This window comes from Bacillus sp. SB49, from assembly GCF_000469135.2.
Classification (GTDB): domain Bacteria; phylum Bacillota; class Bacilli; order Bacillales; family Halobacillaceae; genus Halobacillus.
Map to the genome: position 1 here is coordinate 288358 of NZ_CP048117.1, position 115343 is coordinate 403700.

Annotated in this window: 117 protein-coding genes, 3 rRNA genes and 1 riboswitch (1 of these 121 running past the window's edge); of the genes, 71 read left to right on the plus strand and 49 right to left on the minus strand. The window is 47.0% G+C overall.

Annotation, left to right across the window (positions count from 1 at the left end):
- The first annotated feature begins 108 nt into the window (after positions 1-108).
- The 3 genes from M662_RS01555 (at position 109) to M662_RS01565 (ending at position 2785) form a co-directional block, all read left to right on the plus strand.
- The gene (locus M662_RS01555; protein WP_008636227.1) at positions 109-927 is read left to right on the plus strand and encodes an ABC transporter ATP-binding protein; all 819 of its coding nucleotides are present in this window, start codon (positions 109-111) and stop codon (positions 925-927) included.
- Positions 928-982: 55 nt separating this feature from the next.
- On the plus strand, positions 983-1465 hold the full coding sequence (gene mscL, locus M662_RS01560) for a large conductance mechanosensitive channel protein MscL (protein ID WP_008636230.1): 483 nt from the start codon (positions 983-985) through the stop codon (positions 1463-1465).
- 93 nt (positions 1466-1558) lie between these two features.
- Positions 1559-2785: an MFS transporter gene (locus M662_RS01565; RefSeq protein ID WP_026578877.1), complete on the plus strand. Its 1227-nt coding sequence runs from the start codon at positions 1559-1561 to the stop codon at positions 2783-2785.
- A 49-nt stretch (positions 2786-2834) separates the two neighbouring features.
- Here M662_RS01565 and M662_RS01570 read toward each other — a convergent pair whose 3' ends face one another.
- On the minus strand, positions 2835-3263 hold the full coding sequence (locus tag M662_RS01570; RefSeq protein WP_026578878.1) for a BrxA/BrxB family bacilliredoxin: 429 nt from the start codon (positions 3261-3263) through the stop codon (positions 2835-2837).
- A gap of 12 nt (positions 3264-3275) precedes the next feature.
- Positions 3276-4418 carry a conserved virulence factor C family protein gene (locus M662_RS01575; protein WP_026578879.1) on the minus strand — a complete coding sequence of 381 codons (1143 nt, stop codon included), beginning with the start codon at positions 4416-4418 and terminating at the stop codon, positions 3276-3278.
- A 172-nt stretch (positions 4419-4590) separates the two neighbouring features.
- Here M662_RS01575 and M662_RS01580 point away from each other — a divergent pair, with 172 nt between their 5' ends.
- From M662_RS01580 to M662_RS01590, 3 genes are read left to right on the plus strand one after another with little or no spacing between them, the layout of a single operon-like run.
- Entirely contained in the window at positions 4591-5511 is a 921-nt protein-coding gene (locus tag M662_RS01580; RefSeq protein WP_026578880.1) for an ABC transporter ATP-binding protein, read from the plus strand.
- On the plus strand, positions 5504-6466 hold the full coding sequence (locus M662_RS01585) for an ABC transporter permease (protein ID WP_026578881.1): 963 nt from the start codon (positions 5504-5506) through the stop codon (positions 6464-6466). The genes M662_RS01580 and M662_RS01585 overlap by 8 nt, the downstream gene beginning before the upstream one ends.
- A 12-nt stretch (positions 6467-6478) precedes the next feature.
- Positions 6479-6931 (plus strand): DUF4064 domain-containing protein, encoded by a 453-nt coding sequence (locus M662_RS01590; RefSeq protein ID WP_026578882.1) that lies wholly within the window; start codon positions 6479-6481, stop codon positions 6929-6931.
- Positions 6932-6974: 43 nt separating this feature from the next.
- Here M662_RS01590 and M662_RS19425 read toward each other — a convergent pair whose 3' ends face one another.
- A complete protein-coding gene (locus M662_RS19425; RefSeq protein WP_201029328.1) occupies positions 6975-7148 on the minus strand; it encodes a hypothetical protein in 174 nt (57 codons plus the stop codon).
- 112 nt (positions 7149-7260) lie between these two features.
- Here M662_RS19425 and M662_RS01595 point away from each other — a divergent pair, with 112 nt between their 5' ends.
- Entirely contained in the window at positions 7261-8139 is an 879-nt protein-coding gene (locus M662_RS01595; protein WP_026578883.1) for a formate/nitrite transporter family protein, read from the plus strand.
- Between the two features lie 99 nt (positions 8140-8238).
- On the opposite strand, the gene M662_RS01600 is transcribed toward M662_RS01595, so the two are convergent.
- Positions 8239-8709: a DinB family protein gene (locus M662_RS01600; protein ID WP_026578884.1), complete on the minus strand. Its 471-nt coding sequence runs from the start codon at positions 8707-8709 to the stop codon at positions 8239-8241.
- A 152-nt stretch (positions 8710-8861) separates the two neighbouring features.
- On the opposite strand from M662_RS01600, the gene M662_RS01605 reads away from it, so the two are divergent.
- From M662_RS01605 to rrf, 8 genes are all read left to right on the plus strand, one after another.
- Positions 8862-9626: a MerR family transcriptional regulator gene (locus M662_RS01605; protein ID WP_026578885.1), complete on the plus strand. Its 765-nt coding sequence runs from the start codon at positions 8862-8864 to the stop codon at positions 9624-9626.
- A 240-nt stretch (positions 9627-9866) separates the two neighbouring features.
- Positions 9867-10661, plus strand: coding sequence for a 3D domain-containing protein (locus tag M662_RS01610; protein ID WP_026578886.1), 795 nt, complete (start codon positions 9867-9869; stop codon positions 10659-10661).
- Positions 10662-10905: 244 nt separating this feature from the next.
- Positions 10906-11058: a hypothetical protein gene (locus M662_RS19430; protein WP_008636261.1), complete on the plus strand. Its 153-nt coding sequence runs from the start codon at positions 10906-10908 to the stop codon at positions 11056-11058.
- Positions 11059-11246: 188 nt separating this feature from the next.
- Positions 11247-12047: an SDR family NAD(P)-dependent oxidoreductase gene (locus tag M662_RS01615; RefSeq protein WP_026578887.1), complete on the plus strand. Its 801-nt coding sequence runs from the start codon at positions 11247-11249 to the stop codon at positions 12045-12047.
- A 17-nt stretch (positions 12048-12064) separates the two neighbouring features.
- Positions 12065-13087: a ThiF family adenylyltransferase gene (locus M662_RS01620; protein WP_026578888.1), complete on the plus strand. Its 1023-nt coding sequence runs from the start codon at positions 12065-12067 to the stop codon at positions 13085-13087.
- 521 nt (positions 13088-13608) lie between these two features.
- Positions 13609-15172 (plus strand): 16S ribosomal RNA (locus M662_RS01625).
- 182 nt (positions 15173-15354) lie between these two features.
- A 23S ribosomal RNA gene (locus tag M662_RS01630) occupies positions 15355-18273 on the plus strand.
- Between the two features lie 87 nt (positions 18274-18360).
- Positions 18361-18474 (plus strand): 5S ribosomal RNA (gene rrf / locus M662_RS01635).
- Together the 16S, 23S and 5S rRNA genes form the textbook arrangement of a ribosomal RNA operon.
- A 40-nt stretch (positions 18475-18514) precedes the next feature.
- Here the strand turns inward: rrf and M662_RS01640 are convergent.
- Positions 18515-19372, minus strand: coding sequence for an SAM hydrolase/SAM-dependent halogenase family protein (locus M662_RS01640; protein WP_008636962.1), 858 nt, complete (start codon positions 19370-19372; stop codon positions 18515-18517).
- 345 nt (positions 19373-19717) lie between these two features.
- On the opposite strand from M662_RS01640, the gene M662_RS01645 reads away from it, so the two are divergent.
- Positions 19718-20281, plus strand: a complete 564-nt coding sequence (locus tag M662_RS01645; RefSeq protein ID WP_236096530.1) for a lysozyme family protein — start codon at positions 19718-19720, stop codon at positions 20279-20281.
- A gap of 57 nt (positions 20282-20338) precedes the next feature.
- Here M662_RS01645 and M662_RS01650 read toward each other — a convergent pair whose 3' ends face one another.
- A complete protein-coding gene (locus M662_RS01650) occupies positions 20339-21670 on the minus strand; it encodes a glycoside hydrolase family 68 protein (protein ID WP_026577036.1) in 1332 nt (443 codons plus the stop codon).
- A 75-nt stretch (positions 21671-21745) separates the two neighbouring features.
- Complete coding sequence (locus M662_RS01655; RefSeq protein WP_026577035.1) at positions 21746-23023, minus strand: glycoside hydrolase family 68 protein; 1278 nt, start codon at positions 23021-23023, stop codon at positions 21746-21748.
- Positions 23024-23431: 408 nt separating this feature from the next.
- On the opposite strand from M662_RS01655, the gene M662_RS01660 reads away from it, so the two are divergent.
- Positions 23432-24586: an AI-2E family transporter gene (locus M662_RS01660; protein WP_152413379.1), complete on the plus strand. Its 1155-nt coding sequence runs from the start codon at positions 23432-23434 to the stop codon at positions 24584-24586.
- A 17-nt stretch (positions 24587-24603) separates the two neighbouring features.
- On the opposite strand, the gene M662_RS01665 is transcribed toward M662_RS01660, so the two are convergent.
- The 3 genes from M662_RS01665 to M662_RS01675 form a co-directional block, all read right to left on the minus strand.
- Positions 24604-25194, minus strand: coding sequence for a cysteine dioxygenase (locus M662_RS01665; protein WP_008636949.1), 591 nt, complete (start codon positions 25192-25194; stop codon positions 24604-24606).
- Positions 25181-26083, minus strand: coding sequence for a DMT family transporter (locus tag M662_RS01670; RefSeq protein WP_008636948.1), 903 nt, complete (start codon positions 26081-26083; stop codon positions 25181-25183). Before M662_RS01670 ends, M662_RS01665 begins: the two co-directional genes overlap by 14 nt.
- A 126-nt stretch (positions 26084-26209) precedes the next feature.
- Positions 26210-27205: a YeiH family protein gene (locus M662_RS01675; protein ID WP_026577033.1), complete on the minus strand. Its 996-nt coding sequence runs from the start codon at positions 27203-27205 to the stop codon at positions 26210-26212.
- A 123-nt stretch (positions 27206-27328) separates the two neighbouring features.
- On the opposite strand from M662_RS01675, the gene M662_RS01680 reads away from it, so the two are divergent.
- Complete coding sequence (locus tag M662_RS01680) at positions 27329-28213, plus strand: LysR family transcriptional regulator (protein WP_236096531.1); 885 nt, start codon at positions 27329-27331, stop codon at positions 28211-28213.
- A 47-nt stretch (positions 28214-28260) separates the two neighbouring features.
- The gene (locus tag M662_RS01685; protein ID WP_051348842.1) at positions 28261-28764 is read left to right on the plus strand and encodes a GNAT family N-acetyltransferase; all 504 of its coding nucleotides are present in this window, start codon (positions 28261-28263) and stop codon (positions 28762-28764) included.
- Positions 28765-29024: 260 nt separating this feature from the next.
- On the opposite strand, the gene M662_RS01690 is transcribed toward M662_RS01685, so the two are convergent.
- Positions 29025-30236: an MFS transporter gene (locus M662_RS01690; protein WP_026577031.1), complete on the minus strand. Its 1212-nt coding sequence runs from the start codon at positions 30234-30236 to the stop codon at positions 29025-29027.
- Positions 30237-30341: 105 nt separating this feature from the next.
- Between M662_RS01690 and M662_RS01695 the strand changes: the two genes are divergently transcribed.
- The 3 genes from M662_RS01695 to M662_RS01705 all read left to right on the plus strand — a co-directional run bounded on the left by M662_RS01695 (position 30342) and on the right by M662_RS01705 (position 33512).
- Positions 30342-31190, plus strand: a complete 849-nt coding sequence (locus M662_RS01695) for a LysR family transcriptional regulator (protein WP_026577030.1) — start codon at positions 30342-30344, stop codon at positions 31188-31190.
- Positions 31191-31318: 128 nt separating this feature from the next.
- Positions 31319-32125 carry a YtvA family blue-light photoreceptor gene (locus tag M662_RS01700; RefSeq protein ID WP_008636934.1) on the plus strand — a complete coding sequence of 269 codons (807 nt, stop codon included), beginning with the start codon at positions 31319-31321 and terminating at the stop codon, positions 32123-32125.
- 217 nt (positions 32126-32342) lie between these two features.
- Positions 32343-33512 carry an acyl-CoA dehydrogenase family protein gene (locus M662_RS01705; protein WP_026577028.1) on the plus strand — a complete coding sequence of 390 codons (1170 nt, stop codon included), beginning with the start codon at positions 32343-32345 and terminating at the stop codon, positions 33510-33512.
- A gap of 38 nt (positions 33513-33550) precedes the next feature.
- On the opposite strand, the gene M662_RS01710 is transcribed toward M662_RS01705, so the two are convergent.
- Entirely contained in the window at positions 33551-34075 is a 525-nt protein-coding gene (locus M662_RS01710; RefSeq protein WP_026577027.1) for a type 1 glutamine amidotransferase domain-containing protein, read from the minus strand.
- Between the two features lie 17 nt (positions 34076-34092).
- A complete protein-coding gene (locus M662_RS01715) occupies positions 34093-34500 on the minus strand; it encodes a DoxX family protein (RefSeq protein WP_035387932.1) in 408 nt (135 codons plus the stop codon).
- Between the two features lie 167 nt (positions 34501-34667).
- Between M662_RS01715 and M662_RS01720 the strand changes: the two genes are divergently transcribed.
- Positions 34668-35567, plus strand: coding sequence for a DUF1002 domain-containing protein (locus M662_RS01720; RefSeq protein ID WP_008636347.1), 900 nt, complete (start codon positions 34668-34670; stop codon positions 35565-35567).
- Between the two features lie 39 nt (positions 35568-35606).
- Here M662_RS01720 and M662_RS01725 read toward each other — a convergent pair whose 3' ends face one another.
- Entirely contained in the window at positions 35607-36188 is a 582-nt protein-coding gene (locus tag M662_RS01725; protein ID WP_008636346.1) for a cytochrome c oxidase assembly protein, read from the minus strand.
- A 141-nt stretch (positions 36189-36329) separates the two neighbouring features.
- On the opposite strand from M662_RS01725, the gene M662_RS01730 reads away from it, so the two are divergent.
- The gene (locus M662_RS01730; protein WP_026577025.1) at positions 36330-37127 is read left to right on the plus strand and encodes an alpha/beta fold hydrolase; all 798 of its coding nucleotides are present in this window, start codon (positions 36330-36332) and stop codon (positions 37125-37127) included.
- Here the strand turns inward: M662_RS01730 and M662_RS01735 are convergent.
- Positions 37108-38523 (minus strand): hypothetical protein, encoded by a 1416-nt coding sequence (locus M662_RS01735; protein ID WP_026577024.1) that lies wholly within the window; start codon positions 38521-38523, stop codon positions 37108-37110. The two genes, M662_RS01730 and M662_RS01735, sit on opposite strands and share 20 nt — an antisense overlap.
- A gap of 224 nt (positions 38524-38747) precedes the next feature.
- Complete coding sequence (locus tag M662_RS01740) at positions 38748-38924, minus strand: hypothetical protein (RefSeq protein WP_008636343.1); 177 nt, start codon at positions 38922-38924, stop codon at positions 38748-38750.
- Positions 38925-39036: 112 nt separating this feature from the next.
- Between M662_RS01740 and M662_RS01745 the strand changes: the two genes are divergently transcribed.
- The 7 genes from M662_RS01745 (at position 39037) to M662_RS01775 (ending at position 46652) form a co-directional block, all read left to right on the plus strand.
- Positions 39037-41151 (plus strand): bifunctional diguanylate cyclase/phosphodiesterase, encoded by a 2115-nt coding sequence (locus M662_RS01745; protein ID WP_051348841.1) that lies wholly within the window; start codon positions 39037-39039, stop codon positions 41149-41151.
- Between the two features lie 84 nt (positions 41152-41235).
- Positions 41236-41832: an NUDIX hydrolase gene (locus M662_RS01750; protein WP_051348840.1), complete on the plus strand. Its 597-nt coding sequence runs from the start codon at positions 41236-41238 to the stop codon at positions 41830-41832.
- A 60-nt stretch (positions 41833-41892) separates the two neighbouring features.
- Positions 41893-43035, plus strand: coding sequence for a trans-sulfuration enzyme family protein (locus M662_RS01755; protein WP_026577023.1), 1143 nt, complete (start codon positions 41893-41895; stop codon positions 43033-43035).
- A 445-nt stretch (positions 43036-43480) separates the two neighbouring features.
- Positions 43481-44722, plus strand: a complete 1242-nt coding sequence (locus tag M662_RS01760) for a dicarboxylate/amino acid:cation symporter (RefSeq protein WP_008636333.1) — start codon at positions 43481-43483, stop codon at positions 44720-44722.
- Positions 44723-44942: 220 nt separating this feature from the next.
- Positions 44943-45506, plus strand: a complete 564-nt coding sequence (locus M662_RS01765; RefSeq protein WP_008636332.1) for an RNA polymerase sigma factor — start codon at positions 44943-44945, stop codon at positions 45504-45506.
- Entirely contained in the window at positions 45499-46290 is a 792-nt protein-coding gene (locus M662_RS01770) for an anti-sigma factor (protein ID WP_026577022.1), read from the plus strand. The genes M662_RS01765 and M662_RS01770 overlap by 8 nt, the downstream gene beginning before the upstream one ends.
- 140 nt (positions 46291-46430) lie before the next feature.
- Positions 46431-46652, plus strand: a complete 222-nt coding sequence (locus tag M662_RS01775) for a hypothetical protein (protein WP_008636328.1) — start codon at positions 46431-46433, stop codon at positions 46650-46652.
- On the opposite strand, the gene M662_RS01780 is transcribed toward M662_RS01775, so the two are convergent.
- Positions 46653-46811: a hypothetical protein gene (locus M662_RS01780; protein WP_162129272.1), complete on the minus strand. Its 159-nt coding sequence runs from the start codon at positions 46809-46811 to the stop codon at positions 46653-46655.
- Positions 46812-46891: 80 nt separating this feature from the next.
- Here M662_RS01780 and M662_RS01785 point away from each other — a divergent pair, with 80 nt between their 5' ends.
- From M662_RS01785 to M662_RS01795, 3 genes are all read left to right on the plus strand, one after another.
- Positions 46892-47530 carry a methyltransferase family protein gene (locus tag M662_RS01785; RefSeq protein ID WP_008636327.1) on the plus strand — a complete coding sequence of 213 codons (639 nt, stop codon included), beginning with the start codon at positions 46892-46894 and terminating at the stop codon, positions 47528-47530.
- 62 nt (positions 47531-47592) lie between these two features.
- Positions 47593-49056 (plus strand): phytoene desaturase family protein, encoded by a 1464-nt coding sequence (locus M662_RS01790; protein WP_051348844.1) that lies wholly within the window; start codon positions 47593-47595, stop codon positions 49054-49056.
- Between the two features lie 82 nt (positions 49057-49138).
- Entirely contained in the window at positions 49139-49774 is a 636-nt protein-coding gene (locus M662_RS01795) for a uracil-DNA glycosylase (protein ID WP_051348839.1), read from the plus strand.
- On the opposite strand, the gene M662_RS01800 is transcribed toward M662_RS01795, so the two are convergent.
- From M662_RS01800 to M662_RS01830, 7 genes are all read right to left on the minus strand, one after another.
- Complete coding sequence (locus tag M662_RS01800) at positions 49771-50421, minus strand: hypothetical protein (RefSeq protein ID WP_026577019.1); 651 nt, start codon at positions 50419-50421, stop codon at positions 49771-49773. The two genes, M662_RS01795 and M662_RS01800, sit on opposite strands and share 4 nt — an antisense overlap.
- Positions 50414-50983: a sigma-70 family RNA polymerase sigma factor gene (locus M662_RS01805; RefSeq protein ID WP_051348838.1), complete on the minus strand. Its 570-nt coding sequence runs from the start codon at positions 50981-50983 to the stop codon at positions 50414-50416. The genes M662_RS01800 and M662_RS01805 overlap by 8 nt, the downstream gene beginning before the upstream one ends.
- 266 nt (positions 50984-51249) lie before the next feature.
- Entirely contained in the window at positions 51250-51342 is a 93-nt protein-coding gene (locus tag M662_RS01810) for a putative holin-like toxin (protein ID WP_008636312.1), read from the minus strand.
- 161 nt (positions 51343-51503) lie between these two features.
- Positions 51504-52898, minus strand: coding sequence for an ammonium transporter (locus M662_RS01815; RefSeq protein ID WP_008636310.1), 1395 nt, complete (start codon positions 52896-52898; stop codon positions 51504-51506).
- A gap of 25 nt (positions 52899-52923) precedes the next feature.
- Positions 52924-53265, minus strand: coding sequence for a P-II family nitrogen regulator (locus tag M662_RS01820; RefSeq protein WP_008636308.1), 342 nt, complete (start codon positions 53263-53265; stop codon positions 52924-52926).
- A 157-nt stretch (positions 53266-53422) separates the two neighbouring features.
- Positions 53423-54460 carry a ribonucleotide-diphosphate reductase subunit beta gene (locus tag M662_RS01825; protein ID WP_026577018.1) on the minus strand — a complete coding sequence of 346 codons (1038 nt, stop codon included), beginning with the start codon at positions 54458-54460 and terminating at the stop codon, positions 53423-53425.
- Between the two features lie 18 nt (positions 54461-54478).
- The gene (locus M662_RS01830) at positions 54479-56713 is read right to left on the minus strand and encodes a ribonucleoside-diphosphate reductase subunit alpha (protein WP_026577017.1); all 2235 of its coding nucleotides are present in this window, start codon (positions 56711-56713) and stop codon (positions 54479-54481) included.
- 142 nt (positions 56714-56855) lie between these two features.
- A riboswitch (cobalamin riboswitch) is annotated at positions 56856-57032 on the minus strand.
- Between the two features lie 192 nt (positions 57033-57224).
- Between M662_RS01830 and M662_RS01835 the strand changes: the two genes are divergently transcribed.
- Positions 57225-57902 carry a class I SAM-dependent methyltransferase gene (locus M662_RS01835; RefSeq protein WP_026577016.1) on the plus strand — a complete coding sequence of 226 codons (678 nt, stop codon included), beginning with the start codon at positions 57225-57227 and terminating at the stop codon, positions 57900-57902.
- Positions 57903-57970: 68 nt separating this feature from the next.
- On the opposite strand, the gene M662_RS01840 is transcribed toward M662_RS01835, so the two are convergent.
- Positions 57971-58855, minus strand: coding sequence for an alpha/beta fold hydrolase (locus M662_RS01840; protein WP_026577015.1), 885 nt, complete (start codon positions 58853-58855; stop codon positions 57971-57973).
- Positions 58856-59089: 234 nt separating this feature from the next.
- On the opposite strand from M662_RS01840, the gene M662_RS01845 reads away from it, so the two are divergent.
- Entirely contained in the window at positions 59090-59515 is a 426-nt protein-coding gene (locus tag M662_RS01845) for a pyridoxamine 5'-phosphate oxidase family protein (protein ID WP_008636282.1), read from the plus strand.
- 66 nt (positions 59516-59581) lie between these two features.
- On the opposite strand, the gene M662_RS01850 is transcribed toward M662_RS01845, so the two are convergent.
- Complete coding sequence (locus M662_RS01850) at positions 59582-60964, minus strand: DUF2254 domain-containing protein (protein WP_162129273.1); 1383 nt, start codon at positions 60962-60964, stop codon at positions 59582-59584.
- Positions 60965-61108: 144 nt separating this feature from the next.
- On the opposite strand from M662_RS01850, the gene M662_RS01855 reads away from it, so the two are divergent.
- Complete coding sequence (locus M662_RS01855) at positions 61109-61561, plus strand: GNAT family N-acetyltransferase (protein ID WP_026577014.1); 453 nt, start codon at positions 61109-61111, stop codon at positions 61559-61561.
- Positions 61562-61639: 78 nt separating this feature from the next.
- On the plus strand, positions 61640-63094 hold the full coding sequence (locus M662_RS01860) for an aldehyde dehydrogenase family protein (protein ID WP_026577013.1): 1455 nt from the start codon (positions 61640-61642) through the stop codon (positions 63092-63094).
- A 38-nt stretch (positions 63095-63132) separates the two neighbouring features.
- Here the strand turns inward: M662_RS01860 and M662_RS01865 are convergent, their stop codons facing one another.
- The 4 genes from M662_RS01865 to M662_RS01880 form a co-directional block, all read right to left on the minus strand.
- The gene (locus M662_RS01865; protein ID WP_026577012.1) at positions 63133-64647 is read right to left on the minus strand and encodes a SagB family peptide dehydrogenase; all 1515 of its coding nucleotides are present in this window, start codon (positions 64645-64647) and stop codon (positions 63133-63135) included.
- 21 nt (positions 64648-64668) lie between these two features.
- A complete protein-coding gene (locus tag M662_RS01870) occupies positions 64669-66612 on the minus strand; it encodes a TOMM precursor leader peptide-binding protein (protein ID WP_026577011.1) in 1944 nt (647 codons plus the stop codon).
- Complete coding sequence (locus tag M662_RS01875) at positions 66609-68423, minus strand: hypothetical protein (RefSeq protein WP_026577010.1); 1815 nt, start codon at positions 68421-68423, stop codon at positions 66609-66611. The genes M662_RS01870 and M662_RS01875 overlap by 4 nt, the downstream gene beginning before the upstream one ends.
- A gap of 119 nt (positions 68424-68542) precedes the next feature.
- Positions 68543-68800 (minus strand): heterocycloanthracin/sonorensin family bacteriocin, encoded by a 258-nt coding sequence (locus tag M662_RS01880; protein ID WP_081594805.1) that lies wholly within the window; start codon positions 68798-68800, stop codon positions 68543-68545.
- A 179-nt stretch (positions 68801-68979) separates the two neighbouring features.
- Between M662_RS01880 and M662_RS01885 the strand changes: the two genes are divergently transcribed.
- The gene (locus M662_RS01885) at positions 68980-69831 is read left to right on the plus strand and encodes a dimethylarginine dimethylaminohydrolase family protein (protein ID WP_026577009.1); all 852 of its coding nucleotides are present in this window, start codon (positions 68980-68982) and stop codon (positions 69829-69831) included.
- Positions 69832-69866: 35 nt separating this feature from the next.
- On the opposite strand, the gene M662_RS01890 is transcribed toward M662_RS01885, so the two are convergent.
- On the minus strand, positions 69867-71051 hold the full coding sequence (locus M662_RS01890) for a pyridoxal phosphate-dependent aminotransferase (protein ID WP_026577008.1): 1185 nt from the start codon (positions 71049-71051) through the stop codon (positions 69867-69869).
- A 131-nt stretch (positions 71052-71182) separates the two neighbouring features.
- Here M662_RS01890 and M662_RS01895 point away from each other — a divergent pair, with 131 nt between their 5' ends.
- Together M662_RS01895 and M662_RS01900 are read left to right on the plus strand one after the other, a co-directional pair.
- Positions 71183-72514 carry an FAD-dependent oxidoreductase gene (locus M662_RS01895; RefSeq protein WP_026577007.1) on the plus strand — a complete coding sequence of 444 codons (1332 nt, stop codon included), beginning with the start codon at positions 71183-71185 and terminating at the stop codon, positions 72512-72514.
- Between the two features lie 73 nt (positions 72515-72587).
- Positions 72588-73682 (plus strand): nitric oxide synthase oxygenase, encoded by a 1095-nt coding sequence (locus M662_RS01900; RefSeq protein ID WP_026577006.1) that lies wholly within the window; start codon positions 72588-72590, stop codon positions 73680-73682.
- An 18-nt stretch (positions 73683-73700) separates the two neighbouring features.
- On the opposite strand, the gene M662_RS01905 is transcribed toward M662_RS01900, so the two are convergent.
- On the minus strand, positions 73701-74483 hold the full coding sequence (locus tag M662_RS01905) for a carbon-nitrogen family hydrolase (protein ID WP_008633068.1): 783 nt from the start codon (positions 74481-74483) through the stop codon (positions 73701-73703).
- A gap of 144 nt (positions 74484-74627) precedes the next feature.
- On the opposite strand from M662_RS01905, the gene M662_RS01910 reads away from it, so the two are divergent.
- From M662_RS01910 to M662_RS01945, 8 genes are all read left to right on the plus strand, one after another.
- Positions 74628-76373 carry a sensor histidine kinase gene (locus tag M662_RS01910; protein ID WP_026577005.1) on the plus strand — a complete coding sequence of 582 codons (1746 nt, stop codon included), beginning with the start codon at positions 74628-74630 and terminating at the stop codon, positions 76371-76373.
- On the plus strand, positions 76370-77101 hold the full coding sequence (locus M662_RS01915; RefSeq protein WP_026577004.1) for a LytR/AlgR family response regulator transcription factor: 732 nt from the start codon (positions 76370-76372) through the stop codon (positions 77099-77101). The genes M662_RS01910 and M662_RS01915 overlap by 4 nt, the downstream gene beginning before the upstream one ends.
- 138 nt (positions 77102-77239) lie before the next feature.
- On the plus strand, positions 77240-78682 hold the full coding sequence (locus M662_RS01920) for a carbon starvation CstA family protein (RefSeq protein WP_008633053.1): 1443 nt from the start codon (positions 77240-77242) through the stop codon (positions 78680-78682).
- A gap of 83 nt (positions 78683-78765) precedes the next feature.
- Positions 78766-79041, plus strand: coding sequence for a GNAT family N-acetyltransferase (locus tag M662_RS01925; RefSeq protein WP_026577003.1), 276 nt, complete (start codon positions 78766-78768; stop codon positions 79039-79041).
- 15 nt (positions 79042-79056) lie between these two features.
- Complete coding sequence (locus M662_RS01930) at positions 79057-79518, plus strand: GNAT family N-acetyltransferase (protein WP_026577002.1); 462 nt, start codon at positions 79057-79059, stop codon at positions 79516-79518.
- A gap of 67 nt (positions 79519-79585) precedes the next feature.
- Positions 79586-80467 (plus strand): diacylglycerol/lipid kinase family protein, encoded by an 882-nt coding sequence (locus M662_RS01935; RefSeq protein ID WP_008633046.1) that lies wholly within the window; start codon positions 79586-79588, stop codon positions 80465-80467.
- 45 nt (positions 80468-80512) lie between these two features.
- Positions 80513-80959: a YueI family protein gene (locus M662_RS01940; protein WP_008633043.1), complete on the plus strand. Its 447-nt coding sequence runs from the start codon at positions 80513-80515 to the stop codon at positions 80957-80959.
- A gap of 261 nt (positions 80960-81220) precedes the next feature.
- Entirely contained in the window at positions 81221-81874 is a 654-nt protein-coding gene (locus M662_RS01945) for a peroxiredoxin-like family protein (RefSeq protein WP_008633042.1), read from the plus strand.
- Between the two features lie 202 nt (positions 81875-82076).
- Here M662_RS01945 and M662_RS01950 read toward each other — a convergent pair whose 3' ends face one another.
- Positions 82077-82277, minus strand: coding sequence for a hypothetical protein (locus tag M662_RS01950; RefSeq protein WP_008633040.1), 201 nt, complete (start codon positions 82275-82277; stop codon positions 82077-82079).
- Between the two features lie 556 nt (positions 82278-82833).
- On the opposite strand from M662_RS01950, the gene M662_RS01955 reads away from it, so the two are divergent.
- Positions 82834-83487, plus strand: coding sequence for a lytic transglycosylase domain-containing protein (locus M662_RS01955; protein ID WP_026577001.1), 654 nt, complete (start codon positions 82834-82836; stop codon positions 83485-83487).
- A gap of 40 nt (positions 83488-83527) precedes the next feature.
- On the opposite strand, the gene M662_RS01960 is transcribed toward M662_RS01955, so the two are convergent.
- A complete protein-coding gene (locus M662_RS01960) occupies positions 83528-84079 on the minus strand; it encodes an NADPH-dependent FMN reductase (protein ID WP_026577000.1) in 552 nt (183 codons plus the stop codon).
- Positions 84080-84324: 245 nt separating this feature from the next.
- Here M662_RS01960 and M662_RS01965 point away from each other — a divergent pair, with 245 nt between their 5' ends.
- The 6 genes from M662_RS01965 (at position 84325) to M662_RS01990 (ending at position 87547) form a co-directional block, all read left to right on the plus strand.
- The gene (locus M662_RS01965) at positions 84325-84597 is read left to right on the plus strand and encodes a YkvA family protein (protein WP_008633033.1); all 273 of its coding nucleotides are present in this window, start codon (positions 84325-84327) and stop codon (positions 84595-84597) included.
- A gap of 86 nt (positions 84598-84683) precedes the next feature.
- Complete coding sequence (locus tag M662_RS01970) at positions 84684-85100, plus strand: organic hydroperoxide resistance protein (RefSeq protein WP_008633032.1); 417 nt, start codon at positions 84684-84686, stop codon at positions 85098-85100.
- A 98-nt stretch (positions 85101-85198) separates the two neighbouring features.
- Entirely contained in the window at positions 85199-85492 is a 294-nt protein-coding gene (locus tag M662_RS01975) for an iron-sulfur cluster assembly accessory protein (RefSeq protein ID WP_236096532.1), read from the plus strand.
- A gap of 60 nt (positions 85493-85552) precedes the next feature.
- A complete protein-coding gene (locus M662_RS01980) occupies positions 85553-86164 on the plus strand; it encodes a metal-dependent hydrolase (protein WP_008633029.1) in 612 nt (203 codons plus the stop codon).
- Positions 86165-86351: 187 nt separating this feature from the next.
- Positions 86352-87374 carry an AimR family lysis-lysogeny pheromone receptor gene (locus tag M662_RS01985; RefSeq protein ID WP_026576998.1) on the plus strand — a complete coding sequence of 341 codons (1023 nt, stop codon included), beginning with the start codon at positions 86352-86354 and terminating at the stop codon, positions 87372-87374.
- 17 nt (positions 87375-87391) lie between these two features.
- On the plus strand, positions 87392-87547 hold the full coding sequence (locus M662_RS01990) for a hypothetical protein (protein ID WP_161484934.1): 156 nt from the start codon (positions 87392-87394) through the stop codon (positions 87545-87547).
- 40 nt (positions 87548-87587) lie between these two features.
- Here M662_RS01990 and M662_RS01995 read toward each other — a convergent pair whose 3' ends face one another.
- Positions 87588-89096 carry a BCCT family transporter gene (locus M662_RS01995; protein WP_026576997.1) on the minus strand — a complete coding sequence of 503 codons (1509 nt, stop codon included), beginning with the start codon at positions 89094-89096 and terminating at the stop codon, positions 87588-87590.
- Positions 89097-89401: 305 nt separating this feature from the next.
- Between M662_RS01995 and M662_RS19715 the strand changes: the two genes are divergently transcribed.
- The 6 genes from M662_RS19715 to M662_RS02020 all read left to right on the plus strand — a co-directional run bounded on the left by M662_RS19715 (position 89402) and on the right by M662_RS02020 (position 94075).
- Positions 89402-89659, plus strand: a complete 258-nt coding sequence (locus M662_RS19715; RefSeq protein WP_442858827.1) for a nucleotidyltransferase domain-containing protein — start codon at positions 89402-89404, stop codon at positions 89657-89659.
- A complete protein-coding gene (locus M662_RS02000) occupies positions 89601-89873 on the plus strand; it encodes a hypothetical protein (protein WP_026576996.1) in 273 nt (90 codons plus the stop codon). The genes M662_RS19715 and M662_RS02000 overlap by 59 nt, the downstream gene beginning before the upstream one ends.
- Positions 89874-90071: 198 nt before the next feature.
- Positions 90072-91589, plus strand: coding sequence for a glycine betaine uptake BCCT transporter (locus M662_RS02005; RefSeq protein ID WP_008633021.1), 1518 nt, complete (start codon positions 90072-90074; stop codon positions 91587-91589).
- Between the two features lie 140 nt (positions 91590-91729).
- Positions 91730-92545 (plus strand): DUF368 domain-containing protein, encoded by an 816-nt coding sequence (locus M662_RS02010; RefSeq protein ID WP_008633020.1) that lies wholly within the window; start codon positions 91730-91732, stop codon positions 92543-92545.
- A 74-nt stretch (positions 92546-92619) separates the two neighbouring features.
- Positions 92620-92937 (plus strand): thioredoxin family protein, encoded by a 318-nt coding sequence (locus tag M662_RS02015; RefSeq protein WP_008633019.1) that lies wholly within the window; start codon positions 92620-92622, stop codon positions 92935-92937.
- Positions 92938-92992: 55 nt separating this feature from the next.
- The gene (locus tag M662_RS02020) at positions 92993-94075 is read left to right on the plus strand and encodes an FAD-dependent oxidoreductase (RefSeq protein ID WP_008633018.1); all 1083 of its coding nucleotides are present in this window, start codon (positions 92993-92995) and stop codon (positions 94073-94075) included.
- A 51-nt stretch (positions 94076-94126) separates the two neighbouring features.
- Here the strand turns inward: M662_RS02020 and M662_RS02025 are convergent, their stop codons facing one another.
- From M662_RS02025 to M662_RS02045, 5 genes are read right to left on the minus strand one after another with little or no spacing between them, the layout of a single operon-like run.
- Positions 94127-94774 (minus strand): TVP38/TMEM64 family protein, encoded by a 648-nt coding sequence (locus M662_RS02025; protein WP_026576995.1) that lies wholly within the window; start codon positions 94772-94774, stop codon positions 94127-94129.
- A complete protein-coding gene (locus tag M662_RS02030) occupies positions 94771-95739 on the minus strand; it encodes an ABC transporter ATP-binding protein (protein ID WP_026576994.1) in 969 nt (322 codons plus the stop codon). Before M662_RS02030 ends, M662_RS02025 begins: the two co-directional genes overlap by 4 nt.
- Positions 95736-96536 (minus strand): ABC transporter permease, encoded by an 801-nt coding sequence (locus M662_RS02035; protein ID WP_026576993.1) that lies wholly within the window; start codon positions 96534-96536, stop codon positions 95736-95738. The genes M662_RS02030 and M662_RS02035 overlap by 4 nt, the downstream gene beginning before the upstream one ends.
- Complete coding sequence (locus tag M662_RS02040; RefSeq protein WP_026576992.1) at positions 96533-97393, minus strand: ABC transporter permease; 861 nt, start codon at positions 97391-97393, stop codon at positions 96533-96535. The genes M662_RS02035 and M662_RS02040 overlap by 4 nt, the downstream gene beginning before the upstream one ends.
- On the minus strand, positions 97374-98603 hold the full coding sequence (locus tag M662_RS02045; protein ID WP_026576991.1) for an ABC transporter substrate-binding protein: 1230 nt from the start codon (positions 98601-98603) through the stop codon (positions 97374-97376). The genes M662_RS02040 and M662_RS02045 overlap by 20 nt, the downstream gene beginning before the upstream one ends.
- 143 nt (positions 98604-98746) lie before the next feature.
- On the opposite strand from M662_RS02045, the gene M662_RS02050 reads away from it, so the two are divergent.
- Together M662_RS02050 and M662_RS02055 are read left to right on the plus strand one after the other, a co-directional pair.
- Positions 98747-99334, plus strand: a complete 588-nt coding sequence (locus tag M662_RS02050) for a class I SAM-dependent methyltransferase (protein WP_026576990.1) — start codon at positions 98747-98749, stop codon at positions 99332-99334.
- Positions 99335-99367: 33 nt separating this feature from the next.
- Positions 99368-99622, plus strand: coding sequence for a DUF2164 domain-containing protein (locus M662_RS02055; RefSeq protein WP_008633007.1), 255 nt, complete (start codon positions 99368-99370; stop codon positions 99620-99622).
- 35 nt (positions 99623-99657) lie between these two features.
- Here M662_RS02055 and M662_RS02060 read toward each other — a convergent pair whose 3' ends face one another.
- From M662_RS02060 to M662_RS02090, 7 genes are all read right to left on the minus strand, one after another.
- A complete protein-coding gene (locus M662_RS02060) occupies positions 99658-101325 on the minus strand; it encodes a methyl-accepting chemotaxis protein (RefSeq protein ID WP_026576989.1) in 1668 nt (555 codons plus the stop codon).
- A gap of 15 nt (positions 101326-101340) precedes the next feature.
- Entirely contained in the window at positions 101341-102285 is a 945-nt protein-coding gene (locus M662_RS02065; RefSeq protein ID WP_008633005.1) for a BMP family lipoprotein, read from the minus strand.
- A 109-nt stretch (positions 102286-102394) separates the two neighbouring features.
- Positions 102395-103405: an LLM class flavin-dependent oxidoreductase gene (locus M662_RS02070; protein WP_008633004.1), complete on the minus strand. Its 1011-nt coding sequence runs from the start codon at positions 103403-103405 to the stop codon at positions 102395-102397.
- A gap of 198 nt (positions 103406-103603) precedes the next feature.
- Positions 103604-104899: an efflux RND transporter periplasmic adaptor subunit gene (locus tag M662_RS02075; protein WP_026576987.1), complete on the minus strand. Its 1296-nt coding sequence runs from the start codon at positions 104897-104899 to the stop codon at positions 103604-103606.
- A 22-nt stretch (positions 104900-104921) separates the two neighbouring features.
- Positions 104922-105593 carry a hypothetical protein gene (locus tag M662_RS02080; protein WP_026576986.1) on the minus strand — a complete coding sequence of 224 codons (672 nt, stop codon included), beginning with the start codon at positions 105591-105593 and terminating at the stop codon, positions 104922-104924.
- Positions 105594-105859: 266 nt separating this feature from the next.
- On the minus strand, positions 105860-107236 hold the full coding sequence (locus tag M662_RS02085; RefSeq protein WP_026576985.1) for an MATE family efflux transporter: 1377 nt from the start codon (positions 107234-107236) through the stop codon (positions 105860-105862).
- Entirely contained in the window at positions 107233-107691 is a 459-nt protein-coding gene (locus tag M662_RS02090; protein WP_008633000.1) for a MarR family winged helix-turn-helix transcriptional regulator, read from the minus strand. The genes M662_RS02085 and M662_RS02090 overlap by 4 nt, the downstream gene beginning before the upstream one ends.
- A 155-nt stretch (positions 107692-107846) precedes the next feature.
- On the opposite strand from M662_RS02090, the gene M662_RS02095 reads away from it, so the two are divergent.
- The 7 genes from M662_RS02095 to M662_RS02125 all read left to right on the plus strand — a co-directional run bounded on the left by M662_RS02095 (position 107847) and on the right by M662_RS02125 (position 114259).
- The gene (locus M662_RS02095; protein ID WP_026576984.1) at positions 107847-108941 is read left to right on the plus strand and encodes a hypothetical protein; all 1095 of its coding nucleotides are present in this window, start codon (positions 107847-107849) and stop codon (positions 108939-108941) included.
- Positions 108942-108973: 32 nt separating this feature from the next.
- On the plus strand, positions 108974-109897 hold the full coding sequence (locus M662_RS02100) for a YegS/Rv2252/BmrU family lipid kinase (protein ID WP_008632998.1): 924 nt from the start codon (positions 108974-108976) through the stop codon (positions 109895-109897).
- A gap of 154 nt (positions 109898-110051) precedes the next feature.
- Positions 110052-110516, plus strand: a complete 465-nt coding sequence (locus tag M662_RS02105; protein ID WP_026576983.1) for a MarR family winged helix-turn-helix transcriptional regulator — start codon at positions 110052-110054, stop codon at positions 110514-110516.
- Positions 110517-110789: 273 nt separating this feature from the next.
- Positions 110790-112595: a ribosomal protection-like ABC-F family protein gene (gene abc-f / locus M662_RS02110; RefSeq protein ID WP_035387928.1), complete on the plus strand. Its 1806-nt coding sequence runs from the start codon at positions 110790-110792 to the stop codon at positions 112593-112595.
- A 124-nt stretch (positions 112596-112719) separates the two neighbouring features.
- The gene (locus M662_RS02115) at positions 112720-113004 is read left to right on the plus strand and encodes a glutaredoxin family protein (RefSeq protein ID WP_008632984.1); all 285 of its coding nucleotides are present in this window, start codon (positions 112720-112722) and stop codon (positions 113002-113004) included.
- Between the two features lie 94 nt (positions 113005-113098).
- The gene (locus M662_RS02120) at positions 113099-113488 is read left to right on the plus strand and encodes a YppG family protein (RefSeq protein WP_008632983.1); all 390 of its coding nucleotides are present in this window, start codon (positions 113099-113101) and stop codon (positions 113486-113488) included.
- Positions 113489-113551: 63 nt separating this feature from the next.
- Positions 113552-114259 (plus strand): alpha/beta hydrolase, encoded by a 708-nt coding sequence (locus M662_RS02125; RefSeq protein WP_008632981.1) that lies wholly within the window; start codon positions 113552-113554, stop codon positions 114257-114259.
- Positions 114260-114400: 141 nt separating this feature from the next.
- On the opposite strand, the gene M662_RS02130 is transcribed toward M662_RS02125, so the two are convergent.
- Both M662_RS02130 and M662_RS02135 read right to left on the minus strand, forming a co-directional pair.
- Positions 114401-115258 (minus strand): DegV family protein, encoded by an 858-nt coding sequence (locus M662_RS02130; protein ID WP_026576981.1) that lies wholly within the window; start codon positions 115256-115258, stop codon positions 114401-114403.
- Positions 115259-115322: 64 nt separating this feature from the next.
- Positions 115323-115343 carry the 3' portion of a DMT family transporter gene (locus M662_RS02135; protein ID WP_026576980.1) on the minus strand. It continues 894 nt past the right edge of the window, so 21 of the gene's 915 nt are visible here — the last part of the coding sequence; its start codon lies beyond the right edge, outside the window — the gene reads right to left on this strand; its stop codon occupies positions 115323-115325.

Sequence of the window (115343 nt, forward strand, 5' to 3'; positions counted from 1 at the left end):
CCTGAAAGAGGGGGCTGCTTGCGAAAAAAAGGAAGGAATTATATAATATTGATAATGATTTTCATTGTCGGAGATAGTTTCACGTTCACACTTAGGGAGGATTCCAGCATGGCAAAGCTAATGACAGAGCAGGTAGGTATCGCTTATGGAGACCATCATGTCGTCCGGGATTTAGATTTGGATATACCTGAAAATCAAATTACGACGATCATCGGACCGAATGGATGCGGGAAGTCTACAATTCTGAAGGCTTTGGCAAGAATCCACTCCGTTCAGGAAGGAAGCATTTATCTGGACGGGAAAGCCATAAAAAAAGAGTCGACGAAAGAAATAGCCAAGAAGATGGGTGTTCTTCCGCAAACACCGAAAGCTCCAAGCGGTCTGACTGTTTCAGAGCTGGTTTCTTATGGGCGGTATCCACACCAAAAAGGGTTTGGGAAGCTGTCTGATCACGATAGAGAAGTGATCCAATGGGCGCTTGAAATAACCGGAGTAGAAGAATTCTCTAACCGTTCCATCGATGCCTTATCCGGCGGACAGCGGCAACGGGTGTGGATTGCGATGGCACTGGCGCAGGAAACAGAACTGCTCATTCTTGATGAGCCGACAACGTACTTGGATCTTGCCCACCAGTTGGAAGTTTTAAAGCTTTTGGAGCAGCTTAATCGAGAAGAAGGACGCACGATCGTCATGGTCATTCACGATTTGAATCATGCGGCACGGTTTGCTGATTATATCGTGGCCCTTCGCGGAGGGAAAGTGATTCGAGAAGGCACTCCTGAAGAAGTGATTCGGAAAGACGTGCTGAAGGAAGTATTCCAAATCGACGCGGAAGTAGTCCAGGATCCCCGGACGAACCGTCCCATCTGCTTGACCTATGACTTGCTTGGTTCGGTACCGGAAGTCTGTCAAAAGGCTGTTTTGTAGATCGATTCATAGCTTGTCTCCTCCTTACATACATTGGTGAGGAAGGAGGGCGTGTATGGGTCTCTTAAGGGAGTTTAAACAGTTTGCAATGCGTGGAAGTGCGGTGGATATAGGCGTAGGGATGGTGCTGGGAGCAGCATTCAGTGGCTTTATTGATTCCTTCGTCAAGGACCTTCTCATGCCTCCCATCGGTCTCCTGTATCATAAGATGGACATAGAGAATATGTTCATAAGTCTGAATGGTACAGCGTATTCTTCCAGATCAGCAGCGGAAGCAGCCGGAGCGCCCACGATAAATTACGGTCTTTTCCTTACGGCTTCTGTGCGATTTCTGATCGTTCTCTTTGCCGTTTTTCTTGTGGTGCGGCAATTAAACAGATGGAAGAAGCCGCATCAGGACCCGATGCTCTCTATGACTAAGAAGGAGTGCCCGTACTGCTGTTTGTCTATTCCCAGTCAGGCTGTCATCTGCCCTAACTGTTCTTCTTCCCTGTCTAAATATACAAAAGAGCCGCCGTCTAAATGGCGGATGAAGTAAAAGACGCCCGCCCGGGCGTCTTTTTTTATTTTTCAAGCAAGATATTCGCTTGGTTGGACACCATAATTATAAGAATGTAAATGAGGTGTAGGTATGGAAAACAAAGTGAGTCGTTGGTGTCTTATAAGTATGGCGTCCATCCCTTTGGTGATGACGCTTGGCAATTCCATGCTGATACCCGTTCTTCCCATCTTTGAGGAGAAGGTGGGGATCAGCCCGTTCCAGTCCAGTATCATCATTACGAGTTATTCCGTAGCGGCTATTTTCCTGATACCGGTCGCCGGGTACCTTTCCGATCGATTTGGAAGGAAGATCATCATTCTTCCCAGTCTGTTTCTTGCGCTGGTCGGTGGAATCATTGCGGGATTCGCCTCTTGGAAAGGGAGTGATCCTTTCTTTTGGATCATTATCGGGCGCATCCTGCAGGGGATCGGAGCAGCAGGAGCAACGCCGATTATTTTGCCGCTTGTGGGTGATTTGTATAAAGACGATGACACGAAAACGAGTGCCTGTCTCGGAATCATTGAGACATCCAACACGTTCGGAAAAGTACTAAGTCCGATTCTCGGATCCTTGTTCGCAGTATTCTTATGGTTCTTACCGTTTTTTTCAATCTCTTTTTTCAGCTTGATTTCCATCATTCTTGTGTTCTTCTTCATCAAAGTTCCGAAAGATGAGAAGGCGGAACCGCAGCCGTTAAAGCAATTCATTCACAAGACGAAGGAGATCTTCGGGAAAGAGGGGAAATGGTTGTATCCGACCTTTCTGCTCGGAGCCTATGCTATGCTCGTTCTTTTCGCGGTACTTTTCTTCATGTCGGATATGTTGGAGAAGGTCCATGATATTAAAGGAGTGAAGAAGGGGTTCATCCTTGCCATCCCTCTTTTCACTTTATGTGTGGCTTCTTTCGTAACAGGTAAGAAAATAAAAGGGGACACGAAAGTGATGAAGTGGGTGCTCTCCATATCTTTAAGCATGATCGCAGCCAGTGTATGCTTTGTAGGCTTTGTCAGTGACAGGTTGGTTCTGCTGCTCGTAGTCACCAGTGTGCTTGGTATTGCAATCGGGTCGATGCTGCCGACGCTCGATGCGCTTATTACGGAGGGAATCGAGAAAGAAGAAAGAGGCACGATTACCTCCTTCTATAGTTCCTCCCGCTTTATCGGGGTTGCTGCCGGCCCGCCTTTAATGTCTTTATTAATGAAGAATTATTTGAATGTCAGTTACATTGTCAGTGGAGCAATCGGCGTGGTTCTGCTTTTGCTGGTCCTGTTTCTGGTGAAAGGAAAAAGCGAGGAAGAGGGGTCGCAGCCTGCTTAGCGCATATAAAAAAGAGCGGAGCACAAAAGGCTTCCGCTCTTTCTTGTATTTAGCAAAACTTGTTATATGCCCCGGTCAGGTTGGCTGTGATTTCTTCTACTTCGTAATCTTCAATTTCCTCCCGCGGGATAAAGTGAAGGACTTGTCCATCTTTCAGTAATGCCATGGAAGGGGAGGAAGGTTCATATCCTTCCAAGTATTCTCTCATTCGGGCGGTCGCCTCCCTATCCTGTCCGGCAAAGACGGTTACAAGGTTCTCAGGCCGCTTCTCGTTATGGAGTGATTCTCGGGCCGAAGGACGGGCCAGTCCTGCTGCACATCCGCAGACAGAATTGATGACCACAAGCGTAGTTCCTTTTGTCTCACTAATAAAAGTATCCACTTCTTCTGGTGTGGTCAGTTCCTGAAAGCCGGCATTAGTTAATTCATCTCTCATCGGTTGGGAAATTTCTTTCATATAGGCTTCATATGGGTTCATCACTTTTGCCTCCTATTGTTCTTTTTGTTTCGTTGCCTGTGTCATTTGGTGCCAGACGGATCCTTTGGCTTCTTCTCCACCTTCGATTCGTTCGATGGCCATGTTAATCTGCATTTTTACTTCGAACTCAGGGTCATCAGCCGCCTGCTTCAAAGCCGGAAGGGCAGATTCATCTCCAAGCTCATAAAGGAACATAGCTGCCCGCCAGCGGACCAGGCGGTTGGCATCGGACAAAGATTCGATCATCGGAGGCATCGCTTCTTTGAAGCCAAGATCTGACAGGCAGTCGCCGGCAGTACGGCGGACTGTTACGGAAGTATCCCGCAGAGCCTTATAGAGGTAGGGGAGTGTTTCCACTTCTTCGATCATGCCTAAGTAGGCGGTCGCCAAACGACGGATGGATGCCTTATCGTCATCCAGCGCTTTGTCGAGAACTTCATAATCGTCTGCTGTCGGTTCCATACGGTCGAGGGCTGCATAGCGAACCTTCCAATCGGCATCGTCCAGTGTTTCGAGTGTGATTTTCGACTCGGAAGGATGCTTTTCGACGGGATTCGTTTCTTGATCAAACGCTTGTTTAACAAGGTCTTCCAGTCGTTTCTCGTCGTAGCTTGCAGATAATTCTTCTTTTACCTGCTCTCCGATTTCTTCTGTACTCCCGTATCTCGGATTCTGTTCGATCCATTTCCTCTCCATGATCATATTCGGAGAGGCTGGTGCTGCTTTCATCGCTGCATTCATGAAACGTTCCGGCAGACCGACACGGATTTCCTCTTCGCCTTCCTCCAGTTTCACCTGCATCGGAATGCCCCGGAACTGTTGAATGTAAACCCTGACTTCCCCGAACGGATCATCACTCCCGGCGCCTTTTGTTTCCTCCGGCTGCTCCGGAACGACAGAACCGAATACGTGCCTCACTTTCGGGAGGATATCTTCCCAAGCTGTACGGCCGTTTCGTTCGAGTGCAAGAAAATCGGTCACATGATAGATCCCTTTGACTCCTTCAATCTCAAATAAATGCTGGATAAAATCGGGAGCATCTGTTAAATCGTCTCCCTTTTTATAGTTGTGAGCCTTACCATCCGGCAGTTTCTCATTTACATTGATTTTCATTGAATTTGGACTGGGCGTCGGTTCGATCGATACGATTTTCACTTTATCATTCCCCCTAAACGCTCATTTCTTTATCTAGTTTAACAAAGATAGACGAGAGCTTCTATGCAGGAGCTCCCGAGAAGGAGTTTTTTGTAAAAAAATTCTTAAATAGTGAAACTTTTGTTGTCTGATGTCGTAGATTAGGTGTGTCGAAGAAAAAGGAGGGGTTTTCTTGACGGAACCCGTAATGCAGTTAAAGAATTTGAAGAAAACGATAGGGAAGAAGCCGATTATTAAAGGACTGGACTTTGATATATACGGTGGGGAAGTATTTGGTTTCCTTGGTCCTAACGGTGCAGGGAAAACGACCACCATCCGAATGATGGTCGGTTTGATCGGGATGACGGAAGGAGACGTCATCATTAAAGGGCACAGCGTCCGTAACGATTTCAAAGATGCGATCCGTCACGTCGGTGGTATCGTGGAGAATCCGGAAATGTATCCGTTTATGAGCGGTTGGAAGAACCTGCTTCACTATTCAAGAATGATTCCGGGTGTTACGAAGGAACGGATCGAAGAAGTGGTCCGCCTTGTCGGTTTGGAAGGTCGGATGAAGGATAAGGTAGGGAAATATTCTCTAGGGATGCGACAACGCTTAGGAATTGCACAAGCTCTCTTACATAATCCTTCTGTCCTGATCCTCGATGAACCGACAAATGGATTGGATCCTAGTGGTATTCGGGAGATCCGAGCTTATATCCGTCGTCTAGCCGAAGAGGAAGGTGTAGCGGTAATCGTATCGAGTCACATCCTTTCTGAAATGGAAATGATGTGTGATCGAATCGGCATCATAAAGAATGGAGAGCTCATTTCCATTCAGACCGTTAATGAAGCTTTGCAGCAGACGGATAAGAAGGAAGTATCGATCGAGGCGGAGCCGTTGGAAGAAGCAAAGGCGGCTTTGGATGAACTGACCGATACGAAGACGGTACTCGCTAAAGAACAGCTTACCCTTACGATTGAGAAAGAGGACATCCCGCGCGTTATTGCCGGTCTTGTAGCGAAGAATATCAACATCTACAGTGTGAACGTGAATCGTTCGACGCTTGAGGATAAATTCCTTGATTTGATTGGAGAGGGAAAGATTGAATAATTTTATACAGTTAGTTAAAAATGAACAAATGAAGTTATATGCCCAGAAAGCGACATGGATCATGCTTATCGTTTTAGGTGTGCTTGTCATAGCGTTCGGCGCGCTGCTTAAAGTGGACGAGTCATTCACAGGTGGAGATGCGCCGACAGGAGACAACTGGAAAGAAGAACTTCAGGAGCAGAACGCGCAGTTGACAGGGGAGACAGAGAGCGGCCAGGCTCCGGAAATCAAGTATCCTAATTATTATGATGTAGAAGAGAACCAGTACCGCATTGATAATGATATTAAACCGGTGGAATACAATGTCTGGTCCTTCGTTCAGGAGAATCGCGGTCTTGTTTCTGTAGTAAGCTTATTGACGATTATTGTAGCGGCAGGAATCACAGCCAACGAATTCCGGTGGGGAACGATCAAGCTGCTGTTGATCCGTCCGATCTCCAGAGCAAAGATACTGTTGTCTAAATATGTATCGGTATTGATTTTCGCTCTTACTGCACTCGTAGTTTTATACGTTCTTTCCTTCTTGTTAGGGACGGTATTGTTCGGCTTCGGAGATCCTTCACAGGCGTATGTCTTCAGCCAAGGTGGAGAAATGCAGTCTGCGGAAATATTCTCCCATACACTTAAGCAGTACTTATTAAGTTCTGTTAACCTGCTTATTATGGCAACGTTTGCCTTTATGATATCTGCTGTCTTCCGTAACAGTGCGCTGGCCATTGGTGTAGCAATCTTCTTGATGATGGCTGGAAATATGATCATTGTTTTCCTTGCAGACAAAGATTGGGCGAAGTATATTCTGTTTGCCAACACGGATTTGACGGTATATTTAGAGGGCACACCTATGTTGGAAGGTTTGACAGCAGGCTTTTCCGTTGCTGTACTGGCCGTATATTACATCATATTCATCGTGCTCGCTTGGACATTCTTTACGAAGAGGGATGTTGCTGGAGCCTGATGATCAGGAGGAATGAATGTGAAGCGAACGGTTGAAATCGTATTGACGGTCATTGGTATGGTTCTTTTCGGAATCCCTCTGTTTGTCAGTACTGTGGTCATGGGTGGAATAGATGATCCCGGAGTAAGAGAAGGCGTGGAGAATTTCATAAATTCCTCCGAATTCCAAGCACAGCCTGGGGCCGAGGATTTTACGTCGGGGCAGCTGTTGACGATGTTCGAGTCACTTGGTCAATTTGTCCTGATTGCTTCCATCATCGGTCTGGCAGTGGGAATCCTTGCTCTGATCTTCCTTATCGGTAACAAGAAGCCGAAAGCGGCAGGGATCATGCTGATCGTTTCCGCGATCGTTCTGACATTAGCGACGTTGTTCCTTGGAATTTTCGGAGGCGCTGCTTATCTGGTAGCTGGAATCGTAGCTCTTGTCAGAAAGTCGAGGAAGCCTTTGGATGGTACAGTGACCTGAATAGAAACACCGCATGCATCAGCATGCGGTGTTTTTTTATGAACTAGTCCAAGGTGCGGTTTGTTTCGTCTACATCGGCGGCTTGTTTGTCGTACACGGTGCTGTTCTGTGGCTGCATCCCGCTTCCCCCGCAAATCTTGCACGTGTACCGCCATTCTTCATCATCCATAAGCAGACCTTCCCCGTTACAAGCGAGACAAAGTAGATCCCTTGCCATGAGCTTCCTCCTTTACCTTTTATTATTAACCTGTTTCAAAGCAGGAATGTTATACAGAAAGGTTACAGAAAAAGTCAGATGGGGAATAGTTATGTCATTGGAGGGATGATAAATGGCAGAAAATGACGAAAAAAACCGTAATCAATCGGAAGATATAGAAGAGAAGAAAAAGGACGAGCCGAGCAGGCAGTTCTATATCCCTTCGCAAATCGTTGACGGATTTGGTGAAAAAGGTAGGGATCACCTAAGTAAGCCTTTCCGGGCTCAATTCCTGTTAGCATTGACGGCAGGATCATTCATGACCTTCGGGGCTGTCTTTTCCATATTGCTTTCCGAAGGGGTGGAAACGAAAGGGCTGTTCCACCTGCTTGCTGGTCTCGGGTTTGCAGCCGGGTATTCGATGGTGTTTATATCCGGAGCCGTTTTGTTTACGGAAATCAACGTCCTTCTACCGTCTTATTTATTTAATAAGTCAGGGTTAATGAAAGGGAATATATATAAGTTCTGGGCATCCACCTACATTGGTAACCTGATCGGGGCTTTTTTGGTAGCCGTGCTGATCGAGTTGTCCGGATCCTTTTCTTCTACCTTCTATCCGGAATTGACTATGTACCTGGAGAATAAAATGAAGTTCATGGATCATGGTGTCCTGGGGTGGTTTCAGGTTCTCGTTTCCGGGATCCTGGCGAACTGGCTGATCGGGATGGCCGCATTTCTTACGACTGCTGCAAGGGATATAACAGGGAAGATTCTTGGAACTATGCTCCCTGTCGTCTTGTTCGTAGCCGGTAACTTCCAGCACAGCGCCGCGAATATGGGGTATTTCAGTATGGGTTTCCTCGTATCTGATAAATACACGTGGTACGAATATATTTTCTTCAATTTGGTACCCGCGAGTATCGGTAATTTAATTGGAGGAGCCATTTTAGTTTCTTTACTTTTCTCTTATGCGTACAAAGAGGACATTCAGACGGATCTTGGCAGAAAATAAGAAGTGGTTCGAAACCACGGCAAAGAAACCGGCCCTCAGACCTTTCATAGGAAAAGAGAAGTCGGTTTCTTTCGCTTTTAATTCGCACTTTCCGTCTGCTTATTCGAATAACATGATTTCCGGATCCTTCTTATACGTGTGGACGAGCATCGCATGAAGCTGCCCTCTGTGATGGTACATATGAGCGATAATTTGCAGGAGCCATTCAAAACGGGTGTGGGATACTCCCCACCATGAAGTTGTTTCCGTGTATAGATGCTCCTCCGTATAATGCTCAAATTGAAATTTCAATTGGGAAAAATGTTCAAACAGCTTTTCCAGAATGGCCTCTTTTTTCTTAAGGGATATTGACTCATAGAACTGTTCCATCTCATCTTTGGACCGCTCTTCAATAATTGCTCCGTCTGCTGCCGGAATGACAGCGATATGTTCAAGAAGTTCTCCAATGGAATATTTCCCTTCCGTCGGACGAAGCTTGAGGTCATCCTCCGAGAGTTGGCCTACCATTTCTGATATGGAAGCGATCACGATCTCTAATTGGTGGAAAGCACTCTGGCAGTACATATTCATAGGAACACAACCTTATAAAGAATGTCATAGCTAATAATTCTTCAGTTGCCCGTCAAAACCCTCTACGGATCATAAAACTACAATTAATGACAAGAAAAGCTATTGACCTTGACGTGACGTCATATCATAAGCTTAAGAAGAGGTGATCACCTATGATGAAAATAAAAGAGGTAGCGGATCTGGCCGGATGCAGTGTGCGCACGCTGCATCATTACGATCACATCGGCTTGCTTTCTCCACGGACCATCGCTTCTAATGGGTATCGACTTTATGGGGAGAGTGAAATAGCGAGGCTTCAACAAATTCTTTTCTTCCGTGAAATGGATCTTTCTTTAGTAAAGATTCAACAGATACTAGACGACCCCGAATTTGATGAGCGAAAGGCACTTGCTCATCACCGGTACATGTTAGTGGAGAAACGACACCGTTTGGATCGGATGATTGAATCTGTCGACCGCACGCTTGCCTCAATTCAAGGAGGAACGGTTATGGAGAATAAAGATCGTTTAGAGCCCTTTGACAGTCGCTCGATTGAGGAGCATCAAAAGAAATATGAGCAGGAAGTAAACAATCGCTGGGGAAACACAGCTGCGTACAAGGAATCAGCAAGAAAGACAAAATCTTATTCCGAAGAAGACTGGAAAAGGATGAAACAGGATATGGATGCCATCGACCGTCACTTGGTTTCTATCATGGATAAAGGACCGGAAGATGCGGAGGTTCAAAAGTGGATCGGTAAGAAGCGGCAGCATATCACAGACTATTTCTATGAATGTACCTTGGAGATCTTCCGCGGTCTTGCCGACATGTATGTAAACGATGAGCGGTTCCGCTCCAATCTTGAGAAATGGAGAGAGGGGTACCCCGCATTTCTAAACGATGCTATCGTGCACTATTGTAATGTACAAAGAGGTTAAGGAAAGAGGTAAGTTCATAAAAATAGGCTTCTGCGGATGCAGAGGTCTATTTTTATGCAGAAATGTAAGGAATTATACTATATGACAAGGAAGTAAAGTCGTTGTAATGTTTGCAATGATATTGTTGCTGTCCTGTTATTGGCTTTTCCGATACACATGTTAGAGTAGTACTTGTGATTTTAAACAGTGCCTAAACAAATCGTTTAGCAAGACTGTTTACCCAAGGAGGAAATAACAATTATGAAAAAAACAGTAGTATCTTTGGCGGCGGTCGCTTCGATTTCGGCAGTAACAGCAACTTCAGTAAGTGCAGAAGAGGTAACAGTAAATAAAGGAGACACGCTTTGGTCCATTTCCCAAGCGAATGGAGTCTCTGTTGAAGATATAAAAGCAGCAAACGGACTAACTTCTAACTTGATCTTCCCCGATCAGAACCTTTCTGTCGACGGACAAAGCAAATCTGCGGATGTCCACACAGTAAAACCAGGAGACACGCTTTTCAGCATTGGACAAGCTAATAATGTAAGTGTAAGTGATCTGAAAGCATGGAATGGTTTGGATTCTGCATTGATTTTCCCTGGAGATGAACTCAAGCTTCATAGTAATGGCGAAGCTGACGCAGCTCCTGAAGCTTCCCAACCTGTAGAGAAGGAACAACAGGAACAGGCTCCTGAACCTGCTGAAGCAGAGAAGCAGGAAGCGAAAGCAGAACCAACATCCAGTGAGCCTGCTCAAGAAGAAGCAGCGAAAACATTGACGATGGAAGCTACAGCGTACACTGCTTTCTGTGAAGGCTGCTCTGGTACAACAGCTACAGGTGTAGACTTGCGTGCTAATCCTGATCAGAAGGTTGTAGCCGTCGACCCTGATGTCATCCCATTAGGTTCTGAAGTCTATGTAGAAGGTTATGGTAAAGCAATCGCTGCCGATACTGGTGGTGCAATCCAAGGTAACCGTATTGATGTCTTCGTACCTGAACAATCAGATGCACTTGATTTCGGACGAAAAACAGTAGAAGTTAAAGTATTGAATTAATCATATAGATGCAGAGACGATACGTTTTACGTGTCGTCTTTTTTTATGTTTGATCATAAATACAGGCGGGAATATTTTGTGAAATACGCGAAAAGACCGTGATATATGTCGAAAAATGAGCTTATAGATGGTTCATTTATAAAAAAACATAAAAATAATAAAAATCTCTTGCTTTTACGATGTTTTACTAATATTATCAGGGGGAATCGAATTATAATCCCATAAAGAAAAGGAGGACACCACTATGACTCTGCTCTATTCAAAAGCTCGTGAGCTTTTCGACCAGGACTACAAAAACAGCCCGGAAGGTCAAACGCAGGAAAAGTCAAAAGGTCTGAAACGTACACGTAGTGGAAAGGTTCTATTGTCTTTCCGGAAGCAGAACAAACGGAAATAACATTAGAAGTGGTGTAGGTAGCTATGAGAAGAAACAAGAAAAGAATAAACATGGCAGACTTTCTTAAAAAAGTTGTCCCGTGGATCAGCGCTTCAACGACGGAATCCGTTCGTTAAGCGCTGATTTTTTATTACATAGGTTTAGTGCCGTCGTACAGAGGATATCGTGACGCTAAGGAGGAGATAGGGATGAACATTTTTTCTGAACAGGCGTTAGAAGGAACACATACTATTGTTACAGGTGCTACAGGCGGAATCGGCTTCGAAGCGGCGAAAGAAATTGTCCGTGCTGGAGGTCATGTGACGATTACTGGACGAAATGGTGGGAAACTGGACGAACGGAAAGAGTCTCTTGCCTCCATACGGGAAGATGCGGAAGTCTACGTCGTTCAGGCAGATTTGAATAAAGAAGAGGACAGAAAGAAGATTGTTCGCGAAGCAGCGAGCGCTATGGGGCCGATAAATGGTCTTGTCAATTCTGCCGGTGTTATCGGCGGTGGAGCATTGGAAGAGTTGAATGAAGATGAGTTGCGTAAAGTAATGGAACTCAACTACTTTGCGACGGTCCTCTTTACTCAGTTAGTTTATAATGAAATGAAGACAACTGGAAAAGGATCGATCGTTAACCTTTCCTCCTTATCCGGTTTGCGAGGCACACACAGTAATACGGCATATAGTGCATCAAAATTCGCAATCACGGGCTTCACCCAATCGTTTGCTTATGAAGCGATTGAACATGGAATTCGAGTGAACGCCGTCTGCCCCGGCTATGTGGATACATCTATGGGACAGGCATCCATACGTGCAAAAGGTGAGAGGGAAGGGAAGAGTTACGAGGAGCAGCGCCGTATTGCAGAGGAAGGGATTCCTTCTGGAAGGTTGAGTACGGCAGAGGAAGTGGCGCGGTCTATTGTTTATCTATTGACAGATGCTTCGCTTAATATAGTAGGAGAATCCATGAAGATTTCCGGTGGAAGTGTAATGAGGTAGATGGAGGGGGCTTTTTTTTGAGTGATGGAAGATATTCACGACAGGAACGGTTTCGACCGATTGGGCAAAAGGGACAAAGTAAGCTGGAGGGGAGTCATGTACTCATTATTGGAGCGGGTGCTCTGGGTACGAGCAGCTCGGAACAGCTGGTGCGGGCCGGAGTGGGGAAGCTGACGATTGTCGACAGGGATTATGTAGAACTAAGTAATCTGCAAAGGCAGCAATTATATACGGAAGCGGATGCTGCGGCACACCTTCCGAAAGCGGAAGCGGCTAAACGGAGGTTGTCCAGTATTAATTCAACGGTTTCTATAGAAGGTGTGATTGCCGATGTTCAGCGGGAAGAATTGCTCCGTTTGGCAGATGGTGTTGATTTAATGATGGACGGTACCGATAACTTTGAAACAAGAATGCTGATGAATGACGTGGCCCAGAAGTATAATATCCCCTATATATATGGTGGGTGTGTCGGAGGCAACGGTCTTGTGTTTTCCATTCTTCCAGAGAAAACCCCTTGCTTAGGTTGTTTGTTGGAACGTGTACCTCTGGGCGGAGCGACTTGTGATACTGTCGGTGTGATCAGTCCGGCCGTGCAGATGGTTACAGCATTACAAGTAGCGGAAGCGTTAAAGATACTGACCGGGGACTTCGCCCGCGTTAATCCAGCTTTGATGACCTTCGACTTATGGAATAATGACAGGACCTCCATTAAAGTCTCGAACGCCAGAAGGAAAGATTGTCCCTCGTGTGGTGATTCTCCCGTCTATCCATATTTAGAAGAAGTCAATGCTACTAAATTTGCTGTTCTATGTGGTCGGGATACCGTGCAGATACGCCCTTCCGGAACGATGAAGCGTGACTTTGCAGAGTTGAAGCGTCGATTACCTTCAGAGAAAGTGAAAGAGAATCCATTTTTACTATCATACGACCATGGCAAGCATCATCGTATGGTTTTCTTTAGAGATGGAAGGGTGCTCATCCATGGAACGAAGGATGTCATAGATGCTAAGAAGCTCTATTATGAAATAGTTGGAGGTTGATCGGTTTCTTTTTATCTTTCCAGGGGAAAGATAAATGTAACGACAGTCTACAAGGAGAGAAACTATATGAAGCGATTAATAAGACGCATCTTCAAATATGGACCGATCATCTATCCGATCATAAGGAAAATTATGCGCAAAAGAAGAAGCAGGTATCGTTGAGTACACCTTTATCCGGGTGTGCTTTTTTGTTTATATAATATAGAAGCTTTTTGTTGAACTAGCATACTATGAAAAAAATATCGAAAAAGGTATTGCAATAGATTTATAGCCATGATATATTATTACTTGTCGCGTTAAGAGAGCGGCGCACCGCACAGAACTTAACGAAACAAAATATAAAAAAGTTGTTGACGGAAACGAAACAACATGTTATATTAGTTAAGTCGCTGTTAAGCGGCAAACAACATTTTGATCTTTGAAAACTGAACGAACCAACCAGTACGTCAAACATTCTTTCTATTATATAGAGAGAATTCAAACAAGCACATTCGGTGTGCAAAATGAGCAAGTCAAACACTTTTATGGAGAGTTTGATCCTGGCTCAGGACGAACGCTGGCGGCGTGCCTAATACATGCAAGTCGAGCGCGGGAAGCGAGCTGATCCCTTCGGGGTGACGCTCGTGGAACGAGCGGCGGACGGGTGAGTAACACGTGGGCAACCTGCCTGTAAGATCGGGATAACTCCGGGAAACCGGGGCTAATACCGGGTAATACTTTCTTTCGCATGAAGGAAAGTTGAAAGATGGCTTCTCGCTATCACTTACAGATGGGCCCGCGGCGCATTAGCTAGTTGGTGAGGTAACGGCTCACCAAGGCGACGATGCGTAGCCGACCTGAGAGGGTGATCGGCCACACTGGGACTGAGACACGGCCCAGACTCCTACGGGAGGCAGCAGTAGGGAATCTTCCGCAATGGACGAAAGTCTGACGGAGCAACGCCGCGTGAACGATGAAGGTCTTCGGATCGTAAAGTTCTGTTGTTAGGGAAGAACAAGTACCGTGCGAATAGAGCGGTACCTTGACGGTACCTAACGAGGAAGCCCCGGCTAACTACGTGCCAGCAGCCGCGGTAATACGTAGGGGGCAAGCGTTGTCCGGAATTATTGGGCGTAAAGCGCGCGCAGGCGGTTCCTTAAGTCTGATGTGAAAGCCCACGGCTCAACCGTGGAGGGTCATTGGAAACTGGGGAACTTGAGGACAGAAGAGGAGAGTGGAATTCCACGTGTAGCGGTGAAATGCGTAGATATGTGGAGGAACACCAGTGGCGAAGGCGACTCTCTGGTCTGTTTCTGACGCTGAGGTGCGAAAGCGTGGGTAGCAAACAGGATTAGATACCCTGGTAGTCCACGCCGTAAACGATGAGTGCTAGGTGTTAGGGGGCTTCCACCCCTTAGTGCTGAAGTTAACGCATTAAGCACTCCGCCTGGGGAGTACGGCCGCAAGGCTGAAACTCAAAGGAATTGACGGGGGCCCGCACAAGCGGTGGAGCATGTGGTTTAATTCGAAGCAACGCGAAGAACCTTACCAGGTCTTGACATCCTTGGACCTCCCTAGAGATAGGGATTTCCCTTCGGGGACCAAGTGACAGGTGGTGCATGGTTGTCGTCAGCTCGTGTCGTGAGATGTTGGGTTAAGTCCCGCAACGAGCGCAACCCCTGATCTTAGTTGCCAGCATTCAGTTGGGCACTCTAAGGTGACTGCCGGTGACAAACCGGAGGAAGGCGGGGATGACGTCAAATCATCATGCCCCTTATGACCTGGGCTACACACGTGCTACAATGGATGGTACAAAGGGCAGCGAAGCCGCGAGGTGTAGCAAATCCCATAAAACCATTCTCAGTTCGGATTGCAGGCTGCAACTCGCCTGCATGAAGCCGGAATCGCTAGTAATCGCGGATCAGCATGCCGCGGTGAATACGTTCCCGGGCCTTGTACACACCGCCCGTCACACCACGAGAGTTGGTAACACCCGAAGTCGGTGAGGTAACCTTTTGGAGCCAGCCGCCGAAGGTGGGACCAATGATTGGGGTGAAGTCGTAACAAGGTAGCCGTATCGGAAGGTGCGGCTGGATCACCTCCTTTCTAAGGATTTAGAACGGAAGCGTACTTGGTTGGTTGTTCAGTTTTGAGAGATCGAAAGATTTCTCTGAACTACGTGAACCTTGAAAACTGGATAAGGAATCATCGTATCATCTAACGATGAAACGATTGATGACAAGACATCAAACATCGAAAGTTTTAAACAAACGTCTTTTCACGACGATAGTTAAGTGAATAAGGGCGCACGGTGGATGCCTTGGTACTAGGAGCCGATGAAGGACGGGACTAACACCGATATGCTCCGGCGAGCCGTAAGTAGGCTTTGACCCGGAGATTTCCGAATGGGGAAACCCACTGTTCGTAATGGAGCAGGATCTTATGCTGAATACATAGGTATAAGAAGGCAGACCCGGGGAACTGAAACATCTAAGTACCCGGAGGAAGAGAAAGCAAATGCGATTTCCCAAGTAGCGGCGAGCGAAACGGAATCAGCCCAAACCAAGAGGCTTGCCTCTTGGGGTTGTAGGACACTCCTTTGGAGTTACCAAGGAGGAAGGTAGATGAATCGATCTGGAACGATCAGCCAGAGCAGGTAACAGCCCTGTAGTCGAAACCTTTCTCCCTCCGGAGTGTATCCTGAGTACGGCGGAACACGTGAAATTCCGTCGGAATCCGGGAGGACCATCTCCCAAGGCTAAATACTCCCTAGTGACCGATAGTGAACCAGTACCGTGAGGGAAAGGTGAAAAGCACCCCGGAAGGGGAGTGAAAGAGATCCTGAAACCGTGTGCCTACAAGTAGTCAGAGCCCGTTAATGGGTGATGGCGTGCCTTTTGTAGAATGAACCGGCGAGTTACGACCGTATGCAAGGTTAAGCAGCAGAAGCGGAGCCGCAGCGAAAGCGAGTCTGAATAGGGCGAGTGAGTATGCGGTCGTAGACCCGAAACCGTGTGATCTACCCATGTCCAGGGTGAAGGTCAGGTAACACTGACTGGAGGCCCGAACCCACGCAAGTTGAAAATTGCGGGGATGAGGTGTGGGTAGGGGTGAAATGCCAATCGAACACGGAGATAGCTGGTTCTCTCCGAAATAGCTTTAGGGCTAGCCTCAGAATAGAAAGTCATGGAGGTAGAGCACTGATTGGACGAGGGGCCCCTATCGGGTTACCGAATTCAGTCAAACTCCGAATGCCATAGACTTTGTTCTGGGAGTCAGACTGTGGGTGATAAGGTTCATAGTCGAGAGGGAAACAGCCCAGACCGCCAGCTAAGGTCCCAAAGTGTGTGTTAAGTGGAAAAGGATGTGGAGTTGCTTAGACAACCAGGATGTTGGCTTAGAAGCAGCCATCATTTAAAGAGTGCGTAATAGCTCACTGGTCGAGTGACTCTGCGCCGAAAATGTACCGGGGCTAAACACACCACCGAAGCTGCGGATTGATCGTAGGATCAATGGTAGGAGAGCGTTCTAAGGGCCGTGAAGTCAGACCGTAAGGACTGGTGGAGCGCTTAGAAGTGAGAATGCCGGTATGAGTAGCGAAAAAAGAGTGAGAATCTCTTTCACCGAATGCCTAAGGTTTCCTGAGGAAGGCTCGTCCTCTCAGGGTTAGTCGGGACCTAAGCCGAGGCCGAAAGGCGTAGGCGATGGACAACAGGTTGATATTCCTGTACCACCTCCTTTCCGTTTGAACGACGGGGGGACGCAGGAGGATAAGGAGAGCGTGCCATTGGATGTGCACGTCCAAGCAGTGAGACGGTCGGATAGGCAAATCCGTCCGGCATAACGTCAAGCTGTGATGGGGAGGGAACTATAGTACCGAAGCTCCTGAGTTCACACTGCCAAGAAAATCCTCTAGTGAGGAAAGAGGTGCCCGTACCGCAAACCGACACAGGTAGGCGAGGAGAGGATCCTAAGGTGAGCGGGAGAACTCTCGTTAAGGAACTCGGCAAAATGACCCCGTAACTTCGGGAGAAGGGGTGCTCCTCTGCCGAGGAGCCGCAGTGAAAAGGCCCAAGCGACTGTTTACCAAAAACACAGGTCTCTGCGAAGCCGTAAGGCGAAGTATAGGGGCTGACACCTGCCCGGTGCTGGAAGGTTAAGGGGATGCGTTAGCGTAAGCGAAGCGTTGAACCGAAGCCCCAGTAAACGGCGGCCGTAACTATAACGGTCCTAAGGTAGCGAAATTCCTTGTCGGGTAAGTTCCGACCCGCACGAAAGGTGCAACGACTTGGGCACTGTCTCAACGAGAGACCCGGTGAAATTATACTATGTGTGAAGATGCACATTACCCGCGACAGGACGGAAAGACCCCGTGGAGCTTTACTGTAGCCTGATATTGAATGTTGGTACAGCTTGTACAGGATAGGTAGGAGCCTTAGAAGCCGGAGCGCTAGCTTCGGTGGAGGCGCTGGTGGGATACTACCCTGGCTGTACGGACATTCTAACCCAGGACCGTGATCCGGTCCGGAGACAGTGTCAGGTGGGCAGTTTGACTGGGGCGGTCGCCTCCCAAAGAGTAACGGAGGCGCCCAAAGGTTCCCTCAGAATGGTTGGAAATCATTCGCAGAGTGTAAAGGCACAAGGGAGCTTGACTGCGAGACCTACAAGTCGAGCAGGGACGAAAGTCGGGCTTAGTGATCCGGCGGTACCGCATGGAAGGGCCGTCGCTCAACGGATAAAAGCTACCCCGGGGATAACAGGCTTATCTCCCCCAAGAGTCCACATCGACGGGGAGGTTTGGCACCTCGATGTCGGCTCATCGCATCCTGGGGCTGTAGTCGGTCCCAAGGGTTGGGCTGTTCGCCCATTAAAGCGGTACGCGAGCTGGGTTCAGAACGTCGTGAGACAGTTCGGTCCCTATCCGTCGTGGGCGTTGGAAATTTGAAAGGAGCTGTCCTTAGTACGAGAGGACCGGGATGGACACACCGCTGGTGTACCAGTTGTTCCGCCAGGAGCATAGCTGGGTAGCTACGTGTGGTCGGGATAAGTGCTGAAAGCATCTAAGCATGAAGCCCCCCTTGAGATGAGATTTCCCTTTGCCTTCGAGCAAATAAGATCCCTCAGAGACGATGAGGTTGATAGGTCCGAGGTGGAAGCGTGGTGACACGTGGAGCTGACGGATACTAATGGATCGATGACTTATCTATCTGATCAAATGATCGCGTGAAAAACGTTTCTTTCGATAAAGATGTTTCCTTATCCAGTTTTGAGGGTTTACCTCAATAGAATATTGATGTGGTGGTGAAGGCGAAGAGGTCACACCTGTTCCCATGCCGAACACAGCAGTTAAGCTCTTCAGCGCCGATGGTAGTCGGGTAGATCCCCGTGAGAGTAGGACGCTGCCACGTCAATTCAAAAACCTTCAGGTTTATCCTGAAGGTTTTTTTGTTAATTAAAATTATTGTGCGATGCTTTTCGGACGGTTACTGTCCAATTCGGGCCTGGCTGTATATGATAGGCATCTGCGAAAGAGCCTTGATTGATAGCGATGCCCAGATTATCCAACGAGTTCACATAAAGGATCGGCTCACCTATATGACGATCTGCAAAAGATTTACCAAATATCATGCTGTTCCTATAAGTCTGTCTCGTTCCATTATCAATCGTAACCTCCAAGCCATCTCCATGCGTCGCGTCCAACTGTGAAAAAAGTTCTCTGCTTACATTTGTCCATAAGTTACCGAATCGTATATCGAGAACATCAATGGAACCTTGAATGACACCATTATCCAACTGTGCCGTTTGAAGAGGAAGGGATACGATACGGTCGTGGGGGTGGGAAGCGCCTACGCCATAGAAGGAAATAGCTCCTGAAGCTAATCTGGCACCAGTATAGGCATAGACATCCCGCCCGTGGAAGGTGTAGGATTCCCCGGAGTTAGGAAGTCTGTTAATTCTCTCATCGATTTCTCTAACTTCTCTGATCCCTATATACTTGTTGACATGAGTCAACGTACCATTGTCAGGGGTTACAATATAGTGGTTTCCCATCGTTTGAGCGACAATGCTTTTTCTGCCCGAGCCTACTCCAGGGTCCACGACAGATACAAAAACGGTACCTTCGGGCCAGTAGCTGATCGTTTGATACAAGCGGTAGGATGCTTCCCAAATGTCGAAAGCAGGGATATCATGGGTTAAGTCAAAAACCTTTAAATCAGGATCTACGGAAAGAGATACCCCGTACATGGCGCTGACAGCACCGTCACTTAAACCGAAGTCTGTTTGTAAAACAAGGCTTTTCTTCATAGGGATCCCTTCTTTCTAAGGTTTGGTTTGTAAAGAACCAGCTATTCTCTAAGTTATACGAAGAAGCTTATGTCTCTAAGTAGATAATTATCCGTATCATTCAGTCGTTTATTGCCTTTAGGTAATTATAATCCGTAAATGACAGAATAATCAAACTAATCCAGCGTATTACCGATTCATTATACAGGAAGATGATCTTTTAACATGATAGAATGAAAGTGTTATTTTCGTATGGAAGGAAGGGAGAAATTGTCTGTCAGAAACAAAAGCAAAAGCAAAAGTAAAAAAGCCGGCTTCTTGATGTTCTTTCTCCCCTTTCTTCTCGCTGGGATTTTTCTCTATGTAATGAATAATTATGATATAGGTCAAGAGATTGCGAGCAGTTTGAGAACGGAAAAGGAACCGAAGCTGTCTACAAATGTGCTTGATTACGAGGAAGAGGTTAGATCGTATGCGGCTAAAGAGGGGATTGAACCATATACAGAAGTTATTCTCGCTGTGATGATGCAGGAATCAGGAGGTCGGGGAAACGATCCGATGCAGGCATCTGAATCCTTGTGCGGAGAGGTTGGCTGCATTACAGAGCCAAAACGCTCCATTGAACAGGGGGTAAGCTATTTTGGTGATGTTTTGGAACGTGCTGATTACGATGTGAAGCTGGCTTTGCAGTCCTATAATTTCGGACCTGGATTTATAGAATTTGTTATGGAACGAGGGGGCGAGTACACGCAGGAACTTGCCATCGAGTTTTCCGCACAAAAGTACGACGAATTGAGAGACACCGGGATATACAGCTGTATCAGGGAAGAAGCAGAACAGTATGGTGCGTGTTATGGAGATATATACTATGTAGATGCGGTCCTTGGGTATGTGGAAGAGTCGGATTATAAAGCAGTCACTAATATGTGATAGAAGAAAGAGGCCCTATACGGGGCCTCTTTCTTCTTTATGATAAGAATATACTTATTATCTGATTTTTCCAGGTTTTGAATCTCCATTTATTTTTGTAGTGTCGTTATGAATGGACAGCTTGATTGTAGGTGCAAGCGTACCGCCGAAATGCGACATTTGGTATTCCGGTGTGGTTCCTCCTAAATCTGCTATGTTCTTCCCATCTAAGTCATGGAAATTGTAGAAGCTGATCACTTTCCCATTGGGCATGACGGTCCAAGAGTACGACTGGTAGTCATGGCCATCCGGATTAGCAAGAACAAGGCCGCTTTCATTTAGAGGTTCATAACCTCCGAATAGGGAATTCGATGTGAATCCATAAAGCCCGTCAGGACCGTCCACGCCTGGGCCGAACTTATGTTCATGTGTACTTGTGAATAAATAGTACTTATTCCCTTTATTCACGATATGAGGGCGTTCCAGCTCCTGATTTACGTAATTAGCTTCAAGAAGAGCAGGGAGTGCTTCAAATTCTGTATAGGCGTCATTCTTAGCTTCCGCAATGCCGATACTTCCATTGAATTGTTTAGCGAAATCCTCCATAAATACTTCATGGGTGCTGCTGAATGCATCACTGCCTATATATGCCTTATCTAAACTTCTCTCTGCTGGAGCTCCGGGCGAATTCGCTTCGAAAAGGATGTAATCTTTACCGCTTTTCGGATCCTCGTAGAACCATGGATCGCGGAAGGTATAAGCGATATCGCCTTGTTGGGACTGTTCCTGAGTTTGATAATACTTACCATGCGGCTCCAGGATTATGTCATGGGAGAAGTTTGTGAAGGAAACGCCATTTCCATCTGCTTTTATATCGCCTGTTGCCAGGGCAAGGCGTTGTTCATAAGTTAATGTTTCTTCTCCTTTACGGCCTGTCGCCGTATAAAACAAATGGAGTTTCCCGTTTTCCATCATGGCGGAACCAGCCCATTGCCTTGAACCATAAGCATCTTCGGAAGGGAATGCTTCTCCGCCGAGCGTCCAATCCTGACCATTTTTAGAATAGAAATAGCGGATAGCTGCTACATCATGACGCTTTCCGGGTAGCAGATCAGACGGTGCTGTAAGGGAAAAGATAACGTAATTTCCGTTTACCTTAGCAAGTGATCCGTCCTTCTCCCGTAATGGCCAAGTATCCCAAACGTGGAGTTCCGGTGCCATCTTTTCAAAGTCTGGTTCGATATAAGGAGCTGTGGTTGCATCCGTACGCTCGATTTCCAAAGCATCCTCGATCGTCCAGTTGGATGTTGGTGTTTCTTGTGCAGAGACGCTTCCCGCGAAGCCGGCTGCTCCCATACTCAATACAGTCGCCATAACGATATGTTTCAAGCTTTTTCTTCTAAATACCATTAGTCTTACCTCCTTATTTAAAAGAAAAGAAGCTGGTTTTGCTTAAAAACCTAGCTTCTTTCCATTGGTTCTTCATTATCCGTGGATTTCACCTTCACCCATAACGTTAGTGATCTTGGATGTATCACCTTTGAGATTAATCTTAAGGGTTGGGGCAAAAGAGCCGCCGAATTGGAAGTTTCCATTCTCATCATAAAATTCATTCACAAAACTAATGACTTGTCCGTGTGGTAAAACAGCCCATGAGTAGGTTTGGAATGGATCTTCTTTCGGATTCGCCACAACAAGACCATTTCCGTTCATCGGTTCATAATCTCCGAATAGAGATTCACCATGGAATCCGTAGAGCCCGTCCGGCCCTTTTAGACCTGGGGCGAAGGTGAATTCGTGTGTAATCGTGAACAGGTAGTAATCATTACCTTTCTTCACAACATGCGGACGCTCCAATTGTTGGTTTGTCCCGTTTGCCTCCAACAGTGGAGGAAGAAGTTCAAAATCAGTCAGGTCATCGTTTGTCGCTTCAGCGATACCGATGTTCCCGTTATAATTCTCTGCACCGGCTGGAACATCCTCACCTGTAGATCCGATGTGCTTCTGCTTCAATGTCTTATCAAACCCACCACTGTTTCCTTCAAAAATGAGGTACTCTTCCCCTGTTTCAGGGTCTTGGAAGAACCAAGGGTCACGGAAGGAATAAATGATATCACCGGTTTTCTGTTCTTGTGTTTCGTAGTATTTTCCATCTGCCTCTGCCAGGATTTGATGTTCCCCCTGGTTAGATACAGTGACGCCGGAGTTCCCTTTGGCATCCATTTCAAACGTTGTCTTTGCTAAACGTTGTTCGAAAGTCGGTTCCCCTTTACGTCCAGTAGCTGTGTAGAAAAGGTGGACCTTTCCGTCTTTATCCAGCATTGCAGATCCAGCCCATTGACGGGAACCAAAGGCTTTTTCCTGATCATAAGGAACATCACCCATCGTCCAGTCTTTTCCATTCTTGGAATAGAAGTAACGAATAACGGCGTGATCATGGCGTCCGCCCCACGTATAATCCTTGCTTGCAGTCAGGGCAAAGGTAACATAGTAACCTTTGATTTTCGCAATAGAACCATCACGGTTTCTTAAAGGCCAGGTATCCCATATCCAGTAGTCAGGTGCCACATCAGTGAAAGAATCGAGATTAGGCGCTGTATTCTCTTCCGTCAATTGGAAGTTTTGTGCGTCTTCTCTCGACCAAACTGGAGTGTCCTCGTCTGTTTGTGCATTTGCTTGAAGAGGGCTTTGTGCCAATGTTCCAACGAGAACAAGACCGGTTAACGCAATTTTAGATAATAAAGAAGAATAAGTACGTTTCATTGTTGCCTCCTAATATGTAGTAGTATTATGCTCCGGAGCACATGGTTAACTTTATGGAATGGATTCCATATGGTCAATGCAGGCCAAAAGTATCAGCCATTAGTGGAATTAAATTGAAAGAGGGGATGTACCAAGGGTCTTAAGCTTAATCTTAATTATGCAAAGGTTTCCAACTAAAGAAAAAAATGAGATAATAATATCGACTCTTCTGTATGATTTTGTAAATTATTCGTTATTAATAGATTATATGGAATCGATTCCATATAGGGATAAGGTCTTTGGTTCAATGGTAGAGTAAAAGGAAGAATCGCTCGACCGGTGAATCAAAAGTGTTCATTATGGGGTTTCTATTATGATAAACTGAGGAAAAATAAAGAAGAGTTGTTTATTCGTGAAGGGGTAATGATTATGAATCGTTGGGATTCCACACCGTTTATCCGATTTTTCGGCGGCAGGAAATTATTATATGTTTTAGGGATCTTGCTGTTAATCGGTTTGAATATTTTCATTTATTCAAGTGTCGGCTTTATTTTCGAGCCTTTCTTCATATTTGTAAAAACGGTGGCACTGCCGTTAATTCTCTCTGTAGTTGTTTACTATCTGCTTCGTCCGATCATTAATTTACTGGAATCTTGGCGGATCAAACGGATATGGGGCATTTTGATGACGCTGCTTGTGCTGGTAGGTCTGATCACGCTGCTTATTGTCCTGATCATTCCGTTCCTGGAGAAACAGCTGATCAGTCTGGCGGAGGATTTACCGAAGTACCTTGGCGATATGATCAAGTCAGCAGATGAATGGTTGAAGAATTCCATCTTCTCCAGCTACTACACAAATATGTTCAATGATGTAGATGAGTTGTTGAACCAGGTACCTGATTATATATCATCCTATGCTTCTCAGACGGTCGAAGGGATTACGAACATCATATCCACGGTGACAAGTGTGGTCGTTGCTTTAGTTACGCTTCCATTCATCCTTTTCTACCTTCTGAAAGACGGGCATCATCTGCCGGAGAAAATTCTCCGTATGTTTCCTCCGAAAGCTCGTCCCGGAGTGAAGAGTGTCTTTCAGGGCATTGATCATCAGCTTAGTGCTTACATTCAAGGCCAGATCATCGTCAGTTTCTGTATCGGAGTGATGATGTACATCGGGTTCCTGATTATCGGCTTGGATTATGCTCTTTTACTTGCGGCAATCGCCAGTGTGACAAGTGTCGTACCATATTTAGGACCGGCAATTGCAATTACGCCTGCCTTGATCATATCCATCGTGACATCACCATTTATGGTATTGAAGCTGGCCATTGTGTGGACAGTGGTCCAACTGCTTGAAGGGAAGTTTATCTCTCCACAGATTATGGGGAAAAGCCTGCATATCCACCCGGTTACGATCATCTTTGTCCTGCTTACGGCAGGCCATTTGTTCGGGGTAGTCGGAATCATCCTCGCCATACCGGGATATGCCATTCTTAAAGTGTTCGTTTCCCATATCTTTTACTGGCTGCAGACACGGTACAACCGCTTTGCGGAGGATGAAGATAAGTATAAACTGGATCAATAAATTAAAAGAAGCGGGCCTCAAGTCCGCTTCTTTTTTAATTGGATTTCTTTTACTTTCTGCTTCTGATCATCCGGCCACCATGCGCCGCAGTCAGTGGATACAATACAGGCAGCACATGCTTCCAGATCGTACACCTTCATTCCGCGGATGGGTGGGGAATAAAGGTGAAGCGTGATGAGTGGCTCTCCCCCTTCTTGCGCCATTTGGTGGACACCCCGCACAGGTGCGAAGAAACAAGACCCTTTATTTTGCGTCTCTGTAAAAAGCGGCTCAGGAAGACTGTCGTTCTCCACTCTGTAAATGGTCTGTTTGGTCCGGCCGCTTAGGACTTGGATCCATCCGGCTGATTGGCCATGGTCGTGCGGTGCACAAGCTAGGGCACTCCAATTCATGACGATCACTTCTACATGATCGTCCTGATACAAGACTTTCCGGGCGTATGGTTTCCCTGCCGGATCTCGGAGAAAAGCAGTCACTTCCTCTAACGATACATCCAGGTTCAGCAGTGTTTGCTTGATCTCTTCCGGCTTCCATGAAGACATGGTGGAGAACGCTCTCTTCATACGTTCCAAAAGGTTCATTAGTTCTTCCTCCTTAATTCTTCCCATTGATAAATCTTCCTTGTACAATCATGACACCGAAAACAATAAGACAGCCTCCTGCGATAGAAGCAGGAGCTAATCGTTCATTTAAGATGAGAACCGCTGCACCAAGAGTAGCCAGTGGTTCAAAGTATAGAAATACGGAGACTTGAGAAGCCTTCATGACTTCAAGAGCCTTCGCCCAGTACCAATAAGCGACGGCGGAAACGAAGATGCCCAGAAAAAGAAGGTGGCTCCAATCAGCAGATGTGAGACCGTAAAGCTGCTGGATACCGTTATTTCTGACAAAGAAGGGAAGGGTAAGAATAAACCCGATCATACTCATATAAAAGGTGAGGACGAGAGGTGGCAGCGGGACGGCAAGTGCTCGAAGCAATATGGTGTAAACCGCCCAATTAAGTGTGCTTAGGATCATTAGAATATATCCAATAGATAGAGAGAATTCCAGACTCATTCCCCGTCCCCAAGTCGTGATCATCAGAACTCCAGTGACGGATAAAGTGATTCCCAGAACTTTCCCTATAGTGATCCTCTCCTGAAGAAATAGAAAGGAGAGGAAAATAGTGAATATTGGGGAAAAGGCGATGAGCCAGCCTGCATCGGATGCTTGGATAGTTAATAAAGCGGATGCTTGGATAACTTGATGAATAAATACACCCAGAACCCCGAGGATGATTAAATGCGGAAGGTTGGAGATGCGGACCTTCCATGGTTCTCTCAAAAGAAGAATAAGCAGAAATAAGAAAAGGGATCCGATTCCGAACCGTACGACGAGAAGCGATAAGGGATCCATCTTATCCAAGACGGCCTTCGTGGATACAAAAGAGATCCCCCAGAATGTAATAGACAGGAAAGCGTAAAAGGAGGCCCCGGCCCTTGTTTGAGACATTCCCATGTGAATGATATTCCTTCCTTCAAAAAAGTGTCCCTATACTATATGCACATAGTGGACGAGCATGAATCGCAGGAAGAAAAAAAGAACCCACATGAGGGTTCTTTTTTCGCTGGGAGATACCTGTTTTCAGGCAACGATCCAATAGGTGAATAAGGAAAGAAGGACCGATGTGACAAGCAGCAACAGCGTCGGTTTCCATGCTTTGTTCTTCACATCAGAGAGACTCACATTCAAGCCGAGACCAACCATCGCCATTGTCAAAATAAAGGACGTTCCTGTCGATATACCGTTCATAACAGTAGCGGGTATTGTAAACAGCGTTCCATCTATATAGCTGCCGAACAAGCTCAAAGCAATAAAACCCAGAAGGAACCATGGGAAAGCGATAGCACGGCCGCTTTCTTCATTCCGTTTTTTTCGGTTCATGATCCATACGAGAATCAGGCTGACCGGTACGAGCAGGAAGACACGACTGAGCTTGGCAAGGAGAGCCATGGCAAGTCCGTCTTCTCCTGCAGGCTCTCCTGCAAGTGCGACATGTGCGATTTCGTGAAGACTTAAGCCCGCCCACATTCCGTAGGTCTCTGCGTCTGCCGGCAATAAGGGGCGGATAATCGTGTATGCGATGGCGAACAGGGTACCGATCACCGATATGATACCTGCGCTTAGAGCGGTGTCTTTTTCCTTCGCTTTCAAGATTGGAGAAACCGCTGCAATTGCGGAAGCACCACATATGCCGGTGCCGATACCGAGCAGCAAAGTAAGCGATTTGTCTGCTTTGAAGATTTTCGCAAGCAGCATCATCAAGCCGACAGCGAACAGGATAACGAGTGTACCGCGGAATAGTAAAGGTAATCCTTCATGAAGAATGACATCGATGTTCAGTTTTAAACCGAATAATATGATAGCTAAACGAAGCAGCTTCTTCGTCGAAAAGCGGATTCCTGTGTGCAGTCGCTCGGGATATCCGAAGAAGTGTCTGTAAATGACAGCAAGCACAATTGCTGCTGCCAACGGCCCCACTTGGTTAACAAGCGGCAGCTCAGCCACAAGGAATCCTGCAGCAGCAAGGATGGCGGTAAAAACAATTCCGGGAAGGTAATTTCTTATTTGTTGATTCATAGGTGTATCCTCCTTCTGACCATTCCCCATCATACGCCCGGACTATCTATTAGTAAAATAAAACTTTATAATGGTTATAATTAAAAAACATAATGATTGGGTGAGACTATGGATTTTGAAGCGATGAAAACCTTTGTGGCAGTGGTGGATCAAAAAAGCTTTACAAAAGCAGCAGCCAGCTTAAATCTGTCCCAACCGACAGTAAGTTCCCACATAAAGAATTTAGAACGTTATTTTGATGCTACGTTGATTGATCGATCGCCGAAGCGTTTTCATTTGACAAAGACAGGGGAGATTGTCTATCAGCGTTCAAGGCAGGCAATCGGTTTGATCGATAAGGCCGTTCAGGAAGTATCAGAATACCAGCGGGAGCTTGGTGGACTGATTCGTATCGGTGCGAGTTATACGGTGGGGGAATACATTCTTCCGCCTATTTTAAAAGCATTCGATCAGGCTTACCCGTCTGTTGATTTACAGGTAAGAATTGAAAACTCGAAGCGGATTAATGAGGCCGTCCAGCACCATGACTTGGATGTGGGACTCATAGAGGGGAAGGTTACCCAGCATGGTTTAAGCTCGGAGCCGTTCATGGAAGATGAAATGGTCGTCCTCGTGCCGGAGGCCCATCCGATTCGAAAACAATCGTCTATTACTTTCGCTGATCTCCAGGATCAGACGTGGATCACCCGGGAAGAAGGATCAGGTACAAGAGCGATGATGGATTCCATGTTGGAGAGCTTCAACATTCGTCCGAAGAAGATGATTACAATCGGAAGTAATCACGGAGTTGTCCAAGGGGTGAAAGCGGGTCTTGGTTTGTCCTTTTTATCTAAAACAGTTGTCTGTCACACAGGTGTCGAACACCTGATCATGCAGCTTCCCTATATAAAAACAACGACGCGGTATTTTTCTATCGTCACTCCGATGAACAGAGAAGAAATCAGCGACTCTGTGGACAAGTTCATGGAGGAAGTGCGAGCGCTCCACCAATTGTCAAAGAATTATTAAATTTACCGGCATCTTATTCTGATAAGATGAAAGAGAGAGGGATTTGGTTGAACGTAGAGAAATGGTATAAGGGTGATGATTTACAGGAAATTATCCAGATGATCAGAGAGACCATTTGCGACGATGACTGTTCTCCTTATTCGGAAAAACAACGGGAGGCTTGGGCTGCGGGGTTCCTTGATACACAGGGGCTGTGCGAACGGTTAAAGAAAAGCAGTACGTGGGTGGTCAGGGAAAACGGGCGTGTCATCGGCCTTGGAAGCCTGTACAAAGACGTCGTGGACCTTCTTTATGTCCATAAGTACAGCCGGCGCAGAGGGGTCGCTTCCCTTTTGCTTCATAAGCTGATGGAAGAAGCGGTTCAACAGCGTAGGTGTTTGTTGACAACCGAAGCAAGCTTCCCTGCTGTTCCTTTCTTTGAGAGTCACGGATTTGCAGCAGTAGCGGAACAAACAAAGGTCGTTCGAGGCATTTCGATAAAAAATGTCCAAATGTGCAAAGAATGGCATAACGAAGATGATCCGAGGGTAAAGAAGAGTATAAAAAATTGAAACGCCGCCCGGTCCCCGCACGTACTTAATGGTAGACAGATGAATCTTTACGAACGTAGACCAAATCTTATTTCATACTGAGGTGAAAAAATGAAAAGATTAGACCAGATCGTCGACTATTTGAAGGCACTGGGAGTTGAGGTAGAGAAGGTTTATCGCACACCGAAGGAAGAGACGAGATAAGATAATCTTACAAACATAAAGACATCCAATAGCAGGTATGCTTCGGGTTATCCCGAAGCATACCTTTTTTGCTTTGTTCAAGCGGATTGTTTAGCTGTGATCTCAAGGAATGCCGGGTGCTTCGATTGAATGACAGACCAGACGATGCCGAGAACAACCGGAATACCCAGCATGAGGAAAACATAACGGACGCCGTATCCTTCTGCAATAAGGCCGAATATCGGCCCTGTCACGACGACAGATGTCTGGTTGCAGAGCATGCGTAAACTCGACATTCGTCCATGAAAGTCAGCATCGGTCACCATCTGCTGGATGGATTGCAGCAAGGCGCGGACAAAGGAAGTGCTGAGACCGATTAGAAAGAATCCGATAAAAGATACCCAGACCTGCTGGGTCCAGACAACGATGAGGAGCCCTGCCGCCATAAGCAGCAGAGACATGATACCCAGGCGGTTCCTGAAAGTAGACCACCACCACGTGCCCAGAACCCCTGCTGTGATTCCTCCAATGGAGAATACACTGTCCAGAAGTCCATAAACGAATGCATCCTGCTGCAGGTGCTCACTTGTATACACACTGAGAAAACCGAGTGTCGTATGAAAGGTCAGTTGGCCGATCATAGTCATAACAAACAGGCCGTAAAGCATTCTGTTGGCGTGGACGTAAATGAATCCGCCTTTCAACTCATTCAAAAAGGAGGATGGAGGTCTTAATCCTCGCTCGTACAAAGGCTGATAAGCAAGGCGGGTGACGGCGATCCATCCAGCTGTATAAAGAAAGAGTACGATGGCTATGGATACGTTCATGGTTACCAGGCCGGCCAGAAGCCCTCCAGATGAAGCTCCGGTCAAACTTCCAGTGATCGTCGCTGTATTGGACCATGAGAATATCCGCGGCAGCGATTCCTTTGGATAGACTTCTGCAACAAGGGCCTGTAATGAAGGTCTGAATAACGAACCGAGTGTCTGCATGATCATATGAGAACTAATGAATATCCATAGGTGCATCCATCCGAAGAAAAACGTACTCCATAACCCCAACAAACAACACGCGCTGAGCAAGCCTGCAATTCCGGCAAGGCGCTTCCGGTTTCCGCGATCAATGATTACTCCGAAAATAAGATTGGAAAATAACCCTGGTACGAACCCGAAGCTTACGAGGAGACCAGTATATAAAGCATTGTCTGTCCACTGATAGAGGAACCAGGTAATCAGGACAAAGTACATAGCTCTGCCGCACTCATAGAGAAAGTAAGCGCTCATCAGCTTTTGTGTAAGAAAACGATCCATTTCCGCACCTCCTAAATACTGTCTTTATCGTACTGCTTTTATAGGTATTTGAATAATACTGGTTTATAATGAAAAGTGATAAGTAAAAGTTATGGAGGGATAGCGATGAAACTGGAAGATTTCCAACTACTCCTGGCTTTGAAACGGTATGGAACCATTCATGCGACAGCAAAAAAAGTACTGATATCCCAGCCGGCAGTTACTCAGCGGTTAAAATACATAGAGGCGTATTTTGGAAGTGCGCTCTTTTTAAGGACGCCGAAGAAGCTCATCCCCACCCCCTCAGGAGAATTGGTGCTGAAACACGCGGATTTTATGATCCAGTCAGAAAAAAAGATTCATGAAAAACTTGCTGCTGCCAGAGGAGAGATAGTCGGGACAGTATCCATTGGTGCCTCCTCTTTGTTCAGCCAGTATTTCCTCGCGGGGCAGCTTCAATCATTCATGAATAAGTATCCGGATGTATCGATTGACCTAGTTACCGGCACAAGTGAAGAAATTAGGCAGACGGCAGAGGATTTTCATATCTGTATTGTCCGGGGAGATCCGATTCCCGGCTACGAAACACATCATTTATTTCATGATCGTTTGTATTTGTTTGATTCTCTGCCCTTTGAAAGAATGGAGGGGCGGCCGTTTATCGAGTTTAAGAGCGACCAGGGATTTCAGATACTCCTCGATAAGTGGTTGGCAGAAAACCCTGGCATCAAACGTTCGTTTAAAGTGGATCAATTCGAAACGGCGAAGCAGATGATGAAGCGCGGGATTGGTGCTACAGTGCTGCCGGAAAGCATTATAAAAAATGAGAAAGATTATTATCATCATAAACCGCTGATGGTGGGAGGAGAAATCGCAGCAAGAGAAACGTGGGCATGCACGAAAGAAAAAATGAGTGAACTGCCGCAGGTGCGGGCCTACATCGAACACCTGCACATTTTTTTCAAGGATTCTTAGGATAAAACAGGTAGAATCATTTATTTGTCGAAATTGGTTGGAAATTCATGCAGGGTGTCGCTTGCACAACTATAGGGATTCATTTTATCATGATAGTATTCATTCCATACTAGAGGGGATTGTTCATAGTGAGTGAAATCTCATTTGCTAAGCTGGAAGAAATACAGCAGAACGAATTCATCAAAGCGGCGATCGACCGCGTCGGGGCCGGTGTCGTTATTACAGATCCGGAACAGGAAGACAATCCGATGATTTATTGCAATAAGGGTTTCCAGGAATTGACCGGCTATCAGCCTGAAGAAATATTAGGGAAGAACTGCCGTTTCCTGCAGGGAGAAGAAACAAAACCGGAGAAAATAAAGTTGATCAGACAGGGGTTGGCTAACAGGGAGCCTGTCTTGGTGGAGCTGAGGAACTACCGGAAAGATGGATCCTTGTTTTGGAACGAGCTGCAAATATTCCCTGTGTACATCGAACAGATGGACCAGACATATTTTGTCGGTGTTCAGAAGGATGTGACAAAACGTCGGGAGCAGGAAGAGTTGATCGGACATTACTTATCTGAACTCAAGCGTCTTTCTACACCAATTGTTCCGATTGAGAATAATATTTCTGTCCTTCCTTTGATTGGTACAGTGGATGATGAGCGGCTTCAGCAGATGCTTGAAACAGTCAGTCACCATGTGAAAGAATCGAAAGAGGACTACCTGATTATGGATATGTCGGCAGTTTATTCGTATAACGAAGCGATACATATGGGAATTTACCAGATGAATCAGCTTCTCGATCTCATGGGTACTAAATTGGTCATAACAGGAATAAAACCATCTTTCGCTATTCAAAGCGCACCTTATGCGGACTTTAGTGAGTTATCCTTACAGACCTACGCGTCTGTTAAACAAGCGTTGCAGCATTTGAATGTGGAAACAAAATAGAAGCAAGGCTTCTCCTAAAGAGAGGCCTTGTTTTTTTTGGCGGCTTCCTTTTTAAATGATCGGGCAAGGAAAAGAAGTGAAGGTCAAGAATGGAACATTCACGAAGAATTTTTTTCCACTTAGAGGGTATCGTTAAAAGGAGAAGCAAGGCGCTCGCGTTATTCCGAGTTGTCGGGTATGATTTAACGTAGAACAATGGAAGAGGGAGTGGAATGTGATGGGAGATATATGGAAGCCATGGATCAAGAATGGGCGGCAGCAGCGCTTGTTTGATAAAGCGGCAGCGATTGCAGAGGAAGCGCGAATGCATAAAAAGGATGCCGATCATACGGCTTCGTTTTCCCCGAAGACGCTTGCTGCAATCAAGCGGGAAGAGTATCCGGCACTTGCCCTGCCTACTGGGTACGGCGGCGAAGCGGTATCCTTGTACGAACTTATTCTGATGCAGGAAAAAATTGCTGAAGGGGATGGTTCGGTCGCATTGTCCATCGGCTGGCACATGGGTGTGATGATGGAGCTTTCAGAGGAACAGCTATGGAAGAAGGAGCAGTTTGATCGTTTGGCTAAAGAGGTAGTCCAGGACCAGAAAGTCGTTAACAGAGCAGCGACAGAACCTGCCACAGGCAGCCCGACCCGCGGGGGAGTACCGGAGACGACCGCGGTAAGAGACGGGGATGCTTATATACTGAATGGAAGAAAATCCTTCACTTCCCTGGCAGAACTTCTCGACTACTACATTGTATCAGCCTACGTGGAGGATTTGGATCAAGTCGGCTGGTTCTTAATCGATCGTCATCAACCGGGTGTAACGGTTGAGAAAACTTGGGACACACTTGGGATGAGAGGGACAGGAAGCGATGATCTCGTACTGACAGATGTCGAACTGTCTGTGGAAGATCTGGTAGAGACAGCTGTCAAAGGGAAATCTAAACCGAAGGGATGGCTCCTTCACATTCCTGCGTGCTATCTGGGAATTGCCGTGGCTGCCAGGAATGATGCTATTGAGTTCGCCCGCAATTTTCAACCGAACAGTTTGGACACGCCCATTTCAGAGGTATCCCATATTCAGGATAAGATCGGGGAAATGGAATGGAAGCTGCTCCAGGCGCATTCGTTTCTTTACGCCACAGCGCGAAGATGGGATGAGGAGCCGGAAGAACGGGAACACATGCAGCCGGAGCTGTCGGCAGTCAAACTTGCCGTAACAAATGCGGCATCGGAAGTGGTTGATCTTGCAATGAGGATTGCAGGAGGGCGTGGCCTTTCCAAACATTATCCTTTTGAGAAATATTACCGGGATGTACGAGCTGGATTGCACAACCCGCCGATGGATGATTCAACTATATCCATGCTGGCTGGTAAGGCGATCCATCCGGATTCTGAGTAATAAACAAGCGCGAAGCCAGGAGGCTTCGCGCTTGTTTATTAATTTTCAGCCAGCTCATCTGCAAATGCTTTTGCATAGGGTGGCAGATCAGGCGGTCGTCTTGCACTGATCAGGTGGCCGTCGGTAACAACAGGTTCGTCATACCACGTGGCACCTGCATTAGTCATATCGTCTTTTATACCGGGAGTACTCGTCACTTTTCTTCCGTTCAAAATACCGGCAGAAATTAAAACCCAACCGGCATGGCAGATCTGTCCAATCGGCTTTTTGTGTTCATCCATATGGCGGACGATCTCCAGAACTTTGTCGTAGCGGCGGAGTTTGTCAGGCGACCAACCACCAGGGACGAGCACACCATCGTAATCTGCTGGATCGATATCCTTAAAGGATAAGTCGGAAGTGGCAGGTACGCCGTATTTCCCCGGGTACTCCACCCCCGCTTCTTCTCCAGCGAGGTGGACGACGGCTCCTTCTTCCTGAAGCCGGAGAAGGGGATACCAAAGCTCTAAGTCTTCGAAGTCCGGGCTTACGAAAGCAATAACCTTCTTGTTCGATAAACGCATCAGTCTTCCTCCTTTGTTTACTCCCTATCCATTCTACCAGACGCTTTCTGTTGGTTCGAATCTTTGGAAACGACAAGCACCCACCAGATCAGAAGAGGCTGCAAAAAGGGACGAATCCACAGGGCGGTAGAGCTTGTCTCGTCCGTCCAAGGAGCAGGGATATCATAAATTGCAGCATAGATGTTGGCAGGAAGGACAGCTACTAAGAAGATGGCGGTAGCAAAGCCTGCTGCCCTTCTCGTCTGTGGGAAAATAAGAAGCAGTGCAAGAAGCCACTCTGTAATTCCGGACATATATACCAGCTCGAGCTTAAAGGGGACCCAGGAAGGGAACATGCGGGCGAATCCATGGTCGTAAATGAAGTGCGTGACACCCGCATAGAAAAAAGCGACAGCGAACAAGTATAAACCGATTTTTCTCAACATTTGTATCACGTCCTCTGCAGAATAATTATATAGGTAGTGAAACTTTTTCTATGTATCATACGTCTACTTAGGCAGCCCGTGTTATGCTGGAATGGAGGGCGGGTATAATCGTTGGGGAACTCCACATACAATGGAGGGATAACCAACGGAAATGAGGAGCTTGAAAAATGATAAAACGTATAGGTATATGGTTCACGATTGTCACGTTGCTCACGCTTGCAGTACTACCTATGACCAGTTATGCGTCGACAGGCGACCAGGGAATTAACGAAAAACTAGGTCTGCCGATCGTCGTTTACGGGGAGGCGCTGTCCCCGGAGCAGAAAGCGGAAGTAAAAGAACTGCTTGAAGTCGATCAGCATGATCAGGTGGACGAGTTTACGGTCAATGGGCAGGATCTTAATGAATATATTGGTGGAAATCCGAATGCGAATATGTATTCGTCCGTGAAGATTATCCACAAAGAAGATTCCGGCCTTCATTTGGAAATCGTAACACCTGATAACATAACACAAGTAACGAAAGAAATGTACACAAACGCTTTACTGACAGCAGGGGTGGAGAACGCAGATGTGCTCGTTGCATCCTCTGTGAAAGTATCTGGACATTCCGCACTTACGGGCATTTATAAGGCGTATGATGCCAAAGGCGTCAAGCTTGATAAGGAAAGAATGCAGGTAGCGAGTGAGGAACTGGATGTCGCTACATCTATTGCCAAGGAATCCGGAGTAGACGAAGCGAAAATCAGTGAATTATTGACAGAGATTAAGAAAGAGATTGCCGAGCAGGACCCGGCAACGAAAGAAGAAGTGGAACAAATCGTAGAGGAGAAACTTAACTCCCTGAACATCGAACTCAGTCCGGAAGATCGGCAGCGGCTCACGGATTTGTTTGAGAAAATGAGGGATTTGAACATCAATTTTGACGCAGTGAAGAACCAACTGGACGATCTTACAGGCAATATCAAAGACCTAGTTCAGGATGAAGGGTTCTGGGAAAGCTTGAAGAATGCTATTCTCAGCTTCCTGGAAGCGATCGTCAATTTCTTCCGTAATCTGTTCAGTTAAATATCTAAATGAAAAAGCCTCCCGGCAAGGGGGGCTTTTTTAGGTAATGGCTTTTATATCTTTTAGGATTTGTTCTTTGGGAACAGCAACGTCTCCTTTATATTTTTTCAGGACTTTTCCGTTTTTCCCAACAAGGTAAAAAGCATTGCTGTGGGTGACTTGATCATTTCCTTCTGTTTTAACAGCAGGGGTCTGAAAGCTTTCCTGAGCGAAATCTGCGATCTGCTCCTGGGTGTACTCCGTAACAAATGTCCAATTATCGAGGGAAGCACCGTTTTTTAATGCAAATTCTTTTAATTTATCCGGTGTGTCGACAGTGGGATCGACGCTGAATGTAACGATCTCTGCATCGATACCTTCTTGTTTCAACTGCTGTTGTACCTCTGACATATTTCGTGTCAGCGGCGGGCAGTCCGTATCGCAGCTTGTGAAGACAAAATCGGCCAGCCACACCTTGCCTTTCATTTCTTCTGTGGAAAAGGCCTTTCCTTCTTGTGTTTTTCCTTCAAATGATTGTACTTCTATATCTAATGTATCCTCCAATTGTTTGGAGCCGCAGGCAACGAATATACATGCTGGTACGGCTACGAACAACACGAAGATAAACAGGCGCCGTTTCATGATGTTCCCCTTCCAGTTACGTCATACGTTTATGTAAGCACAGCATAAAACAGGTGTCAATTTTGTTCCGGCGGGCAACATAAAATCTCTAATATAAAGGAAGACTAAGGCTCCATGACTATATGATTAGGGGATGAAACCATGCCTTATTATACGAATGAAGAAGGAGTTCGTTTATTTTATGAAGAGGTTGGGAAGGGGCAGGCGCTTGTCTTCATCCATCCGCCCGGGATGGGGAGGAAAGTCTTTAAATTCCAAAAGGAACTTTCCTGTGACTTTCGAGTGATTTTTCCTGATTTGAGCGGAAATGGAGATTCTGATCTGGCGACAGACCGACCGGACATAAGCTGGTATGCAGGAGAAATCCTGCAGCTTCTGGATCATTTGAGGATTCAGCAGGCTGTGGTTGTAGGGTATTCCTGTGGAGGGATGGTTGCGCAGGAGTTCGCATTGACTTACCCGGAACGGTTGACAGCCCTCATCCTTGCCGGAGGTTTCCCAAAAGTGAGCACAGGTGGTCTGAAGTTTGAATTCTACGGGGGAATGAGCTGGGTGGAGAAAAGCCCGGATACCCTTGCCCGACTTCTCAGCCACTCTCATTTCCGTGATGAAACCATTAAACAGGAGCTGAATGACCACATGGCGAAGTCCAACCCCTCCGCCTGGCACTCGTTCTACGATCGTGCGCTTCACTATGACTGCAGTCACCGTGTCGGCCTGATCGATAAACCGATGCTCCTTGTGTACGGTAGTAAGGAATTTTGGATAAGTGAACATTCCAAGTACTATCATCCATGTCCCAACGCAAGAATGTATGTCATCGAAAATGCTTATCACCAGACTCCCGCCACTCACTATGACCGCTTTAATGATGAGGTTCGGCATTTTGTGAAAGGTCTTGGCACACCTCAATCATCCGTCATTTCCGATGGAAAGTGAAGGAATGGTCCAGCTTCTGCGTGTAGACTACTTTTTCAACGGTGATTTTTAAACGGTCGGATTGATCGAATTCATGAAGGCCGAAATCTATATTTCCTTCATCCTGGTACCCATGCAGGAATCCGTCGATGGATTTTCCATCTTCACTGCTTATAAAAACATCTTTCTGCTGTTCGGCAGCTTCCGGACCTGTGTTTTCAGACATAGCTCCGATAACTTGGGACGGCTGGTCCTTTGAATGGGGATCATAGAACAGTTCCGCGTTCATATGCTCATTCCCGTGCTTGTCCACTCGGCGTAAAATGATGTCTGTATCATGAATCTCTGCTATCTTCTTGTTGGCGGTCCATGTCTCATGATCCGAGGTTCCTTTAAACTTATTCATATCCACTTCAAACGAATAGGGATGGATTTCCTTAAAGTGTACTTGTTGTAATTGGAAGGTAACTTCGTCTGGAATTTCTGAGAAGGGTGGAAAATAACCCTCGTAGACACCCTCTTTTAAACGATGAATATAAGGGACGATCGTATAAGATTCCCCTGCATTTGTTTGGATGATCCCCTCCAGGGACTCATTGAACGCTGCTCCCGGGTCCTCCATGCGGAAACGGATGCTGTTGGACAGGACGCCGGCTTTTAGTTCCATTGGAGTGAACGTTACACCATGTTCCGTATAGGACTCGGTTGTTTCATAAGTGGCGAGCAAATGGCTGTCTTTGTCATGGAGATAACGAATCGGCATCGCTTCGGTTTCTATTCGTTCTCCACCTATCCGAATACCGATAGAAGTTTTCAGGGTTTCATCGAAATCATGTACTTCTTCCGGGATGTTCTCATACCCCCAGTCCTGTTTCGAAATGGCTGGTAATTGTAACGACCCATAGACGCGATTCTGGAAGATTACGGCATTCTCGGAATCAATCGGGACCGATAAACCGGAAAGCGTCTGGGTATCTATAGCCTTATTCCCTTGAATCGCAACGGATTCGATCATTGGAGAATAGCTGTGGTTCTTTGAATCTTTATCGATTAGTGCGGACAAATCCAGACTGTACATAACTGTAATGGTACGGCCGTTATGCCACACCTCATTGATCTGCATTCTTCCATCTCTGCCGGGGACAGGAGACGATTGCGCTTCCTTTACAGTTAATCCGTTCTGTCTGGCAGTCTTGAGGCTGGGATTTAGACGCTCGTAGAAATGATCGACAGCATCTTCATTGTCTACTTCGGGTAAAGTGATCGGCAGTTCATCCAAATTCACATCTTTTGCTTTCCTCATTGGTTTGGAATCTGCTTCGTGAGAGACTTTGATTGTCCCTCCCTCCATCCAATAGGCTCCTACAGCAACTACGAGCACTGCTGCCAATAGAAGCATCCACTGAAATCTCTTCATCCGCAAGGTCTCCTTCCTGCCATTTTATACCTTCATTTTATCAGAAACCGGCAGGTGTGAGGGAAGAAAGCAAGAAGTGGTTTTATCGGGGAGGTCGGTCTGTGGAGAATTGTTCTTCTATATATTAAATATATTCATTTCCATATATGTAGGAGGTTTATTATTCTTTTATAACCTCTTATGTTTCACGCCGGCCAGAAGAAAAACGGCTCTATGAGAGCCGCTTACTTCGATTCTTTATCGGAATAATGATGAAAGAGAGCGTCGCTTTCGGAATGATCTTCCGCTTGTTTTTCTTCATCAGGAGCAAATGCTTTGTCCAGCCGGGGCTTCTTGTTGAATAGTTCTGCTGCCTCATTGCTCGTTTCTTGTTCCTTTTGTTTCTTAGGTTTGTTATTCATGGGTGATCCTCCTTTTTTATAGTATTCCTTCACCGGATGTGATTAAACTTCCATCTGGAAATTCCGATAAGTAAAATGTGAGGAAAATATCTTTCGGAGTAGGTGAACGGTAATGGCTCAGATTGCGGAACACCCGTGGAAGACGCTCAAACAGCTTTCCATACCTGTCTGGTTCTATCAGCTTAGTGATGAGAAGATATATTTGAATGAACCGTTGCAGGAAATGCTTGGAATAGAATTGGCCGTCATGGATAAACAGCAGGTGAAGGAGAAGCTTCATGAAGAGGACTGGTCATACTTTGAGCGACTGGCACGTTCGGAAAGATCGGAACGAATTTTGGAATTCGACTACCGTTGGAGTAACGGAGGAGAGAGCCATTGGTTCAAGGATATCGTTCATCCTTTTTATAATGAGGTCGGAAACAGGATCGGCTATTCAGGTATAGGAGCGACGGACCGGATTTATCAAATGGATCTTGGCCGGATTAAAAACGCTATCGTCGAAATAGGGGAAGGGTTCCTGCGCTATAACGGGCAGGCGTTCTTTGATTTCCTCGTGAAATATTTAGCGGCCGTTCTCCAGGTTAATACTGCCTTTATCGGGAAATGGAAGGGGCAGCAGAAAAACGAATTGTTCGTTTCTTCGATTTTTCATAAAGGGGAGACGTCTAATGGAGATACATACCAGGTAGAGGAATCGCCGTTGGAACTGCTTGCTACTTCCGTCGACTGTTTTTACCCGAGCAGGGCTCAGGAATACTTTCCTTCCGCAAGTATTTTGAAGCGTTATGAAGTAGAAAGCTTCCTGGGCAAAACTTTGATGAGTTCAGATCAAGAACCCATCGGAGTATTAGCTGTTATGGATCAACGGAAACAGACGAACAACCCAATGATCCGCCCTCTGCTTCAGATATTTGCAGATCGTATTGCAAACGAGATGTCAAGGATTCAAACAGAAGAAAAACTGGAAGTGCTCTCCCGGTATGATTCTCTCACCGGGCTGCTCACTAGAAACTATTTCTCTGATATATTGCCCGGCGCGTTGGAAGAATCGGCGATCCTTCTGTTGTTTGATATTGATAATTTCAAAATGATCAATGATTCCTGGGGACATGCGAAAGGAGATGAACTGCTCCGTCAGTTCGCCAGCTATTTGAGGAAGACATTTGCGAAACAGGAATGTGTCTTGTCCAGAATCAGCAGTGACGAATATGCTGTCCTTATCCGGTCATCGATTACGTTGGAAGACGTTTGCCTGCTTGGAGAACAGATCATTCATTCCATGCGTCGCCCTTTCATCATTGAAGGAAAAGAGTTTTATACGACCGTAAGCATAGGAATAGCAACCTCCACGCCCGATTCCGGTGATGCAGAGGAAGTGCTGAGACGTGCTGATGCAGCCATGCACAAGGCGAAGCGGAACGGCAAGAACCGATATGAAATTTATGATTCCAGGATGGGAGAACAGATGAGAGAGGAACTTCAACTGAAGCAGGCCCTTCACCAGGCGCTTGAAGAGGGGGAATTCCTTCTTTATTATCAGCCCCAGATTTCCGGAGAAACGCTTCAAGTTAAAGGGTTTGAAGCTTTGATTCGCTGGAATCATCCCGAACACGGCCTTCTATCTCCGCATCATTTCATTAGTCTTGCTGAAGAGACCGGCATGATTGTGGATATTGGAGAATGGGTGCTGCGGGAAGCTTGCAGACAGGCGAAGCAATGGCAGGAATATGGAGAACCCCACTTGAAGGTGGCCGTCAACTTGTCCGCTTATCAGTTTGCTGATGTGGCTTTGACCGATAAGATCATGGGGGCATTGACTGCCTCCGGCCTCGCTCCGGAAAGCCTGATCATAGAAATTACGGAAACGATGGTACTCCAGGACTTCGACCGCAGTATTGAGACGCTGAACACCTTGAGAAACAGCGGGATTTCCATTCATTTGGATGATTTCGGTGTCGGATTTTCCTCCCTCAGCTACCTTCATCGTCTTCCTGTAGATGCGATCAAAATCGATCGATCTTTCATTAATCAGATAGACAGCGACAGGAACGAGGTCGTGATCGTCAATGCCATTATCAGTATGGCTCAGAGTCTCGGCCTTGATGTGATAGCAGAAGGGGTGGAGCGCAAAGAACATATTGTGTACCTGCAGGAAAAGGGTTGTTACGACTATCAGGGGTACTTCTTCAGTAAACCAGTCCCAGCGGAATGCGTAAGCTTATGAGGCTTGCGCATTTTTTATAGAGAGTACACAGCCGGCGTCTGCTACTATTAATAGGGATAGACATAAAGAAGAGGGGTAGGTCCAGTGAAAGAATACCTTACTATATTTAATGAAGATGGTTATACAGCAGGAACAAAAGAAAGAGCTCTCGTCCATATGGATGGGGATTGGCACGAAACGTTCCATTGCTGGTTTTATGATCCAAAGCAGAAATCGATCTATTTCCAACGGCGTTCTGATGATAAAAAGGACTATCCAGGCCTCTACGACATAACGGCGGCCGGGCATATAGAAGCGGGAGAAGGACTGTTATCGGCAGGTTGCCGGGAAATTAACGAAGAACTTGGGTTGGACATAGCCCCGGATGATTTGATCAATTCTGGCTCCTTTAAAGAAGTGCTTATAGACGGGACCGTTATAGACAGAGAAATATGCCGGGTGTTTCTTTATGTAGTAGAAGAGCCTCTTGCCTGGATGATCGGGGAGGAAGTGCAGGACGTTGTCAGGCTTTCTTTTCATGACTTTAAATCATTGGCTGCGGGCTTGGAAGAGGAGAAAGAGGTTGTTTCTCTTTTATCCGGGAACGTTAGTCATGCGGGAAAGGAAGCGTTCGTACCTCATGAACCGGGCTACTTTCGATTTATAGAGTCTGTTATAAACCGATATGTCGAAAAACTTTGACAATAATCTTTTTGAATCGCTATAATTTGTGATTAAGCGGTATAAGAGGAGGAAACATGAATGAAACCTACTTCATTTGATACAAAAGTTGTTCATTATAAACAAGATCAGACGGAGGTGCAGAATAGTAAGCGCACCCCCATTTATCAGACTTCTGCCTTCACATTCAAAGATCTTGACCATTTAGAAAGTTATTATGAAGGAGCAAGTCCTTATCTCTACTCCAGAGAAAGGAATCCAAACACGGATGAACTTGCCGGTACGGTAGCAGAATTAGAAGGTGCACCGGCAGGGGTTGCCACATCTTCCGGTATGTCGGCTATTCTCGCAGGTATTCTCGGCGCAGCTAAACCCGGTGATCACATCATTGCAGCAGAAGATCTTTACGGCGGTACGCACTCTTTGATTACGAAGGAGCTTGCAACCTTCGGGATTGAAGTGACGATGCTTGACTTCACTGATTTGGAGGGTGTGAAAGCAGCCATTAGAGAGGAAACCAAATTGTTATATACTGAATCCATCTCTAATCCATTTTTGAGGGTGGAGAATATGGAAAGATTGGTAGAGCTGGCTCAATCTCATGGTATCAGGACAATGGTTGATAATACGTTTGCGACCCCTTACTTACTGCAGCCATATTCTATGGGGATCGACCTCGTCGTACATAGCGGAACGAAATATATAGGCGGTCATAGTGATGCTACATGCGGCGTCCTGGTCGGCGATGCTGACCTCATTCAAGCAGCTGCGAAAAAAGTCGTCACACTCGGAGCAAACTTAAGTCCGTTTGAAGCTTGGCTCACCCAACGCGGGGCGAAGACACTCGGTCTGCGAATGAAGAAACAGTCAGAGAATGCGAAGCAGGTAGCGGAGGCGCTCCGGAAACATAAAGGTATTGCGAAAGTCTTCTATCCCGAATATGTATCCGAACGAGGGAATGGGGCCATTGTCACAATTGAACTGAATGAAAGCGTAGACGTACATGCCTTCTTCCGTTCCCTCGGTTGGATCAAAATCGCTCCGACACTCGCAGGGGTGGAGACAACCTTGTCCTATCCTATCCGAACGTCGCATCGTGCACTTTCCGATGCAGAGCGGTTAAAGATCGGCGTTAATGACTATGTTATCCGACTGTCCATTGGAATTGAAGACAGTGAGGATATCATTACTCAGCTCACCCATTCTGTCGAACAGGCCTTGTAATCTCCCCCCCGGATATCTGTGATGGATTTCCGGGGTGTTTTTTTATGCAACGGCATCGAAGTATATGCATGTTCCAATGGAATGTCATAAACTTGTGATAAATTTAAAAAATTCTCATAATATGGTTAGGACTAGTCATGACAGCATTTCGCCGGCCGGTGAAGGGAGATTATCATTCATGTTCATTTAGTTGTATAGCAAACTACCAGCAAATTCTATTCACCATTTACAATTTATATGCTATAATCCATAGTAGCATGTTTCTACCCACGTTGGTTGCAACCATCTCTTTGCGGGCTTTCATGGCCCGAATCACGAAAAACCCCTTTTATATCATGTATCTCACATCGTGCTTGCAGCACTAAGCTTTCTATCATTTTTATACGACTTGTATTTATAATAAAATAATAGGAAAGCGTTTTCATAATGTTTAGGAGGTAACGCCATGAAGTTGACAACGAAAATATTCATAGGTTTGGCTCTTGGTGCCATCGTAGGTCTGGCACTGCACATAGCTGCACCGGATTTATTTGGAACGCTTGATACGTATGTATTCAGCCCCTTGGGAACTGTGTTCCTGAATCTGATTAAAATGCTTGTCGTACCGATCGTATTCTTCTCTATTACACTCGGTACAGCTTCTTTAGGAGATCCGAAGAAGTTGGGTAGAATCGGAGGGAAGACCATTGGTTTCTTCCTGATTACGACTACCATTGCTATTGCGATTGCTATTGGTCTTGCTTATTTGTTCCAACCAGGAAATATTGATATTAATACGGCCGGCGCCGAATATGAGTCGCAGGAAGCGCCTAGCGTCGTTGAAACATTTACAAGTATTATTCCGACCAACCCGATTCAGTCCATGGTTGAAGGAAACATGCTGCAAATCATTGCCTTCTCTATTTTTATTGGTTTTGCCCTTGCGATGCTTGGTAAGAAAACGGAAGGTGTATTGAAAGTGATCGAGCAGGGGAACGAAATTATGATGTACCTTGTTAACTTGATCATGCGCTTTGCTCCATATGGTGCCTTTGGTCTTTTGGCATCTGCCATCGGAACGATGGGAATTGACGGAATGAAAGCGATGGCTATGTACATGTTTGTTGTAATACTTGCTCTATTCATCCATGGCCTTGTGACATATGGAGGAGCGGTGAAGTTTCTCGGTAAGATGAGTCCAATTAAGTTCTTCAAAGGATTCTTCCCTGCCATGACGGTCGGATTCAGTACGTCCAGCAGCAGCTCGACGCTTCCGATTTCGATGAAGACGGCTCAGGAGAATTTGAATGTTCCAAAACCGGTCAGCAGCTTCGTACAGCCTCTTGGAGCGACGATCAACATGGATGGTACGGCTATTATGCAGGGTGTTGCAACTATTTTCATCGCCCAGGTGTATGCGACGGATTTGTCCTTCGGTCAGTTGATTATGGTCGTCCTGGTTGCCGTGCTTGCTAGTATCGGTACAGCCGGAGTTCCGGGTGTAGGGCTTATCATGCTTGCTATGGTATTGAATCAAGTGTCTCTACCGGTTGAAGGAATCGCCTTGATTATTGGTATTGACCGTCTTCTTGATATGACTCGTACAGCGCTTAACATCACTGGTGATGCTGCGTGTGCGGTCGTTGTAGCAGAGTCAGAGAAGAAACACGGAATAGAAGAAGAACCTGTGCGTGCTGTAGAAGCATAATCGATACGAAAAAAAAGAGCAGCCTTAGGCTGCTCTTTTTTTGTTAGTATGTCTGTGTACCCTTGATGGAAGGGGGATAAACCATTTCTTTATGTAAATTATGGAGAAAAGTGATCCATCCGTTTATTTCATACGATAGCTGTACAGCATCACTCTATCATAGGATATTGACCTGCTCCCTATGCTATGATGTTGATAACCACCATAAAGGGAGTGTGCTATGAGCCAACGTGATTCTCTGTTATATCATCAAATGCTTGAAGGGGATAAGGAAGCACTGGAAGCCATTTACGATCGGTATGAAAAGCTTTTATACTCCTTTGTCATCAAGCTGTCGGGTGATCCAACATTAGCCGAAGAAGTGTTGCAGGAAGTATTTCTGAAGTTATGGACAAAGAAAGCAAGATATGAGGAATCGAAAGGGAAATTCTCCTCTTGGATTGTCACCATCACAAGGTATACAGCGATTGATATGATAAGGAAGACAAATAAAGAGCACGTTTCTTTGGAAGAAGAAACAGATGTACCCGAGCGAGGTACGGAAACGACGGAAGATCTGGTGGAATGGAAAGAACGTGGAGACAGAGTGAGGGCAGCCGTCAGCCTTCTGTCGGAAGAGCAAAGGGATATGGTGCAATTATTCTATTTTAAAGGACTGACCCAGCGGGAGATTGCAGAAAAGACCGGTCTCCCCTTGGGAACGGTAAAAGGACGGGTGCGATTAGCGTTGAAACACCTGAAGAGGCAGTTATCATCAGAGGAAGGAGGGGTTCGTGATGTCTAGACTATGCGATGAATTAATGGATTACTTCAATGGCCATCTTAGTGATCAGAAGAAGGTGGAATTTGAAGAACATTTGAATACATGCAGCGAGTGTAGAGAAGAGCTGGAAGAATTGCAGGAGTTAACCGGTGAGCTTCCTTTTGCTTCTGATCCTATCACCCCTCCGGATGACATGAAAGCACGTGTTTTAGGAGAAGTCTTCAAGCATGAGCAGAATGAAAGCGGAAATTCTCCTTTTATAGAAGAACATTCCGAAAATGTCCTTCCGATCTCGAAAAAGAAAGAACAAGCATTTGGAGAAGTGAAGAGGAACAAGAAATCTTCGTGGTTTGTCAGAGGGCTCGTTGCGGCGTTGATTGTATCGCTTGCCGGTAACGTATGGGCTTTAATGAATGAAGAAAAACAGGTCGTGCAGCAGGAACCTGAAGAAATTTCGGACAGTACAGACGAAGTCCTTCGCAAAGTTACGCTTCAGGGGGAAACGACGACAGCAAGCGCATCCGCAGCAATGGTTCGTCAGTCAGAAGGGGAAGTCCTCAGTCTGCAGGCAGATCAACTGGAGCCTCTGGACGGTGAGGAAGTGTATCAGGTGTGGCTGATCAATGGAGAGACGCCGTACAGGGCCGGTACCTTTAAAGCTAATGAAAGTGGAGAAGGAGCGGTTACGTATAATATGGAACAGCTGCCTGAAGATACAGAGTGGGATATGGTCGCTGTCTCCAAAGAGCCTGATGCTTCAAGTGAAACACCACAGGGGGAAGTAATTTTAAGTGCAGGATTATAATGATGGAAAACAGGCAGCTGTGGCTGCCTGTTTTTTTTGTTAGCTCCAGTTTTGGACGAGGCTGTCGAGGAGGATGGACGTGTAGATGCGGAGACTCATGGGTATAGTAGAAAATAGTTAACTTAGGAGGAGTGATAGGAATGTCTTATTCAGTAACGTTGCAGAAAATCCTGCTTTTAACAGGAATCGGAGTAATCATCGGTGCCATTGTCGGTTTTACGGCCGTGCTGGGCTTCGATTTAGACGGTTCCATATTTGTAATATCGATGTTCCTCAGCATCATGAGTGTTTACTCCACCGCCATGTACGCGGAACTCTACCATATCAGGGAAGCGATTAATAAACAGCGGAAAGGTTTATGACTATAGCAGGTCGGCGGCAAAACTTAAAACCAAAACCGTGATATACAAGACTACGAGTATGGTAATCAGTACGTATGTCTTGATGGTCAATCTCCTGAAAATCATGAAAAAAGTAGCCAGGATGACGCTGATGATGAAAAACCAATAAAATTGTTGCATATGTTTTCCTTCCCCCTCTGCCCTATCATACCACGGTATGTATCTACTTTCCTGTTTATGGAATGAGGAATGGGGGAATAATGATAGATAGCAGCTATGAAAGAAGAATGGATGGGAAGGAGGGGGCTTTCTGTGAGAATGGACGGCTTTCCGGAAGCATGAATCTCTTTGAGCTTCTGTTTTTATTCGTCACGATTCTTTGGATTGGAGAGTTTGCTTTGTTCCGCAACCATCATTCGACAAAGGGTGGTGGTGAAGCGGAACGTCGCTCCTTCCCGATCATTCTAATCACCGTTCTACTGGCGGTTTGCGCAACGTTGATTATGCGTGAATGGAACTTCGGTATTCTGTCTATCCGCTGGGTATGGTGGGTGGGTCTGCTTATTTACGCGGCTGGTGTGTGGCTTCGTTACTGGGGCATTATGCACCTTAAGGACCAGTTTACAAGGGATGTCTCTGTGAAAAAAGGAGACAAGCTTGTCAGCACAGGACCTTACCGCTGGCTGAGGCACCCCCTCTATACAGGTTTATTTTCCATCATCATCGGTTTTTGCTTAGGTGTAGGGAACATATACACAGCCTTTGTCTGCGGAGCTTTGGTTGCTTCTGCATTACTACATAGAATCCGCCTGGAAGAAGCGATGTTGGTTGAGGAGCATGGAGAGAAGTACAAAGATTGGTGTCGCAGGCGATACCGATTGATTCCTTTTGTCTATTAAATTCGGAGGTGGATCATTTGAAAAAGAAAACAGCTGTTGTTGTAGGTGCTGGTTTAGGTGGGATGTCTGCTGCGATTCGGTTGACTGCAGACGGATATGATGTGAAAGTGATTGAAAAGAACAGCAACCTTGGCGGAAAGTTGAATAAGAGAGAAGGAAAAGGATTCACCTTTGATACCGGTCCATCGATCCTGACTATGCCGTGGGTGTTGGAACAGCTGTTTGAGAGCGTCCACCGACGTTTGGATGATTATATAACAGTGGAACGGGTGGAGCCTCAATGGAGAACCTTCTTTGAAGACGGGACGTCGATTGATGTTACGAGTGACCTTCCAAATATGCTGGAAGAAATGGCTAAAGTAACGGACAGGCCGAACAGGAAGTTGACGGATTTTCTCTCCTACAGCCAAGATATGTATGAGCTTTGTATGAAGAGCTTCTATAAATACAGTATTTCAGATCTGAAAGATTTAAAGAGTCACCACAAATTCAGTGAACTATTACAAATGGATCCGATGAACACGGTCGCTAAATCCACCCGCAAGTTCTTTGATAACAAATATCTAGAGCAGTTGTTCAATTACTTCGTTATGTATGTGGGGTCGAACCCATACGCAACACCGGCTATTCTTAATCAGCTTGTCTATGTGCAGCTGGGGCTTGGCATCTATTATGTCAAAGGCGGTCTCTATAATATTGCGGAGGCTATGGGACGTTTAATGGAGGAGCTGCGTGTGGACGTCCAATTTAACTCTCCTGTTCGTCAGCTTGTTGTGGAAAATGAGCGCGTAATCGGCGTAGAGACGGAAGATGGCACGGTGCATGAAGCGGATGTTGTGGTATCCAATTTAGAGGCTATTCCTGCTTATCGCAAGCTTGCACCGCAAACGGCCAAAGTGAAGAAAGAAACAAAGTCGCTGGAGAAGAAATTCGATCCCACGGTTTCAGGTCTTGTTCTCCTCCTTGGCACAAATCGTAAATTTAACAACCTTAAGCATCATAACTTCTTCTTTTCAGAAGATCCAGAGCTGGAGTTCAAGCAGATATATGAGCAGGGAAAACCAGCGGATGACCCGACAATCTATATTGGTATCTCCGCCCGTTCAGACGAATCGCAGGCTCCGGCAGGTAAAGATAACCTGTTTGTCCTGACACACGTTCCACCGCTTGAAAATAAGAAAAGAAAGCCGGTCGACTGGGATGCTTATCGCGAGACCGTCCTGGATAAGCTGGAGCGGATGGGGATGGAAGGAGTTAGAGATTCCATTGAATTCGAATATCGCTTTACTCCGGAAGATTTAGAGCGTTTATATGGACCGAATGGTGGATCTATCTATGGTATTGCTGCTGATCGTAAGTCGAATGGCGGTTTCAAGATCCCTTCGAAGAGTCAGGTTTTTGAGGGTTTGTACTTTGTAGGGGGATCCACCCATCCTGGAGGTGGAGTACCGATGGTCACGCTGTCTGGTCAATTGACTGCTGATCTAATTAAGGAAAATGAGACAGAAGCAGTTCATCAAAAATAGCGGAGGGCGGTCGGCATTGCCGGCCGCTTTTTGTTTTTGTATGAACATAGATGTAACGGGAAAGGTTAGGAGGATGCTGGAAATGGAGTGGCCGAAATCGATGTTAAAAGATGCAGAACGAAGGATGGAAGGGTGTCTTGTGGAAGGATTTGTTCCTGGTAAGGGAAACCGTAACGCAGAAATTATGTTGGTAGGGGAAGCGCCTGGAGAGAAAGAGGCGGTTGAAGGGGTTCCATTCATTGGACGGGCGGGGAAAGAGTTGGATAAGCAGTTGGAGTATCTTGGTTTGGAACGTGATGACCTGTACATTACAAGCGTAGTAAGGAGTCGCCCGTACAAATGGGTGGATTCCAACAAAAAGGGGAAGCGAAAAGCAAATAGAAAGCCGAATAAAAAAGAAATAGAAGCCCATGCACCATTGCTGGACTACCAGGTGGAACAGGTGGATCCGGATATTATCCTCGTGTTGGGTGGTGTTGCCTTGCGAAGGCTGACAGGTGAAGAAGGCAAAATTAGTGTTCTCGTCGGACAGTTGATGGAAACACCATTGCTGAAGTATCGTCCAAAAGAAGGCGAACCTAGGTGGTGTGAAACGGAGAAAGCCTATCGTGTCATTCCTCTTTATCACCCCGCAGCTGTATTCTATAACCCGAAAATCAAGCCGACTATACAACAATCTTTAGACGATGTGAAACGACATCTATATAAGGAAGATTAAGGGGAAACGTCAGGGAGTGGATGGGTCTCTGCGTTTTGGAATAAGTAGTATCCCTGTTTCCCGGTACCGGTAGAAGCTGTTCCTTCGTCCCGCCAGCTTTGAACCGCAATTTTTTCTTTTGGATCTTCCTCCTTAATGCTGTAAATAGAAGTTTTTGTCGTCTGCGTCGGCACAGACTTTAATTTATCCTTGGCGGAGGGTAGGTGTTCCATTGTGCCAATGACCTCGTGGAGCTGTTTCGGGGATACTTGTTTATTTGTTTGGATGTAGGCTTTTCCTTCGTGAATGATGTAGGTGGCGCGGATCATTTTAGATACTTTTATGTCGGTGCTGCGTTCTGCTCCGGCGTTTGCGAATTCAGCGTCTTCGATGCTTCCAGCTGTTTTGAAGTCGCCTTTTATGGTCTGTCCGACTAACGTGGAAGCTGTCATTGGAGTTTGGCTCTCTGTGTAGGATAGAGATAAGAGAGCAGCCGTCGGGAACACAGCTAATAATGGGAAAAGCATTCTCCTCTTATAGGGAGTCTTTTCTTCCTGACGTAAGGATTTCAGCACAGTTTTTTTCATGTGGCGTCCATCGAAAGGGACTTGGTCGTACTTGAGCTCTTGTGTGATCTTTTTTAATTTACGATCCATTATATCACTCATGTCGGAGACTTCCTTTCTCAGTCAAACGGTCCTGAAGAATTTGTCGCGCGCGCCTCAGTCTGGTTTTTACCGTATTTGGACTTATTCTCAACACCTGTGCTACCTCGTGGACATCGAATTCTTCAAAGTAATAAAGGACGATCATTTCCCTGTATTTGTCGTCGAGTTTCAGCACTTCTTCCAACAAGGCTTCTTCCTCGCTGCGTTGTAATAGAGTCTCTTCCGGGGTGTGTCTTCCTGACGGCAGGTGACGGAACATTTCTGTTCCCCGCTTGATGACCCTTTTAACGTAAGAGCTCTTTAAATAGTCTTTACACAGGTTAATTGCTATTTTGTACAACCATGTTTTTGTGGTGGATTCTTGTTTGAATGTCGGATACTTTTGGTAAGCTTTGATCATCGTTTCCTGAACAATATCTTCGGCAGTAGAGTAGTCCTTGACGTACGAAAAAGCCAGCCATTTCAAATCGTGGCCGTATTCTTGAATCCATTGTTCCACAAGGGCTTGGTCGACAACGGGTGCTTCCTGGCCGGATGACTTGGAGTGCTGTTTTCGTATCACAATGTCCCACCTCTTTCATTTAGACGACACACATCGTTCTCAGGTTTTAAAAAACACCTTTTTACATACATTCGACTAATGGAGTAATAAATCCTCCGGGAGGCGACGGTGTTGAGGGTCTTATCAGGTTTCCGGGAATCGAAAATGGGGTGGGTGGTTCTTTTGTGGGCGTGCTATAATAAAAATGAAACCGGCAACAGCGGCTACTGTCGCCGGAGGATACCGTTCTAAAATTTGATAGACACAGGCCTTTCCTGAGGGAAGGTCTATTTTTTATTGATTTTGATGATAAGCGCAAGGAGTGTAATGATGAAGGTTCCAAACGCCAACATGGTCATCAAAGCTTCGTAAATACTCATCGCTGGCCTCACTCCCTTTCTATTACGGTCGTCCTTACTAATGGAAGGAAACGGTATCTATGTACAAGGATACCACAAAATGACCAAAATAAGAACATACGTTCGTAAAATAGATAATAGGAACTAAAAAATCCCGCCCCTTATGAGAGGGCGGGATGGGTTTATTGAGCTGTTCTTTCTTCTTTCGGAGGAGCTGTTTGTTCGTTCTGTAATCCATCAAGGCGATGAAGAAGCCCTACTCCAAAATCGTTATCAAGGACAGGGTTTTCGTTAAAGATTCCTCTGCTGGATTCGTAAGCGGAAGACCCATGTTCGGCAAAATCAAGCCCGGAAATCTCTTCTTGCCGGGAGACGCGAATGCCGATTGTGCTCTTGATAAGGAAAACAACGATGCCGGTTGCGACAACTGTCCATGCAATTACCGCGAGAATTCCTACGGCTTGGATACCCAGTAAACGGAATCCGTCCCCGTAGAACAATCCCCCTTCAATAGAGAAGAAGCCTACAGCGAGTGTTCCCCAAATCCCGCAGATACCGTGAACGGCGATGGCTCCTACAGGATCATCCACACGAACGACGCGGTCAAGAAATTGAACAGATTCAACAAGGATGACGCCTGCGATTAAACCGATGATAACAGAACCGATTAAGGAAACGTTGGCTGCCCCTGCTGTGATACCTACAAGACCTGCCAGTGCTCCGTTCAGAGTTAAGGATGCATCGATACGCTTAAATTTCGCGTAAGAATAGAAGGCCGATCCGATGATACCTGCAGAAGCTGACAGCAGGGTGGTTGCGATGACGGAAGGTACGAGGGAAGGGTCGGCAGCAAGTGTGCTCCCTCCGTTAAATCCGAACCAGCCGAACCAAAGAATGAATACACCAAGTGCTCCTAATGGAATGTTATGACCAGGGATGACGTTCACTGTCTTTCCGCTGTATTTGCCGAGTCGAGGCCCCAGGAACAGGACGGTAACAAGTGCTCCTACAGCGCCGGTCATGTGTACCACGGTAGAACCGGCGAAGTCTACGAAACCGAGCTCGGAAATCCATCCGCCGCCCCAAATCCAGTGTCCTACAACCGGGTAAATCAAACCTGTCATGAAAAGGGTAAGTATAAGATAAGAGCCTAGTTTCATGCGTTCAGCAACGGCGCCGGAAATAATGGTGGCACACGTGGCTGCGAAAACAGCTTGGAAAACGAAGAATCCGATTTGATCTTCTTGTCCGCTGAGGAGAAATCCGTCTGTACCTATGATGCCGCCACCTGAAGTTCCGAACATGATTCCGTAACCGACGATAAAGTAGAGGACGGCTGCGATGGACATTGTCATGAAGTTCTTCATGAGGATATTCAGTGCGTTTTTAGAGCGTGTGAACCCCGACTCCACCATGGCGAATCCTGCATGCATGAAGAATACAAGAAATGCTGCGATCATAATCCAGGCCATGTCTAGGGACTGCAGGACAGAGTCAGCTGTGACTGCCGTTTCTGCACTTGCGACGACAGGGAAGCCCAGGAGTGCGATAAAGAATATAGGAATAATTTTTTTCATAATCTTCTTCCTTTCTAAAATGGTTTTAGACCAGTGCTTCTTTTCCGGTTTCTCCTGTCCGGATTCGAAATACTTCATCGATGGTAGAAACGAACACTTTCCCATCGCCGACTTCGTTTGTTGCGCAGCACTCCATGATTGCGTCTATGATGGCACCTAATTCATGATTTTCCACAACCATTTCCACTTTCACTTTCGGGTAGAGCTTGATTTCAAAGCGGTTGCCGCGGAAAATTCCTTCCTGGCCTTTCTGTTGTCCGCACCCTGCCACCTCTGAGACTGTCAGTCCTTTCACCCCTAATTCGTCGAGGTTGTGGCGTAGTGTCTGGAACGCTTCCGGCCGAATGATCGCCTCTACTTTCTTCATGAATAGTGTCCTCCTTTAGAATCATGTTAGGTTTCCTAACACTTAAGGTAATGAATAAATATAACTATAAATGAAATATTCTGAAAAATCAAGAGCGTTTTTAGTGTTATGTGAGAAAAGTTAACATAAAAAAACCGGGCACAAGGCCCGGTCAGCTTTATAAGTCATCGAATCCGTTCGTATCGGAAACTTTCGTGTATTGTCTGGACTTCTGCTCAAAGAAATCGGATTTTCCTTCATCTACTTCCTGATAAGCGCGAATCCATTTTAATGGGTTTTTCTTATAGGAAGGGAAAGGTTTCTCTGCTCCGAGCTGTTGACACCGTTTGTTGGCCATGAAACGGATATAATCCTCTAAATCATGGATCGGAATGCCGGGGAACCTGTCACCGATGATATGATGGGCCCATTTGATTTCCAACTCGGAAGCTTCTTTAAAGGTTTCCGTGACGAAGCGGTGGTATTCTTCCTTATCCAGTTCTTCATTCTCGTTCAGTGTTTCCTTAAATATTCTTGCAAACAGGTTGACGTGGATCTGTTCGTCCCTGTTGATATAATTGATCATCGTACTTGTAGAAACCATTTTATTATTTCGTGCCAGGTTGTAGAAGAACGCGAAACCGGCATAGAAGAATAGTCCTTCTAATACGACATCATAAACGATGGAACGTAAGAAGGTATCAACAGAAGGGTCCTCATCGAAAGTTTGATATCCATCCGTGATGAACTGATTCCGCTCTAAGAGAACTTCGTCATGTTTCCAGTATTCGAATATATTTTCCTGTTCCCTTTGATCGACAAGAGTGGACAGGACATAGGAATAAGATTGGTTATGAACGACTTCCTGAAAGGCCAGGACCTGCATGAGTGCAGACAGGCTGGAATCTGTAAGGTAGTCGGCTATTTTACCTGAGTAATCGGTTTGGATAGAATCAAGAAAAGCAAGGAGACCGATGATTTTCTTGAAGGAAGCCTGTTCTTGTTCCGTAAGTTCGGGCCACTGCTTTAGATCATTGCTCATATTGATTTCGTTTGGTATCCAGAAGTTCGAAAGCATGTTCTTATACATAGGGTAAGCCCAGGCGTAACGGGTATCATCCCAGTTCAATACGTTCGAGCTTCTGCCGTTAACAATACCTGTTGAAGCATTGGGAGCTTCATGATCCACCAGTTTTCTTTTGTTTATTGTGCGCATGATAGGTGTCCCTCCTTATTATGATGAACAGTATTCACAGTCGTCGTATTCGCCTTGACTGGAAGTCGATCTTGTATAATATGTCGTCTTCATCCCGCTTCGCCATGCATCCAAATGCAGGGAGAGGAGTTCTTTCGCCTGAATGGTATTTCTTACATACATATTGAAGGAAATGGCCTGATCGATGAATCGCTGGCGGATACTGTTCTGCTTGATGCTAGTATGCTGATCAATATCGTAAGCGGATTTATAATACCCGTAAGTCGTGTGATCGAGCTCTGGTGCGGTTACTGGAATCTTGTAGTCTTTCTTCTCTTCTGAGTAGAACTTTTTGAAAATCGGATCGATGCTTGCTGTGCTTCCTGCTATCAGGGAAGTGCTGGAGTTTGGAGCGACAGCGAGCAGGTATCCGTTCCGCATTCCTTGTGCCGCTACTTTATTTCTCAGCTCATTCCAGTTCCATGTGCGGTCTTGGTCAAACGATCGTTTAACAAAAAATTCCCCGGTCTGCCAGTCAGAACCTTCAAATAGAGGGTAGCTTCCTTTTTCTTGAGCCAGCTCACTGCTTGCTTCTATCGCGTGATAAGCAACCGCTTCGTACACTTCCTCTGTATAGGCGAGTGCTTCTTCTGATTCCCAGGCAATCTTCTTCTTTGCAAGCAGGTGGGCCCAGCCGAAGGTTCCTAGACCTACGCCGCGATATTTCTGATTGGTCAATTGCGCCTGTAGTACAGGAATGGTGTTTTGTTCAATTACGTTGTCGAGCATACGTACTTGGATTGCAATCAAACGTGGAAGCACACCGGCTGGAACCGCACGGCCCAGATTGATGCTGGAAAGGTTACACACGACGAAATCACCAGGATTATGGACGGTAATGATCTTCCCGTCTTCCACGTATTGTTCGGATTGAGTGGTAGGTCTTTGATTCTGTGCTATTTCTGTACACAGATTACTGCAATAAATCATGCCGGCATGGTTGTTTGGATTCATCCGGTTTACTTCGTCCCGATAGAACATGTATGGTGTTCCGGTCTCCAACTGTCCAACCATGATCCGTTTCATAATTTCAATGGCGGGCACAGTTTCTTTGGAAAGCTCCGGGTTCTCTACACATGCCTGGTATTTATCTCTGAAAGAGCCTTCGCCGCGTTTTTCATCGAAATAATCTTCCAGCGAAAATCCCATGACTTTGCGTACTTCGTGAGGGTCAAACAAGTACCAGTCTTCCCGATTCTCCACTGCTTCCATGAAGATGTCCGGAATGGATACGCCTGTGAACAGGTCGTGCGTCCGCTGCCGTTCATCTCCGTTGTTCAATCGGCTGTCAAGAAACGGGAAAATGTCTTTATGCCATATGTCAAGATATACAGCGACGGCACCTTGACGCTGTCCGAGCTGATCGACGCTCACGGCTGTATTGTTTAACTGCTTCATCCAAGGAAGGACGCCGGAGGAAACCCCTTTAAATCCACGGATATCACTGCCGCGGCTGCGGATTTTGCCGAGATAGACTCCGATCCCTCCTCCGTGCTTACTGAGATTGGCGATGTCTGTGTTGCTGTCGTAGATGCCCTGAAGGCTGTCATCTACCGTATCGATGAAGCAGGAGCTCAGCTGACCATAACGTTTCCCCGCATTTGCTAAAGTCGGGGTGGCTACAGTCATGTATAAATGACTCAAAGCCCAGTAGGCTTCTTTTACGAGTGCCAACCGTTTTGGTGCTTCTTCTTGTGACATTAAGACCATTGCAATGATCATAAAGCGCTCTTGAGGAAGTTCATAAACTTCTTTCTCTTTACTTCTTGCAATATATCTGTCACTCAATGTCTTCAAACCAATGTAGGTGAATTGATGGTCACGTTCAGGGGCGAGTGCTTTTTCTAATTGGTATATATCTTCCTCTGAGTAATATGTAAGCAGCTTCTCGGAATAGATGCCTTTCTTAATCAACGTGCAGATTAGACCATGAAAATCTTCATATTCCTTGTTTGTTCCGCGGTTACTGGAAGCTTCCTCATACATCTGCTCAAGCAGCATTCTGCTGGCTGCAAATGTCCAATCCGGTTCCATTTCATCGACCTCAGCCAGACACTCGAGAATAAGAGCGTGGCGCTGGTCCTGTTCCGTCATATGTTCAAAACCTAAGTTAGGAATTTTATGGATGATGCGATCCAGATCAAGCATAGGGAACTCGGTTTTCCAAGCTTCTAATCTTTCTTTCCATTGGTCTTTAATTGCTGATACGCTCATGGTTTCACTCCTTGATCTGATATCTACATATAAAATAAAAAAATCCACTCCGGGAAAGGGAGTGGATGAAACCATGAAACGATGCGAGACACAAAAAAGTCCTCGTTCCATCGCTTCATCTTCTCAATCCCCGAAGAAGTTGAAACTCTGCCGAACGAAGATAGGTCTCCTGGCTGGCATCCGATCTTACTCTGGTCCTTCCCGTGCGCGGCACAGTGGAATCTTCCATTTCGCGGATGCGTACAGTTGCGGGGGCAGCTCCGGATTGGTTACCGGATTCCCTATTAAGCCTTGTGGCATCTTCTGTTCGCAAATACTATATGTAGTTGTTCAGATTAATTTTATTAGCTTATCTTGTGTTTCTATCATAACGGACAACGAAATAACATTCAAGCCTTTTCCATTCTACAACAAATACCTCCAAGCATCAAAACCCAGACACAGCGCATTGGTGTAAGGTATAATTTTATAAGAAGAAATATATATAAGAAGCGGAAAGGCGAGTGAGGAAATGGTTAAGTTCGATTGGCATAAAGAAGCAGAAAGGCAGTGGGACGACCGTGCCGGGATGTGGAGTTCAAAAAGCAAGGAAATGTGGGACGAAGGAAGTCGAAGTACGATCCTTCCCTTTCTTGAGAATCATATCCTGAAAGGAAAAGTAGCCGACCTCGGCTGTGGAGACGGCTATGGATCTTTCCGGCTTTGGCAGAAAGGATATGAGGTCACAGGGGTTGATTTGTCGAAAGACATGATTGATAAGGCGAATGCCAGAGTCAGGGAACAAGGACTTACCTTCGTCCAGGGGGATCTAACTGCTCTACCTTTCGAAGATGATTCGTTTGATAGTGCCATGGCGGTCAATTCATTGGAATGGACGGAGATTCCTTCACAGGGGCTTAATGAGATGAAGCGGATACTGAAGCCTGGGGGAAGACTTTGTATCGCACTGCTTGGTCCGACGGCAATGCCGAGGACCAACAGCTATCGCCGCTTGTTCGGGGAACAAGTCATATGCAATACGATGATGCCGTGGGAATTGAAGAAGATGGCAGAAGAGACAGGGTGGAGATCAATAGCTGGACAAGGGGTTTACAAGCGTGGTGTCGAGGACAGTCTCTTGGAGGGGCTTGAAGAAGAATTAAAGCAGGCACTTACATTCATGTGGGTATTTATTTTCGAAAAAGAATAAAACAATCCGGAGTTGCTTACCAATGCATCAAGGCGCATTGGAGCAAACTCCGGACTTTTTTTGTTGGATTAAGGATGCTCACCGCTTGTCGAACGCATGGGTGCTGTTTCCCACAAGAATTCAGCCACTATTCTGTCGACTTCCGCAAGCTCATGGAGGCCGGAGTGGGTTGCCTGAGGCTGGTAAATTCTCTCTTCGTAGTAACGGCCGAATGGAACGATGTCTTCCAGTCCGTGGACGCTTGAGGCGTGGACAAGACCATCCCAGTGCTCCTGCTCCGGGGACTCCTTGTTGATGATTCCGGCCACCGCAAGGACGTCTACATTATCTGAGAAATGATCCTTATTCTTAACCATATCCTGGAGAGCATCAGAGTCTGGTCTCAAATCCACGGTTGCGGCCCCGTAATTGGATTCAAAATAGGAATCTTTCCGAATGCCTTTAAATGGACTGGCGATAGCAGCAACTTTCTTAACGGCAGGTACGCCGTCCGCAGGTTCGTTCAGTAAATAATTGATCGACGCTAACCCGCCCATGGAATGTCCGATAATATTTACTTGTTGAACATTGTAGCGGGAGTGAAGCTGGATCATCACGTTTTCGACCCATTTTGTTTGATTCGAAATACTGGCGCGATTATCTTCGAACAATATCTGCACAAACGGGTTCTTTGTCTGGGGGAAGCTTCCCTGGATGGAGAGGGTACCATCGTTCGCTACATAGACCGTCATCCTTTTTTTTCCCCAATTCATGGACTGCATCCGGTCCATCATGGTCTGGAAGCTCCTCGGCCCCCCTTTGAACCCGTGAATGAATAAGGTCGGTGTTACTTCTTCGCGCGGGTACGGTTCCGAGCTGCTCGATTTTGAATTGATCATCAGGATGAGCAGCCCTACAAATATAGAACCCAATGCAATATAAAGCCATTTCCAATTTTTTATTTGTAAAGTCATGGTTGTTCCTCCCGAATCCTGTCTTTCCTTCAGTGTAAAACAAGGAAGGCTTTGGATAAAACGATTTTATGCAAATTTGCGCATCCATGTGCAGAAACGGGTCTTCTTAGCTTGCCCTTAAAGAGCTGTGTCATGACCGGCGGCATATTTTTGTGTTTAGCTCTCGTTTATCGGGGAAAACTGGAAATGTATGAAAGACAGAGCAGCATATATGGAGAAGGGAGCTTGTTTGCATTGACACAAGATGAATTAAAGAGCCAGATTAAGCAGATTATGGAACAACATAAAATCGGTACGTTGGCTACCGTAAAGAATGACAAACCTCATACCCGTTACATGACATTCTGGAATGATGAACAATTCACATTCTATACTCCTACGAACAGCGACACACATAAAGCGGATGAAATTGAAGCGAATCCGAATGTCCATATTCTGATCGGCTATGAAGGCGAAGGATACGGGGATACGTACTTGGAAGTGGAAGGACAGGCGAAAATCCGTGAAGACCAGGAAATTAAAGAAGAGTTGTGGTCGGAGCGCATGAACCGTTGGTTTGATGGGAAGGATGACCCGAACTATATTGTCCTTGAAATTATGCCGGAAAGCATTCGTCTAATGAACGAAGGGGAAGATACGCCTGCAACGCTTGATTTGTAAAAGGATACAAAAAAGGAAACCTCGACTTGTTACCGTCCGGGGTTTCCTTTTTTATTTTTTCCGGATTTAAGAAGTTGGAAGTTCGTCGTAAAAGCGGCGTTCGATAGCGAAATAGTCCAATGTATTATTTGTAAGTTCTGCTAAGTGGTTCATCGCCTGCAGCAGAAAAGTCTTATCAAGCGTATAAATGACTTCTTCTTCGATATGATCAAGCGTATCGCAGGCGAACTTCCACAGCATCTGGTGCTTAGATTCGTCGATGGATTCTGCCACCATCCCAAGACCTCTGATCAACTCCGTAATGATAAGGTGGTTGCTGCGCGCATAATGTCGTATAAATCCGAATCCCCTGTAAATATAGGATTCGAACGACTCAGACAGAAGCACGACTCTCGTCTGTTCCTCTTGGTCCATTAAATAAGGGGTGAAGGTGATGTAGTCCTCCACGGTAAGCATGAGATCGGCCATTTGATGGATCGTGTTGGTCGCTGTTTTGGGATCGTCATTTCCCAGTGCTTTAATCGCTACTTCCGCCAGTTTATGCATCCCCATCTGAATGTCCTGCAATTCCGTCTCCTTATGACCGATATGTACCATAGAACAATATTCTTTATAATCGTTGCCCGCTGCGCCGGGCCCCCAGTAGCTGAAGAGTGTATTCCCTTTCAATACATAGTCGCCGACTTGGGCGTGAAGATGGACGATAATGTCGTCTTTTCTCGCCTGTTCAATCATTTCCCGATAATCCACCAGCTGTATGTAGCCGGATACGGGTGATTTAATCTGACGGGCATCATCCTGGTATGCTTCCAACAAGTCTTCCGGGTTTTTTTTGCGGTATGGTTCAAGGTCTCTATGCAGCGTTTGGTTAATCATTGTTTCTGACGTTTTTTTCATGGTGCTTGTAATGTTGTGGACCTGCATCCATGTCGTGGCATGGTTGATGAAATACACGAATGTGACGGCAGATATAAAGGTGAGCAGGACGGTAATAATCGGTACGGCTACGAAGAATTCACGTTGGGCATTTCCGATAAATAAGAAGGTAATCAATACATAGACGAAGTTGCCGTTGAAGATCCCGAGAGCATGTTGTGTCCGTTTATCCGAAACGAAGTTTAGAAGCATCCTTGGTGAAAACTGGCCGCTGAATGTCGTGAGGACGACAAGCAGGGAGTTCAATGTGAATGCGCTTAACGTCAGCATGCCCCCGATCAGCGTACTGACAAGCATGCGGGTAACTTCAGCGTTGATCTGAAATATGTTTTGAGTATATTGATTGACTTCTACGACGAGGTCAAGCGTCAGGGTGATCCCGACGACCACGAGGGACATAATGATATAGATGAACGGCATATACCATATAGCCATCTGCACCTCGTGCTTCCTCTGCCTCTTTGGCATCTGAAGATATTTTTTCAATGATATGGGAAGCATGTTGCTGAACATAATCAATCCTCCTAATTCCTTTTCCATTGCCGGGTTCCCTGAAATTATTCAGATAAAACGATTCGAGAAGAAATTGTAAAAATTCTTTGTATGGGAAGGTCCGCTTCGATATAGTAAAGGAAAAAAGGTGAGGATGGGATGAAGATGAGATGGGTCAGGAAATCATTTGATGAGCTTAGCAAAGAGGAATTATACCGGATCTTAATGACACGGGTGGCTGTATTTGTCGTGGAGCAGGAATGCCCTTATCCGGAAGTCGACGGCAGAGATCAAGATTCTCTGCATCTGTGGCTGGAGGTGGATGGAGAGATAGCGGCATACTGCCGGATTATTTCTCCGGAAAATGTGGATGGCCATTACACGATTGGTCGTGTCCTGGTGACAGAGGACCATCGAGGGAAAGGCTATGCGAGGGCGATGATGACGGAAGCGGTTCGTCTGTTGGAGGAAGAATGGAAAGTTGGAAGGATCTTTCTTCATGGTCAGGAACATCTGCGCCACTTCTATGGATCCTTCGGCTTTGAGGAAATATCCGACGTGTATTTGGAGGATGGCATCCCGCATGTCGATATGATAAAGCAGACAGCAGGCGGCTGAGACGTTGGCTGCCGTTTGGATAATCTGATGCGAGGGTATCATACTCCTGTGGAAATCTTGAAATGGAGTGTGAATGGAATGAGCCCTAAAACATTTACGAAACAGTTTATAAACGGATGCTGGAAGAATGGGTCCAGCGATAAATTTGTCGAAAATATTAATCCTTACACAGAACAGTCGATCGCTTCTATCCCCTCAGCAAATGAGGAAGACTTGAACGAAGCATATGAAGCTGCCTATCAAGCTCAGAAGTACTGGATGAACACAACCCCAAGGGAAAAGCAGGGCTATTTCGACCGCCTGCTGGAGGTCGTTCAAGATAGAAAAGGTGAAATAGTCGACTGGCTCGTCAAGGAATCGGGAAGTACGATGGTTAAAGCCGAGGTGGAATTTCAAGCGACTGTAGGAATTATCAGGGAATCGGCTACGTTCCCCAACCGTATGGCTGGACAGATCCTTCCGTCTAATACTCCGGGGAAAGAGAATAGGATATACCGTTCGCCTAAGGGTGTGATCGGAGTCATTGGTCCATGGAATTTCCCACTTCATTTAGCTGTTCGTTCGATTGCGCCGGCCCTTGCTACGGGGAACACAGTCGTCGTTAAACCGGCCTCTGACGCGCCGGCGACATCGGGGCTCTTGATTGCCGACCTCTTTGAAGAAGCGGGATTCCCTGAAGGAGTGATCAATGTCGTAGTAGGGCGCGGATCGGAAATCGGGGATGCGTTTGTAACACACCCTTATGCAAAATTAATTTCCTTCACTGGTTCGACAGAGGTAGGGAGCCACATAGGTGAATTGGCTGGAAAGCATATTAAAGATACGGCGTTGGAACTCGGTGGTAACAATGCAATGATCATATTAGAGGATGCGGATATCGATCGTGCGGTTCAGGCGGCGACATTCGGGAAGTTCCTGCATCAGGGTCAGATTTGTATGTCGTTAAACCGGATCATTGTTCATGAACGTGTCCATGATGAATTCGTTGAAAAGTTTAAGCAAAAGGTGGAAAGCCTGAAGGTAGGCGACCCGGGAGAAAAAGATACAGTGGTCGGTCCCTTAATTAACAGAGATGCGGTAGAACGCATTCAGAAAGATATGAACGCGAGTGTGGAGCAAGGAGCGGAAATCCTTACAGGCGGAAAAGCGGAAGGGAATGTTTTTCACCCAACTATCCTTACTGGAGTGACCAATGATATACCGATTGCTCAAAATGAGGTGTTTGGAGCAGTGGGAGCAGTAATTAAGGCGTCTTCCGAAGAAGAAGCGATTGAAATAGCCAACGGTTCTCCCTATGGTCTCAGCGGCTCCGTCTTTACGACAGATATCCACAGAGGAGTGGAGGTTGCCAAGCAAATTGAAACCGGTATGATTCACATTAATGATCAATCAGTGAACGATGAAGCTCATGTCGCCTTTGGCGGAGAAAAAGAATCCGGGCTCGGCCGTTTTAATGGCGAGTGGGCATTGGATAAATTTACGACTGTCAAATGGATTGGTGTTATGAATGGATACCGTAAGTACCCATTTTAATAAGGAGACCCTGCGTCCGACAAAGACGCAGGGTTTTTTTAGGCATGGAGAACACCGGACAGTCTGCTTTTCGGGGTATGGTAACCGATCGGAATCTGGATGAGTGTCGTCTGGTTCCGGATGTCTAGTTGATAAATCGAGTCGGGAATGGGAACGTGAAATCCAAGCAGGGGGTGTCCGTTCATTCCTAAAGCGCTCGCTGCCAGTAATATTCGCTGCATCACCCTTCCGGCATGAATCAACTGCATCCGATAACCGCCTGCGTCTACATTCCTTGCTCCTGCCACATGAATGCATAAAGGCGTATGGTGAAGCGGGACGTTATGCATGGTCATCCCGGACTGCAGCATCTGGCGGAAATCGCCTTTTTCTATGGTTAGAAGAGAGTGGGAGGCAGGGTCGTATTCGTATGCTCCTGCATCTATTCTGTCAGTACCATTTATACATAAATAGATGGAAATGGATGATACATCCGGAAGAGTGGACTGTTTCAAAAGGGCCGCTATTTTCCCGGCATCCATAGATCTATCTATAAAGTCCCCTTCGGGCGAGCAGCGGTTCATACATGCATCTCTGAAGGAAGAGGTGGTGGCGCGCGACTCAGAGAGTGGATAAATGTCTTTACCGTATTTTTCTTGCTGCGGTACGGATGCATTGGTACGGAAGAGGGAAGAGGAAGATAGAATGGCTGCTTCATGGAGCTGGAGGATATCCTGGTGTGGTTTTATATGTTTCGACCGTTGGTAACAGGTCGTCTGCACCGCTGGGATTTCCTCGATTAGAGATGCACCTGTAAGCTCTTCCTTCCCAGTTGCAGCAGGTATCTCTTGTTCCGATAACGCCAGGATGCCCAGCGTCGTTTCTTCCAGACGATTGAGGCCGAGCAGGTGATCAGCTGCCTTATGAAGGAACGAAAGATGGACACGTGAATGCAAGCCGAATTGACGTGCTGTTTCCTCTGTCTGGCTGATTACTGCCCCCGCATCCAAGCCTTGCAGCCGGAATGAGAAGTTATGGTATTTAAAGAAATTCTTCCAATATACCGTTGTGATGAAACATACGGCTTTGCATGAAGAAACATCCAGACGAAGTCCAAGGGTTTTCGTTATATAGTCATCGAAGTTTCCTTCTCTTATTAATACGAGACGATGATGGGCGGCATCATAATGGTAGACGCCTTGTGCAAAAGGCGTCTCTTTTACATAAAGATACAGCTCGCTCGGATACAGTCCTCCTCCTGAAGGTGCGAAGCGACGAAGCGAAGGGAAGGATGTAGATGTCTTCTCCTCCGAGTCTGCCGGCGCCGCCGTGTGGGCAAACTGGGTGAGTCCATATGCGAACCAAAGAAAATGGCCGATCCATTCCGCCCCTTCTAATTTCCTTCTGCCTAGAGGGCTTGGGTTCAAAGGGATATGGTGATCCAGTAAGAAGGATGGCAGTTCTTTATACAGTTTGTAGGGAAGGGGGGCATCTTCCCAATCTACCTCCCAGTCGGAAGGGATGACCGCCTGGCTTTGAAAATGGAGACGGTACAGAAAGGACTCGGGGTGCATAGAAGCTCCTCCTGTCGATTGCTAAGGAAATGGATGTGGATGAGGATTCAGTTCCTCCAATCTTAATTTTCTTTCTTTGTATCCCAAGGCTTTCGGTACTTCTAATACTCGTTTCAAACCAGTGATTCTTCTGAGGTGATGGCCGAATGTCATTGGGAGTGCCCCTGGTATGATTACTTTTACACAATGAAGCCCGTTTTTTCGTATTTCTTCCGTTGTTTGATCCACAACGATGACATCTAAATCGTTAAGGTGCAGACGTTGCAGGACATCCATCAGGTCCTCTTTCAAGTCCTCCCGGCGGGGCGGAGGGGAGTAACATTCACTGAATGTATGACCTGGCAATTTTTGCTGGAGCAGAAAATCCAGACGTTTTTCTGCTTCTTTCAACCCATAAAGCATGCCGTGGTCATCCATACTTCTAACCAATGCATCATCATGGAGCATCGGCATATAGGATGCTTTATTCCGGCGGAATATTTTGTTCAACGGTTCGATCATTCCTGCACTTTCAAACAATGCCCCTTTAATGGCTTTGATCGGATCAAGGTGTGCACCGCCGGCACATAGGAGATTCAGTCGCTCCTCCTTTTGATTTCGATTCTTAATGATTGTAAATACACTCGGAATTCCATGCTCCATCGTTGCGTCATAGAGGTGGAGATCATAACCCGAAATCTCTTCTAATCGCAGCAGCATCCATTGTAATTCCTGATCAGGTATAGTGGAGGGATCTATCCTCTTAAGTGGAAGCCTGGCATACCAGGAGAGGAGGAAAGAATCTCTCTCCAGTACTTCCATGATTCCGTAAAAAATCGCTTCCTCTCTGCTTCCCCCGATCGCACAGCCGTTGGATGTTTCAAAGACAAATCCATCTCCGCAGCCGGTGCTGTAATAGGCGAGCCTTTCCGGAACCAATACGGGCTCCTTGCGAAGGAAGGAATACCCCCATACCCAGTTCGTTTTCCGTTCAGGATCGAAAGGAGTGAACGGGTGGTTTTCTGTTTCATAATCTTCTGCGGCGTGCACCCCTAATGAAAATGGATGGACTGCGGAAGGAAGGTTCTGAAAGCAATCGTAAACCGTCGTTCTTTTTCCTTTTGGATCTGTTCCGCAGAATCGTTCCAGTCCCTCAAGAATCGCTGTATTCTCACTCGTTTGAAAGGAATTGGTTCTGCCTGCCGACCCTTCATCTGCGTGTGGAAGAGGCAGGTTGACGATGACATCGGAAAACGGTGTGTCAAGCTCTATCATTCTACTGTTAAGTAAGCCGGTCTGAGTATCCAGGTAATCATTTGAAAGGGATCGGCTGAGTTCTTCCATCGTCTTCGTCCGAAAGGTGGTGCTCGATATTTTTCTGTTTGATTGTATATCGATTTTTGCAGTCTCCCTGTCGTCAACCGGAACCGTGCCGCAGACGAAGCAATTCGAATCCGGAAGAACATAATGCAAAGAACGCTTCATTGTTTGGGTGGAAAACAAGGCAATATGGTCTGTGGTGCGTAACGGTCTGTCTTCCGCCCATGCTCTAACCTCTTCTATCAGCATAATGGCCATGCTCCTGATACGGAACGGATCCGGGCATTCTTCGGTAGTTCTTCCCGTTTCAACAAGAAAATGCTGTATAGAAGAGAGGTCTCTTCGATGATTAGAAGCCATACGCCGGCGGTAATCGGCACATTGAGAGCATCCTTTTCTCTCCGGCTGAACGAATGGACCGATTATACCTTCTCCGAAGGAAAAAAAGGAACGCACCCATGGAATGTGGTTTTCTCTTGCGGCTTTCTCTGCCTGAAGATGCAGTCTTGGATTCCAGTGGTCATCCGCAAGAATCAATAAGTCTGTTTCCTGTGTCCAATTCTCCTGCCAGGAAGACATATACAGAAGATCATTCGGAAGGTTCCATTCTTCCTGAATACACCCCGCCAACCTTCCATTTCCAATAAGGGTAACCGATGGAGTCATGTCTTCTCCTCCTTCTCTACAACGCCGCAGACGGCTACGACTCCGTCTTCGGTAAACGGAGAAGCATGGACTTCTACGAATTCCAGTTTTTTTCCGTTCTTCTCCAACCTTTGGTTTACTTGATCAAATAAAACTTTCTCTTCATGGATAGACGGAATATTTACGGAAATAGTTGATGCAGCGGTTATTTGTTCGTAAGTACCTTTAGGGGGACGTATGTCTTCGCACAAGGCGAGTTTGCCCGCTTCCCGTATGGCCAGTGTCAGGTTTGCGCCGCTGCACCCATGCCAGGCACCTCTTTTGGATTTCTGCCAAATGACAGGAAAACCGGCTTCGCTTTCACTCAATATCCATTCCATTTCCGGACGGACCATTTGTAAAGCTCTCAAGTAGTAACGACATTCCGGATCGCTTACATCGTCGAAAACCAAGTATTCTCCTCGTTTACGGAACGTCTGCTTCTGAAGCCAGTAATGCGCAGCGCGCAGGGATGCTTCGTGTATCGAGCCGCCCGCTCCGATCGACATCTGCTCTCCTTGAGACTGCATGGAGTGGAGATACCGTTCAATTCCTGCAAGCCCCGCCTCACACCTTGCCTCTTCATGGGTTAAGGCTGCGACATTCACCGCTGGAAGAAGGGCGGGGAAATCGCTGCCGGCACTTTTCACCTGAATGGTACAGCGCGATAAAGGAAGCTGCTCTGCGTCCCCTTCCTCCCAATAATGAAAGATCCCAAGAGGGGATTCTGCTAAGGATTGAAAATAAAGAAGCAGATCTTTCGTTTCTGTCCTGGTGGTCGGCGTTTTCCTCATGATTTCCGAGTGCATCATACGGGGGAGCGGCTTACAGGAGTGCCAGTCACCTTCCAGCGTTTCTTTATCAAGGATATAGAAATAGTTCGAATGATAAGGCTCGTTAATGCCTGCTTCATGCTTGAACCATTCAAAGACCAGGGAATGGGCAAGGAGTCCATCCGTCACACCAGAGAACGGTGGGGCATTGTCGCTGACCCAATCCGCCGGGAGGTGTTTCCAAATCGATGTCCATCCTCCGTCTTCAGAGTGGATGACGGGTCCGGCCATCGCTTTCCTTCCTAAATCAATCAAGGCAAAGAATGGAGTTTCATGTTCACAACAGAACTTATAGATGGATTCGCATTTTTCGCGCTCTTGGGCTGCACCGGCAAACAAAACGGCATCAACGTCATGGATGAACTTTTTCCAGCTGACCGTTTTAGAGAAGGAAATCTGCAGGTTTATGTCCGGATCGTTAGCTGCTTCCCTGGTTCCGAGCTCTTTCATTTTCGAGAACTCTTTCTGATTCTTTTCGGTCATATGGACATGGATGGACGTCAATCCGGATTGCAGCAGGGCGGTAGTAAGGGTAGTGGCTTTGCGCCCCTCTGCAAGGATAAGTACGCGCTTCCTTCGCCATTGTTCCATGTGCCATCCCGGGGAATCTGCACGAGTCTCCAAATACTCCAGCTGTGAGCCGAATTTTTTTGCTGCGTGAACAGGCAGATGGTGAGATTTGTCCGATGCCGTGTCCCGTAGAAACCCATTGTGGAAAAGGGTGGAGGTGATGTCGTGGATTCGCTGTGCATACGCCTCAGGAAGACCTTCCATCAGGCTCTTCAGGGTGTGTTCCCCCGTGTACATGGGAACCAGTTTATCGATCCAGGTCGTGATGCTTCCCCCTTCCATACGAAACGATCCATTATTGTTACGGAAATACATAATGTCTTTGGATTCCGGCATATAAAAGGTCCCTTTTTTCAGTTTCGGCCGCATCGACGGTGCTAATTGAGTCATTCTCCTCCTCCTCGTCCGTAAACCATACTCCATTTTGATTCTATGTAGAGCTGTTTGTCTCTTATGAATAGAAAAAACCCCTGCACCGAACACAGCAGGGGTCGATCAATCTCATCTCCTTAACGGCCGCATCTTGCGCATCCGCCACAACGGGCGCATCCACCGCACCCGCCGCATCTTGCACAACCGGCACAACCTCCGCATCCGCCACAACCACCACAACCAGCACATCGGAAGCAGTTAAAGCATCCGAAACAACCGAATACACACAAGCGGGCGTCGTTGCCGTACACATTTGCCTGATCGTTTGGTGTTAATGGTTGAGCACGGTATTCCCCGACGTTCAAGTTCTGCAGGTCATTCTTGAAATGATTCATGTCCGTCCCCTCCTTCAAGGATTGTTCCAGCGAAAGAATCATCGCTTCCTCCACAAGTTATGAAAAAGGGTTGGGCAACGTTCCTCAAAGGATTTCAAACATGTTTTGTCGAATAATTGGTTAACGTAAGAAAGATAAGGGAATGGTTGAGCATAAGTAGAAATTGGAGGGTGGGCAAGATGGAAGGTGTGACGGAAAGTGAAAAAGTGGGTTGCAGGACGGAATATGCGACACTTAAGAAAGTACTTGTTTGCAAACCGGCTTATATGAAAATTGGAGAGGTCATTAACGAAACGCAGAAGCACTATGGCGACGTTGGTATCGATACCAGCATTGCTTTAAAGCAGCATGAAGCCTTTGTCCGTGTCCTGCAGGAATTCGGTGTAGAAGTGTTGGAAATACCAGCAGAACACCGGCTGAATGAGCAGGTGTTTACAAGAGATATTGCCTTTACCATTCACGACCGGCTTTTCATCGCCTCCATGAAACAGGCCGTAAGAAGAGGCGAAACCGAAGCGTTATCGAAGTGGCTGACACAAGAAGGTATCCCTGCAGAAAGGCCGTTGTCGTCCTCTATTGAAGGCGGAGACGTCATCATCGACGAGGATACGATCTGGGTGGGGATAAGCGGGAGGACGAGCGAAGAAGGGGCAAGTGAACTGGCCGCCCGCCTTCCGGATTATCGCATGGAGCCGCTCTGCCTGCAGGAAGACATCCTTCATCTGGACTGTGTTTTTAATATCATAAGCCCTGAGACAGCGATCATTTATCCTCCCGCATTCACGAAAGAAGGACTGGAGAAGATCAAGTCACGCTTTCGACTGATACCTGTTACAAAGAAAGAGCAGTTTTATATGGGACCGAATGTGCTTTCCATCGGAGAAGGACGAGTAATCAGTCTTCCTCAAAACGATCGGTTGAACGGGGTCCTGCAGTCGGAAGGCTTTGAAGTCGTCCCGGTCGATTTTTCAGAGATCATTAAATCCGGCGGGTCTTTCCGATGCTGCTCGATGCCGCTGCAGCGACAATAAAAAGACGAGCGCTCCATATAAGCGCTCGTCTTTTTTTATGCTTCCGTGTAGGAAAGGAATTCCTCGAATCGGCGGACAGATTCCTGAAGCTTCTCTTCGGAATTGTTGAGTCCGATCCGTACGTATCCTTCCCCGTGAGTACCGAATCCGACTCCGGGAGCTACGAACAACCCGACTTTTTGTAAAAGGGCATCTGCAAAAGATTGGGAGTCGTATCCTTCCGGGACTTTGAGCCATACGAAGAAGGACCCTTTGCACGGCATGACGTTGTATCCAGCTTCTTTTAAACCGGTAACGAGGAGGTCACGTCGCTCTTCATACGTATCTCTCAGTTCATGGACGCACGCCTGGGAGCTGAGTAGAGCGGTGGCGGATGCTTCCTGTAAGGCACCGAATAAGCTGCAGAAGTAGTGATCCTGAATAAGCTCAAGCGCTTCGATGACACTTGGATTGCCTACAGCGAACCCGACACGCCACCCGGCCATGTTATAGGTTTTGGACATGGTATATACTTCGACTCCGACGTTCTTGGCACCATCGACTTCCATGAAGCTGAGAGGTTTCTTTCCGTCGAATCCAATCGCCCCGTAGGCGAAGTCGTGGATGACACAGACATCGTTTTTCTCGGCTTCCGCAATGGTCCGTTCGAAAAATTCACGATCGGCGATCGCACCGGTCGGGTTATTAGGGTAATTGAGGAACATCATTTTCGCTTTTTGGAAGCTCTCTTCATCGATCTGGTCGTAATCCGGGAGAAAATCGTTCTCTTCCAGAAGGGGCATGGACTTCATTTCCGCGCCGACCATTTCAATTCCAGACCAATAATCCGGGTACCCGGGATCTGGAACCAGCGCGATATCACCCGGATCAAGTAAACATTGGCATAATTCCACCAGGCCGGTTTTACTGGCAGGGAGGATGGCTACCTCTGTCTTTGGATCGATATCGACCCCGTACTCCCGCTGATAGTACTCGGAGACGGCGTTTTTCAGGAAATCGAAACCGTGGAAGGGTGGATATTTGTGATATTCCGGATTTTCAGAAGCTTGCTGGAGCGATTCTACGATATGATTCGGGGTCGGCTGGTCTGGGTTTCCCTGTCCCAAGTTAAGGACCTCCATGGTCGCTTCTTTCTCAAATGCGGCCAGTTTATCGATCAGTGTAGCGAAGAATTGGTCAGGAAGACGCTTTAACGCTTTGGATTGCGGGAATTGTTTCATAGGTATCACCTCGGTTAGTTGTTGGAAAAGTCGAACAAAAAAACATTAAAGATAGTGTAACATGATGATGACGCGTGTGGGAACAATAGGTGCAAAGAATAGGAAAGCAGATAAGGATGAGGTGAAAGCAGATGAAGTTACTGATCATCGGAGGAGATGCTGCGGGGATGAGTGCAGCGATGCAGATAGTACGCAATAGTGAAGGTCATGAAATCATCGTGTTTGAGAGAGGAGAAATAACGTCCTACGGTCAGTGCGGCCTGCCTTATGTACTGAGTGGAGACGTGGACGATGCGGAAGACTTAATCGCACGTGACCCGGAGACGTTTCGGTCTAAATACGGAATCGACGTGCGGACGAACCACTTGGTCGAGAAGGTGGATTGTGATCGAAAGGTCGTCCATGGAACCGACGACAGAACCGGGGAAGCCTTTGAAGAAAAGTACGACAGGCTATTAATTGCTTCCGGTGCTTCTCCTGTTCTGCCGCCATGGGAGGGAAAGGATCTTCCCGGCATTTACACCTTGAAGACGATCCCGGATGTGGAGGCCATTAGGAAAGACATGACTCCCGATACGAAACGAGTGACAATCATTGGGGGCGGTTATATCGGACTTGAGTTGGCGGAAAGTTTCGTAACGATCGGTAAGGAAGTCCGCCTGATTCAGCGGGGGTCCCAGCTCGGTGAAATGTTTGATGAGGAAATGGCCTCCTCCATCCATGAGGAAGCGGAAAAGCACGGAGTGGATCTGCATCTTAATGAGTCGGTAGAAGCCTTCCGCGGGGAAGGGCGGGTTCGTACCGTTTGTACAGATCAAGGGGAGTATGACACGGACCTTGTCATCGTAGCAGTCGGTGTGACGCCTAATACTTCTTTTCTTGAGGGAACAGGCATCTTCAAGGGTCTGAAGGATGCTGTTTCGGTCAATGCCTTTATGGAGACAAGTATTCTCGACATCTATGCTGCTGGTGACTGCGCTATGCAGTACCACCGGGTCAAACAGAAGCTTGATTATATACCCCTTGGTACGCATGCGAACAAACAGGGGCAGATTGCCGGGTTGAATATGGTTGACCAGCACAAGTCGTTTCACGGAATTGTCGGGACCTCTATTCTGAAATTCTTCCACTTGTCCCTTGGACGAACAGGTTTAAGTGCTAAAGAAGCAGAGAGGGAGAAGATTCCTCATTTGTCGGTCACCATCGATTCCACCCATGCAGCCGGCTATTATTCCAAGGATGATCCGATGACGGTAAAGCTCGTCTATCACCAGTCTTCCCGGCGTCTGCTCGGCGGGCAGATCATCGGAGGAAGGGGTGTGGATAAAAGGGTGGATGTCCTTGCAACCGCTCTCTATCATGACATGACAGTGGATGATCTTCAGGACCTGGATTTATCGTATGCTCCTCCGTTCAACAGCGTATGGGATCCGATACAACAGGCTTCCCGTCGAGCTGAATAAGCGTTTCTTACTAGAGGTTCCACCATTTATGGTAGGATAAAAGCAGTAAGGAACGTACAGGAGGATTCAAGCTGTGAATATAGATCTATATGAAAAAGCGGAATCGTTCATCCGCCAATACTACCATGAACAAGGGGCGACCGGTTCGGAGGAGAGGCTTGAGCAGATAAAACAGGAGATCAGCCTGACAGGGACCTATACCCACACTTTTGAAGAGCTGGAGTACGGTGCGAAAGCCGCTTGGAGAAACAGCAACCGGTGTATCGGCCGGTTATTCTGGAACAGTTTGAAGGTGTTTGACCGTCGTCACCTGAATACAGAAGAGGATATCTTCCATGCTCTTATTGATCATCTGGATTATGCTACGAATAACGGAAGAATCCGCTCCACCATCACTATATTTCGACCGGAACAAGAAGAGGGAGCCGTACGAATATGGAATCACCAGCTGATCCGATACGCCGGTTATGAAGAGGAAAGCGGTATTGTCGGGGATCCTGCTTCCATCGATATAACGAAAGAGTGTATGGCGCGGGGCTGGTCCGGTTCAGGGAGGGCGTTCGATGTCCTGCCTCTTCTCGTTCAAATCGGTGATCAGGAACCTGAGATGTTTGATATTCCACAGGAAAGCATATTGGAAGTGTCTCTTCGTCACCCGGAGTTGGAGTGGTTCGAAGACCTTGGTCTTCGTTGGCATGCTGTGCCTGTGATTTCCGATATGCGCTTGGAAATAGGCGGCATCCATTATACAGCGGCGCCGTTTAACGGATGGTACATGGAAACAGAAATTGGTGCCAGAAACTTGGCAGACGAATTCCGCTATAATCTGCTTCCTGTTGTTGCAGAAGCGATGGGGCTCGATACGAAAAGGAATAGAACGCTATGGAAGGATCGGGCCTTGATTGAGCTTAATCAGGCAGTCCTCCATTCTTACAAAGAAGATAAGGTAAGCGTGGTTGATCACCATACGGCAGCTCAACAATTCCAGCTCTTTGAGAACAAAGAGCACCAATGCGGCCGTGAAGTCACCGGCGATTGGTCTTGGCTGATTCCGCCGGTTTCTCCTGCTTCGACGCACATTTTTCATTCCAGTTATGAGAACCGGATCGAAACACCGAACTATTTTTATCAGGAACCTGCTTATAAGAAGAACCTTGCACCGGAGTAATCGATGCAAGGTTCTTTTTTATTCATATAAATCCGGGCGTCGGTCCTGGAAAATAGGAATTTGTTTTCGGATATCCTCTACAGCTTCCCAATTTACTTCTGCGTATAGGATTTCTTCTTCGGACCCAGCTTCGGCAAGTACTTTCCCCCATGGGTCGATGATGACGGAATGGCCGCCGAATGTGTTGGCTTCATCAGAGCCGACACGGTTGCAGGCGATCACGAAGCACTGGTTTTCAATCGCTCTGCTGATCAGAAGATTTCGCCAATGATCCACGCGCGGCTTCGGCCATTCGGCAGTGACGAACAGTGCTTTGGCTCCATGAATCATATGGGAACGCAGCCATTCCGGAAAGCGGATATCGTAACAGATAACGGCGGCCAGCGGAGCGCCCTCCAAATGGAACAAGCCTTTCTCGTTCCCTGATTCCAGGAACTTTTCTTCGTCCATCAGTCGGAACAGGTGGGCTTTTCGATAGGACAGGATCCGCTCACCCGAGGGGTCATACGCGACAAATGTGTTGTAAAAGACGTCATCTTCCCGTTCGGCAACCGATCCCATAATGGTCACTTCATAATCACATGCCATTTCTTTCATTAACAAATGTGTTGGTCCACTCATCGTTTCTGCAAGTTCATCGAAACGGGATAGATCGTAACCCGTCGTCCATAGTTCAGGTAACACAATTACAGAGCTCCCGTTTTCAGCTGCCTCTTTGATTTTTACAGCTGCCGCTTTCCGGTTTGCCTCCGGGTTGCCAAGTACAATGTTCATTTGAATAATAGCTATTTTCTTCATCATTAGGATCACCTCATTTCCAAAAGTGTACCAAAGAAAGCGGGGGATTGCCTGTATTTTCTGAATATATCTCGTTTTGCTCCTTTACATGAACCGTTTTCAAACATGGTACAATAAGTGAAAAAAGTACAGAGAGGAAGGCGAGCGATGTTTGAACTGTTCCTTCCCATGTTGGAGCGACTCGGTATCATCGTGACCGTCGCTTTCATCATAACGAGGTTCCGTTTTTTTCGGGAACTGATAGATAAAAAGACCTTGGATTCCGGACAGCAGTTCATGGCTGTCGTCTTTTTCGGGGTGTTCGGTATCATCGGCACCTATACAGGGATTACCTACAATACGGATTCATTGGATTTCGGAAGGTGGGCCTTTAATTTAGGAGAATCGGAAGCGCTTGCTAATTCCAGAGTCATCGGAATTGTGGCTGCCGGATTATTCGGAGGGTACCGGATTGGAATCGGCGCAGGCGTAATCGCGGGGCTGCATCGGTTTTCTCTGGGTGGTTTCACCGGTCTTGCCTGCGGAATCTCTGCTGTCGTGGCCGGGCTCCTTGCCGGCTTGTTCCATAAGAAAGACAGACCATTAAAGCTGACAACGGCCCTGCTCGTCGGTGCATTGGCGGAGACGGTGCAGATGGGCATCATTCTCCTTACTGCGTCCCCTTTTTCAAGAGCGTGGGGGCTTGTTCAGGAAATCGGCTTACCCATGATTGCCGCGAACGGTGTCGGGGCTGCATTGTTCCTGTTAATCATACGGAATGTGCTTCATGAAGAAGAGAAAGTAGGAGCTCTTCAAGCTCAGAAAGCATTAAAGCTGGCGGAGTCCACCGTTTCTCATTTAAGAAAAGGATTGTCTGCCCAGTCGGCAGGACAGGCCTGCCGTATCATTTATGAAGAAGTGGATGTCAGCGCAATTTCCATGACGGATAAGAATGATATCCTTGCCCATGTAGGTCTTGCTGATGATCATCATAAGTCCGGAGTTCCGATTCAGACAGATGCGACGAAGCAGGTCATCAGAGACGGAAAGATGGCGATAGCAGGTCACGAAGAGATTCATTGTCAAACGGCAAGATGCCCATTAGGAGCGGCAGTCATCGCTCCGCTGATGAAGCGGCAGGAAGTAGTGGGAACGTTGAAATTCTATGTGCGTTCAGAAAAGGATATATCCAATGTACTGATTGAGTTGATTCAAGGGTTGAGTGCCCTCCTCAGCCAACAACTGGAACTTGCCGATGCGGAAAGAGCGCAGGAACTTGCTAGAGAAGCGGAAGTGAAAGCTCTCCAGGCGCAGGTGAATCCGCATTTTCTGTTCAATTCCTTAAACGTAATCGTATCCTTGACGAGAACAGAGCCGGATCGTGCCCGCTCCTTGTTAATAGCGCTCTCTAAGTTCTTCCGCCAGAACCTCAATGCGACACGGAAAACCTGGATTACCTTAGAAGAAGAATTGAAGCATGTGAAGGCATACCTGTTGATCGAAGAGACACGATTTGTGGATCGGCTCCACGTCTATTACGACGTAGATGAAGCTGCTTTGACAGCAAGGATAGCCCCATTGACGCTTCAACCCTTAGTGGAGAACTGTATGAAGCATGGAATTAAAGATCAGGATGGAGAAGCGGTTATCCGGATTTCTGTCAAAGCAGAGGAGGACGGCGTCCGTGTCTCCATAGAAGATAATGGCACAGGGATCGATCCCGAACGCTTGGAAACGCTCGGAACAGATTACGTCGATTCACATAATGGTACCGGCTTTGGTATTTATAACGTGAACAGACGGTTGGAGCACATGCATGGAAAAGGATCCACACTTTCGATTAAAAGTGAGCATGGAGCGGGTACGGAAATTACGTTTTTATTGCCCGTGGAAAGGCAGGAGATTACACGATGATGGAGAAAATACGTGTAGTGATCGTTGATGATGAACGTTTCAGCAGAGAAGAATTGAACTTTCTTCTGAATCAATACCCAGAGCTCGAAGTGGTAGGAGAAGCAGGGTCCGGAGAAGAAGCGGTGATGAAGACGCTCCAGCTTCAACCGGACGTATTATTCCTGGATGTGGAGATGCCGAAGATGGACGGCATGGAAGTAGCGAAAGCTGTTCAGGAATTAAAGAAACAGCCCATTATTGTGTTTGCAACGGCATATCCCGATTTTGCTGTCGAAGCGTTCCGTCACCAGGCGGTGGACTATCTATTGAAGCCGTTTGAGGAAGAGCGCCTGAACGAGACGGTGGAACGGGTGATCCGGCTGATGCAGCCGGAAACGGAAACTTTGTCTCAAACCGGCCCGTCAAGGCTTGCTGTCGAGGGGGAGGAGCGTATTGATTACATCGACCCCGGAGATATCATGTATGTGTACCGCGATGGGCGGGTGACCAAGATTGCAGGAAGAAACGGCACCTACGAGACGAAGGCTCCTTTGAAGGAAATCGAAGAGCGGCTGCGGTCTTATTCCTTTTATCGGATTCACAAAAGCTATCTTGTTAACTTGGACTATATCGATCGGTTGACTCCATGGTTCAACGGAGCGTATCAGCTCGAATTGAAAGGAACCGAGGAGCGTCTGTCTGTCAGCAGAAACTATGTGAAAGGCTTGCGTAAACAATTAGAGCTATAGGAGTACCCGTGCTGTTTTTCAGTACGGGTATTTGACGTGTTGGGCCGCCTATTCGACATCTTAAGCTGGAAACGACTCATGAAAGCGTTATCCTGGTACATTATTTGTAAGCGATTACAATGATGGGGAGGAAAATCCATGATTACGTTTCTGGTCAGTATTGCTATTTTAATTGTCGGTTACTTCACATATGGTAAGTACGTAGAGAAAGTTTTCGGTGTCAATGAAAAACGTCAGACGCCTGCTTATTCCCACGGCGACGGGGTCGATTATCTGCCGATGGGAGAGAAGAGAAATTCCTTGATTCAATTACTGAATATCGCCGGTGTCGGTCCCATCTTCGGTCCGATCCTTGGTGCTTTATACGGTCCTGTTGCGTTTCTATGGATTGTGTTCGGCTGTATCTTTGCCGGTGCCGTCCATGATTATTTGACAGGTATGATTTCGATCCGTAACCGTGGTGCGCACCTTCCTGAGCTTGCCGGTAAATTCCTTGGTAAAGTGATGAAGCATGTGGTGAATGCCTTTGCTATTCTTTTGCTGGTCCTTGTGGGAACGGTCTTCGTCACCGCCCCTGCAGATCTTCTGCACAATATGACGAGCAGCTGGTTGTCTCTACCTGTAATTCTAGCAGCTATTTTCGTTTACTATCTGTTGGCGACGATGCTTCCGATCGATAAAATCATCGGGCGGTTCTATCCGATCTTCGGCGCCCTTCTTGTTGTCAGTGCTCTTGGTGTCGGCATCTCGTTGATTGTGACAGGAGCACCAATTCCTGAGCTCAGCCTTACGAATATGCACCCGGATAATGCGCCGATCTTCCCGCTGTTGTTTCTTACTATTTCCTGCGGAGCTCTTTCCGGCTTCCATGCTACTCAGACGCCGATCATTTCCCGTACGACTCAGCAGGAGAAGCAAGGGCGCCGCATCTTCTACGGCATGATGATTGCAGAAGGAATTATCGCCATGATCTGGGCCGCTGCAGCCATGAGCTTGTTCAACGGCTCTGCCGGTCTGAATGAAGTGCTTGCTTCCGGTGGACCTGCTGCGGTGGTAAGCGAAGTGTCGATCGCTATGCTTGGAGCAGTCGGCGGAACGCTTGCCGTCCTTGGTGTCATCATTCTCCCGATCACTTCCGGAGATACTGCTTTCCGGAGTGCCCGAATGATCATTGCTGATTACCTGAATATTTCCCAGAAGAAGATTATGAGCCGGTTGTGGATCGCCCTGCCGCTGTTCGTTATCTCCTTCGTATTGACCCGCGTCGATTTCACTCTGCTTTGGAGATACTTCTCCTGGGCTAACCAATCGACGGCCGTCATTGCCTTATGGGTTGGAGCAATGTATTTATTCCTTGCCAGGAAGAACTATTTCATTGCAGCTATCCCGGCAACATTTATGACAATGGCTACCTTTACGTACATTCTTAATGCACCGATCGGCTTCGGGCTTTCTATCAATATTTCCTATATCCTGTCCGCCGTCATTACGGTAGCGATTGTAGCAGCATTCTTTATCGCCGCAAGGAAAGGATTGAATCGTAATATTCCGCTGGAGGAAGAACTGAAACCGACGGCATAAGGATAAACACCTGCTGGATCATTCCGGCAGGTGTTTTTTCGCAGGTGGAAAATGGGTATGCTCTTATAAAAGGAGTGATAACAATGGACAGAATAATACATGAATCCAAAGGAGAATTTTATATCGGTGGTGTGGACAGCCCTGATGCCCAGTTGTTTTTTGAAGAGGATGACAATGTGATCACCATCACAAGTACAGAAGTGACACCAGCCCAGCGAGAGCAGGGACTCGGAAAAGATCTGGTTGATCACGTCGTCAACTATGCAAGAAAAGAGAAGAAGAAGGTAGATCCTGTTTGCTCGTTTGCATACGATGTGATAAAAAGTACACCAGAGTATCATGTAGTTTGGAAAGAGTGAAGGAGGAAGCAATACATGGAAGTCCGTGAGCCTTTGGAGCGCGACTTGATGCATTTTACAAGATACAGCATCGATTTTCTTCATGTGATGAAAGAGAGGGAGACAACCAAGGAAGCGAGAGCGGAGCAGCTTAGAGAAAGGAAATTCTGGGCTGCCGACGTTTTCCTCTCTGAAGATCCGAAACAGAAACTGTACGTCGCTGAAGTTCAGGGACGGATGACAGGGTATGCGCTTGGAAGAATGGATGACAATAATCAAGGTACAATTCAAGAAATATATGTGGACGAATTTTATCGGCGGGAAGGTATCGGTTCCCACCTCTGCCGGGCAGTATTGGCTTGGATGGACGAGCAAAATGTCAGCGATGTGCGGGTGTCGCCACCATTCGATCTGCAACGCAGCCTGGACGGGTTTCTAAGGGCCGTCGGTTTTTGCCCGGTGCAGACAACCTATTCGTTCCAGAAAAATTCACGTTAGAATGCGTTTCTTCTCCTCTGTGAAAAGGAAAGAAGAGAGCAGAGGCAAGCGGAGGAGGAATACAGGTATGGATAAAGCGATGATTATAGTGAACCCTTCATCTGGGAAAGAAGAAGCGTTGGATCATGTGAAACGGATCGAGGAGATTTTGGAAGAGAAAGGATATCAAACGAAGGTTGTGCAGACAGAGAAAGAATTGGATGCCACCAAGTATTGTCAGGACGCTTGTAAAGACGAATTCCGTCTGGTCGTTTCGATGGGAGGAGACGGTACCCTGCATGAAACCATCAATGGAATGGTTGACCAAGATCATCGGCCCTTGCTTGGCATCATACCACTCGGGACGGTGAATGATTTCGCCAGAGCGCTTGATATACCCCTTCATATCGAGGAAGCGATTGAAGTGCTCCGTTCGGATCGAACCAAACAGGTCGATATCGGGAAGTTCAATGAGGACTATTTTGTCAACATTGTCGCGGCGGGAGCCATTGCAGAGGCCGTCTATGACGTCTCCCCTGATTTGAAGACAAAATTCGGTCCTTTCGCCTATATTGTTGAGGGTGTGAAAACACTCACCGCCAACTCAAGCTACCCGCTCAGGATCGATTACGACAATAAGGCCTGGGAAGGGGAGGCGCTTCTTTTTCTCGCTGCATTGACCAACTCGACAGGCGGATTCGAGAAAATGGCACCGGAGGCGGAAGTGAATGACGGTGTCATTCATTGTTATGTCGTTCCGAAAGTGAGCATGATTCGTCTAGGTTCGATACTAACGGCAATCATGAGGGGCAACTTGAAGAGTGTGGAAGGTGTCCATTACTTTACAGCAGAAAAAGTAAGGCTGACTTCCGAGGCGGAGCTTGTCACAAACGTAGACGGAGAAGAGGGGGCGGGTCTGCCGGTGGAACTGGCGATTCTTCCTTCCCACATTGACGTCCTTGTTCCTTGATGGAACAGGACGGCGACAGATACAGCAGGAGAATGAGGTGCACGTATGAAGAAACGTAACGTCGATGATTATTTGCAGGAAGGGATATACGGGACGCCGGAAACCAAACCTTCCGAACGGAAGCAGTACTTAGGAACCATCCGTGAACGAGTGATTCTTGTTCTTACGAAAGGACAGGTTATGCAGGGAACGGCAAAGAAGGAGCTTTCATCCCGGATGAAGCAATATAAGGATGCGACTCTGTTGTTGAACGGGGAAGTGAGTTATCGCTTTCTCAGTCCATACATGGACATTGCTGAAGAGGAGAGCATCCATCATACCATGGTTTCCAACCAGGAAGCGGATACGGATACAGGACTTGTCCTGACCGTTGATTATCCTGTGGAATTGGAGGATGTAACGGTTAATCCTTCCGTAACTGGCGTGGAAGAAAAAAGTGTCCAGCGAGGTTGGAAAGGGTGGATGCGTTCCCTTTTTAAGCCGAAGGAATAAAGTAAGGAAGAAAACGACTGCCGGGCGGAGGCTCGGGAGACCGTGCGTATACGTCTCGTTCGGTTTGTTGAAGCCTGCCCGCATCCTCTTGTTAGGAGAGAAGCCATCCCAGGCACATCGATGACTGCTGCTATGGATGTGGATAGGATATGGCCTTTTTTGCTGGAAGTTTATGCTGATTGTATGAAGACGTATCATTTTATGTTTAGAAAGATTCCAAGTAAAATGAAAATCGAAAATGATCCAAAAGGAGTTTTTCGAATGACAACTGATATGCGCAGCCAGTTTGACCAATATATCGAGAATTTTAAACAAAATACTTCTAAGGAAGTACAGGACAAGATGAGGAACGCCATTGATGAATTGGAAAATTCTGAAGAAGGTAACGGTCTTTCTGAAGGAGAAAAAGCACCGGACTTCACCCTTCCAGATGCTAAAGGCGGTCAGGTTCAGCTTTCCGAACAGCTTAAGTTTGGTCCTGTCATCGTGACCTTCTATCGTGGCGGGTGGTGCCCTTACTGTAATATGGAATTGCGTGCGTATCAGGAGATCCTGGATGACATCCATAAGGAGGGGGCTCAGCTAATTGCCATCAGCCCGCAGACTCCGGACCAGTCCATGACGACCCAGGAGAAAAATGACCTGCAGTACCATGTATTGAGTGATGTTGGAAACAAAGCAGCCCGGCAGTTCAATCTCGTTTACAAGCTTCCGGACTATCTCGTTGAAGTATATAAGGACAAAGGGTTGAACGTGGACAAACATAACGGAGACGATTCCTGGACGCTTCCAGTTTCCGCGACTTACATCATTGATACAGATGGTTCGATCGTTTATGAATATACTAAATCTGACTATAAGGACCGTGCAGAGCCTTCAGAAGTTCTACAGGAGCTGAAAAAGGTAAAAGCGTAAATAAAAAGACGTCCCCCACGTGGAGGACGTCTTTTATTTTTTTATACCTTTCTTTAAAAATCTACCTTCGGAATAAAAAGGACAGGGTTAATTTCAGACCATAGACTAAAAAAAGACTGTCGAGGAAGTGCTCGGCAGTCTTTTTGAATGGAAGCGGACATTGACTTCACAGGAGGACGAGAACGGATGCTTCTTCTGTCAATTACCTAAACTGTCGGAACAGTCTTGATAAGCCAAGGATAATAAGTGCGAAAGAAAATAGAATCATTGCAATGTACCCGGCATAGTAAAGGAATTGATCGAAGAAATTACCGGCTGTGTCACCGATGCTGAACAAAGCATACCCGGCGATCAGTACAGATAAATAAAGGAATACACGACCATCAGCTTTCAAATCCACCATGTCTTTCACCTCCTCTCCTCACCAATATATGCAGGAGGGAGAACCATTATTTATCTTTTCTCCATAAAATTCGACAGCTTGTCCACCGGCATAAAGAAAAACCCCTTTCCATAGTGGAAAGGGGGATGGCACGTACTTTTCATTGAGGGAAGCAGACCATGAAATCTACAGGCTATTTTTCCTGGCGGGGAAAAATAGTAGGGTGATTCGACGTAAGAGACAAAAGAGAGTACCTATACCGATGATGAAGGATTCGGTCCTTCATCAGACAAATGTGCAGAACGTGGACAACCAGAACACGCCCGGCACGGTGAATAACGAGGATCTCTTTTGTTAACTATATTGTAACATTTTCCGACTGTCATCCGCTTTGGGAAAAGTAAAGATGGAAGGTGCTAATGGTTTGGGCTTTTGTCGAAGTATTTTCACAAGTTTTTACTTGTTCTGGAAAAGTGTGTGTTTTTTCGACTTTTTTCACTACAATCAAATGGCAGATTGTCGACTCATTGGGATTGATGTAAAATAATAGATAATAAAAGGTTGGAGGAATGAAAAGGTGGATATCCGTAATTATCAGTACTTGATTCAGCTGCAGGCAATGTCAATGATGAGCGGCGGTATAAATCAAACGTCCGGCTTGATGCAGGGGCCGACGTTCCAAAGCCTGCTCCAAGCGGCTATGTCTTCTCCGTTCGGCAGTCAGGATGATGAAGGCGGAGAGGCTCCGATGTTATCCGTTGGTTCCAATACGTACAACACTGTCCCGCTGTCCTTCTCTTCTCTTCCTTCTCCACAGCCGGAACCGGTAGAGAAAGAGGTAGTGCAGGAAAGCACGGCACCGAGTTCCATCGATCAGTTGATTACGAAAGCTGCCGAACGATTTGGTGTAGATGAACGCCTTGTCCGTGCGGTGGTCCATACAGAGTCGAACTTTAAAGCAGATGCAACAAGCCACGCTGGTGCGCAGGGACTCATGCAGCTCATGCCTGCGACAGCTAGAGCACTGGGAGTCAAGAATCCATTCGACGCAGAGGATAATTTAATGGGTGGAACGAAATATTTAAAGCAGATGCTGGACCGCTATGATGGAAATAAGAAGCTTGCGCTGGCCGCTTACAATGCGGGACCGGGAAACGTGGACAAGTACAACGGTATTCCACCTTTCCGGGAGACACAGAATTATGTCGGCAAAGTCCTTGCCAAAACATGAAAAAACCTGACCGGATCCCTATGTGGGACGGTCAGGTTTTTTATTTATCCGGCTCTAAATGCCGGCTCATCTGCATGTATTTATTAAATACGACGGTCATTTCTTTTAAACGGTTGCGCACATCCTCATCGATCAGTTCTCCCTGGGTGGAGAAGTGGTTCGTGTGGGTGTAGACATAGTTCGGTGTCACCATACAGCGGAAGTAATTCAAGATCGGTTTCAATTGATTCTCGATGACCAGATGGTGCTGCAGTGTACCGCCGTTTGCTACGATCGAAACGGGCTTATAACGCATGGCCAGCGGGGATACTGCATCGAAAACATTCTTTAACGTTCCAGGAATGGATCCTTGGAAGATGGGTGTCGCGATTACATAGGCATCTGCACTTTCTACGGCCTGAATAAGCGCCTGCATATCTTCATTATATTCGTCCGCAGGCCTCCCATCGACGAATTGCAGGTCATAATTCTCCAAATCGACGATCTGGGTGTCGTGGGTGTCCGGAAGGTTTTGTATATATCCTTCTATTTCATTTAACAATGTTCTCGTTTTCTTACCGACAATTGTTCCATTCAACAATAAGATCCTCATCAACGTTCTCTCCTTTATTTTCTAGAACCTAACATAGCGTATGCAAAAATGAATGAAGTGGGCTTTATAACAAGTGCTGATATGTATGCCTGTGTAGAAACGGTCGATGGACCGACTATATCGAATAAGAGAAGTGCCGGTCCCGTCCATTTCATGGTAAAGTATCACGTAAGTTAAAGCAATCGTAAGCGGACGCTGGTACAGCGGCTTAGGTGCCGTTATAATGAGGTAGAGGAGTGAAGATCATGATCAAAATGCTCAGACGGATCAAGTTCCTTCTACATATAAGAAAATCGATACCTTTCCTCATCCGTTTCTTTCGATCGGCAGAAGTGACCCCCTGGAAAAAATGGCTTTCTTTGCTGTTTTTGCTCGGCTATGTCGCTTTTCCGTGGGATTTAATACCTGATTTCCTTTTGGTCATTGGTTTTATCGATGATCTCGCTGTCCTGACGTTCGTTCTACAGCTTATGGTGAGGATGGCTCCGGATTCGCTGAAGGAAGAATATGAGGTATAGGAGGATTAGGAAGGTTTAATGTAGGGAATTATGAGGTATGAGTTTATTGTGAATGATTTTAAATAATCAGTCGAGGAGTGGTGATTTTGAGTAAAGCAATGTTTACAGCACACGCAACAGCTAAAGGTGGACGTAACGGCCATGTCATTTCTGATGATGGTTTGATCGATTTGAACCTGGTCCAGCCGGGTGAAGGAAATGAAAAAGGTTCCAACCCTGAGCAGCTGTTTGCTGCCGGATATTCTGCATGCTATGACGGTGCATTGAACCTAATGGCAAGCAAGCAGAAGAAAGACATCGATTCAGAGGTCACTGCTGACGTAAGTCTGTTGAAAGATGAGTCGGACAACGGCTTCAAAATCGGCGTTGTACTTAATGTTGATATTAAGGGAGTGACGCAGGAAGAAGCTGAGGAGCTTGCGAAAGCTGCCCACGAATTCTGCCCATACTCCAAAGCGACTCGTGGTAACATCGAAGTAGAACTTAAGCCAAGAGCTGTATAAGTCATACCTTTAGAAGCACCCGTTTTCCGGGTGCTTCTTTGTTTGCAATCCTGTTATTTTATCGATTCGGAAAAGTGTGGTATTTTAGAGGCGGAGGGATGAAGGTCATGAAGATAACCGATCAAGCAAGAGACTTACTGCATCAGATCTTAGAAGACGAAGAAGCCGGTTGTCTCCGCCTGTTTTTTGCCGGGTACGGCTGCGGGGAACCTGATATCGGAATGACGATCGGGGAACCTCAGGCAGATGACGAACTGCATCAGATCAACGATATCCCCGTTGCAATCGACGGGCGGATCATGCATCTGACGGAAACGTTAACGATTGAAGGCAAACAGACGATGGAAGGACCGAAGTTTCAATTAAGCGGTCTACCGGAAAAAGAGTGTTGACTTCCCACTATCCAGCTGGATGTGGGTTTATTTTTTAAACAGAGAGAGGTTCGAAACATCATGATGGCACGTGGACACCAGGTCGTCGGATTCACTTTCGGGGTGGGTGCCTTGACGCTGCTTCCTTCCTTTGAATTGGTTTCCGAGCGACCATTTCAAACGATCTTATATTTTGTCTTTGTTTTATTCGGTTCCTTATTACCAGATATCGATACACCGACATCCACGCTTGGCAGTAAGTTCTGGAGAGGATTGATGACGGTGTTTACCCTCGCTTTCCTCTGCTACTTATTTGCACCTCAGTACTTGGATACATACAGGGATGAGCTGAAGATCTTCGTCATGCTTCTGCTGCCCATTCTAATTATGATCCGCGGTCATAGGAAAATGACCCACTCGATCCTGTTCGTGAGTCTGCTGGCATTATATGGTTACATATTGGAACAAACGTTGAATATCCCATGGTTTTACCTGGGAGGTTTGATGATCGGTGTTGTATCCCACCTTTTCGGGGACTACATAACAAAACAGGGTATCCCTCTTGGGTATCCTATATCTAAAAAGTACGTACAGTTTTTATTTACATTTAAGACGGGTTCCAGTACGGAGAAGGTACTGATATATGGGCTGGTACTCTGGAATGTATGGTTTCTGACCTCCATCATTTTTTAATTGTGCAGCACGAACTGATACAGTAATACTTGATCGTCCGCCTCTCGAGAAGCAGCAACCTTCTCAGGGGCGGTTATCTTTAGGTGTATTCTAGGTAATATAGCGGCATACCAATTGGTTTGTACTGGACAGGTGGAATTTTATTCAATAAAATGTAAATAAGCATAAGAGAGGAGTCTTGGTGCTTATGGTGAATTATAAGTTGATTGAGCCGAGTCCGCTTACAAGTCTGCAAATGAACCGAAGCTCTTCGTTATATACCATTTATTTGAATAACTTGAAACGTTATTCCAGAATAGAAGCACTTAATCAGACACGGGATTTCATCTTCGCCCATACTCCTGATCAGTTATCCGAACAGATCGCCTCGATGGAATTTCTCTACATGAATGATTTGTTCGATGATCTAACATGTTGGATGAATCAGCCGTGCATCAGGAAAGATGTGTCTTTTCTTTACAGTATCTTGATGGATCGCCGCCAAAGAAAATCAACGATGGACCGCGTTCATCAACTGAAGGCTATCCGGTTTACGAACCCTTCCATGCATTGTCTTCACCTCTTCACCCTCGTTTATTCCTACTATGATTTGAAGATGTACACAGCCTTGGATAAATATTTAGATGACTGTGAGATTGCGCTTCGAGCCGTGGATGAACCCCTCATGTATTATTATTTGAATCAGAGGTACCAGGAGCTCCTTTTCCAGCATTATTGGAAGACAGACAACTCTATTCTCGCCAGCCGGTACGCTTATAAGATGATCAATACAGAACTTTCACCGAAGCGGAAGTATCGTATGTATCATCACCTGGCCTTATGTCTACTCTTTGACGGATATAATTCTGCCATCGAGCCGCTCAGTAAAGCTCTGGAAATCGCAGAGAGAATCAACGAAAGACCTCTCATTGACTCCGTTCTTCACCGATCGCTTCCGTTCATCTCGGCTTTCCATCATAAGACGGAGGGAGTCACTACACCGGACCCTGTGGAGAATGCACATCTTTGTATTGTGAAAGGGGATGTGAAGCGGGCGAAGGATTTCCTGCGGACGCTTCCTGTGCTGACTCCTTTTCAAGAGAGTTACATGGGGCTTGCCGAGCGGGATGAAGATCGGTTGAATCTTGCACATAAACGATTTATTACCGAACGTGGGGACCATTTCTTTGCACGTGTACCTTTGGAATTCTTGAAACGAATACAATCATAATTGGAGGCAGATTTTTCATGAGAAAAATGCTGACGTTGCTGTTCCTTTTTGTATTGCTTTCGGCCGCAGGTGCTTCGTTTTCAGATGGTCATACGTATGCGAAAGATCCGGGCGACCCTGGTATGGGCTCCGTTCATCCTGACAAAGATCCGGGCGATCCCGGCATGGGTTAAACAAGAAGACGCCTCCTTTAACAAGGAGGCGTCTTCTTGTTTATTTTTTCCGTTTTCTTTCCGGTAGAGGTTCTCTACGGATCATTTTCGTAAAGGCGTAAACGAAAATGATCAGAATGATGGTAAACGGCAGGGCGGAAACAAGAGAGGCCGTCTGCAGCGCATTCAGTCCTCCTGCGACGAGTAGAACAGCCGCAATAGCCGCCATTAGTACACCCCAGACGATTTTAATCGGAAGAGAAGGTGTCAGGCTTCCGTTCGTCGTCATACTTGCAAGGATATAAGTGGCGGAGTCTGCCGATGTAATAAGAAATGTTGCAATTAATAAGATAGACAGCATCGACATGATTCCTGTCAACGGAAGGTATTCATATGTTTCAAATAAAGCGACGGTGATGTCGTTACTAACAGCAGATGCAATCGATGTTCCACTGTTAAGGTCACTGTTCAATGCCGTACCACCGAAAGTGGCGATCCATAGGCAGGCGATTAATGGCGGCACGACAAGCACACCGAAAACGAATTCCCGGATTGTTCGTCCCCTGGAAACCCTTGCAACGAATGCTCCGACGAATGGAGACCAGGCAATGGCCCAAGCCCAGTAAAAGATCGTCCAGTCCTGCAGCCATCCATTGTTTCCCTGATAAGGCGTAAGCCTCAAGCTGTAGCTGACAAAGTTGTTCAGATAGTCTCCCAGTCCCAATGTGAAACTGTTCAGGATGAAAACAGTAGGGCCTGCAATAAAGACAAACAGCAGGAGAAGAAGACACAGACCGAGGTTCAGGTTGCTCAACCATTTGATGCCTTTATTCAATCCTGTGCTTGAAGAGGTTAAGTATAGAATAAGCAGAACGGCGGTGATAAGTAATTGGCTTGTGGTGTTGTTCGGAACATCAAATACGGCATTCAACCCGCCGTTCATCTGCAGGATGCCGAGTCCGAGAGAGGTGGCAATTCCCATTACCGTAGCGATGACGGCCAGGGAGTCTGTCGTGTTTTTGACCACTTTGGATTTGCCGAGTACAGGTTCGAGAGCCGTAGAAATCAGGCCGTTCTTATCCTTCCGGAACTGAAGGAAGGCGATGATCAGACCGACGATGGCGAACACCGACCATTGGCTGACACCCCAATGGAAGAAGGAATATCCCATAGCGACTCTGGCTGCTTCTTCTGTTTGTGGTTCGAGGTCAGAGAAAGGGGTCTCAAAGAAATGGCTCATCGGTTCTGCTACTCCGTAGAAGACGATTCCTACCCCGAATCCTGCGGAGAACAGCATCCCGATCCATGTGAAGAATGGGAATTCCGGTTTGGAGTCTTGAGGACCGATTTTGATTTTGCCGTACTTGCTTATGCTCAAAATAATAAGAAATAGGACGAATCCGAATACGGAAATCAGGTAAAACCAACCGAAATTCAAGGTTGTGAAATCGAATAATGTGCCGGCGACGTTCCCGAACCCTGTCGGATTGACGGCCCCGATCACGACTAAAATGGCTACGACGGTTGCTGAAATAAGAAAAACTGGATTTTTTAACTGTTCTTTCATCATACTCCCCTTTCATGAATCAGATAATAGGTCATTCAATATAGCCTTCCCTACATTTTCCTGCAGGAAACATCAGCATTCTTCATACGATGCTTCTTATTCCTCCCGAAGCAGTCTTCCCCTGAAACAGGTCGTAATTCTAAGGATTTTCCTGTAAGCATTTCGTTCCACCTCCTTTCTATGGTTCTTCATTCTACCAAACAAGGATAGGTTTGTAAGAGTGGGCTAGGATGGGCCGGGATAGGTAAACATAGAGAGAGAGGAGTGGGAAAAGCATGTTTGAGCCGTGTAGAAATATTGGAGACTGGATGAGGGACTTTCCTGGTAGATGGTGGGTGGCGGGAGGCTGGGCAGTGGATCTTCATATAGGAGAAGAAACCCGTCATCATCATAATGTGGATATTGCTTTAATAGAGCCTGAGGACAGCAGCTTCTTCCGCGATTGGTCCCCGCTTGGGACATCTCCCAGTGGAAGTCTCCGTGTATCCTACAGGGGAGGAAGTAAATGTGTGGCTGCAGGAACAGGAAAAGGAGAGGTTCCGTTTCTCCGCAGCTGTTCATTATGATCTATCTTCCATGCATCTGCGCTCGGAGAACGGGCTGCCTTACTTAAATCCGGAAATTGTCCTTTTGTATAAAGCATTTTCTGATACGGAAAAGAACGAAGCAGATTTCAAGTTGCTGTATCCTCACTTGAATGAGCATCAAAAAGAATGGCTGAAACAAGGATTAATGCATCATCGCCCGCAGCATCATTGGTTAATCCGGCTGCTGTATTGATGTTTGTTATATAGCTGCGGGATAAAATTATTAAAGGCTTTAACTTTAATGTGACGGGCGTTACGGTCATTATGCTCAGGAAGAAAGTCCGCTTTTCTGTTTATATTTTCTAAGTATGGGTATTCGTCTATAAGAACTTCCATGACCGGGGGATGCCTCTTACCCGGGAATCTCACCAGGTCGGAAAGGAGACGAATGATGAATAAGGTTACATCCGTATTTTGGATCACATTAGCCATCGCACTATTGTCGGTCGTTTGGGGGGCGGTGGCACCCGGCAACTTAGGGGAGATCACAGGTAGTATTCAAACCTACATTTCTGTCCATTTCGGCTGGTATTATTTATTGATTGTCACAGGTTTCGTACTATTCTGTCTGTACATGATCATCAGCCCATACGGGAAAATCAAATTGGGAAAACCATCAGATAAACCGGATTACAGTTATCCCACATGGTTTGCAATGCTTTTCAGCGCAGGGATGGGGATCGGACTCGTCTTTTGGGGAGCGGCCGAGCCGACAACTTTTTTTGCCTCCGACGCACCTTTGTCGGAAACGGGTTCTGATGCCGCTCTTAACGAAGCGATGCGGTTCGTTTATTTTCACTGGGGTGTGCATGCTTGGGGAATTTATGCCATCGTCGCGCTTGTGCTCGCTTACTTTAAGTTCCGCCGGGGAGCACCCGCTTTGATCAGTTCGACCCTGGAACCGCTTTTTGGAGAGAAAATGAAGGGGCCGTGGGGGAAACTGGTGGACGTCATCGCTGTATTTGCAACGATTGTAGGTGTGGCAACGACACTTGGGTTCGGGGCAGCGCAGATCAACGGCGGCCTTACGTATCTGACTTCCATTGAGGATTCTTTTGGAATTCAATTGACCATTATCCTGATTGTTACGGTGCTGTTCATGATGTCTGCTTATACAGGGCTAAGTAAAGGGATCAAGTACTTAAGTAATACGAATATGATTTTGGCAGGTCTGCTCCTGCTTGTGATGCTGATTGTCGGACCGACTTTATTCATTTTGAATATGTTCACAGATACAATCGGTGCATACTTACAGAACCTTCCAGGGATGAGTTTCCGTCTTGCGCCGAACAGTGAAGAAAGCAGAACCTGGATCAATGACTGGACGGTTTTCTACTGGGCCTGGTGGATTGCCTGGTCTCCATTTGTAGGAATCTTCATCGCCCGTGTTTCTAAAGGGCGGACGATTCGGGAATTCCTTTCCGGTGTCCTGCTCGTCCCGTCAGCCATCGGATTCCTTTGGTTTTCCACATTCGGTTCCTCTGCCATTCAAGTGCAGAGAAGTGGAGATGCAGACCTGACCCAATTAGCGACAGAGCAGGTATTATTCGGCTCCTTCGACAATTATCCACTCGGTTTGATTATGTCGATTATCGCGATGTGTCTGATCGGTACATTCTTTATTACATCAGCAGATTCCGCTACGTTCGTGCTCGGAATGCAGACGACGAACGGTTCACTGACACCGCCAACGATGGTCAAGTTCGTCTGGGGACTGATCCAATCATCCATGGCTGCGGTACTGCTTTATTCAGGTGGACTGCAGGCACTGCAGAATGCTTTGATTTCAGCCGCTTTCCCCTTTTCCTTCGTCATGATTCTCATGGTCGTATCCTTGTACAAGGCGCTGCGTGCCGATAAGAAGGCGATAGAAAGGGATAATGAACAAATGGAAAAGGATTCCGCTTAACCGGAAGCTTTTGTCTTCCACTCATCCGTAACCGCTTTTTCACTGTTTTTTAATTATTTTCATGAAATTGTATCATTAAGGAGATTCGAATTCTGATAGAATAGAGAGTGACTATGCATGTCGCAAAGGAGTTATGGATGATGTGGGAATGGAAGAACATATACCGCGGACTGCTGATGGGAGCGAGTGATGTCGTTCCGGGAGTCAGTGGAGGAACCATCGCGGTCGTTTTAGGTATTTATGATCGTCTTATTGAAGCGATCAATGGAATATTCAGCAGGGAATGGAAACGGCATCTTCGTTTTCTCATCCCGCTTGGAATCGGTATTGGTATATCGATCGTCCTGCTTGCTAATGTAATTGAATGGTTGTTTGAGCATTATCCTGGTCCGACCCAGTTTTTCTTCCTTGGTCTGATCATCGGAGTCCTGCCTTATTTAGCGCATAAAGCGGATATGAAGCATACCTTTAAAGCTCAGCATTACCTGCTGCTTCTGATCGGTGCAGCCGCGGTCGCTTCTATGGTGTTTTTCCAGACAGGAGAATCCGAGCCGCTGCAAAACATGACAGCTTCAACGTATCTGCTGCTCTTCTTCTCGGGTTGGATTGCCAGCAGTGCTATGATTCTGCCGGGCATCAGCGGATCGTTCATTTTGCTGATCATCGGTATCTATTCGACGGTTGTCAGCGGTATCTCTGATTTCCGGATCGACATCATTGCCGTGGTCGGTATTGGAATTCTGATCGGACTGATAACGATGAGTAAAATCGTCAAGTTTTTCCTGGAGAATTATACGGCTGGTACGTTTGCCGTCATCATCGGATTGGTGATCGGGTCCGTCGTCGTCATCTTCCCGGGAGTTCCGGAGAACGGTGTCATGTGGATCGTCAGCATCGTTACGTTCCTTGCAGGTCTGGCAGCGGCGTGGCTGCTCGGAAGAGTCGAATATAAATAAGCAGAACGTAAGACAAAAGTTCCAGATTCTATTAAGATGGAAGATAGATTGAAGCACAAAGGAGAATGGAAGATATGGAATCTATTCATACTGTTGATACATTCAACGAAATCATTGAAAGCGAGCAGCCGGTTATTGTGAAGTTCCAAGCGGACTGGTGCCCGGATTGCCGCCGTATGGACATGTTTATCGGAGATATTCTCGAGGAGTACAACGGATATCAATGGTACGATGTTAATCGTGATGAACTTCCGGAAATGGCGGAGAAATATGAAGTCATGGGCATTCCGAGTCTCTTGATTTTCAAGAACGGTAATAAACAGGCACATCTTCACAGTGCGAACGCGAAGACTCCCGAAGAAGTGCTGGAGTTTTTGAAAGCAAGTCTTTAATCGGTACGTCCACATGGTCCCCATGTGGACGTTTTCTATAAGGAGGTTCTGCCATTTGTACAAACGGTTGTTATTGGTTGGTGCGGGTCATGCCCATTTAGAAGTGTTGCGCCAGTGGAAGGAGAATCCACTTCCGAACGTACAAGTATGTTTGATCTCGCCAAACCGTTACCAATATTACTCAGGAATGTTCTCCGGTTTTACAGAGGGTATCTATGAAGAGGAAGAGACACGTGTGGATCTCAGGAGGCTGACTATAGATGCCTGTGTTCACCGGATTCAAAAGAAAGCAGCGAGGATCGACGTTCGTCATAAGAAAATCATTTGCGAAGATGGATCCGCTTATCCGTTCGATGTCGTCAGCTTTGATATCGGTTCTGGGAGTCTCCCCCCTGATTTTGCAGAGTCGCCTGCGCGCTCGGTCAAGCCGAATGACGAATTCATTGAACAAATGAAGGAATTGCGGGAAACACCGATGCCGCTCATTATCGGTGGGGGAGCGGCCGGGACGGAGCTGGCTCTGTCGATGCAGGCCTATAAAGAGATGCAGGGGATTCCCGGCCAGGTACGTATCATTACATCCGGGCGCATTTTGTCGGATGCGCCCAAGTGGGTCTCTACGAAGCTGGAAGGATTGTTGAGGGAAAAGGGTGTGCGAGTCTGGGAGCAGGAACGTGTACAGGAGGTTTCAGACTCCCATGTCCATACAGCTACCGGCAATCAGGTTCGCCACACAGGTGTGCTCTGGCTGGGCGGAGCTTTCGGTGATACCGTCTTTGAACGCTCGGGTGTGGAAGTGGATGAACGGAGTTTTGCTTACGTTCGTTCGACCTTACAATTCGAAGGGTTCGATTACATGTTCGGTGCGGGCGATTGTGTCACCATGATGGATCATCCCGATCTGCCGAAAAGTGGTGTCTATGCGGTAAAGCAGGGGCCGGTGTTGTTTAACAATCTAAGAAGTTATCTGGATGGGAAAGAACTGCAGCATTTCTCTCCTCAGAAAAATGCCATGTATATTCTGTCGACAGGCGGAAAGCGGGGATTCCTTATCTATGGACCGCTCAGTGCCCATAACCGGCAGGCTTGGAAGATGAAGCATAAAATAGACAAAGAATTCATGGCCAAATATCAATAAAAAAGTCTTTGACGTCTGTCCTTCAGCACAGGACTCGTCAAAGACTTTTTTTCAGCGTATTTTTAACCATTCTTTCACTTTATTGCGGAATAAGAAAGTAAGAACGAGGACGAAGGCGAAGACGCTGAAAGCTGCAATGATCAAGCTGCGGTTCCCGCTGGCCAGACTTGTACCTACTAAACTGTAGGCAAAAGAACCGGGAAGCATCCCTATGACGGTAGCGAGCAGGAAAGCAGAGAGGCGGACTCTTGTCATTCCGGCAAGGTAGCTTAAAATATCGAAACCGACTAGTGGGATAAGGCGCAGAATGAATACATACAGAAAACCTTGACGCTTCATCCTCGGATAGACCGCTGCCGCCCATTTGGATTCTTCGAATTTCAGGACGGAATCTCCGAAGAAACGCCCCATCGCATAGCCGGTGATCGATGCTGCTGTCGCTCCGATGATGATATAAAGGATTCCGGGCCACAATCCGTAAGCGAAGGCTGCGGCGAGCGAAAGGATCGAAGTCGGAAAAACAATGATCGGACCGGCGGCATACAGCAAAATGAAGAGGGCCGGCCCCCACGCACCGAAGGATAGGATGTAGGAGCGGATATGATCCGGGGATACGTTCAGTTGGCTCCTCACGATAAAGACTGCGAAGAGGAACACAGTTAAAACGACGAGAGCCCGGCCGATGCTTTTCCTGCTCACTGTATCCCCGCCTGAAAGGTACGCACGTCCGCCTTGTTTACATATAGAAGTACGTCCGTTTCTATAAGCGAGCGGTCCTGGAGAGGGATGGCAAGCTTCTTCTCCAGCTCAGGAAGCTCGATATGAGCGATGGGATGGCCGTGGTTGTACGTAATGTGTTCCACCCTTCCCTGAAAAGTCAAGCTATCCTCTTCTTTTTCCGACGAGTGAAATCTTACATGCTTTAAAGGCACGTAGGTCCGGTCATCAATGATAAAGTGGCCACCCATGAAGGATGCGACGTGGATGTTGGCAGGATAGTCATGGAGCGTATCCGCATCCCCGATCTGCTGAAAGGCTCCATCCTGAAAGAGGGCGATCCGATCCCCCATGATCATAGCTTCCTCCAGGTCATGCGTAACGAACAAAGCGGTCGTGTTCCGTTTCACTAAAAAGTCACGCACCCAATAGCGCAGATCCTGGCGTAGATGAGGGTCGAGGCTGCTGAATGGTTCATCGAACAATATAACTTCCGGTTCTGTCGCCATAGCCCTGGCGAGCGCGGTCCGCTGCTGCTGGCCGCCGGATATTTGTGATGGGAAGTGGCTTCGGTAATCTGTCATTCCGATGGCAGCAAGCAGCTGCTCTATCTTTTCGGGCGTGTATTTTTTGGATACTTTCGCTCCGTACGTAATGTTTTCTTCCACAGTCATATGGGGGAACAGGAGCGGTTGTTGAAAGACGAGGCTGATATCCCGTTGATTGGCTTTCTGCCTCGTAATATCCTGTCCGTTCATCAGGATTGTTCCGCTTGTCGGTTTTTCCAGGCCGGCAAGGACACGCAGGAGGGTGGTTTTCCCACTTCCTGATGGTCCGACCACACTGAGTATCTGACCTTTTTCCATGGTAAAGGAAAGTTCACTCAATACGACCGGTCCTTTAAACTGTTTAGTGATCCGTTGAATTTCCAGAGCTGGGCTTGTCATCGTTGATTCCTCCATCGTGTATGAGTATATGGGAGGAAGGAAATCATTCCTTCCACTATGGCATACATAGCTAGTGGTACGAGTGCGAACCAAATGGAGAAGGCGGACATCAGGGACGGATCGGCATTCTCCATGAACGGAAAGAATACCATCGGAAGGGTCCGTACCTGTCCTCCCCCAATGATCGAAGTTATCGCATACTGACTGAGACTGATGACGATCGTCAGGAATGTCGTGCTCCGGATCGCCGGCTTCATCAGGGGCAGTTCAATGGTAAACAGCTGCTGGAGCTTTCCTGCTCCCAGTACTTCGGGCTGCTGCAGCATGGAAGATCCGATCTGCTTATAGGTGTTATGGAAAATCTTGATGCTGTAGGGAACCGTCGGGATCAGGTGAATAAGTATGACGCCTGCTGCTGTGTCTGCCAACCCGATTCGGATCATCCAAAGGTGAAGGCCCATGGTAATGGCAAGAACGGGAATAAGCAGGGGGGCAAGCAGGAATGCTTCCAGAATCACCTTGCCGCGGAAAGTTGTCGTCGCAAGAGCTTTTCCGGCGGGGAGGGCGATCAGGAAGTTGAGGATAAGCACACTGAAAGCTATTAGAACGGATGTCCCTGTCGCTTCGATCAAATAAGGGTCATTCCAAAGCCGCTGATAGCTCGTCCATTGAAGCGTGATCCCATTTCCTGTGTGGAACCGGAATGGAGCGCTGAGGCTCTGTAAAAGCAAAAGGAACAGAGGAAATACGAATACTCCCCCTGTGACCAGGTAAAACAATGTTTTCTTCAAGGTCATAAAGATTCTCCTTTCGCTCTTCTCCATCTCCTTCTGTTTACAAAGGCATAACCGACGACAGCCAGAGCAAGCAAGAGAAGGCTTATAGAAATCATTGCAGCAAACGCAAGCGGACGATCATCCCAAGAGCTTCCATAAAACCAGTCATAGCTTAATACCGCTGCCATTTCTGGATAAGTCGTTCCAAGCAATGCCGGCACTTCATACGCAGACAAGGTAAAGGCAAAGACGATGAGGAACGTCTCGATCAAGACGGGGGTGAGGCTTGGCATGTCCACTGTTTTGAACTTCTGCCAGCCGCTGCCGCCCATCGTTTCGACAAGGTCATAATACTCCCTGTTTATTCCTGCATACACAGGGAAGAGCAGCAGAATGACAAGCGGGAGTTCTTTCCATACATAAGTAATGATGATGCCGATCCCGTTCGGGTCCCGTGTCCAAATCGGGAAAGCTTCCGTGCCGGCCAACAGGCCAAAAGAAGTCAATGCTTGAGCCGCCACACCCGATTCCGATAAGAGCAGGAGAACGACATACCCCCATACAAAATGAGGGAAGAGCATTGGTATCCAGACGAGGAGCCGTGACGATGTTTTCTTGAGATAGGTATAGAAATACTTGGTCATCACGAGCCCGATGACCATGGAAAGGGACGTGGCAAGGAAAGCCGTTTGGACACTGAAGCTGATGGAGCTTATGAATCTCCCGTTGTCTGCAAGCTCTTTATAGTGCGTAAGCCGCACACTTCCGTCATCCATCAGGCTTTGGATCATGCCGTTTGCCAATCCATAAAACGGCATGACCAGAAAAAGAAGGGATGGAAGCAGCAACCACAGGCTCTTAGTCCTGAACGATTTCATTAAACCATTCTTCCGTCATCCATTCGACATAAGAAGCTGCTGATTCGGGCAGAAAGCTTTCTTCCAATTTTTCTACAGGAAGGACACTATCGCCCCGATCAACCGCTTCAAACTGTTGCTTCTGCTCTTCCGGCAGCAGGTCGAGGCTGATCGGTGTGTTGTCACCCCAGGAATCGGGCTGAAGCTTGGCCAGTTGTGCCTCCGGAGACAACAGGAAATTGATGGTCGTCAAAGCGCCTGGTTTGTTCGGACTATTGAACGGTACAGACAGGAAGTGGGTATTTCCGATGGACCCCGGCTCCATGACGAAGGATTTCGTTGTTTCAGGAAATACGCCGTCTTCGATTAATGATTCTGCGCGTGCTTCGTTGTACCCCATCGTCATCCATACCTCGCCTTCGCTGTATAGACGGTCCAATTCAGTCAGGTCATTCGGATAATGTTCGCCGGACCGCCAAAGATCTTCTTCTATATCCTTTAAATAATCCCATGTCTGATCTGCTGTCGGCTGGATGGTCTCTTCATCGAGAGGCTGATCATAGATGTCTGAAGGCTTGTCTGCCTTTGCGTACAAAATATGCCGCAGGAAGGCATTGCCGGAGAAATCTTCTGCGCGCGGGTACGTAAATTTACCTGGGTTTTCGTGGATCCACGTTTGCAGTTCCTCAAAAGTTTCCGGCGGGTTTTCAATTTTGGCGGAATCATAGAAAAAGACGAATTGAACTTTTCCCCATGGGGCCTCCATTCCATCCACCTCTGTGCCGAAATCTTTTTGAAAGGCTGGTGAGTCCGTATCATAATATTTCTGGAAATTGGGCAGACCGTCGGTGATCGTTCCGCTCAATAATTTGTTTTCTTTAGCATTTTTGAAATTTTCGCCGTTCAGCCAGATAAGATCGATCGATCCATCCTGTTTGCCGGCTTGTTTTTCGGTTTGGAGCTTCTGCAGAATTTCCGGTGTGTCCATCGGCACGCGCTCCAACGTTACACCAAACTGTTCTTTCATGCGGGGAGCTGCCCATTCGTCGATATATTGGTTAATGCTTTCATCCCCACCCCACATATGTAAACGGACGGTAGTATTCTCAGAAGCTGATTCGATGGCCTGCCAGGATTGGTCCGACCAATCGGTGCTGTTCGGTTCCTGGCTGCACGCAGATAAGAAGACCAGGGCAGCCAGAAAAAGCATGAGACTGAAAAACTTGTTCATGAAATTCCTCCTCTATCTATTCCATCTTTATCATCCATTGGACTCTTTTCTATCATACAAACAAAAAGACAGGAAGGAAACTATTCCTGCTTCCTGCATGCGGAGGGGCTTCCCGGGGTATGAAAGGACTAGGAGGTGTCGACATGCTGTATGAACAGTTCGCAAAACCGGAAGGATGGATTGGTAAGCTCGCTGGAAAGTATATGGAACGGGAGAATGAAGCGTTGAATGAATGGACCATCCATTTTCTTACCTTGGAAGAGGGGGACCGGGTGTTGGAGATCGGCTTCGGTTCGGGAGGGGCATTGAAAAAGGCATTGGAAGTACCGGGAATCCATTTGTTCGGAATCGATCCATCGGAAGCGATGGTATACACGGCACTGCGCCATCTACATAAACGGGAGAGTACTGCAGATGTCTGCCTCTATCACGGAGAAGCATCTCAGGTGACCACTTTCACTCAGCAGCTGGATAAAGTCTACGCCGTCAATAACAGTACGTATTGGGAAAAGCCGCTGGAGACGCTCCTCTATTTGCGGGGGCTGATGCGGAGAAACGGGAAAATCGCGTTAACCATTCGCCCGCACGAGGACGGAGCGGGGGATGATACAGCAGAGTTGTTAGGCGGCCAGCTGCAGGCCTTGCTGGTCAAGGCTGGGTTTCAACAGGTTCGCATCCATCTCCGTGACGCAAAACCGAACGATGCCGTCTGCGTGACAGGAATGGCGTGAGAGTATGCTACGATGGGGGAGGAGGGATGAAGCATGAAATCGTTGACGAAAGAAGAACGGGAATATTTGATCGATCAGGTGCAGCAGCATTTTGAAATGGAGCGGAACGAGGTGCTCGGAGAGCTTGCGGCCGATCACTTCGTCCAGTGGATGGCAGAGGAAGCAGGTCCGATCTTTTACAATAAAGGTATCACGGATGCCAGACGGATGGTAGAACAGAAGGTAATGAACATCGATGAGGACCTGCTTTCGTTGGAAAGACCGGCAGGCAGACCGAAGAGAAGATAAAGAAAACCGCTTCCTCATTGAGGAGCGGTTTGTTTTTATGCTTGTTCTTTATCCCAGCGGAAGTGATCGATTTGTTCGTTCAGCTCTGTCACCATGGTGGTCAAATGGGCCGCCTCCTTGCGTAAGTGTTCAAAGGCGGACTGCTGTTCCACGGTTGATGCAGAAATTTCTTCTGTACCTGCCGCTGTTTGTTCGATGACGCTGCTGACGTTCTCCATGGAAGCGTGGACGTTCTCGCTGCGGTCTTTAGAGTGAGAGAGTTCATCGACAAGCTCTTCCAATCGGGTATCTATTGTTTTTACTTGATCAGTAATCCTTTCAAATGCGGTCTCTGATTTGACGGAAGCACCGGTTTGTTCCTTTGCCAGGGAGAGAGCAGCGGTCATCTCCTTTTCAATGCTCCGGACACCGTTTCGTATTTGGCTGACCATGTCGGATATATCTGCCGTAGCATTGGTCGATTGATCAGCAAGTTTTCTTACTTCTTCTGCAACGACAGCGAAGCCTTTCCCGTGTTCCCCGGCGCGGGCCGCTTCGATGGCAGCATTCAAAGCAAGAAGGTTCGTTTGTTCGGCTACATCATTGACGACTTTGATCGTCGTATCGATACGGTCGGTGTATTGGATGAAGTCCGTGACCGATTTCTCGACACGAGAGAGGGAAGCGCTGCTTTCCTCCATTAACGAACGTTGACTCGTGACACTTTCTCTTCCTTCTTCGACAAACGCCCGCGCCTGTTTCCCTGCTTGTCTCGAAGCCGATCCCAGCTCTGTGTTTTTCAAGAAGCTGTGGTGCAGTTCCTCCATTAAGGAGGCGACATCCTGCATGTCATTGGATATGGACTGGCTTCCCGCGGCCAACTCGTCCGTAGACTGAGTAACTTGGTCGGAGACTTCCGTAAGGGCATGCATTTCTTCGTTCAATCTCCCGCTGAATGTACCGACTTGGCGGCTGATTTGGTGAACGGAAGACACGGTTCCCCGGAGTTGATCGACCATCGTTTGAAACGATCGTTTCAATTGCCCGATTTCATCTTTCTCTTTGTCCATGACCACGAGCTCCGTCGTCAAATCACCGTCCGCAATGCTTGCTGCTTTATCGGCAAGCGCGCGAAGCGGTTTGGCGATGTGTTTCGTCAGTCTGGTCGTAGACAGGATGGTCAGGACGAGAAGGACCGTGGCAGCAATGATGGTAAATGTAATCAACTGACGGATAGCATCCTTCTGCCTGTCTATTTGGTTCTGATACCAGGATTGCCCTTCCTGCTCCAGCATGTACACGTCATTCGTTATTCCGGCCGTTCTGGAAGCCTGCCGCTGTACCTCATTGACATCGCTGTCCGCCAGTGCCTCTTGTGCCCGGGTCTTCCAATCAGCAAATTTCGCTTCTGCCTGCTCGTACCAGCGTTTTTGAGCAGCTGTTGTGACGAGGGGAGCTACTTCTTTGAATGACTCTTCCATCTGGGCGATCTGCGTTTCCGCATCTTCCTGGAAAGCAGCGGATGGGTTATATCCATAGGTAGTTAACGCTTGTTCCACTGTGACAAGTCCTCCGTGCAGTTCTTTCGTTTCTAATAGAATCTGCACGTCCTGATTCGATGATTGCTGCAACTTCATCATTTGGAAAACGATGAAGCCGATCAGAATAAGGCATATGAACAGGGGGATCAGCGTCATTATGTATAATCGTTTCGCAATGGTCATGATCGTTCTCCTCCTTTATTCCTTCCCGTCCGCCTCGTCGATCATCTGTTCGTCTGCTTCTGTCCATTCGATGATCCGGACAGGTGCAAGGCCGATTCCGTTCTCTTTGATCCCGAGCGTCTCCGGTCCTGTAGTGATTTCACCGGTTTCCTGCAGTTCTTTCATGACTCTGTATAACGCCACGTTGACGTTTTTCAACATGGAAGACACAACGGCATCTTCCGCTACGAAGAATTGGTCCGTATCGACACCGAAGGCATAGATCCCCTGATTTTGTGCTTCTTTCAACACTCCAATTCCGGCAAATCCTGCAGCAGGGAAAAGGAAATCCGCGTTCTTATCCGCCATATCAGCAGCTAATCGGGCCCCTTCTTCATCGTCATCGAACGAGCCGGTATAGCCTGTCAGAACCTTTGCATCCGGGTTCACGGCCGCTACTCCTTCCCGAAATCCCTTTTCGAAGTTTTGAATAACAGGCATTTCTTCTCCTCCGATGAATCCGACCACATCGGATTTTGTTTTGGAACCGGCAATCATGCCTATCAATCTGCTGCCTTCTTCATCTTTGAACAGGATGGATCGGACGTTCTCTTTTTCAGATACAGCATCGATCAACACGAATTTCTGCTCCGGGTATTTATCCGCCAAGGCTTCAATGGCAGGTTGGGAATTGTATCCGAGTCCAATGATCACGTCGTGACCCTGTTCAATCATTTCTTCCGCCTTTGCCTCATAGTCTCTATCGAATGGTTCTCTGTAATCGAATGTAATGCCAAGCTCATCCCTGGCCTGTTCCAATCCTTGAAATGCCGAGTCACTGTAGGCGTTATCTCCAAGACCGCTTTCTGTAACGAGCAGTCCGGCAGAAAAGGTCTGTGCCGTTGCCTTTTCTAAGTTTTCACTGCATCCGGTAAGGATCCATAGAGCAAGAAACATGTACACGAGCAATCGAACTTTCAACGTTAGCCACTCCTTTTGTATGATGTCTGACATCTATTAAATCGGTAAGCCGATCTATTTGTTGAGCAGGATATAAAAATTCATACAAAAAACACCAGGAACAGAGTTCCTAGTGTCGGGAGTATTCCTTATTCAAAGAGAAGGCGTCCGCCAGTAGTTCATACGACCGCATGCGTTCCTCGAATGGAGAAACAATGGTATTGACGATCAACTCATCGACCCCGTAGTCGTCGGCGAGTTGGACCATTTCTTCTTTTACTCTCTCCTTGCATCCAACGATCATACGGTGCCGGTTCTCGCGGATTTTCTCTTCTTCATAGAGGGAATAAGAATAGGAGAGTGCCTCTTCCGGTGTCGGAAAATGGTTCATATCGGTTCCGCGCTCAATTTGTAGAAGGGCTAAATCAAGTCCTGTTGCCAAATACTCGGCTTTCTCATCCGATTCTGAACAGATGACGAAAACAGATACATTCACAGCAGGTTTATCCTGCTGCATAGATGGAGTGAAATAGTCTTTGTATCGATCGACTGCTCTTGTCCCGCCCCGGCCGTTAATAAAGTGGGCGAACGAGTAAGAGGTGCCTAAATCAGCTGCGACCCGAGCACTTGTCCCGCTGGAACCGAGCATCCATACAGGAGGCGCTGATTGTCCTTTCGGTGACGCATATATATCCATACCGTGCGGGTCATATCCGTGAAGATACGCCATTAATTCTTCCACTTGCTGTGGATAGCCTTCTGTATTAGGAAGCTTTCCGCGGTTCAGGGCAAGGTTCACGTTCGGTTTTCCTCCTGGTGCCCGGCCGATACCTACATCCACACGATTCGGGTGAAGTGTCTCCAGAATGCGGAAGGCTTCCGCTACTTTGTAAGAGCTGTAGTGCGGGAGAAGAACCCCGCCAGTACCAATGCGGATCTTCTTGGTTTGTGAAGCGAGATGGGCGGCTAATACTTCGGGTGCGGACCCTGCAAGGCTGTCCGTACTGTGATGTTCCGACACCCAGAAGCGATGGTAGCCAAGTTCGTCTGTCCATTTTGCAAGCTCAGATGTTTGTGCTAGTGCTTCCTGCGGGCTTCCCCCGGATAGGATAGGGGATTGATCCAGTATGCTTAATTTCATCTGCCTGCCCCCTTCATTGTTGGTGGTTATGTCTATGACTATCGTCCCACGAGTGGAGGGGAGATGCAAAGGATATGCCTTTTGCGCAGAGGGTTTTATGAGAAGGGAGGAGGCCTCTATTTCCTGTGGGAAAAGCTTGGAGGGGGTAAGCAGAAGAAAGAAAAACGCAGGCGTAGGGCCTGCGTTTTCATACGTGCTTTATCTGGCCAGAAACCCGAGCATACCGTAGGTCAACTTCGTCTGCTTATCCAGCTTGAATAATTTCTTAGCATGGACATCATCGATATGGATCGGTGTGAAGAAGACCGTTCCGTTACGGAACTCATCTTCCGGCTGAACGGCCAGCCATTCGTTCTCCTCTAAGCCCTGAACGATTTCGACGAGGCCGTCTTCGGTTATGCCTTTCTCAATCTCCCGCTTCTCCATTTCACCGTCTTCATTCATCACCCAGGCAAAGAGATTCTCCTCTGTGCTGAGCGCTTCATCGGCGGCGGTGACAGCGCCTGGAGATTCGTTTGTAATGATGCTTATTTCAGCGTGATACCCTGGTAGAACGTCTTCGTTCAAGTCATCCATGGCAATGGTGAAAGGATACCGGCTCGTTCCTTTTACAGACGTACGATCCGGATGGGTATCGATGGAGCTGATCGAACCGGTGCTTTCCATATCCAGCTCCGGTACTCTAATGTCTGCCTGCATTGTTTCATCCACAGTCGTACGCGCCGACTCATCTAATGTGCCGGAGAGAATCAGATCGGTGGAAGCGATCGTAAGCAGCGGAGCATCCAGCTCTTCCGAGATTTCCGTGACGGTTCCAGCGAAGGTGCTTGTAACGGTAATCTGATCGCCATCCTGCTGCAGCTGGTCGAGTTGGTCTTCCTTCATTTCGAGCATCGCTTCCTGTTTCATAAGTTCCGACGCCTGTTCGGCAAGCTTCTCCTGCTTCAAGTATTCTGCTTCCGCATTGGAGGAAGTGTCCTCCTGCTGCAGAGGTGAACGATCCGTCATTTCTTCCGTCTCATCCGGATTTCCTCCCCCGAAAAAGCTGGGAGCGCTCATTCCGGACGTCGACTCGGACGGCTCCGGAATTTCATAGTCTTCCAATTCTTCTATGTAAGCTTCTGTCGCGGAGATTTCCTGCTCGATGCGGTCGATGTCTCCCTGAAGCTGTGCTTCCTGGGCGTAATAATCTGATACAGCATAAGTGTACAGGTCATCGCCGTCTGCGACGGTATCTCCTTCTTCAACGAGAAACTCTTGGAAGCTGCCAAGCTCCTCATCCAAGTATACAGGGGTAGTCGTTTCCGAAGTGAAAACTCCTTTTGTCTCCAGCGTTTCCGCCAAATCTTCTGTTACTGTCTGTGACCAGTCGTGGACGTAGGATTTTCGCTCGACCTTCTCTTCCTCATCGAAATAAATGAGGAGAGCGTTTGCCACAATAAATGCGACGATTAATAATCCCAGGATGCGCCCTTTCACATTAACTTTTGCCATAGTATTTCCACCTGCTGCTTTCTTACCTGATTAGATAAAGTAGGAACAAATCATAGTGGGCAAGGGCGGAGGTACCGGCCCATAAGAGGATGTGCCAAACGATGACTCCAGTCCATATCCACCCTTTTCTCGTAGTAGACAACCAAGTGAGACATTTGACTTGATACCAGATGATGAACAATTGAAAAATGGATATCGCTCCGAAGAAATAAATGATCCACTCGATGGAAGTGATGTAGGAAGCGATCACTCCGAAGGAAAGAGGGGATACATACCAGTCGATACCTGCGTAGACCATGAGCGGAATCCATGTGATCCGTTCCAAAAGCATGATCAACAATACGTTCATCTGGATGATGAACAGTTTCTTATAAGATACATTATTAAATAACCAGAAGAAAAAGGAAGAGATGAACAGGACGAATAGGAAGATTCCCAGGGCGAACGCTGTCCGGCCGATCAGAAACCAGGCTTTCCTCTGTTCGTATTCTGTACGGGTCAACCCGTCCATATTGGCAGAGATCGCATCCGTGCCGAGTCCGAGCCAAGCCGTCCATGTGTATGTAAGGACTGTTAATACTAAAGTGAAGAATAATAGATTCCAAACGTTCCTCAGCCGCTCGGCTTCATTCAAACGAAATAAATGATCGTCCCGGCGGGTGAACAACTTAATGAGATTTACTGAATAAGTCATGTCCTCCATCCTTTGGCAGCAAAATTAAAGCTATGTCTTATTTTAACGGAAATTGTCACCAGTTGCTATAAAGGATTGTAATCTTTGGAAAAATGAGAAATCCTGAAAATGGTGGACTCCATCGGAAAGAAGAGGCAGCTTTCAAGGATATAACAAAGGTGCTTCCAAAGAAGCACCTTTGTTTGTTTCGGTATTGATTTTCAGGCCCTGAAGGGGACGGGAAGGCAGGTGTGAAGCCTTCTCGTTTTCCAGCGCCCGGAAATACGTTAAGTGGCTGCTGTATCATAGTTTCCTGGTTTCTTCTTCGTATGGAAGAAGAGCTTCCTGTCTTTGTACAGGAAGAACATAGACAGGGTGAACGCAAACAGGTCAGATAACGGGAAGGCAAGCCATACGCCGGTCACGCCGAAGAAGTTCGGCAGGATCAGTACGAGCGGAATCAGGAATAAAACCTGGCGTGCCATGGAAAGTATCAGCGCAGGCTTTGCCATGCCCAAAGCCTGATACAAACCGCCGCTTACGACCTGAGCACCAATTAATATAGCAAGAGAGAACATGATCCGCATGGCATGAGCACCGGAATCGATCGTCTCCTGGTCTCCGGTGAAAATCTTCATCAAGCCTTCCGGGAAGACCATCATAATAATGAAGATGAGGGCGGAAATTATCGTGACAACCTTCATTCCGAGTTTGATGGTGTCCTTCAGCCTTTCATCATTGTTCGCACCGTAATTGTACCCGATGATCGGCTGCATGCCCTGAAGGACTCCGATCATCGGCATAATCGTGAACATCGTCAGCTTCTGGACGATACCGAAGACGCCGACTTCGAACTCGCTGCCGAATTTAATAAGCATCAAGTTGATCGCAATCATCATCGCACTCCCTGCCACCTGCCGAATGAAGGCAGGTAAGCCGATGGTCACGACTTCTTTCAGCACTTTGTATACAGGGAGGAGGTACGCCGTTTTTATAGCAAGGGAGGATTTTCCCTTAAGGAAGTAATTTAAAATGACGACGGTGACGGTCGCCTGGGAAATCACGGTTGCAACCGCCGCCCCCTGCACGCCCATATCAAGACCGAAGATGAAGATTGGATCTAATATGATGTTGATGACAGCAGGGATGATCATGGTCATCATGGCGAACTTCGAATTCCCCTCCGAACGGATGATGCTGTTCGTTGTAAACGCAAACGAGAAGAAGAACGATCCGACCATGATTGGGAACAAATAATCACGCGCGAAAGGCATGATGTTGTCGGTCGTACCGAACAGTCTTAACAGTGGTTCGAGAAAGGTGAAGGCACCGATCAGACCGATGCCGCTGACGAGCACGATGGTGAACAGGACGTTGCCGAAGACGTGGTTCGCTTCTTCCGGCTTGTTCTCCCCGAGACGTCTTGAGATGACGGAAGCACCCCCGATACCGACAGCAGCGGATATGGCCATGATGATCATCATGACAGGAAATCCGATACTCACCCCGGAAACGCCGAGAATGCCGACGCCGCGGGCGATGAATAGCGTGTCGACGACGTTGTATAAGGCCATGACGAACATTCCTACCATAGCGGGAATCGATAAATTGGCCAGCAGCTTCGGAATCGGCTGTGTACCTAAACGCTGACTCTGTTCTTTCATTTGCCGTCCCTCCTTGTAAGGTCGCGGTTCAAGTTGTTCTGCATCTTTTTCAGCCAGGCGTTCATCACCTGTTCTTCTTCCCAGGACAATCCTTCTGTAGCTTCTGTTTCTATTTCGTCGATGATCTGGAGGATCGTGTCGTAGAGATCCAAGCCCTGATCGGTAAGCGAAATAAGCTTTGTCCGTTTGTCCGTTTCGCTTGGGCGTTTCAAAATACGCTCATGCTTTAATAACGATTCAATGAGTCCGTTCATAGAAGAGGCCTGGATATGGAGTCTCTTCTGCATTTCTGTCTGGGACTGTTCCCCGGATGTCGCAAGGAAGTAGATGACTTTCGCCTGGGCGTGTGTCAATCCGTATTCGCCGAGTCTTTCGTTATATATGTTTTTTAGAAAATGGGATACCATGTGGATGTTATATCCCAGAGAATGATCAATTTGTTTTTTCTTTTCCATTTATTTAGCCCCCTAAACAAATAGAAGTATAAAGCAGAACAGGAGAGAAGGCAATCCTCCCGCCTGATTCTTTTTGCTTAACGAATAGAAGGTATTTGTACACATATTTCCTGATGGATTTATTGTAAAATGAAGGAAAAGGAGTGAGGCAGAAGATGGGTGGATTAATAGAGCGTAAACCGAAGTCCTTCTATATCGCTTTGGTATTTATTTTCCTGCTGCTTGGATCCAATATAGCTATTCAAAAATGGGAATGGACGGGGCGGGTGGATCCCCTGCTCGTATGGGGGACGGTGCTTGACGTCATGGTGGTTCTGCCTGTTGTCGTCTTCACCTTTCTATTGAGAAGGAAACCGACGCTGTCTGTATTTGCGCCGATGATTTTACTCGGTCTTCTTTTCATCCATTGGATTGTTCCTGATTACGCAAAGGAAGAGTTATTCCTGTTGAATGTATCAGTCTTGATTCTGGAGGCGGCTGTCGTCCTCTTTGAAATAGGGATGATCGTCTTGTTCGTAAAGAAATACCCGGAATGGAAGCGTCACTTTCAAGGAGCATCCCAGGAATATCCTCATCTCCTTCCACGCATCTTCGCCGCGAATAAGCGGACCTTCGATCTGGAAGGGAGAGGCCGTACCTTCTCCCGGTTAAGCGGATTTCTTGCAACAGACGTCTCTGCTGTTCGTTACGCTTTGTTTCCGCGGTTCGACCGCGTTCCTGCTGCGCCGAACAGCTTCAGCTATCACCAGCGAAGTGAGTACTTCGGGGTGTTTCTCATGCTCGTCCACGCAATGCTGATTGAAATTATTGCTGTGCACGTCATGCTGATGCAGTACAGCCACACGGCCGCATGGATAGCGACGGTGCTTGATTTGTATGCCCTGCTTTTCCTGATCGGAGACTACCAGGCAATCCGGAAGTCTCCGGTTATCCTTGAGGATGACCGTCTCCACATTCAAAAAGGACTTCGTTTCCATACTGTGATCGATACGGTTGATATAAAGGAACTGGCTGTATATGAAGCGGGTGATGAGCGCTGGCGAAAGGATAAGCGCGCCGTTCATCTCGGGCTGGCGGGATTCGAACCGGTGCCTCCGCAGCTTGTGCTGGAGCTTGCAGACGCTGTGGATGTACACCTTTTCTTCGGGCTCAAGAAGCGGGTGGATCGCATCTACCTGACCCTGGATGAGCCGGAGCGGTTCTGGGAAGCGATAAAAAGAGAGGGAGTGGTTTCAAAGGATGGAAAATAGTCAATTATGATAGGAGGAAGGATGGGATAGTCATGCCTCGATATCAGCGTGGTATTTTCTTATATAATGGAAATAAAGAGGAAGCGGAACTGGATACGGCTTTGCAGCAGACGCTTCCTTCCTTAAGCAGGGAAATTGCAGAGCTTCGTGTCATTCAGACGTTCGAGGTGGAAGAAGTCGGGGAAGTATGCCGCCGCTTCGGAGAGGAAGTGGATGTCTTTCTCATCTTTGGTGGGGATGGGACAGTTCACGAATGTATCAATCACCTGGCGGAACTGGAAAAGCGCCCGGTCATTGGTGTGCTGCCGGGAGGCACCTGCAACGATTTCAGCCGCGTATTGGATACTCCGCAGAGGCTGCAGCAGGCAGCGAAAGCGATCATAACAGGTGAGGAATTGTCGGTGGATGCCGGGAAGACGGACGACAGGTATTTCATCAATTTCTGGGGGATCGGTCTTGTTGCACAGACATCGACGAACATTGATCCGAACCAGAAGAACCGATTGGGTGTACTCAGCTATTTCATCAGTGCCTTCAAGACGATGAATGAAGCCGACCCATTCCGCTTCAAGGTGACGGTGGATGGGGAAGAGATCGATGGCGAAGCGGTGATGGTGCTGGTCATGAATGGGCAGTTCATCGGAACAAGACGGGTGCCGCTTCCTACGATCCATCTTCAGGACGGCAAACTGGATGTGTTAATCGTGAAGAACTCGAATCTGACGTTTTTCCGGGAATTGTTGAACGCGGGTAAACCTTCGGCTGAAGATCGGGAATTCCAGGAGCTTTTCCATCGACAAGGCAGGGAAATCAAGATAGAAACGGAAGCAGAGGAAGCGGTGGATATGGACGGGGAAATTCAGGGAAAAACACCGACGAGCATAGAGGTCCTGCCTGCCCATTTCACTTTTCTCGGTGGGGGACCGGAGGCGCTGCACATCGGCCCGGGAAATTGACCGGAATATTTATTTCCCAAGGTGGGATGGTTTGACAGAGCAAATTTGTTAAACTTATACTATCTACTATTGCAGGCATCGTGTTCTCAGTCCCCGCAGACGATGAGGAGCGGGAACCGGAAAGCCTGATCATGGAAAAGGATGGGCGGACGTCATGAACGAACAAGAGTTATATAAAGAAAAGAAACAAGACCCTTCGCTGAAGCTGTTTGTCGTTATGTCAAAAGCACAGCGGACGATATCCGATCTGGTGAAGGATGATATACAACGCTACGAATTGAACCCGACGGAATTCGGGGTACTGGAACTGCTTTATCATCAAGGACCGCAGCCGCTCCAGAAAATCGGAGAGAAGATATTGCTCGCGAGTGGCAGTATCACTTATGTGGTGGACAAGCTGGAGAAGAAGAAATACTTGGAGCGGGTGCCGTGTCCTAACGACAGAAGGATCACCTTCGCTTCCATTACGGACAAGGGCCGAGAGCTCCTGCACAGTATCTTTCCTGACCATTGGAAGCGGATCGAGTCGATTCTCGGAGGCTTGACCGATGAGGAGAAACGCCAGGCGATCGACCTTCTGAAGAAGCTCGGTAAATACGCCGACGCACAACAGGAGTAGACAATTATCTGATTCTTTTGTAAAATGGCAAGTAGACTAAAGACAAAGGAGGTATGAAGATGTTACAGATGCACACGCTTGATTACCAATTGAATTATCTGCGTCGTGCAATTATTCATGATTCAGCTGCCACAGGGACACGTATGTCCAAAAACAGCTGAATAGGAAGGAATGTAACGTCTCATATCTGATCATATAAGAAAGCCAAAGTCAGAGGTAACGGGACCTCTGGCTTTTTTTGTGCTTTTTTCATTTGTCTTTAGGAGGAACGTAATGATGATAATTACATTAAAAGATATAAATAAGATCGTCGGTGGCGAAGTATTGTTTGAAGGTTTGAATATGGAATGGAAGGCGCAGCAGCGGATCGGACTCGTAGGCAGGAACGGGAGTGGGAAATCCACTCTGTTCCGGATCGTGCTGAAACAGGAGGATATAGACGGCGGAGATATCTTCATCCAAAAAGGGTTGAAAATCGGTTATCTGGAACAGATTCCATCCGCTTGGGAAGATACAGCGGAATCTTACCTGCGCCAAGCCTTCCAATCCTTGATCCGAATGGAAGAGAAAATGAAGCTGCTGGAAAAAGAGATGACGGACCCGATGAAGCTGGAACGGGCCATAGAGGAATATGGGGATTTGCAGGAGGAGTACACGAGGCTTGGAGGATATGGTATAGATTCCTCCATTCGACAGGTCGCAGGCGGCCTTGGAATCACGGTTCTTCTTAATAGGAGCGTCAATGATTTAAGCGGAGGAGAAAAGACGAAGCTCGGTCTCGCTAAACTGCTTCTTGAAGAGCCGGACGTTCTATTATTGGATGAGCCGACGAACCACCTCGATCTCCCTGCTATCGAATGGCTCGAGTCCTATTTGCTCCAGTACAGCGGAACGGTCTGTGCGATTTCCCACGACCGCTCTTTCCTCGACCGGGTCGCCACGGATATCATGGATCTGGAAGCTGGAGCGGTGGATGTATATAAGGGAAATTACTCTGCTTTCGAAAAGCAGAAGGAAGAGAAGCTGCTTGCCGAATTCCATCAATATGAAGAGCAGCAGAAGAAAATAAAGAAAATGAAAGAAGCCATCCGCAGACTCAGACAATGGGCGAATGAAGCCAATCCTCCGAATGAGAAATTGTTCAAGAAAGCCAAAAGTATGGAGAAGGCGCTGGAACGGATGGAAAAACTCGATAAACCGATTCTCGATCCGAAGAAGATGAAGCTCCGCCTTGATGCAGGAGACCGATCAGGGAAAGATGTATTCGTCGTCCGTAGCCTGTATAAAGCATATCAGAATGATACCATCCTGGAGGACCTTCATCTGCATGTCCGTTATCAGGACCGACTGGCGATTGTCGGGGCGAATGGAAGCGGGAAATCGACACTGCTTAGAATGCTGTTAGGAGAAGAGAAGCCCGATCATGGAGAGATCAAGCGGGCGCCGGACCTTCGAATCGGCTATCTGCCGCAGCAACCGTTAAAAGGGGTGGACGGTGACCGGCGTCTGATCGATTTCTACAGGGAGCAGATTCGTGTGACAGAAGGAGAGGCCCGTCATCATCTTGCTGGATTTCTGTTTTATGGGTACGACGTATTTCGGAAGCTCCGTCATTTAAGCGGGGGAGAACAGATGCGTCTGAAGCTTGCTGTATTCATGCATCTGGATATCCAACTCTTGATCCTCGATGAACCTACCAATCATTTGGATGTGGAATCGCAGGAGGTTTTGGAGGAGGCATTGAATCAATTCGACGGGACGGTCATTGGTGTTTCTCATGATCGTTGGTTCTTAAACCGCTGCTTTACAGAAACAGCGTACATGATGAATGGACAGTTAAAGCGCCGGATCGGCACGTATGAGGAAACACGTAAAGAATGGCTGGAAAGTCTGGATGAGAAACAAAAGAAAGACCCGACACAACCATCGCAGCCGGAGAAGGTGGAACTCCCTCTGGAAGAGCAGATTCAGCAGTTGGAGCAGCAGCTGGAAGAGCGAAAGCGAAAGGGCGGAGAGGATACCGGAACAGCAAAGCTGCAGACGGAAATCGATTATCTTTATGAAAGATGGCTTGGATAGGGAGACAGGGGGGGACTACCCTCTGTCTTTTTCTATGGGAATTCAGGAAGGGATTTCATGTTTAAAGCTAAACGGAACGGGTATGAATTAATAGGCGTAAGGAAAGATGTAAGGAGGGAGAAGCTTGGGTAAGCGGAACGTCATCGTGTATACCAGTAATGATTGTACCCATTGTGCGCGTGTGCTGGAGAAGCTCTCGGATTGGAATGTCGAATATGAAGAGAAGAACATTTCTGAGAACAGAGAGTACTTCAAAGAATTACAGAGCAAGAAGATTTATGGCACGCCTGCCACTTTCATAGATGGTGAGAAGATCCTCGGTTTTCAGGAACGTAAGCTGAAGCAAGCATTGAAAATAAGATCAGACGAGACTTTCTTCGTGGACACAGATTCCATGAATTTTTCTTGAAGTGGTGCAAGTGATGGGAAATCACTTGTTTTTTTTACACTTTTTTCGTCTTTTGACATAGGCTGAAGTAAATAATGTAAAGGTGGGACCTGACATGTACCAAGATCCTTACCAAACCTATTCCAATGGTTGGTACTATTATCCGACTGAAACCGCCTATCGTCAGAATAATTATCCGATGTATTCAAACCAGGGAGGTAACTGGGGTTATCCTATGTACACAGATGCTTCCTATATGCCGTACCAGCAGCAACAGCCCTTCATGAATAGTTACAATTATCCGGGTTATACTGAGACCGGAGAACAATCCGCCTCTTTTGACGCTTCCTCGATTCCTAAAGGAGTCATGGGGTATTTTCAGAATGAAGAAGGGCAGCTTGATTTCGATAAGATGATGTCGACGACCGGGCAGGTCGTGAAAACGATGCAGCAGGTGAGTCCGATAGTCAAAGGTCTCGGCTCATTCGTTAAAGGCTTCAAGTAACGCGCGCTGCTGCAGTGCGCGTCTTTTTCTATACAATATGATGACAATCTGGAGGAGAAGATGATGACTATCGGATGTTTGTGTATCCACGGGTACACGGGAAGCCCGGAGGAGGTACAACCTCTCGTTGACTTCCTGAAGAAGCGCACGGACTGGGAAATAGCCAATCCGACACTCCCCGGGCACGGAGAAGACTTGGATTTGGAGGGGCATTATTATCAGGAGTGGATTGCGACGGCGGAACTCACCCTGCTTGATATGATGACACGCAATGATAAAGTTTATATTATCGGCTTTTCGATGGGAGGAATGATTGCGGCATACTTGACGGCTAAATACCGTCTTGACAGGCTTGTGCTGCTGTCGGCAGCGGGGAAGTATGTCAGCCTGCCGCAGATGTATAAGGATGTGGCAGAAATGGTGTTCGATGCGTGGAAAGGAGTCCTTTCCTCTAATGAGCTGTTCCTTCGATATAAGAAGAAGTTGAAGGATACTTATTTATTTTCCACCTTCGAGTTTATGAAGTGTGTCCAGTTTACAAGGCCGTACCTTCGTCATGTCCGGTGTCCGGTATTGATCATTCAGGGAGAGCTGGACGGCATGGTGCCGAAGAAGGCGGCGCTTTACTTAGAGAAAGAAATACCGTCGGTGGAGAAGGAATTGGTATTCTTAAAGAAATCGAAGCATTTGATCTGTCATGGCGATGATCAGGAGGAACTTTTCGATGAAGTGCTCGATTTCGTCCATCCTAGAAGTACTGTACCTTCGTGACCGGCTGCACCGGTCTTTCACCTGTAGATTCTCATATTGATGGAGTGGATTTATCGGTTTTTCCTGAAAGGGATGAGCTTCTTGAAAGCATGAAAAAAAACCGGACGCTTTCCGCGCCCGGTTTTTCCCGGTCAACGATAGTTAGTCGCGGAAGAATGCGATAACGAGACCGCCTTCTCCTGCATAGGTGGAAATCAAAGGTCCGACGTCCATGAACAAACTGTTCTTGAACGGATAGTGGTCCTGGATGGCGCCTAATACTTTCCGTCCACGCTCTTCATCATTGGAATGGGAAAGAGCGATGATGCGGTCTTCGACGTTATGGGCATATTCTCCAATCTGCTCGATGAACCGACGAAGGGCTTTCTTATCGCCGCGGACTTTCTCTGTGACTTCCACCGATCCCTCGTCTTCGCTGGCTCTCATTAAGAGTTTGATGTTTAACGTCTTAGCGATTGCGCCTTTCATTTTATCCAATCGTCCGCCTTTGATGACATTTTCGAGTGTCTTCAAGAGGAACAAGGTCGTCGTCTTCTCAATTCGTTCTTCCATATGAGATACGACTGCTTCGAAAGAAAGTCCTTCCTCAATCTTCCGCTGTGCTTCATGAACGAGCAGGGCGATGCCGCAGGAAGCGGTTTTCGTGTTCAAAACCTTGATTTCCCTGTCCGGCTGCTCTTCAAGCAGCATGTCTTTCCCCATTACAGCGCTGTCGTAGGTGCTGCTGAGTCCCCTGGTCATCGAGAGGACGAGAATCGGCCGATGCGCGTCGATTTCTTTGTACGTTTCATAGAAGTCATTCGGGCTCGGGGAGGAAGAACGGGGGAGCTCGTCCGATTGTTTCATCTTCTCGTAAAAGGTAGGGAGGTCGATGGACACCCCTGATTTATAACTTTCTTCTCCAAAATGAATGTTCAAAGGAACGGATTTGATTTCGTATCGATCCATCATTTCCTGCGGAACATCTCCGCCGCCGTCAATGATCAATTGAATCGTCATATAGTCACCTGCTCTCGAATTTATCGTCTTTCTATTCTGACATGAAAGCGCCATCCTGCAAAGGTCAGCTTTTTCCAGTCTTATG

Bases quoted from the DNA above. Each gene is read 5' to 3' on its own strand.
- M662_RS01555 (WP_008636227.1), top strand. From the start codon at position 109: ATGGCAAAGCTAATGACAGAGCAGGTAGGTATCGCTTATGGAGACCAT.
- mscL (WP_008636230.1), top strand. From the start codon at position 983: ATGGGTCTCTTAAGGGAGTTTAAACAGTTTGCAATGCGTGGAAGTGCG.
- M662_RS01565 (WP_026578877.1), top strand. From the start codon at position 1,559: ATGGAAAACAAAGTGAGTCGTTGGTGTCTTATAAGTATGGCGTCCATC.
- M662_RS01570 (WP_026578878.1), bottom strand. From the start codon at position 3,263: ATGAACCCATATGAAGCCTATATGAAAGAAATTTCCCAACCGATGAGA.
- M662_RS01590 (WP_026578882.1), top strand. From the start codon at position 6,479: ATGAATGTGAAGCGAACGGTTGAAATCGTATTGACGGTCATTGGTATG.
- M662_RS19425 (WP_201029328.1), bottom strand. From the start codon at position 7,148: ATGGCAAGGGATCTACTTTGTCTCGCTTGTAACGGGGAAGGTCTGCTT.
- M662_RS01595 (WP_026578883.1), top strand. From the start codon at position 7,261: ATGGCAGAAAATGACGAAAAAAACCGTAATCAATCGGAAGATATAGAA.
- M662_RS01600 (WP_026578884.1), bottom strand. From the start codon at position 8,709: ATGAATATGTACTGCCAGAGTGCTTTCCACCAATTAGAGATCGTGATC.
- M662_RS01605 (WP_026578885.1), top strand. From the start codon at position 8,862: ATGATGAAAATAAAAGAGGTAGCGGATCTGGCCGGATGCAGTGTGCGC.
- M662_RS01610 (WP_026578886.1), top strand. From the start codon at position 9,867: ATGAAAAAAACAGTAGTATCTTTGGCGGCGGTCGCTTCGATTTCGGCA.
- M662_RS19430 (WP_008636261.1), top strand. From the start codon at position 10,906: ATGACTCTGCTCTATTCAAAAGCTCGTGAGCTTTTCGACCAGGACTAC.
- M662_RS01615 (WP_026578887.1), top strand. From the start codon at position 11,247: ATGAACATTTTTTCTGAACAGGCGTTAGAAGGAACACATACTATTGTT.
- M662_RS01640 (WP_008636962.1), bottom strand. From the start codon at position 19,372: ATGAAGAAAAGCCTTGTTTTACAAACAGACTTCGGTTTAAGTGACGGT.
- M662_RS01645 (WP_236096530.1), top strand. From the start codon at position 19,718: ATGAATAATTATGATATAGGTCAAGAGATTGCGAGCAGTTTGAGAACG.
- M662_RS01650 (WP_026577036.1), bottom strand. From the start codon at position 21,670: ATGGTATTTAGAAGAAAAAGCTTGAAACATATCGTTATGGCGACTGTA.
- M662_RS01655 (WP_026577035.1), bottom strand. From the start codon at position 23,023: ATGAAACGTACTTATTCTTCTTTATTATCTAAAATTGCGTTAACCGGT.
- M662_RS01660 (WP_152413379.1), top strand. From the start codon at position 23,432: ATGAATCGTTGGGATTCCACACCGTTTATCCGATTTTTCGGCGGCAGG.
- M662_RS01665 (WP_008636949.1), bottom strand. From the start codon at position 25,194: ATGGGAAGAATTAAGGAGGAAGAACTAATGAACCTTTTGGAACGTATG.
- M662_RS01670 (WP_008636948.1), bottom strand. From the start codon at position 26,083: ATGGGAATGTCTCAAACAAGGGCCGGGGCCTCCTTTTACGCTTTCCTG.
- M662_RS01675 (WP_026577033.1), bottom strand. From the start codon at position 27,205: ATGAATCAACAAATAAGAAATTACCTTCCCGGAATTGTTTTTACCGCC.
- M662_RS01680 (WP_236096531.1), top strand. From the start codon at position 27,329: ATGAAAACCTTTGTGGCAGTGGTGGATCAAAAAAGCTTTACAAAAGCA.
- M662_RS01690 (WP_026577031.1), bottom strand. From the start codon at position 30,236: ATGGATCGTTTTCTTACACAAAAGCTGATGAGCGCTTACTTTCTCTAT.
- M662_RS01695 (WP_026577030.1), top strand. From the start codon at position 30,342: ATGAAACTGGAAGATTTCCAACTACTCCTGGCTTTGAAACGGTATGGA.
- M662_RS01705 (WP_026577028.1), top strand. From the start codon at position 32,343: ATGGGAGATATATGGAAGCCATGGATCAAGAATGGGCGGCAGCAGCGC.
- M662_RS01710 (WP_026577027.1), bottom strand. From the start codon at position 34,075: ATGCGTTTATCGAACAAGAAGGTTATTGCTTTCGTAAGCCCGGACTTC.
- M662_RS01715 (WP_035387932.1), bottom strand. From the start codon at position 34,500: ATGTTGAGAAAAATCGGTTTATACTTGTTCGCTGTCGCTTTTTTCTAT.
- M662_RS01720 (WP_008636347.1), top strand. From the start codon at position 34,668: ATGATAAAACGTATAGGTATATGGTTCACGATTGTCACGTTGCTCACG.
- M662_RS01725 (WP_008636346.1), bottom strand. From the start codon at position 36,188: ATGAAACGGCGCCTGTTTATCTTCGTGTTGTTCGTAGCCGTACCAGCA.
- M662_RS01730 (WP_026577025.1), top strand. From the start codon at position 36,330: ATGCCTTATTATACGAATGAAGAAGGAGTTCGTTTATTTTATGAAGAG.
- M662_RS01735 (WP_026577024.1), bottom strand. From the start codon at position 38,523: ATGAAGAGATTTCAGTGGATGCTTCTATTGGCAGCAGTGCTCGTAGTT.
- M662_RS01740 (WP_008636343.1), bottom strand. From the start codon at position 38,924: ATGAATAACAAACCTAAGAAACAAAAGGAACAAGAAACGAGCAATGAG.
- M662_RS01745 (WP_051348841.1), top strand. From the start codon at position 39,037: ATGGCTCAGATTGCGGAACACCCGTGGAAGACGCTCAAACAGCTTTCC.
- M662_RS01755 (WP_026577023.1), top strand. From the start codon at position 41,893: ATGAAACCTACTTCATTTGATACAAAAGTTGTTCATTATAAACAAGAT.
- M662_RS01760 (WP_008636333.1), top strand. From the start codon at position 43,481: ATGAAGTTGACAACGAAAATATTCATAGGTTTGGCTCTTGGTGCCATC.
- M662_RS01765 (WP_008636332.1), top strand. From the start codon at position 44,943: ATGAGCCAACGTGATTCTCTGTTATATCATCAAATGCTTGAAGGGGAT.
- M662_RS01770 (WP_026577022.1), top strand. From the start codon at position 45,499: ATGTCTAGACTATGCGATGAATTAATGGATTACTTCAATGGCCATCTT.
- M662_RS01775 (WP_008636328.1), top strand. From the start codon at position 46,431: ATGTCTTATTCAGTAACGTTGCAGAAAATCCTGCTTTTAACAGGAATC.
- M662_RS01780 (WP_162129272.1), bottom strand. From the start codon at position 46,811: ATGCAACAATTTTATTGGTTTTTCATCATCAGCGTCATCCTGGCTACT.
- M662_RS01785 (WP_008636327.1), top strand. From the start codon at position 46,892: ATGATAGATAGCAGCTATGAAAGAAGAATGGATGGGAAGGAGGGGGCT.
- M662_RS01790 (WP_051348844.1), top strand. From the start codon at position 47,593: ATGTCTGCTGCGATTCGGTTGACTGCAGACGGATATGATGTGAAAGTG.
- M662_RS01795 (WP_051348839.1), top strand. From the start codon at position 49,139: ATGGAGTGGCCGAAATCGATGTTAAAAGATGCAGAACGAAGGATGGAA.
- M662_RS01800 (WP_026577019.1), bottom strand. From the start codon at position 50,421: ATGAGTGATATAATGGATCGTAAATTAAAAAAGATCACACAAGAGCTC.
- M662_RS01810 (WP_008636312.1), bottom strand. From the start codon at position 51,342: ATGAGTATTTACGAAGCTTTGATGACCATGTTGGCGTTTGGAACCTTC.
- M662_RS01815 (WP_008636310.1), bottom strand. From the start codon at position 52,898: ATGAAAAAAATTATTCCTATATTCTTTATCGCACTCCTGGGCTTCCCT.
- M662_RS01820 (WP_008636308.1), bottom strand. From the start codon at position 53,265: ATGAAGAAAGTAGAGGCGATCATTCGGCCGGAAGCGTTCCAGACACTA.
- M662_RS01825 (WP_026577018.1), bottom strand. From the start codon at position 54,460: ATGCGCACAATAAACAAAAGAAAACTGGTGGATCATGAAGCTCCCAAT.
- M662_RS01830 (WP_026577017.1), bottom strand. From the start codon at position 56,713: ATGAGCGTATCAGCAATTAAAGACCAATGGAAAGAAAGATTAGAAGCT.
- M662_RS01835 (WP_026577016.1), top strand. From the start codon at position 57,225: ATGGTTAAGTTCGATTGGCATAAAGAAGCAGAAAGGCAGTGGGACGAC.
- M662_RS01840 (WP_026577015.1), bottom strand. From the start codon at position 58,855: ATGACTTTACAAATAAAAAATTGGAAATGGCTTTATATTGCATTGGGT.
- M662_RS01850 (WP_162129273.1), bottom strand. From the start codon at position 60,964: ATGTTCAGCAACATGCTTCCCATATCATTGAAAAAATATCTTCAGATG.
- M662_RS01855 (WP_026577014.1), top strand. From the start codon at position 61,109: ATGAGATGGGTCAGGAAATCATTTGATGAGCTTAGCAAAGAGGAATTA.
- M662_RS01860 (WP_026577013.1), top strand. From the start codon at position 61,640: ATGAGCCCTAAAACATTTACGAAACAGTTTATAAACGGATGCTGGAAG.
- M662_RS01865 (WP_026577012.1), bottom strand. From the start codon at position 64,647: ATGCACCCCGAGTCCTTTCTGTACCGTCTCCATTTTCAAAGCCAGGCG.
- M662_RS01870 (WP_026577011.1), bottom strand. From the start codon at position 66,612: ATGACTCCATCGGTTACCCTTATTGGAAATGGAAGGTTGGCGGGGTGT.
- M662_RS01875 (WP_026577010.1), bottom strand. From the start codon at position 68,423: ATGACTCAATTAGCACCGTCGATGCGGCCGAAACTGAAAAAAGGGACC.
- M662_RS01880 (WP_081594805.1), bottom strand. From the start codon at position 68,800: ATGAATCATTTCAAGAATGACCTGCAGAACTTGAACGTCGGGGAATAC.
- M662_RS01885 (WP_026577009.1), top strand. From the start codon at position 68,980: ATGGAAGGTGTGACGGAAAGTGAAAAAGTGGGTTGCAGGACGGAATAT.
- M662_RS01890 (WP_026577008.1), bottom strand. From the start codon at position 71,051: ATGAAACAATTCCCGCAATCCAAAGCGTTAAAGCGTCTTCCTGACCAA.
- M662_RS01895 (WP_026577007.1), top strand. From the start codon at position 71,183: ATGAAGTTACTGATCATCGGAGGAGATGCTGCGGGGATGAGTGCAGCG.
- M662_RS01905 (WP_008633068.1), bottom strand. From the start codon at position 74,483: ATGATGAAGAAAATAGCTATTATTCAAATGAACATTGTACTTGGCAAC.
- M662_RS01910 (WP_026577005.1), top strand. From the start codon at position 74,628: ATGTTTGAACTGTTCCTTCCCATGTTGGAGCGACTCGGTATCATCGTG.
- M662_RS01915 (WP_026577004.1), top strand. From the start codon at position 76,370: ATGATGGAGAAAATACGTGTAGTGATCGTTGATGATGAACGTTTCAGC.
- M662_RS01920 (WP_008633053.1), top strand. From the start codon at position 77,240: ATGATTACGTTTCTGGTCAGTATTGCTATTTTAATTGTCGGTTACTTC.
- M662_RS01925 (WP_026577003.1), top strand. From the start codon at position 78,766: ATGGACAGAATAATACATGAATCCAAAGGAGAATTTTATATCGGTGGT.
- M662_RS01930 (WP_026577002.1), top strand. From the start codon at position 79,057: ATGGAAGTCCGTGAGCCTTTGGAGCGCGACTTGATGCATTTTACAAGA.
- M662_RS01935 (WP_008633046.1), top strand. From the start codon at position 79,586: ATGGATAAAGCGATGATTATAGTGAACCCTTCATCTGGGAAAGAAGAA.
- M662_RS01940 (WP_008633043.1), top strand. From the start codon at position 80,513: ATGAAGAAACGTAACGTCGATGATTATTTGCAGGAAGGGATATACGGG.
- M662_RS01945 (WP_008633042.1), top strand. From the start codon at position 81,221: ATGACAACTGATATGCGCAGCCAGTTTGACCAATATATCGAGAATTTT.
- M662_RS01950 (WP_008633040.1), bottom strand. From the start codon at position 82,277: ATGGTGGATTTGAAAGCTGATGGTCGTGTATTCCTTTATTTATCTGTA.
- M662_RS01960 (WP_026577000.1), bottom strand. From the start codon at position 84,079: ATGAGGATCTTATTGTTGAATGGAACAATTGTCGGTAAGAAAACGAGA.
- M662_RS01965 (WP_008633033.1), top strand. From the start codon at position 84,325: ATGATCAAAATGCTCAGACGGATCAAGTTCCTTCTACATATAAGAAAA.
- M662_RS01975 (WP_236096532.1), top strand. From the start codon at position 85,199: ATGAAGGTCATGAAGATAACCGATCAAGCAAGAGACTTACTGCATCAG.
- M662_RS01980 (WP_008633029.1), top strand. From the start codon at position 85,553: ATGATGGCACGTGGACACCAGGTCGTCGGATTCACTTTCGGGGTGGGT.
- M662_RS01985 (WP_026576998.1), top strand. From the start codon at position 86,352: ATGGTGAATTATAAGTTGATTGAGCCGAGTCCGCTTACAAGTCTGCAA.
- M662_RS01990 (WP_161484934.1), top strand. From the start codon at position 87,392: ATGAGAAAAATGCTGACGTTGCTGTTCCTTTTTGTATTGCTTTCGGCC.
- M662_RS01995 (WP_026576997.1), bottom strand. From the start codon at position 89,096: ATGATGAAAGAACAGTTAAAAAATCCAGTTTTTCTTATTTCAGCAACC.
- M662_RS19715 (WP_442858827.1), top strand. From the start codon at position 89,402: ATGAGGGACTTTCCTGGTAGATGGTGGGTGGCGGGAGGCTGGGCAGTG.
- M662_RS02005 (WP_008633021.1), top strand. From the start codon at position 90,072: ATGAATAAGGTTACATCCGTATTTTGGATCACATTAGCCATCGCACTA.
- M662_RS02010 (WP_008633020.1), top strand. From the start codon at position 91,730: ATGTGGGAATGGAAGAACATATACCGCGGACTGCTGATGGGAGCGAGT.
- M662_RS02015 (WP_008633019.1), top strand. From the start codon at position 92,620: ATGGAATCTATTCATACTGTTGATACATTCAACGAAATCATTGAAAGC.
- M662_RS02030 (WP_026576994.1), bottom strand. From the start codon at position 95,739: ATGACAAGCCCAGCTCTGGAAATTCAACGGATCACTAAACAGTTTAAA.
- M662_RS02035 (WP_026576993.1), bottom strand. From the start codon at position 96,536: ATGACCTTGAAGAAAACATTGTTTTACCTGGTCACAGGGGGAGTATTC.
- M662_RS02040 (WP_026576992.1), bottom strand. From the start codon at position 97,393: ATGAAATCGTTCAGGACTAAGAGCCTGTGGTTGCTGCTTCCATCCCTT.
- M662_RS02045 (WP_026576991.1), bottom strand. From the start codon at position 98,603: ATGAACAAGTTTTTCAGTCTCATGCTTTTTCTGGCTGCCCTGGTCTTC.
- M662_RS02050 (WP_026576990.1), top strand. From the start codon at position 98,747: ATGCTGTATGAACAGTTCGCAAAACCGGAAGGATGGATTGGTAAGCTC.
- M662_RS02055 (WP_008633007.1), top strand. From the start codon at position 99,368: ATGAAATCGTTGACGAAAGAAGAACGGGAATATTTGATCGATCAGGTG.
- M662_RS02060 (WP_026576989.1), bottom strand. From the start codon at position 101,325: ATGACCATTGCGAAACGATTATACATAATGACGCTGATCCCCCTGTTC.
- M662_RS02070 (WP_008633004.1), bottom strand. From the start codon at position 103,405: ATGAAATTAAGCATACTGGATCAATCCCCTATCCTATCCGGGGGAAGC.
- M662_RS02075 (WP_026576987.1), bottom strand. From the start codon at position 104,899: ATGGCAAAAGTTAATGTGAAAGGGCGCATCCTGGGATTATTAATCGTC.
- M662_RS02080 (WP_026576986.1), bottom strand. From the start codon at position 105,593: ATGACTTATTCAGTAAATCTCATTAAGTTGTTCACCCGCCGGGACGAT.
- M662_RS02085 (WP_026576985.1), bottom strand. From the start codon at position 107,236: ATGAAAGAACAGAGTCAGCGTTTAGGTACACAGCCGATTCCGAAGCTG.
- M662_RS02090 (WP_008633000.1), bottom strand. From the start codon at position 107,691: ATGGAAAAGAAAAAACAAATTGATCATTCTCTGGGATATAACATCCAC.
- M662_RS02095 (WP_026576984.1), top strand. From the start codon at position 107,847: ATGGGTGGATTAATAGAGCGTAAACCGAAGTCCTTCTATATCGCTTTG.
- M662_RS02100 (WP_008632998.1), top strand. From the start codon at position 108,974: ATGCCTCGATATCAGCGTGGTATTTTCTTATATAATGGAAATAAAGAG.
- M662_RS02105 (WP_026576983.1), top strand. From the start codon at position 110,052: ATGAACGAACAAGAGTTATATAAAGAAAAGAAACAAGACCCTTCGCTG.
- abc-f (WP_035387928.1), top strand. From the start codon at position 110,790: ATGATGATAATTACATTAAAAGATATAAATAAGATCGTCGGTGGCGAA.
- M662_RS02120 (WP_008632983.1), top strand. From the start codon at position 113,099: ATGTACCAAGATCCTTACCAAACCTATTCCAATGGTTGGTACTATTAT.
- M662_RS02125 (WP_008632981.1), top strand. From the start codon at position 113,552: ATGACTATCGGATGTTTGTGTATCCACGGGTACACGGGAAGCCCGGAG.
- M662_RS02130 (WP_026576981.1), bottom strand. From the start codon at position 115,258: ATGACGATTCAATTGATCATTGACGGCGGCGGAGATGTTCCGCAGGAA.